Raw genomic sequence first — 115,343 nt, 5'->3', positions numbered from 1 at the left:
CGGCAATCAATAGCAATAAGAAGATTATTTTTTTGGTGTGCTCTCGAGATACTCTTTTTATGTTGCCAAAGAATAGCGGTTGAAGTTTCTTGGGCAAAACTTTCTTCATCATACAGACGGGAAATGCGATGCCTATTCCTAAAGAGATTCCGGCTTCCTGCAAAGTAAAGTACGCCGTGAAGTCTTCTGAAAAAAATAGAATACCTAAAACGGCAAGTAAGGCAAAAGTAATACGGCAACCCATGGTATTTGTTATTAGTGATGTTGAAGTTAGATTAAATAATCGCCCCAGTCTGCCCCAGGCAAGACGAATCAAAAATCCCAAAAAAATAAAATAGATTATTAGCGTAATGGTATGTGCCTTCAGCATAAAACTCTCCGGGCCCATTATGTGCCCCAGAAGAAGGTTGTATAGGTAGCTGCTTCCATTAGCTAGAAGCGCACTACCTATGATCAACCTTTCGGGGGAAGTTCTATTAATTTCCATATTATCAGTGTTCTCTGTTATCATTGAACAAGCGCTGTTCAGCAACCTGTTTGTCTAACAAATATCACTAGTAAACAATGCTTGAATAGAGAGAAATGGGTCAATGGAAATTTTCTGTAGACGAATGGATAATTTCTTTCTTTGAGCTATTTTTTGCCTACCAGATGATATAACCGCTAAAAAAATAAGCAACCAGATGCGCCTGACCTGGTTGCTTTAAAAGAGACTTGTGCACCGCTTTGAACCCAAATAAAAAAAGGGTGCTGTCTATAATCACTACCGAAAAACTTAATTTTTAATCACTTTGCCTTGATAGATTTTTCCATTTTCGGCATCTAAAACCGTAAATATGTAGATACCGTTTACCAGAGATGAGGCTTCTATCATGACAGTTCTACCTCCCGCTTGGGTATGCAACATTTTATGGTAAACCATGGCCCCTACGGTGTTTGTTAATCTTATTTCAACCTTTGAAGTTGATTTAGGTAGATCGATGCTGGTGTGTGTCGTAAACGGGTTGGGATAGTTTCGCACCTTTACTTCGTTGTTCTCTAATTCTTCTATGGTCTCTAAATCGGCTTCCGTGGTTTGTGCAACCTCGGTTTCTTCAAGTACCTCTTCTTCTGCGGGAGTGTAGCCTTCAGCGCTAAGAACCATAGAGTTGATTTTTAGGGAATACTCCTGATAGCCATGATAATCACCTTGTACCGAAAAAACAACTGATTTAATTTCGCTGAACTGAACTGGGTTTCCTGATTCGTCGGTGAAGTCTGAAAAATGTAGGCTTACTACCGACTCTTCATCGTGAACAGAAATTTGATGCCTTAATCGATTGCTCCAGTCCGCAGTGTTCTCCGTAACCAGGCTCACTTCTATGGGCGTATCATTTTCGATGCTGAACTGTAGGTAGCTGTAATCATCTACGCTTAGGTTACGGTCGCCGGCCAAGAGATTTCTAAAGATATTAATAGTTTCTTTTACTTCACCGTCGAGGGCTACCCCTCGCTCTACCATATAATTTTCAGATTTTTGAACGCTACCTTCGTGTTTGGTAATTTCAAAAGACCCTATCGAATCGGCCTGTGCATTATAATCAACACCCCACGGCCCATCTGCTAAATAAAGGGCATCGATTTGGGGAGAATTATCACCTTTTATCGAAATGCCTGCATCGAACAAGAAACCTGTGTCTACAATAACCTCTTCTTCCCAATTGCCGTTAAGCGAGATAGACTTTGAAAACTTGCTCAAACCAGACTGCTCAGTGGCTTTGTAATTTGAGTTTATATTCAATGATCTGGCTTTAGAAGAGTTCACCACATTCAAGTGTAGCTTTCCGTTCTTATAAAATCCGTTTTTGATAAAAACAGTTGGCAGAATATTTTCGGTCTTGAAGGGGTTCACCGCCTTTTCTTCGTTCAATTGTTCGATTATATGATTGACCATCGTACTAACCTGGCCCATACTATGACCCCATACCTGAAAGTTGATATAATCGCCGGCAGGATATTGGTCAAGATTCCAAAAGCTGTAAACTGTGTAATGGTCTGCGTCGATTTTTGCAGAAAAGAGTAGCGCATATTCCAAATCGCCATTTGCTCTTTCCAATTGAGTGTAGACCAATTCGTGACCCTGTAACTCTACCGTTCGCACGTCAAGAAGTTTTGAATCGTTAAGTCGATCGCAGATAGTCTTGGTATGGTTGTAAACGCCGTCTACGGTTTCAGTAGCAAGTGCGGCGGCAACGCGACCATAGCCTCTATAATAATCAATTGAAAATATGCGGCTGGCATTTGTGATTGCCAATAGGTCGTCAGGACTTGAAATATAGGTCGATTCATCACCGAACATTCCGGTCTCCGGAAAATAGGCATTTAAGCTTCCATCGATAGCGGCATTACCCTTATACGTTTTTTTGCTGTACTTGCTCTGGCGCTTTTGTGTGTTCTTAAAAGTATTGTTCTTATTTCTATCGAAGTTTCTCTTCGCTATCAATGAGGCCAAATCACCATTGCTTTCAAGACCACCGTCATTACCTGAACTAACATCGGTATGGTCGGTTATTTTATTGAAGTTGGTAGTTTTGATAGCCGTATATGGGTTGGCCGATATATAGAACAATGCATCATTAAAATCATTGTCACAGCTGGCGTAATCTCTTCTAATATCTTCAAAACCTAGAATAATTCTTTCATTATCAGGATCGTTCAAAAGAACGTTGTGATGTCTAAGATTTTCGAGTGGTTCAGGATTAAAGGCCGTTCCGGAATACAGTTGCCAAAGACCTGAGGTGACCTGTGAACCGTTCCAACCGTTCGCCAAAAGAACCCATCCGATACCGGTACCGGCAGAGAAAGTTCCTATTTTTACCTTGTGTCCGGCTTCTAAGCTACCACCTGAATTTTTGGCCGATACGTTCGGAAAGATAATGGTTATATCCTCTGGGCTTGGGGCTTGGGTTAAAGGGTTATTGATATCATAGGTATAGAAGCCTAAAACATTTCTGTAACCCGCACCCTCTGCTACGAAAGTTACCCATACATCTGCATTCTCGTTCAAGATAACATCAGTATCGTAGCCAGAGGTGATATACTGCGGGTTGTACTGAGGCACCGGAAAGCTCTCTGGAAGAGCGTCGGCAATCATGCTCAGCGTTTCGGGGGAAACCGAATCTTTTTCATCAAAATATTCTGGAGTTCCGTCAGCAGTGTAAGAACCCAAAAAATTATAGTTCTGGGCAGATGCAACACTAAAAGAAAGAACTGCTAGTAGGCAAAGTAAATATCTCTTCATCGGGTTAAGTCTTTGGATTTGGTGCTACGAATATCCGTTACTTAAAGGAAGAAAAATTGCCAGGATCGGTGGGTGGTAGTTTACCTATGGTGGATGGATATTATCCGTCGATTTATATTTTTTGAAAATAGGGTGTAATTCAAACTTTCAGTTTAGTGCTGAAAACTTTAAATGAAATGGAGTAGGAGGGGATTCTGGTTAGACCAAATTAAGCCTTCTCATGAGCTCCGGTCTATTCGAACGACTGATAGGTACGACGTTTTTACCTATCAACACGCTATTGTCTTCAATATCTATAATCTTGGTGAAGTTGATAATGAATGAGCGATGAATTTGTAAAAAGGTCTTCTCAGGAAGCTTTTCCTTTATTTTTTTAAGGGTGGTGTGTACTCGATGTGTATCTTTTTCAAGCTTAATTTCAATATAGTCACCTTTGGCCTCAATAACCTGAATATCGTTTAATTTAAGCTTTATCAACCTTCGGTCAATATTGATGTACAAATCATTTTCACTTGACGGCTCTTTTGGCTCGCTTTTCTCTATTTTCGGAGCACGGCTCATAACCTTTTCAAGCTTTACAATACATTTTTGAAAACGCTCTGGGGTAATCGGCTTAACGATATAATCGACTATGGCCTCATATTCATAAGCTTCGATGGCAAACTCAGTATCTGAAGTGGTCAGAACAATATGCGGCGGGTTCTTGAGGGTCTGCACAAAATCAACGCCTGTAAAGCCTGGCATATGAATGTCAAGAAATACCACGTCGACGGTATTCTGATTTAAAAATTTGATAGCTTCTACAGCACTTTCAAATTGTTCGATTACATTCAAATTAGACTCTTTGGAACAGAGTTGGGCTACTATTGCTCTAGCAGCTGCTTCATCATCAACTATTATGCAGTTCATAGTCAAGAAATTACCTACCGATATTATCTGTTTAAGTTACAAATAATATTTTGCTATTAACAAAATTAAACTACTTGCTACTAGACAAACGGTAAGAAAGCGGCTAGAATTGTGTTTCTTAAGTATTTGATTTAATAAATCGAGAAGGGCTTAAAGACTTGTGCACAATATAAACAGACGACCAGCAATTACGCCATTTAATTTCGGTAGTCAAGGTTTTGCTTCAAGTAAAAAAGAAGAAATAAAGAAATTTAAAATTTCCGAATCAAATTCGTTTAAACGGTTAGAAGGTCGTTAACTTCCCAATAAGCAAAAACCTTTCTCATTTTTTCGACGTAATCATCGTATTTAAGAGGTTTGGTTACATAACCTGCTATTCCGCTGCTGTAACAGTCCAGAAGATCATCCCTATTTTGAGAGGTGGTCAAAACCACAGAAGGAATGTTTTTGTAGCTGTTATCTTGCTTGATGGCTTTTAAAAATTCACAGCCATTCATACGTGGCATATTAAGATCGAGCAAAATAAGATCAGGTAGTCTGCTGCTATCTTTTAATTTGTTTAAGGCATCTTCACCGTTTTCAGCAAGTATAAGCTCATGCTTTAACTGCAGTTTGGCAAGGGTCCGTTTCATTTTCATGGTCTCTACTTGGTCGTCTTCTATAAAAAGTATTTTCATGGCGCAATTCATTAAGTGAATAACAAAGTACCTACATTCTTCATAGAAAAAATTCGATTTGTAGACGAATGGAAAATAAGTGTAGACGAATGGTAGTTAACCGACGTTGAGTAAAATTACTGTCAACTATAACGTTGTAGGTATATTCTTTCAAATACCTTAAAATTACTATAAATCAGTTAGTTGTGTTGTTTTTGATGGCTAGAGGGTTCGGGTAGTTATCCGACTCGTCTTCATCACGGTCATCAAGGCATACAAAGTCCTTTTCAATCAGAAGATACAAGCTTTCTCCGCTCGGTAAGCGGTAGTTTCCTTCAAAGCCCACCTTCGTCGTGTCGTTTGCCCAGTTTTTCGATTCTTCAAAAGGAATCAATACAGTAATCTTGTCATCTTTAAAATCGGCCTGCGGTCCAGTAATATGTGCGCTTGCACGTAATTCATAAACAAACTGTTGTGAAATGAACTCTGTAGTTTCAGTATACATTCCAGTTTCACAAAAAGTCTCCACTTCTGTACGCGTTAGGCGCAAGCGAACAGAATTTCCCTTTATTCTAATCTTCATTTGACTATGTATTTACAATTTCTTTATGTTCTGTTTTATAATTGATAGTAACCCTTGTGCCACTGCCTGGTTCTGAATTGATGAACAATCGACCATTGATGTAACTGATCCGTTCCTTCATATAAAAGAGTCCCATACCGCCACCTCCGTTGTTTTTTGGGGCGCTCGAAATCCTTTTGGGGTCAAATCCCTTTCCATCATCATCGATTACAACACTTAAAATACCTTCTTTGTAATTGATAGTCACCAAAATATAATTGGCCTGGGCGTATTTAATGGCGTTATTTACCGCCTCTTGTGTTACGCGATAAATATTGGTCTCTGCGAGGGAATCAAAACGAATATGGTCATCGGTTCTGTTTTCAAAAAGAATGTTCTTACCGGTCAGTTTTGCCAATTCTCCCGTCATTTTATGAAGGGCAGGAAAAAGGCCATGATCCCCCAGTTCTGGAGGAGTTAAATTAAAGGTTGCGGTGCGAATGCCCTTGATCAGGTCTGATGATAACGATTTGAGGTATTCAACTTTTTCGGTAGTCTTTTCAACATTTTCCGGGTCTATAGACTCTATATTGAACTTAAGTGCCGTAAGCATTTGCCCGATACCATCATGAATATCTTTGGCGATTCTTTTACGCTCTTGTTCTTGGCCCTCAACAATTTGGCTTGCCTGAATTTTCTTCTGGCGCATACGCTCCTCGAAGTTCTGTTGGGTAAGTTGTTCTACCTTTAAGGCATTTTCTTTTCGTTCGGTTATGTCTGAGCATAATATCAAAACGCTTTGTCGCTCGCTCGATTGATGCATAGGTACTATTGATACGTCAAGCCAGTAATGGTTGCCTTTCACGGTAACAATCTTAATCTCTTCGGTACGTATTACATTTTTTCTGTTGTTTTTGAGAATCTCTTTTAAATATTGCTGCTGCCCTTCTTCGGTGGTCAAAATTTCTGAGATGTGCTTTTTGATTTCGTTGGGTTTGAGATCGAGAAGTGTTAGAAATTTTTTACTGATGAAAACAATGCTTCCGTCTTGACGGGCACTGGCAAAAAGGGCGGCATTATCTATTACGAAATTTAATTCTTGTAAATCTTTGAGCGACTTTTCTTTTTCCAAGAACATGTTTTTGGTCTCTTTTGCCTGATTTTCAAACTTGCGGGTGCTCTCCACTAGACGGGCAATCGTTTTTCGTATTTGTAGGGATAGTGGCCTGAAAATGAAAATAATCTCCAGTAGTAAAATAAGTAATGAAATACCTAAGAGAACATATTCTTTTTGCTTAAGGTTTTCAAGTTGATGTTTACTTCTAATATCGTATTCGTTCACAATATTATCCATCAATAACAAAAAGGCCGACTCGTTATTTAAAACCCTCTCTGTAAGCGTTTTTAATTGCGCCTTTTCCAGTTTTTCATCACCATGTAATGCTATAACTTGGCGTGCAGCTGAGACCATCGCCTCATGGTGAGGATCTAATTCGCTAAATAATTCTAAAATTTCAGGATGGTTCTCAACCGGTAAATTAATGGAGTCGTTGCCTTTTTGAAGGGCCAAATGCGATATAGACCAAATTCTAACCGTTTCTTTCAGGTTGGCTATCTGTTCAGAAATTTCTTTGCTATTATCGGAGTTATTGATCAGTAGAACTTCTTTGGCCAATTTTTGACTATAGGCCCTCTGCCTTCCTGCTACATTGATGATTCTAGAATCACTCAATTGAGAATTTAAGTGGCTTTGAATAAGAATTTGGGCTACTACAATGGTCAAGGCTATACCGGCAAGTGCCAAAAGATACCATTTGCGAATACGTAAAAAGGTCGCATTATCAAGTGATTTATGGTACTTTTTTTCTTCCACCGAACCTCATTTAATATGATTACAATCCTTCGATTGCTGTTGTTACCAAATCGACTGATTTCTGTGAGAGTGGCAACTTTAGGGCAGCTTCTTGCCCTTTTTCAGACATTTTTCGCCAAGTCTTTTGTAGAATGTCAATTACCTTTTCATCAGGATGCTCTTCACTAAAATCTTCGAAATAGTACTCCATAAAGACCAAACAAATAACATCTTCGAGTATTTGGGTCTCTTCATTCTTTTTTAGCTGTTTTTTTTCAAGTAAAAAGGAAACCTTATCAATGGTTTCTTCGTCATAACCGACCTCCTCTAAAATAGCAGAGGCAGTCTTCGCATGAAATTTTTTAAGCTCTTGTCTCCACTTAAGGTACCCTACACGGTTCATCTCATAAGACTCCCGTGGAATTTCCCAACGTTTGATATGCTGACTTCGAGCCGTTAGTTTTAAGGCTTCTGAGGCATTGGGTTCAAACTCGTTGAGCTGTTTGGTCATGCGCATGGCGTACAAAACTTCTTTAGGATAGCTCTCGCCTTTATAAACCTCTATATTCGGGTCGGCACTGTTGGCTTCGTCAAATTTTTTAAAGGCTTCAATAAGTTTATCGGAGGTGGACATAGGGACAAATTTTTAGGAAAGATAGCAATTTACTTTTTCCGTTTGAATAAAGTGCCTTCTAACGACCGATCCGAATACTCATTTTATTCAGCAAAACCCACGTAAACATAGCCATTTTCAACCTTTACGGGATAAGTGGCAATAGCCTCTAAACTACCGTTTAGGTTCTCGCCGGTTTGTAACGAAAAGGTGTTTTTATGAAGAGGGCAGGCTACTTTCGGAATCATATTCTCTTCGCCAATCATTCCCCTCGATAAAACCATTTCCATTTTATGCGGGCATAGATTTTGACAGGCGTACCATTGCCCGGTTCGCGTGAAATTAAAAACGGCTATCTGTTTTTCTTTATACTTGATACACGCCCCCCCGTTTTTTGGAAATTTTTCTAAGGCGGCGGCCTTATACCAGACTTTTATTTGGTCGGCACCCACGGGTTGATATTTTTCTATTGCTTTGAGCATAACTTAATTTTTTAAACTTTTTAAAGGCTTTAATTAGGCCCATTGTTTGGGCATTTTTTGTTCTCTTAAACTCACGAATTCAATAGTGTCGTCTTCGTCTTCAGAGTTGACAAAATGGGAATATCTAGACCTAATTTCAGGGTTCTCTACAGCCTCTTTCCATTCGCATTTATAGGTGTCGACATAACTTTGCATTTCAAGGTCGAGCTCGTTCGCTATGCCCAAGGAGTCATTGATGACCACATTTTTCAAATACGTGATTCCACCCTCTAGTTTTTCTAGCCAAGCAGCTGTTCTTTGCAGGGGTTGGGCAGTTTTGATGTAGAACATGATGAAGCGGTCTACATAAGTTATCGCGGTCTGTTTATCTACTTTTTCGGCCAATAGTTCGGCGTGTTTCGGGTTAGCGCCTCCATTACCGGCTACATAAACATTCCATCCGCCTTCAACGGCAATGAATCCGAAATCTTTACAACGGGCCTCGGCACATTCCCTAATGCATCCAGAGACGCCACCTTTTAGTTTATGCGGTGAGCGAATACCTTTATATCTATGTTCGATTTCGATGGCAAAACTGACGCTTTCGTCCATTCCATATCGGCACCAGGTAGATCCGACACAACTCTTTACGGTTCGAAGCGACTTACCATAGGCTTGACCGGTTTCAAAGCCTTCTGCTATTAAGTCTTCCCAAATCAAGGGCAATTCATGAAGTTTGGCCCCGAACATATCTATTCTTTGCCCACCGGTTATTTTAGTGTATAGATCGTATTTTTGTGCAATTCTACCTAATGCCATTAGTTGTTTGGGCGTTATTTCACCTCCGGCAACCCTTGGTACCACAGAGTAGGTACCATTTCGCTGAATATTCGCCAAGAAACGGTCGTTGGTGTCTTGAATAGTCTCTTGTCTATTGGCGGTTTCGTTATATATACTGGCAAAAATAGCCGCAACAGCTGGCTTACAGACTTCACAACCATGACCGGTACCGACGGTATCAAGAAGTTCATCGTAGTCTTGAACCGCTCTAGTTTTGACGATATCATAAAGCTCTTGTCTCGAATAGTTGAAATGTTCACAGATGCTTTGTTTGACGGTTTTGCCAATAGATTTTAAACTTTCTGCGACCAAATCGCTTAACATGGGTTTGCACCCACCGCAACCAGTACCTGCTTTGGTAGCTTTAGAAACACCTTTTACGGTTTCATTGCCATCTTCTAGAACAGAACAGCAAATGGCACCTTTCGTAACCGCTTCACAGGAGCAGATAACGGCAGTATCGGGTAAATCCATAGCACTGCCGAACGCAGAACCACCTTCTCCTCGTGCCCCAACAATCAGTTCTTCCGCATTATCTGGAAGGGGCATATTATTGAGGTACATTTGATGTAGAATACTATAATCCGCAGCATCACCGACCATGATTCCCCCCAACAGGGTTTTACCGTCATGGCTTACATTGATTCTTTTATAAATGCCTTTGGTCTTGTTTTCATAAATAATCGAAAGACCCTTGTTTGCAGGCATATACGGTATGCCGAAACTGGCAACATCAACCCCTATCAGTTTTAGCTTGGTCGACATATCGATGCTTTCTTGCATGGCAGCCTGATGGTTTTCAAGTATCTGGTTGACCGCTACTTCCGCCATTTCGTAACCGGGTGCCACAAGACCATAAATCATTTGATTGTACAGAGCTACTTCTCCAATAGCATATATGTAAGGGTCTGAGGTCTGCATTTTTTTGTTGACAACGATGCCTCCTCTAACGCCCATCTCCAAATCGCATGTTTTTGCCAATTCGTCTCGAGGGCGTATTCCTGCGGAAACAACAAGCATGTCAACTTCAAGGGTATCATCTTCTCCAAAGTCCATTCCGGTGATGACGCCATTGCCCAATATTTGGTTAGTAGCCTTGCCGGTATGTATTTTAATACCCATTTCTTCTAAAGTGAGCTGCAGCACATTACTGCTTCTGGAATCTAATTGTCTCGGCATTAATTTTGGAGCATACTCAACTACATGTGGTTCAAGGCCCATATCCATTACAGCTTTGCCTGCTTCTAAGCCTAAAAGCCCACCTCCTAGAACGGCTGCCCGACAATTAGGCTTGTTCTTTTTAATTTCATCGGCATAAGCAAGCATACCCTCAAGGTCTTCAATAGTTCTATAAACAAACACTCCTTTCTTCTCGATACCGGTAATAGGGGGGACAAAGGGCGCGGAGCCGGTCGCCAGTATCAAATAATCATAATGATACTCTTTGTCGGTAGAGGTGGTAATACTTTTTCTGTCGCGATGAATATCTGTGACACGCTCGTTCACGATTAAATGGATATCATTTTCTTGATACCACTCTAAGGGAGCCAGCTCGAGGGCTTTAGCGTCTCTTTTTTCAAAGAATTGACTCAGATGAACTCGGTCATAGGCTGCCCTAGGTTCTTCACCGAATACCTGAAGCTTGAAGTTTTTGCTTTCATTCTTGGAAACAAATTTTTCACAAAACTTGTATCCGACCATGCCGTTGCCGACAACAATTATTGTTTTCATACTGCTTCGATTTAGAATCTATGAATCAAAAATAAGTATAAATACGTATTTTACGTATGATTTTATAGAAATAATTACGTATTTTTATTGCGGATATCGCAACAGCGACCTTTAACAAATTAGATATGGAAGTAAATAAAGAAGCAAAAGTAACATTGGTAGGTGCTGGTCCCGGTAGCTCAGACCTTATAACTATTAGAGGTTTAAGAGCTATGGAAAATGCGGACGTTATTTTATACGACGCTTTGGTGGATAAAGAATTACTTTCAACGGTACGTGGTGACATACCTAAAATATACGTAGGAAAGCGTTGTGGAAGTCATTCGGTAACTCAATCGGAAATAAATAAATTATTGGTAAATGCTTCGTTAAATTATGGTCACGTCGTACGGTTAAAGGGTGGCGATCCTTTTGTTTTTGGCAGGGCCTGCGAAGAAATTGCCTATGTTGAATCTTTTGGCATTCCTGTATCCGTTGTACCTGGTATTACCAGTGCGATTTCGGTACCGGGCAGTCAAGGTATTCCTATGACTTCAAGGGGTGTTAGTACAAGTTTTTGGGTGATGACGGCGACTAAATCGAATACCGAAATTTCAGATGACTTTGTTTTAGCGGCGCAGTCATCCTCCACCATGGTCGTATTGATGGGAATAAGAAAGCTCGATGAAATCGTTCGTAAAGCTAGTGAATATAGGGGCTCCGATACACCTATCGCTATAATTCAGAACGGGACCTTGAAAAATGAATCTTGTGCGGTTGGTACGCTATCTACCATTTTAAACTTCAAACAACAAATCAATCAATCAATGCCCGGTATTATAATTATAGGTAATGTTGTGGCTAAACATCCTTCCTTTTTTAACGATGAGGTTCAGCGTGTTTTGTTCTCGGCGCTATAATATTAAGGTATAGGTTCTTAATGCCGAGTTGAGTGTCACTGTGCTAAATACGTAATTGGTAAAAAAGCACATCTTCAATTTAGAAAATAGCAATTTTCAGCTTGTCATTTCTGCAGACTGGCAAATCTACACATCAAAAGCCATTTTTTTTAAAAACTAAGTATTAATACGTAATTAAATACGTAAGTTTGATACGTAGTTAAATATTCACTCTTAAAACTTTAGTCATGAAATCGAGAACAAAATCAGTTTTTTTCTTTCTGTCAGCTATTCTTTTTGTGGCCTGCGGTGGAAAAAGTGAAAAAAAATCGGCTGAAACTGCAAGTGCCGAGGTTTCTATAGATGCAAGCGGTGCGAGCACATTAGATATCGAAAAGCCTCAACTCACTTTTGGCTTTATAAAGCTGACAGATATGGCACCTTTGGCAATAGCCAAGGAGAAGGGTTTCTTCGAACATGAAGGACTTTTTGTCTCGGTCGAGGCTCAGTCAAATTGGAAAAACGTACTAGATCGTGTGATAGATGGTCAGCTTGACGGTTCACACATGTTAGCAGGGCAGCCAATAGCTGCCGGAGCGGGTTTTGGTAGACAGGCCAAACTGGTAACGCCTTTTTCAATGGATTTGAACGGAAACGGTATCACCGTGTCCAATGAAGTATGGTCGAAGATGAAATCTAATTTACCGCTGAATGAAGATGGTAATCCGGTACATCCTATAAAGGCAGATGCCCTCAAGCCGGTTATTACGGAGTATAAGAATAACGGCAAGCCCTTTAAGATGGGTATGGTATTTCCCGTATCTACACATAACTATGAAATTCGTTATTGGCTTGCCGCAGCAGGTATTCACCCGGGAATGTATACAAAAGACAATGTACAAGGTCAGATAGATGCCGAAGTATTGTTATCGGTAACCCCACCTCCCCAAATGCCAGCGACATTGGAGGCTGGCACGATTTACGGATATTGTGTTGGTGAACCTTGGAATCAGCAGGCAGTATTTAAAGGTATTGGTGTGCCGGTCACAACTAACTACGACATATGGAAAAACAATCCTGAAAAGGTATTCGTTATGACCAAGAAGTTCGTAGAGGAGAATCCTAATACGGCCATTGCGGTCACAAAAGCGCTCATTCGTGCGGGTAAATGGCTTGATGAGCCAGAAAATAGGGCGGAAGCGGTGAAAATACTTTCTATGTCACAGTATGTTGGGGCAGATGAGGCTGTTCTTTCTAATTCTATGACAGGTACTTTCGAATTCGAAAAGGGTGATAAAAGAGAAATGCCCGACTTCAATGTATTCTACAAATACAATGCAACTTATCCTTTCTATTCAGATGGAGTGTGGTTTTTGACACAGATGCGTCGATGGGGACAAATTCCTGAATCAAAACCAGCCGAATGGTACGATGAGACTATTAAAGAAATCTATAGACCTGATATTTGGAAAAAAGCGGCCAACCTATTGGTCAAAGAAGGTCATATTCCTGCAGCGGATGTCCCCGAAACAGATGGATATAAGCCCGCTACCGATGAATTTATCGACGGTAAAACCTACGATGCCAAAGACCCCCTTGGTTACATCAATAGTTTCAGTATCGGAAACAAAGATGATTCATCTCTCTAGAAAAGTTTAATCAGTAAAACGAAGCATCATGAAACAGAGTTTAGTGTTGAACAAGGTAAGCGATTTGGTAGGTACCAAGTCTATTTTCGGAAAATTCAAAATTGGATCCTTCAAATTTGATGGAAATAAAATTCTTAGAAAATTTTTAATTCCTGCACTGTCGATATTGCTCTTTGTCGGTTTATGGCATACGGGTTCGAAGGCATTATTTCAAATGGAGGCCGATTACAAGATAGAAAAAGCCCTTACAGATCAGGGTAGGGAAGCGGCGGAAGCCATGCAAGCATGTATTGCATCTGGCGACGTAAGTTGTCAGCCAAATACGCTGCCTTCTCCATCTCAAGTTTGGCAGTCATTACAATCATTGATCGCAGACCATAAAGTAATCTCTGCCGATAAGAAAGCCTTTGCCGAAAAAACCGCTGGTATAAACGCCAAAAGGGAAGCAGAGGGTAAAGCTCCGATTACTTATACGGGTAGACCATCTTTTGTAGATCAAATTTTCACGAGTCTCAAGACTGTTTTTGCCGGTTTCTTGTTAGCATTGATTATTGCCGTTCCTATTGGTATTGTTATAGGTTTAAGCCCAGTATTGAGAAGTTCTTTCAATTGGCTGATACAGATTTTTAAACCGGTTTCTCCCGTTGTTTGGTTGCTATTGGTTTTTATGATTGTAAAGACTATGACTAAAGATTCTAATTCAGATAGTGCCTTTATCATTTCTTTTATAAGTGTTGGTCTATGTGCCATGTGGGCAACCTTGGTGAACACTGCCATGGGCGTTTCATCAGTAGATAAAGACTATATCAATGTCGCAAAAGTTCTAAAGCTAAGACCTCTTCAAAAGGTATTCAAGGTTATTCTACCTTCTTCTTTACCATTGATTTTTACAGGTTTGAGAATCACATTGTCTGTAGCGTGGATGGTTCTTATAGCCATAGAACTATTGGCACAGAGCCCGGGATTAGGTTCGTTCGTTTGGGAAGAATTTCAAAACGGGGCCATAGATTCTAATTCAAAAATCATTGTTGCGATGTTCGTAATAGGCATAATTGGTTTCCTATTAGATAGATTGATGCTGACTATACAAAACATGGTGTCCTTTAATAAAAACGATGCGATTTAATATCTAAAAAATAATTGTCATGGCTTATTTAGAACTTAAAAATGTATATAAAACATACGGTCAAGGGGCCGATGCCACTGAAGTGCTTACAGATATTAATTTGAGCATCGAAGAAGGCGAGTTTGTAGCGATTGTCGGTTTTACCGGAAGCGGAAAGACCACATTGGTCAACTTGATCAACGGTTTGTTGCAGCCTACAAGCGGTGAAGTGCTTTTTAAAGGTGAACCAGTAAAAGATACCAGTCATGACCGTGGCGTCATATTTCAGAACTATTCTCTTTTGCCGTGGTTAACCGTAGGTCAAAATGTGCATATGGCAGTGAGAGAGGCATTTCCGAAGGCATCGAAAAGTGAGCTGCAAAAGAGAGTAAGGGATTTTGTGGATATGGTAAGCCTCAGCCCCGCAATCAATAAAAGACCAAAGGAACTTTCTGGAGGAATGAGGCAAAGGGTAGCCGTTGCCAGAGCACTTGCAATGAACCCTGAGATGATTATTATGGATGAACCCTTGGGCGCTTTGGATGCACTGACCAGAGGTAACCTGCAGGATGAAATATTAAACATCTGGAGTAAGGATAAACGAACTGCATTATTAATTACAAATGATGTAGATGAGGGCATTTATATGGCCGATCGAATTATTCCTTTAAGACCAGGTCCTAATGCAACGCTCGGTCCTGAATTTAAAATCGATATAGAAAGACCTAGGGATAAAACGGCATTAAATGATAATCCTGTCTATAAAAAGACGAGAAACGCCATCATTGAATACTTGATGGATATTGGTAACGAAAGAAAAGCGGTGGTGCAACAAGAGTATGTACTTCCCGACCTGAGTCCAAAGAGTTTTGTAGCCTAACATTAAAAAGAAAATCATGAGTACTACTACCATAGAATCTAAAAAAAATCTAGGCACTGTTGAAAACGGAATATTGTATCCTTCACAAGTGATGCTAGATTTGAACGATCTTAAGAAAGTGTATCCGACACCAAAAGGAGATTATGTAGTTCTTGAACATTTGAACCTTCAGATAATGAAAGAGGAGTTCGTTACCATAATTGGACATTCTGGCTGTGGTAAAACGACAATGCTCTCGATGATTGCCGGCCTCAACGAAATTTCCGGGGGGAACATATCAGTATTGGGCAACCCGGTCAAAGGGCCGGGTCCTGATAGAGGCGTCATATTTCAGGCGCCGAGTCTAATGCCATGGATGACGGCTTTGCAGAACGTACTTTTAGGAGTGAACCAGGTTTTTCCGCATGCTACGAAATCACAGCGAAATGATATAGCCAAGTACTATCTACATAAGGTAGGTCTTGATGGGGCTTTTCATAAAAAAGCGCAAGAGCTATCTCAAGGTATGCAACAAAGGGTAGGTATCGCAAGGGCATTTGCTATCAAACCCAAAGTACTTTTACTAGATGAGCCATTCGGAATGTTAGATTCGCTTACCCGTGGCGAGTTGCAGGATATTCTCATTGAAATATGGAACAAGGAGAAAATTACTGCCGTAATGATTACCCATGATGTTGACGAGGCGATTTTCTTGGCCGACAGGGTGGTCATGATGACAAGTGGGCCAAGGGCCAAAATCGGTGATATCTTAAATATTGATTTTGAAAGACCTAGAACTAGAAAGGCAGTCTTGGAGCATGACGACTACTATACTTACCGTAAACATCTTATCGATTTCTTAGAGCACTAATTTAAATAACTAACGATAACATTAAACCAAGATGAAAAAGCAGTACACTCTTATTATCCTAGTATTCCTATCGGCTCAATATATTAATTCTCAATTTCTATTGGATGGTGAGTTCAGGCCTCGTACCGAATATAGAAATGGCTTCGGAGGTATTATTCCCGATGCGGTAGACCCCGGTTTCGCCATATCTACGCGAACGCGGCTCAACGCAGGTTATAAGTTTAGTTCTTATGAGTTTTACCTAAGTCTACAAGATGTGATGGTGTGGGGCGAGAACCGTCAGATCCTGCCATACGATCAAAATAATTCATTTGCAGTTTTTCAGGCATGGGCCAAACTTGATTTGGGCAAAGGCTTCTCTACTAAACTGGGTAGACAGGTCATTTCATATGATGACCAACGTATTTTTGGGGGGTTAGATTGGGCGCAGCAGGGCCGTAACCATGATGCCGCCTTGATCAACTATAAAAAGAATAAGTTTTATATGGATTTGGGTCTGGCCTTTAATCAAGATTTCAGTAACCCAGCAGGTTTTCAATCTATAGGTACCGCTTATACGACTACCGGTTTCTTTTCATATAAAACCATGCAATACCTTTATCTAAAACAATCGGGAGAGCATTTGTCAGGTAGCTTTTTACTCTTGAACAATGGCTTTCAGAACTTTTCTGGGGAAGGAGATGCGCAAGTGGCCGATGGGGTGAGCAACCTTCAGACTTTCGGTACACATTTGAATTACAAATCAGGGCAATTTGGTGCAGCGCTTAACGCATTTCTTCAGACCGGAGAACGCCAAAATAGCGTAGATGTTGGCGGGGCGTATCTCTTAGGTTTAGATTTGACCTATAAGGCAAGCCCAAAAATTGCTTTAGGTGTGGGTACCGAATTGATTAGCGGCAATAAGGCCGACACTACTGATAAAACAGAGGCTTTCTTCCCTCTTTATGGAACCAATCACAAGTTCAATGGGTTTATGGATTATTTCTACGTGGGCAACCATGCCAATTCTATTGGGTTGTTCGATATTCACGCAAGTGCCAATTTTAAATTGGGAGAAAAATCAGGATTACTCTTAAAGGTCTTAAAGTTTAATGGCGAACAAGAGCTACCGAGTGGTGAGAAGTCATTAGGAACCGAGGTTGATTTGGTCTATTCACATAGTTTCAACGGTTATGCCCTAAAAATAGGCTACTCACAAATGTTTTCAGCTAGTGGTATGTATGAGCTGAAGGGTGTTGCTGAAGATGCTGCCGCAAGTAGTCAAAATTGGGCCTGGGCCATGTTGATTATTAAGCCTAAGTTCTTGAACACGGCAAAAGAATAAAAATTCTGTTTACTGTTATGCTTCGATGGGGCCGTGCTCACCAGTTTAGGTGTTTGCGGTCCTTTTTTTGTTGTATTTTGAAATAGTTCTATCCGAAAAATATACCGATTAGTTCAGAAAGCTGGTGTTCATCTCAAATTTCAACTATATTTGTACGTATAAATACCTATAATTTTGAGTACAATTACCAGTATAGTGCTAGTCGATGACCATTCTTTGGTACGCGACGGTATCAGGGCTTTATTAGAAAGTGAATCAGATTTAGAGGTCATTGGCGAGGGCGCTGATGGAAAGGAAGCTTTAAAACTTGTCGAGGAAAAGAATCCTGACCTGTTGATTATTGATATTAGAATGCCTGAAATGACAGGTATAGAGGCGGTCAAGGCCTTGAATGCCAATAATTCTCAAGTGAAAAGTATCATTCTTTCCATGCATGATTCTGAAGAGTACATATTGCAGTCAGTTAGTGCAGGTGCCAAAGGTTATTTACTGAAAGACACTGATAAGACCGAATTTATTAAAGCTATTCATACGGTTAGGGAAGGGGGCAAGTACTACAGTGGCGATATTTCAAATGTACTGGTCAATAACCTTCTCAATCCGAATAAAGAAATAGTTGAAACCACTACAAAACCAAAAATTGGCAATAACCCATTCGACCTCACCAATAAGGAATTACAGGTTTTAGAGCTGGTTCTTTCTGGTTTAACAAATAAGCAAATCTCAGAAAAACTGCAAAATAGCAAACGTACCGTAGAAACCCATCGATTTAATTTAATGCGTAAGATGGAGGTAAAGAACTTGATAGATTTATCAAAAAAAGCCCAAGAATTTAATTTGGTTTAAGACTTTAGTTTTTCTGAATTATTCCCTTCTATTTGTACTCTTAAAGGGCCTATAAGGTGTTGTTTTGCTCTTCTTTTTGAACGACGTTTTCCGAATTGTAAATCTCAGAAACGATTTCATACAAATCAGGAATGACCGTGCGCGCCAATCTTGAATTACTGTTCAAGAGAACACAAATGCCTAAATCAGAATTGGGGTATACCGCAATTTCGTTTCTATAGTTATTGACGCTACCGCCATGATGCCAAATGGTCTTTTCTTGAGAGCTTTGTTCATCTTTAAATTTGTGAATTCTCCATCCAAAACCATAGTAAGATTTAAGATGCCCGGGCCATTTGTGGTAATACTTATGATGCCCGGTAATTTCTATAAAAGGCGTAAAGGCTTCTTCCAAGGCATTTTTACCCATGATTTCAGGGTTGTGGCCAAGTAAAAAACGCATCCATCGACCCATATCATGTGCACTGGCGTTGATTCCGCCAGCAGCGACGGCATTGTAATAATTATCCGATAGATTGAGAGTTCTCCATCCATGACCTCTTTTGGAGTGAGGCAGTGCAATATTGATAGTCTGTTTTAAGGTTTTGTGATCCATTGACGTACTGCACATTCCTAACGGACTGAAAAATCTATTTTTTAGAGAGGTTGAAATTTCATCTCCCGTCGCTTTTTTCATTACCTCGCCGCATAAAGCAAAAATGGCGTTTTGGTAGCTGTACATAGCACCTGGCTTACTGATCGGAGCAACTTCTTTAAATCTTTCGGCAATAGTTTCCATCGGTAAACCAGCCTCAACCAGATTGGTGAAACTATGGTAAGGAGTTCCAGAAGTGTGCGAAAGAATGTTGGCCAGAGTTATTTCCGAAGTATTTACTGCATCTCCTAATTGAAATTGAGGTAGATAATCGATAATTCTATCTTTCCATGAAAGGTAACCTTCATTTTTAAGGTTGGCGGCAAGTACACCTGCAAACCCTTTAGATAAAGAACCCAATCGAAAAACGGTCTCTCCATCAACTTGATCGTTATAACGGGCATTTCTTTTTCCGTATCCATCAGAAAGAATAATACTATCACCTTGAACGATGCTTACCCCGGCACCAACAATATCACCCGAGGCAATGGCCTTGGCAAAATAACTACGTAATTTTTTCTGTAGTTCTTCTTTGTCAGCTTTGTATTGACGGGCGTCGACGGGATTTTTGATTTCCTCTTTTATGGTAATCGTAGCAGTCGCTTCTGAAGAGGTATTTAGTTTTTCTGGCGTTTTGACACTTGAAGTTGCAATGAACATGGTAAGGGCTAAAATTGCAAATACAGCCAGAAATTTGATAGTCCGCATGAAAAAGTTAGGATTTAGTAGTTCGGTTATGTGGCATGAATATAGGATGAATTACACAAATAACGGATGAAATACACATTTTCTTATTTAATTCCTTAATTTTTATCTCCCATTTCAGTGTTAAATGACAAATATTCAAGATTCGGTTGTTTATCATGTCTATCCGATCGGCCTTTTGGGTGCGGAGAGGAAAAATTCCTTTCAAATGGAGCCCACCAACAGAATCAAAGATTTGTATTCTTGGCTGGATCACATGCAAGACCTTGGTTGCGACATTTTATATATAGGTCCTGTTTTTGAATCGACTTCACATGGGTACGATACCGCTGATTATTTCAGAATCGATAGACGTCTGGGCAGCAACAGAAACTTTAAAGATTTCGTGGAAAGAGCCCATAAAAGAAATATCAAGGTCGTTCTCGATGGCGTTTTTAACCATGTAGGCCGTAATTTTTGGGCCTTTAAAGATGTATTGAAAAAAGAATCATCTTCAGCCTATAAATATTGGTTCTCCGGGTTAGATTTTAGTAAGGGCAACCCTATGGGCGATTCTTTTACTTATAATGCTTGGCACGGCCACTACCAGTTGGTAGAGCTTGATTTATTAAATGAAGAAGTTCAGGAACATCTTCTGGAAGCGGTCAAGTTTTGGATCCGGTATTTTAACATAGACGGTTTGCGATTGGATACTGCCGATATTCTCGACTTCAATTTCATGCAGGAACTGAATAGGGTATGTAAAGGTCTGAATCCTGAATTTTGGTTGATGGGTGAAGTGGTACAGGGCGATTACAACCGATGGATAAAAGAAGCAAAGTTAGACTCAGTAACGAATTATGAATTTCACGGACCTTTCTTCGAGTCTTTTAATAAAAGAAGTTTCAAGTTTATTGAAAAGATACTGAGCGATCAGTTCGGTATGTATGGTAGGTACATTGATTTAGAATTATACTCGTTTGTAGATAACCATGATGTGCAACGTTCTTATACGTCCATTCACCATAAAGAACATTTGAACCTTCTGTACTTTCTTTTGTTTACCCTACCAGGTATTCCCTCTATTTATTATGGAAGTGAATATGGGTATTCAGGTAAAAAAACCGGTCATATTGATGATGAACTGAGGCCTGCTATACGATACAGGAATAGATTTGAAAAAGCCCATAAGCCAGACTTGTTCAATTGGATCAAGAAGTTGATATCGATACGTCGCAAGCAAATTGCGCTGCGAAAAGGCAATTACCGAACCATATTGGTAAGTGGCGAACAATTTGTTTATGTAAGAAAATTCAGGGAAGAAAATTTAATTATGGCCTTAAATATGGCTAGTTGTGCTGCAAAAGTTAGTGTCAAAATAAATTTGGGAAAAGGTGTTTTAATTGATTTATTGGATGCCGATTTTCAAAAAAATGTAGACTCAGATACCGTGTTTATTGAAATTCCCCCAGAAAAAGGACGAATTCTTCAACTGTCAAGTTGAATTAATAGAACTAAAACCAACACTTTTTTAAAGTACTCGTAAAAATAAGGTCGACTTTTACGATTAATTCACTACGTATATATACGTATTTTTATAACTTGCATGTATCTACAGTTCTTAACTTATAAAGGCTCGGGTCATGTTAAAGAAAAGTACTCATAAAACCATTTGTTCGTATTGTGGTGTTGGATGTGGTATAGAGGTTTCTGTTGATAGCAAAGGTACTCTTTCTGTGAAAGGTGATGAGAGCTATCCCGTAAATATGGGCATGTTATGCTCAAAAGGAAAAAACCTGAATTATGTAGCACAAGATACTACGGATCGAATTCTATATCCTCAAATGAGGTGGAGTCGAAATCACCCTATGCAACGAATTTCTTGGGATACTGCTTTCGAAAGAGCGGCGGCTGTATTCAAAAGTATCATAGACAAACATGGGCCTAATAGTGTTGGTTTTTACGTATCCGGCCAGTGCCTTACCGAAGAATATTATCTCGTAAACAAGCTTACCAAAGGTTTTATAGGCACCAATAATATCGATACCAATAGTAGGCTTTGTATGAGTTCTGCAGTGGTAGGTTACAAAAAAATGTTGGGCGAAGATTCGGTTCCTATTTCTTATGCCGATATCGAACTTTCAGATTGCTTTTTGATTGCGGGTGCCAACCCTGCTTGGTGTCACCCCATTCTCTTTAGAAGAATTGAAAAACATAAAGAGGAAAATCCGCAGGTTAAAATTATTGTCGTTGACCCTAGAAAAACGCAAACTTGCGCCATTGCCGATTTGCATCTTCAAATATTGCCGGGTACCGATGTCATTCTATTCAATGCGATTGCCCGTTGGCTTATCGAAAAAAAGAAAATAGATAAAAAGTTCATTAAGAACCACACTGTGAATTTTGAGGCGTGTAAAGAAAGTGCTTTTCAGCTTTCATTGCGTAAGGCGGCTGAATTGTGTGGTATTTCGATTGATGATATACGTACTGCCGCCAGTTATATAGGCAATGCGAAAGCTTTTATTTCTATGTGGACGATGGGTCTCAATCAAAGTGTCATTGGGGTAAGTAAAAATTTGGCCCTACTCAATCTCTCCCTACTTACCGGTCAGATTGGTAAGCCAGGTGCGGGTCCTTTTTCCCTTACGGGTCAACCAAATGCCATGGGTGGCAGGGAAGTAGGTGGTATGGCAAGTTTACTGGCGGCTCATAGGGACCTTGGCAATCCCAGACACAGAGCTGAAGTGGCTGAATTTTGGGGGGGAAAGGAAATTTCCGGCGAAGCTGGCTATTCGGCTACGGAAATGTTCGATGCTTTGGAAAGTGGAAAAATGAAAGCTATTTGGATAATCTGTACCAACCCCATTGTTAGTCTCCCGAATGCCAACAAAATTGAAAGGGCCTTAAAAAATGCCAGTTTCGTGGTGGTTCAAGATATATCGCATAATTCTGAAACAACCGAATTTGCTGATTTGCTATTGCCTGCAGCTGGCTGGCTGGAAAAAGAAGGCACCATGACGAACTCCGAAAGGCGTATCAGTTACCTTCCAAAAGTGATCGACCCGCCCGGGGAAGCCTTGCCCGATGTAGAAATACTTTGGAAGTTTGCCAAAAAGATGGGGTATGAAGGTTTTGATTATAGTGATGCAAGCGAAGTATATGATGAGCATTGCTTGTTGACCAAAGGAACGAATATCGATATATCAGGTTTATCTTATGATCGACTGAAAAACGAAGGCAGTTTTCAGTGGCCGGTTCCAGACCCTAAACATAAAGGTACCCCACGGCTATTTACCGATTTGCATTTTTTTACCAACGACGAAAAATCGCATTTCAATGCGCCTCCCAAATTATATAATCAGTCAGAGCAGACCGATGTAGATTTCCCGTTGATTTTGAATACCGGTAGAGTTCGGGATCAATGGCATACCCGTACCAAAACGGGAAAGGTGAAACGATTATTGACCCATATACCCGAACCGTTTCTAGAAATGAACAAAGTCGACGCCTACCTGAGAAACCTTAAAGACGGCGATGTAGCGGTTGTTAAAAGTAGAAGGGGTGATGTACAGGTAAAGGTTAAGGTTAATTACGATATTAGGGAACGGGTTGTTTTTCTACCGATGCATTGGGGAAAAATGCTCAATAATGATTTTGGTAGGGCCAATAATATGACCAGCGATCTGGTCGACCCCATTTCAAAAGAACCTGATTTTAAATACTGTGCCGTACAAGTATCAAAATATGTGAAGGCAAAACAAAAAGTGGTAGTCATTGGTGCAGGTGCCGCTGCCTATAGATTTGTTCAGACCTATAGGTCAAAAAACAGAACGGATGAAGTTCATGTATTTTCCAAAGAAAAAGACCCATTTTACAATCGGGTTTTATTACCGGAATATGTGAGTGAAGAGCTTTCTTGGGAAGCACTGGAGAAACTGAAAAAAGGAGAGATAAAAAAGCTTGGTATTACCTTGCATTCGGGGCTTGGTATTAAAAGCGTCGATAAAGTCAAAAAGCAGGTAACCGATGAGAAAGGAGAGGTGCATGCTTATGATATACTGATTTTGGCTACAGGCAGCCGTGCATTTGTACCCAGCGATGTGCCCATCAATTTGCCAGGGCGATTTACCATGAGAGAAAGAGGTGATGCCGATGAACTAAGAACGTACCTTCACCAAACTGGCCTACCGGAAGAAGAACAGCATGTGGTGATTGTGGGAGGCGGTTTATTGGGGCTGGAGTTGGCAGCCGCTTTGAAAAAAAGAAATATCAACATCAGTATTATACAGCGGGCACCGAGGTTAATGGAGCGCCAATTAGATCGGGTGGCAAGTAGGTTGTTGGCCGAAGATGTTTCAGAAAGGGGTATCAAGATATATTTTGATAATGAGGTTAGCACTGTTTTTGAGGAAAAAGGAAGAAAGAATTTCTTGAGCATCACTCTCAAAACAGGTAGAACCATTAAAAGCAATGCCATTGTATATGCCATAGGTACCAGACCGAATATTGAATTGGCCAAATTTTCTGATATCGATACCAGTAGGGGGGTGATTGTGAATGAATATTTGCAAACAAGTGAGCCCGATATTTTTGCCCTCGGTGAGATTGCCGAGTTTAGAAATGCCTTGTTCGGTATTACTTCTGCGGCAGAGCAGCAGGCCGATATTGCAGCAAAATTTATTTTAGGGGATTTCTCCAGTATTTACAACGGGTCAATTCTTATGAACATACTCAAGTTTGAAGATTTAGACCTTTGTAGTCTTGGTATGGTGAACATACCTTCTGACGACCCAAGTTATGAAGAGATTATTTTTATGGATGTCAGTAAACGGTACTACAAAAAGTGTATCGTGAAAGATGATACCTTAAAAGGTGCCATATTAATGGGCGATAAGAATGAATTTGCCGAATTCAAGAGATTGATCGAAGAAGAAATTGAATTGTCAGAGAAGCGTGATGAGCTGTTAAGGGGCAATTCAAGTTCGGTTCCCATGAAAGGTAAATTGGTTTGTTCTTGTAGCCAAATTGGTGAAGGTAATATCATTGATGCAATTCGGGGTGGTTGTGAAGACTTTGGTAAGCTTTGTTCTGAAACAGGTGCCGGTTTGGGCTGTGGTAGCTGTAAACCCGAAGTACAAGAAATCTTGTCATCGCAAATACAAGTTGCTGCACATTGAGTTTAATTGATATTTAAAGGCTATGAACGATAATCTACATCGAATAATGATCAAAGGGGGCGTTACCTCACCGGGTGAGCTGAAAGATTGTATTGCCATGTTAGAGGCGGCCGGCTTAAAAGAGGTTTACTTTGGATCTAGGCAAGATTTGTTATTTCCTCTTGAGGTTAATGATGAACATCTTGATGTCATATCGAAATTCAATGTAGAAATAGAACCCAACAGAAGTTATCAAAACATTGTATGCTCCTATGTTTCCGCCGATATATTCGACATGACCTATTGGTTAAAAGGGTCTACCTATCTTTATATTTTAGAAGGTTTTGATTTTAAGCCCAAGCTCAAGATAAATATCACGGACCCGAAACAACGTCTAGTGCCTTTGTTCAACGGAAACCTAAATTTTATAGCATCGGACAATGAAGACTATTGGTATCTCAATATAAAATTGCCTCACTGGAAAAGATCTGCATACTATCCGGTTTTAATCTATAGTTGGGATATCTCGAATCTCGCAAAGGCCATAGAGGAGATATATGAAGAAGTAAATGATGTGGAAGAACTTTCGTTCGTTCTCAATAAAAAACTCGACACCAACAGCCGTACTATTGACAAACCGTTAGAGTTGTCTTATATTAAATTCCCGTACTATGAGGGTATGAACCGCATGGGGCTCGAACAGTATTGGTTGGGGCTGTATTGGCGTAACAACAGGTACGACCTTCAGTTTTTGAAGGAACTCTGCGGATTCTGTTTGGACAACAGCATTGGAAAGATATGCATAACCCCATGGAAGTCTTTCATTATTAAAGGAATTAAAAAGAACTCTAGACCTGAATTAGAAAGATTTTTGGGTAAAAGAGGAATTAACGTGCGGCATTCGCAACTTGAGATGAACTGGCACCTGCCTGTTGATGATGCAGAAGCCATGGAGCTTAAAAAGTTTTTGGTCAGAAGTTTTGATCAAAACGATATAAGTACCTACGGGTTGACTTTCGGAATTAGTAATGATGTGGGAAAACGTTCTCATTTTGCATCCGTTATCATTGAAAAAAATGCTCCGCCATCGATTATCAAAGATTTTGAGGTAAGACCGACCTATAATGTATTACACTTTGAGAATTTTGACCCCAATACACAAAAATATTTGGCCTTGGCTCAAGATGTGGATAAAATTGAATTACCGGGTCTCTTAATGGAATTAAGTAAAAAATACTTTGACCAATTAGGGTCGGTAGTAAAACCGGCTATTGCTGAAACGGTAGAAAAATTTACAGTGGAGAAGAGCAAACCAGTATATCAATGTACCGATTGCTTGACCATATATGATCCCCAGTTCGGCGATGCGAAAGCAGGGATGTCAATAAATACTGATTTTAAAGAACTTCCGGAAGCTTATTGTTGTCCCGTTTGTGAGGCTCCTAAAAGTAATTTTCAAAGAATACAACTTCAAATGGCATAGAAAAAGCGGCCTCAAAGGCCGCTTTTCTATTTTATAAATTAACCGTTTTACATGGCGGTAGATTCAGCTTCTGAATGAGCTTGGGCACTAGTGCTAGCTTTCATTTTACGAACCCAGAAATATAAGATGGTAAACAATACAATCAATATGATTGGAAAGACGGTCATAGTACCAATAGTGGCCTGACCCGCTACTAGATTAAGCTCATTTCCTGTTAAACCTTGGGCAGCTGCCATTTCTTGATCAGCATCGATCCAAGTACCGATTATCGGTTGAAAAATAGATGAAGAGAACATTCCGACACCACCCAAAATAGATAATCCCAAAGCACCACTCTTTGGTATCTTATCGGCGATAAAGCCCAACATGTTCGGCCAAAAATAGGCAATACCCAATGCAAAGAAAATAGCGGCAACATAAGCCATGGCTCCTGTTTGAGAGCTAAAGAGATACAATCCGACCAAGGCCAAAACCGCAGAGCCTAGAAGAACCCCGGTTTGGTCGAATTTTTTTACCATATCGCCACCAAAGAATCTGGCAACAGCCATAAGACCTGAGGTCAAGGCTAAAATTAACATAGGGTGGGCACCGCTATTTGATAATATGAGTCCGACCCATTGGTTAGGCCCAAACTCTGTAATAGCGGTCAACGCCATACAGACGACCATAAAAATGAATAGGGGAGACAGCATAGCTTTGATGTTTCCTGATAAGGTTGCAGCCTCCTCTACTTTTGCTTTTGGCCATGTTTGTCCAAAGAAAAGAAATGCGTAGATCAGGGCAGGTACCAAAAGCAACCACACTTGATTTTGACCTAAAATTCCCATTTGGGTCATACCTCCTGAAAGTAAACTTCCCAAAGCAATACCACCGGGGAACCACATGTGAAAGCGGTTCATCATTTTACTCATCCGATTTCCTTGATAGGCATCGGCAATCATTGGGTTACAGGCAGCCTCGGTACATCCGTTTCCAAGTCCTATTAAAAGGTTGGCTACTAGTAAACCCATATAGCTTCCTGAAAAGATCAAAAGTAAAATACCTATCGTATGTGCGAAAAATGCAAACTGCATAATTGATTTACCACCTACTTTGTGGTAAATAAGCCCTCCTATAACCATTGAAATCGGGAAGCCCAAAAACCACATGGAAGAAATAAGACCGGCTTCTCCGGCTGTCAATTCTAATTCTGTTTTTAGTTGGTCTAAGGTTCCTGCCGCAATGGCGAAAGAAAATGCTGTGGTAATCAATGCAAAGCAACTTGCATAAAAGAGTCGATTGGCATTAACTGCCTGTACATTCGTTGATGTTTCCATAAGGTATTATTTGGTTTATCGTTTTAAGTGCGCTCTTCCGATATGGTATAGAAAAGCAGTGTTTTTTGAGAAAATTGCAACGAAAGATAATTCAAAAATCCGTAATTGATAAAAAAAATACATTAGAAACGACAAATTACGGTGAAGTTGTTATCTTGATTTTTTCGAAACCAGCCTGATAAAAAGTTAAAAGAAAACTGTAATTTTCTCAAAGGCAGTAACTAAGACAAGCCCAAGGTTGACCTTGGAGTTAAAAAAACCGTAATATCATCAAAAACATAAGAACTCAAACGTTTGAGTGCGATATTATTTATATATTCACAGGATTATTGTTTAAAATCCAAATTCAACTAAACGACTGTAAGAAATGAAGAATTCTGATTCAAAAAATCAAAAATCACCTTTAGTTACCAATTCAAGAAGGGGGTTTGTAAAAAATACGGCCTTATTTACAGGGGGCGCCATGCTATTGCCTAATATGCAAATGAACGCTATGGTGAACGTATTGAACGATAAAAAATTAAAGCTGGCCTTAGTAGGCTGTGGCGGTAGAGGTACGGGTGCAGCGGTACAAGCGCTTACTGCCGACGAAAATATTGAGCTAGTGGCCATGGCCGATGCTTTTGAAGATCGTTTGCAAAGTAGTCTTATGAATATTTCGAAGGCTATGGGTGAAACCAAGAAGGTTAGTGTGAAAGAAAAGCATCGCTTTGTAGGTTTCGATGCGGCCGAGAAGGCCATTGATATGGCCGATGTGGTTATTTTGGCCACACCTCCAGGGTTTCGTCCTCAACATTTTGAATATGCCATAAATAATGGAAAGCACGTGTTTATGGAAAAACCGGTGGCAACCGATGTTCCCGGTGTTAGAAAAGTCTTGGCGGCGGCAAAGGTGGCCAAAGAGAAAAAGCTGAACGTGGTAGTAGGTCTTCAACGTCATTACCAAGACAGTTATCTGGCAGCTATAGACCATCTAAATAAAGATGCCATAGGTTCGATAGTTTCTGGTCAAGTGTATTGGAACAGTGGTGGTGTTTGGGTGCGTGAAAGACAGCCCGGCCAAAGTGAACTTGAATACCAAATGAGAAACTGGTACTACTTCAATTGGTTGTGCGGCGATCATATTTTAGAGCAACACATTCACAATATTGACGTAGCCAACTGGTTTATTGGGGAATACCCTATTTCCGCACAGGGAATGGGCGGTAGACAGGTTCGTACGGGTAAAGACCATGGTGAAATCTATGACCATCATTTTGTGGAGTTCACTTACCCTAGTGGAGCGGTCATTGCCAGTCAGTGTAGGCATATGCCAGAAACTATGAGCAGGGTATCGGAATTTTTTCAAGGTACGAAGGGAACCGTCTCGACAGAAGGAGACAACGCTACCCTAAAAGATTGGACCGGTCAAGTGATTTTTGAGCACAGAGGTAAAGATGATCCAAACCCGTATCAAGTAGAGCATATCAAACTTTTTGAATCCATAAGAAACGGAGGTGTTATTGCAGACGCTGAAAACGGTGCTAAAAGTACCATGAGTGCTATCATTGGTAGAATGGCCACCTATTCAGGAAAAGTAATTAAGTGGGATGAGGCGCTACAGTCAAATCTTGCTTTGGCTCCAGATACTTTGACATGGGATTCTCCGGCACCGGTTCAACCAAATGCCGAAGGTTTATATGATATACCTACCCCTGGCAAAACGCAAGTAATGTAAACCAGCATCAAATGCGATTTCTAAATATATGGGTATCCCTGCTTTTGGCAGGGATTCTTTTTTATTCCTGTAAAGAACAACAGAAAGAGAACGAGGTCTCTATCAATTCAAAGAAACCTAATATTATTTATATTCTGGCAGATGACTTGGGCTATGCCGAGCTTGGGGTTTACGGTCAAGAAAAAATAGAGACGCCCAACATCGATGCCTTGGCCCATTCCGGTATGTTATTTACACAACACTACAGCAGTGCTCCTGTGTGTGCCCCTGCCAGATATATGTTTCTTACCGGTAAGCATGCCGGCCATTCTTATATTAGAAGTAATTATGAATGGAAGGAAAGGGGAGATGTTTGGAACTACCGAGCCATGGCCAACGATTCCACATTAGAAGGGCAAGGCCCCATGCCGGAATCGACCGTTACCTTGGCGCACCGGTTTAAAGAGGCCGGTTACACTACAGGAATGGTCGGTAAATGGGGTTTGGGTGCGCCTCATACCCATTCAATTCCCAATAATATGGGTTTTGATTTCTTTTACGGGTTTAATTGTCAAAGACAGGCACATACCTATTATCCTTTACACCTTTACAAAAACAAGTCTAGGATACATCTGTCAAATGATACGATAGCCCCAAATACCAAATTGGTCAAGGGAGCTGACCCCAGTAATGATGATAGTTATGCTAATTACACTCTAAAGCAGTATGCACCTGATTTAATGTTCAAGGAGTTGACCAATTTTGTATCGGTTCATAAAGAGAATCCCTTTTTTCTTTATTGGGCGACGCCCTTGCCCCATGTAGCACTTCAAGCACCGAAAAAGTGGGTTGACTATTATATCGATAAGTTCGGGAATGAAGAACCTTACCTAGGTTCTAATGGTTACTTTCCGCATAAAAATCCGCATGCGGCCTATGCCGCGATGGTTTCTTACCTAGATGAGAATATTGGCCGTCTCGTACAGCAACTTAAAGATGAGGGAATCTATGAGAATACTTTGATTGTTTTTACTTCCGATAACGGACCTAGTTATGCCGGAGGTGCCGACCCTACTTTCTTCGATAGTGCAAAACCCTTCGACGGCACCTATGGTAAAGGCAAGGGGTATCTCTATGAGGGGGGCATTCGAGTGCCAATGACTGCTTCATGGCCAAATCATATTCAATCGGGTCAAAGAAGTGATTTGCCTTCTGTGCACTATGATATGCTGGCAACATTTGGCGAGGTAGCAGGTTTTGATATACCTACGGATACTGACGGAATCAGTATACTACCCACCTTACTGGGAGAAACCGACCAAAAAGAACATGAATATTTGTATTGGGAGTTTCCAAGTTATGGCGGGCAGGTAGCCATAAGAATGGGAGAATGGAAATTGGTAAGGCAGAACCTCTCAAACAAAGAACCTTCGACCTTGGAGCTCTATCATCTCAAGAACGACCCCACTGAACAGCACAACGTGGCAGACCAGCATCCGGAAATTGTAAAAAAGGCGGCGATGATTTTTAAAAATGAACGTGAAGCCCCTGAACTTGAACATTTTAAAATTCCTGAAATCGAGAATGGCCTTATTGCAGAAAATTAAGGTTAAATTTGACCTTCATTATCTCAACCTATGAAATTACCCTATCGTTTATTATTCTCGGCAATCTGTACTTTTCTATTGCTGGGTTGTAATGAAAAAGAAAAAAGTAAAAACAATCAAAAAGACAGTTCAACTGCCTCAATAGCACAGTCAACTGGAAAGATTGATACGACGGTGGTTAAAGATATTCCTGAAGGGGTCAATGTGCCTACTGGCATGGTATGGGTGCCCGGAGGTGTTTTTACGAAAGGGGCCGTTGCTAGTGATCAAATGGCAATGTCTCATGAAAGGCCTGCACACAAAGTAGCGGTAGACGGTTTTTTTATAGATGTTACCGAAGTTACAAATGGGCAGTTTAAAAAATTCGTAGAAGAAACAGGATACGTAACCGTAGCCGAGAGGGAAATTGATTGGGAAGAAATGAAAAAACAGCTGCCCGAAGGAACACCAAAACCTCACGATTCCATCATGCAGCCCGGGTCTTTAACGTTTAAAAAGGCAAAAAGTACCGTACCGAATCTCTATGATTTTTCTCAATGGTGGAAATGGACTATCGGTGCTAATTGGAGACACCCGAACGGACCGGATAGTAATATTGAAGGAAAAGATGACTTTCCTGTAGTGCAGGTGGCGTATGAAGATGCTTTGGCATATTGTGAATGGGCCAATAGACGTTTGCCTACAGAGGCCGAATGGGAATTGGCGGCTAGAGGCGATAATTTTGAGTCGGTCTATTTTTGGGGAAATTCAGGGGAAGGCCTTAACAAAAAAGCAAATACTTGGGAAGGAGAGTTTCCTGTAACGAACACATCAGAAGATGGCTTTGAGGGCCGCGCTCCGGTAAAATCATATCCTAGTAATAGTTTGGGGCTTTTTGACATGGCCGGAAATGTTTGGGAATGGACTTCTGACTGGTACAATAGTAATTACTACAATGAACTAAGCACTCAAAATACAATTGTCAAAAACCCTCAGGGTGCCACATCACCTTACAATGCTCGAGACCCTTATGCAAGAGAAAAGGTTATGAAAGGTGGCTCTTTTTTATGCAACGCATCTTATTGTGCGAGTTATAGGGTTTCTGCACGTATGGCAACAAGCCTTGATTCTTCTTTGGAACATTTGGGTTTCAGAACGGTAGCCACAACTGAAATGCTCAATGCTAAATAGTATCACGAATTTTTATGGAATTTCTACAGAATTTTAAATCACAACTGAGGGTGGTATCACCTGGCAGAATCAATATAATTGGCGAACATACCGATTATAATATGGGCTATGTTTTACCCACGGCAATCGAAAAGAATATCACTTTCGATTTTCAAGAAAATGGTTCTGAATCTATTTGTAATATATATAGTAAAACCTTTGATACCGGTTTTAGTTTTGATTTGACCAAGGTTGCTAAAAGCGAGGTCGAATGGCATAACTATATTCTAGGTGTGGTCAATGAAATACTACTGCGAGAACGAAACCTAAAGGGTTTTGATTGTGTTCTAGAGAGTAATCTACCAACTGGATCTGGCCTAAGTTCTTCGGCGGCTTTAGAATGTGGTCTGGCTTTCGGTCTGAACGAGTTATTCCAATTGAATTTGACCAAACTAGAGATGGTTCAGTTGTCTCAAACGGCAGAACACACCTATGCAGGTACGCAATGTGGTATTATGGATCAATATGCTTCCGTAATGAGTGAAGAAGGCCATGTGATTCTTTTAGATTGTCTATCCCTTGACAGCAGTTATATTCCAATCGATTTGAATCCCTACAAAATAATTCTCTTGAATACCAAAGTATCGCATAATTTGGCCACGAGTGAATACAATGTGAGAAAAATGGAGTGCGAGCAGGGGGTTGCCATTATTCAGCAAAGTTACCCTGAGGTAAAATCTTTAAGGGATGTTACGCAGGAAATGTTACAATATTGTAAAGGTGAACTTTCGGAGACGGTTTTTAAAAGATGTTCTTTTATAGTAGATGAAAACGAAAGGGTTATTCAAATGACCGAATATTTAAAAAAGAACGATTTAACGGCAGTTGGTGAGTTGTTGTACGAGGCCCACGATGGTATTAGTCGACTTTACGAAGTAAGTTGCCCAGAGTCTGACTTTTTGGTTGATTTCTCAAAAGAATATTCCGGTGTGTTGGGAGCAAGGCAAACTGGGGGTGGATTCGGAGGTTGCACCCTGAATATTGTTCACGAAGACCAATTAGAAGAATTCACGGAAGCGGCAAAAGAGGCCTATAAGAAAAAGTTCGACATTCTCTTAGAAATCTTTGAAGTGAAACCTAGTGGCGGTACGCGAATAGTTGAAGCCAGCTAGTGAACAGAGGTGTTCAATAGGGCTTCTTCCAGTTCTAGTTTTTTATGACGGCTTAAAGGAATTTGTTCTCCGCATAGCTCCACATACTGACTGTTATAGCGGTCTACACGATTCAGGTTTATGATATACGATTTATGAATTCGTAAAAAATCGTCAGAAGGAAGCTGCGTCATAAAACCTTTCATGGTACTTAAAACCAATAAGTTTTCATTATCAGTTATGATTTTAAGATAATCACCAAGACCTTCGATCCAACGAATGTCTTTCAGATAGACTTTTACTCTTTTCAGCTTACTGTTCACGAAAATATGGCCCTCTTCTTCATTTGGGGCACCTTTGGTTCTCAAAATAGCCTTTTGTACCGACTTGTTGAACCTTTCAAAATTGATAGGCTTGAGAAGATAATCGGTAACATCATAATCGAAAGCCTGCATGGCATAATCGGCCTTTGAGGTAATGAGTATGATCTGTGGCCGGTCTTTCAAAGCCTCCATAAACTGAAAACCGTTGATAACCGGCATTTCAATATCCAAGAACACAAGGTCTATCTGTTGATCAACGAGCCCTTTTTGTGCCTTGATGCCATTTTCATAGTCAGCAATCAAGACCAAATTCTTGTGATCATTTATAAGTTTTGAAACCGCTGTTCTTTGAGTTTTTGAATCGTCAATAACAACGCACTTCAGTGTTTGAATACTCATGTCTATTTTTTCATTGAAACAGAGGTCAAATTTGGTATTTCAGTTCACCATTTTTGAAAGTAGAATGTGAATCAAAATCCGGGCTCTGCTTCTAGTTCACCCCATATGCAAATATACTACTTTACAAATTCATAAAGATCAATTAACAATATTGCCAAATACTCAAAATTTATTGACTTTCATGAACTATAAAAGTTTTAAAGACCCAAAGCCAGCATGAGTTCAGACCGCCTCTTGCGACTTATAGGCATTTGATGACCTTCAACCTCGACCACAGCATGGTTCAAGTTTTGAACACGGTTGATATTGATGATGTAAGATTTGTGTATTCTTATAAAGTGTTCGGCAGGTAACTCTTTCTCAAAAGCCTTCATTGAGCTGAGTACCACATGGTTTGATTTTTGGGTCACCAATTTTATGTAATCACCCAATGCTTCTATCCACTTGATATCGCAGTAATTTATCTTAACTTTTCTTAGGTTACTTTTGACAAAGAAGTGAGCCTTTTCTTCTGCATCTGCCCTTAACTTGAGGTTCTCTTTGGCTCGATTGACCGCTTTTCTGAATCTATCATAAGAGACCGGTTTTAATAAATAGTCGGTAATGTGGTAATCGAATGCTTTAGCAGCATAATCAGCCTTATCGCAGAGTAAAATGATTTCTGGCTTTCCGTGAAAAGTGTCGATTAAATCGAAAGCATTTATGAGAGGCATTTCTATGTCTAAAAAGACAATATCGGCAATCTGGTCTATACTTTCTTTTTTGGCATGAATGGCGTTTCGAAAAGAACCCTCATGTTGAAGGGCCGTATGGCCCTCAATTAATTGTGACAATTTATTTCTATGATTGTCGGAAGCATCAACAATTACTGTTCTCAATTTTTCCATTTTCGTAAGTTTTCATCGGTCTCTACCGTACCTACGAAATAATTGAGAGAGGGTTTGTTTTTATAAAATTATTTTTCGTTTGGTTCTAATACAAAGGTGTTGCTGCATTGATTTGGTAGTTTGTAAGACAAATCGTTTATTGCCGACTAATGCCCTATAACTTTTGATAACTTTTGCAAAGGGCTTATATCAAAAAAGTTACATTTGTTTTTTTAAATTTTATAAACGAGCAATCAATTATGGCTGAGAACATAGAAAGAGTGAAAACATTGATTATCGGTTCTGGTCCTGCGGGTTATACAGCTGCTATTTATGCGTCAAGGGCTGACCTAAAACCGGTTCTTTATACGGGAATGGAGCCTGGGGGGCAACTTACCACTACGACCGAGGTAGATAATTTTCCTGGTTATCCTGAAGGTATCGATGGTCCTACCATGATGGTCCAGTTGCAACAACAGGCCGAAAGATTTGGCACTGACGTGCGAATCGGTATGGTAACTTCTGTCGATTTAAGCGATGAGATCGGTGGTATACATAAGATAACTGTTGATAACAGTAAAGAAATTGAGGCCGAAACAATTATTATTTCAACAGGTGCCTCTGCCAAATATTTGAATATTCCTAGTGAACAACGTCTGAGGGGTGGGGGCGTTTCTGCCTGTGCGGTTTGTGATGGCTTTTTCTACAAAGGTCAAGATGTTGCAATTGTAGGTGCCGGTGATACTGCCGCCGAAGAAGCTTCTTACTTGGCGAATATTTGTAACAAGGTAACCATGTTGGTCAGAAAAGATTACATGAGAGCTTCAAAGGCGATGCAGCATAGGGTCAATAGCCTCAAGAATATCGAGGTGAGATACAATACCGAGGTTGATGAGGTTTTGGGAGACCAAGTAGTTGAAGGTCTTCGGGTAGTTAATAACGATACCGGTGAAAAAGATGAGATAGCCATAACAGGGTTGTTCATTGCTATCGGCCATAAGCCTAACACCGATATTTTTAAAGGTCAGTTAGATATGGATGAAACAGGTTATATCATTACCAAAGGAAAATCTACCAAGACGAACAAGCCTGGTGTATTTGCCAGTGGAGATGCTCAGGATAAAGAATACAGACAGGCCGTAACTGCCGCAGGTACGGGTTGTATGGCCGCTTTAGATGCCGAGCGTTACTTAGCTACTGTTGAAACAGAAAAAGAGGTTGTCTAAGAAAAAGATAATCTTGAGAAATAAAAAATCCGGCCAATTTGAGCCGGATTTTTTTTGAAGTAAATGTTAGAATGGTGTTAATCTATTCTCCTGTAATTTTCAGAGAAGGTTCGATTACCATTTTGATCAAGTGATATTTGGCTATAGGAATTGTCATCTAGAACCAGTTCAAATTTAAACGATTCAATCGTATCTTGAATACTCATCATTACTTTTGATCCATATTCCAAACGCTCTTCCAAACTATTATCAGTGGTATTATAAGAACCGTAGCCGAACCATTCGTTCGGATCTTCGGGCGAATAACGCGTCCACATGACTTTTCCTTTACTATAAATCTTTACTTGCTGATATCCGTTCGTATTGGGTATGGTGTCCGAAACATAACCGTCTTCCCAATTGTAACGGTTGATAAGTTCCCAAGTGCCCTCTAACGTAGGGGCCGTTTGAGGTTTTGAAGATGTGTATATGGTAGCCGATACCAAAAATAACATCAGGAAAACCAATCCGAATAGTTTTTTCATAATACAGTGTTTTAAAGGATTGATATTCAATTTGCAATAATAAGATACGATATTTTTTGAATTATTATTAATATTTCTCTTGTTAATTAGAAATTATTTAATTCACGTAAAGCAGTTTGACATTGTAATATTTTTAAATAGGAAGGTGGTGAAAACCTATATCGTAAAAAGCGGTACTACAATTTGACAATATGCTATTTCTTACATGAGAAGTACCAAATGGCTATCATTTTGTTATATTTAAGTTAAACTAGTTAACTAAAAGTTATATGAGAAACATTACGATTGCTATGATCGCTCTCTTATGTGTACAATTCACGTGGGGGCAAATGATTTCTGGAAACGTCACTGACAGCTCGGGTGAACCCTTACCCGGTGTGTCCATTATCGTTTCTGGAACAACCAAGGGTACTACGACTAACTTCGATGGAGAATATTCCATTGAAGCAACTTCAGGAGATATTCTTGAATTTACTTATTTAGGCATGTTGGCCCAGCAGGTTGAAGTTGCAAATCAGACCAGTGTAAATGTGGTTATGCAAGAAGATTCTGAACAACTTGACGAGGTAATCGTTACGGCGTTCGGTATTTCGCAAGAGAAGAAAGCCTTGGGGTATGCAGCTCAAAGTATTGATGCGGAGGCCATAACCCAAACCAAACAAACAAATATTGTAAATGCCCTTCAAGGTCAAGTGGCCGGTGTTCAGATTACCAACTCCGGGGGTGCGCCAGGTCAAAGTGCAAGGATTATCATACGCGGAATCAACTCTTTAGACCCATCTGCCGATAACCAACCCTTATTCGTGGTCGATGGTGTGCCTATAGATAACTCAACGGTAGAGGCAGGTGTCAATGATAATGGTAATACCCCTCGTGGGCTTTCAAACCGTGCTTCTGATATCAACCCTAATGATATAGAATCGATGTCGGTGTTAAAAGGTGCCGCTGCAACAGCTCTTTATGGGGTAAGAGCAGCGAATGGGGCCGTCATCATTACGACCAAAAAAGGTGCGGCAGGTCAAGTAAAGATCAACCTGAACACATCGGTCGGTTTCGAAGAATTGAATCGTCTGCCAAAGCTTCAAAAAGAATACGGTCAAGGATTTAGTGGCGAGTATGATCCATCAAGCTTTTGGCCTTCATGGGGTGCGCCAATTGCAGAGATAGCTCAAGACGTACCGGGCCATAAGTATCAAGATAACTGGAACCGAGCATTTGACACCGGTATACAGACCGACCACAGTATTAGTGTATCAGGTGGTAGCGAAAATGCGACGTTCTATGGTTCTTTCGGTAGATTTGACCAAAAGGGTATTATTCCCTTTAGTGATTGGGCGCGTACATCGGCCAAAATTTCTGGAACGTTAAAGCTCAATGAGAAATTTGATTTTAGTGGTTCTATCAACTATACCAATTCTGGTGGTAACAGGGTACCCCATGATAGGTTTATGGAGCGTATGATGTATTGGGCAGAGACCCAAGATGTTCGTGACTACATCAATCCAGATGGTACGATGAAAACATATAGTAATACCAATCCTATTTATGATGCTAGGTTCAGTACCTATAAAGACGATGTAAATAGGGTTATCGGTAACTTAAACTTTAATTACAGTCCTTGGGAGTGGATGACACTTTCTTATCGTTTGGGAACTGACTTTTATACTGATATGAGAACCGAGATTACTCCAGGACCGAAAGGTATAGATAATGAAGTAGCCCTAAGTTCAACCGGTTTTATCGAAGAGACCAGAATTAATAGTAAGGATATTACTTCGAACTTCTACATAACCCTGAAAAAAGATTGGAACGACGATTTCAACACCACGCTTCGCTTAGGTAACGATATATTTCAAAGAAAATTCGATAGGGTATTTTTAAGGGGTGAAAATTATGTAATTCCAGATTTTTTTAATGTCAACAATACCCGTCAAATATTTACGGGCCAAGCAAAAAGTATCAGAAGGCTAGTCGGTTTCTACGGCGATTTGATGGTCAATTACAAAGACTTTCTTTATCTGAACCTGACAGGTAGAAATGATATTTCATCGACTTTGCCGAAAGACAATAACTCTTTCTTTTATCCTTCTGTAAATCTTGGATATGTCTTCACCGAGAATTTTGAGACACCAAGTTGGTTTACCTTCGGTAAACTGAGGGCTTCTTGGGCACAGGTTGGTAAAGACACCAACCCTCATATTCTAGGGGCTACTTTTGTAAGCGATGATATTTTTCCTCTAAATGGTCAAGTAGGGTTTAGCCGTAACAGCGAGTTTGGTGACCCTGAACTTAAACCCGAGTTGACAACATCAGTTGAATTTGGAACGCAGTTGTCTTTTTTAGATAGTAGATTAGATTTAGATGTCACTTACTATAAATCAAATGCCGAAGATCAAATTATTCCTGTTCCGATATCTGATGGCACGGGGTTCTCTTCTTACATAACCAACGCAGGGGAAATTGAGAATAGTGGTTTCGAAGTAGTACTTAGCGGCGATATAATCAAGAAAAGTGATTTTCAATGGACGGCGACTGCCAACCTTTCTATGAACAACAATGAGATCAAGTCAATTCGTGAAGGAATAGATGAAATTGTAATCGGATCTCAATTTGGTTACGCCGGTAGTACCGTTACCATGAAATTGATAAAGGGTGATGCCTACGGAAATTTATATGGTACTAGTTATGAGCGTTTTGGTGCCGATGAAAATGCGGTATCCCTCAATAATGGCCTGCCGACAGTAATCGGTGATAATGGTTTTCCTCTAACCAATTCAAATCAGTTAATATTGGGCAATGCAGTGCCTAAATGGATAGGGGGTCTTCGAAACATGTTTTCATACAAAAACTTAGAGTTAAGCTTTTTGGTAGATTTCAGGGCCGATGTTGAGCAGTACAACCAATTTGATAATTTCTTATCGGCCTTTGGTAAAAATGAATATACTCTCACGAGAAATGACTTCAAGGTTTTTGATGGTGTTCTCGCAGACGGCTCGCCCAACACGCAAGAAGTTTGGTTAGGGCAAGGTGTAGGGCCTGATGGAGTTGATTACGGAGCAGGTTTTTGGAGGAATTACTACCGAGGGGTTAGCGAAAACTTCGTTCAAGATGCCAGTTATGTGAAATTGAGAAACATCTCATTGGCCTATACCTTTGGTGACAGGGTGCTTGATAGAATACCTTTTAAGTCGATGCGAGTGTCTTTGGCAGCTAACAATATTATTTTGTACTCACCGTGGGATGGTTTTGATCCAGAATCATTTTCAGCTGGTGCAGGTGGCAATGCCGTAGGCTTTACCGGACTTGGTTTTCCAGGTACGCAGAGCTATTTTCTAACTTTTAACTTCGGACTATAAATGGTAATGGGCAACATTTGTCCATCCTAATAAATATAAGACATATGAAGATTTCAGATAATATTAAAAGAATTTTCGCGATAGGCCTGATATTGGTTCTATCGGCGTGCGATTCCTATCTCGATGTAAACGAAAACCCCAATAATCCTCAAGATGCTCCTATCTCTGGGTTAATGATCAATAGCGTTTATGAATCGGCGTATAATGTTTTTCGCGTGGGCGATATAACATCAAATTACGTTCAGTACCTGGCATCACCGAACCCGGCAAGTTCATCTGATACCATGGATCCTGTCAGTAACAACACTACTTGGTTCAGGCTGTATAATGTAATGACCGACCTTGTTGTTTTAATCGATAAGGCCGAAGAACAGGGGGCTGGTCATTATCAGGGAGCTGCACAAGTTCTAATGGCCTTGAACTTGGGTATGGGCGTCGATATTTTTGGAGACATGCCCTACAGCGAAGGTTTTAATTTTGAAACGGTTACACCGGTTTACGATTCTGACGAATCGCTGTATACAGTTATATTGAATTACCTAGATCAAGGTATCGCTAATTTGCAAGGCCCTACGACCTCAAGTCTAGGGGATGACGATTTTCTTTATGCAGGTGATATCGATAAATGGATTGCTTTTGCATACACTTTAAAAGCAAGGTATATGGTACACGTGAAAGATTTACCTTCTTATGATGCAGATGAGTTATTGAATGCAGTCGATAACGGTTTCGCATCTAATGATGCCAATGCACAACTTTCATTTTTTGAGCAGTCTATTAACCCATGGTCAGATGTGGCCCGTGATAATGCGAATTTGGTTTTAGGCGGATGGATTTCGGAACAATTCATTGAAGCACTTGATGGTACCACCTATACTACGGTAGACCCTAGATTGCCTTTGATGGTCGGGGCCACTGATGACGGTGAATACATAGGTACAGTTAATGGTGCAGGAAGAGGCAACGCGCCGGAACAAGGTGCGAGAAGTACTCTAATAGAAGACCAGTACTATACGGGCCAAACCTCGCCAGTTCTAATCAGCACTTTTAGCGAATTGAAATTTATTGAGGCAGAAGCCGCTTTTGAAGGCGATAAGCCTCGTGCCTATCAGGCGTATCTTGACGGTATTGCTGCGCATATGCAAATGTTAGAAGTTGCCCAGGAGGATATTGATGCATATTTGGCCAGCCCAGAAGTATCGATGGGTGAGGGGGCTTTTACCATTGATGATATTTTCAAGGAGAAATGGGTGGCAATGTTCTTGCATCCGGAAACATGGAATGATGCCAGAAGATACGACTATCAATATGAGAATATGACCTTGCCTGCCAATTTAAACCCTGATTTGAATGGCCAGTATATAAGAAGGCTGCCATATCCAGATAATGAGGTCAGTAGAAACGGTGGTAACGTACCTTCGGTGACCTTGTTGGACCGAATTTTTTGGGATGTAGAATAATTTAAGAGAATTAAATTTCTGGGAGGACGTTGAGACATTTTAATAAATGTCCAATGTCCTCTTTTTTATGGGCCGCACTCAAAACGATTCGGCTCATTAACTGGGCGTCTTCATCTGGGTACGGAAAGCTGGTCACTATAATCTTAAGCGCCTCTAGATACTCCGTAAGTTGAACATCAGAAAATGTAAAGGCGGGATGGTCTGCCATGTAGTGAAACTTCTTTTTGTGCTTCAATAAAAGCAAAAAATAGTCGATGTTTTCCTTTAGCAACTTTCGCTGTACACCGTAAAGGTCTTGTGCCTCGATAAAGGTTCCTATAGATGCAGGTGTCGCCGGGCTCGCCCCTCCAAAAAAAGCGGTTTTTTCCAAGGCATCCAATCTTTGCCGGTTGCCAAAAATGGCACCTCCTTGAATGGCATAGCCTTTTCCGAGCGAACAGCAGACTATCAGCTCTCTCGGCTTAAGCTTTAAAAGCGAACGATAAACACCTCCTCCTTCCTGCCCGACGATTCCGATACCATGCGAATCGTCAACCACTAAGATAACTTCATCTAAAGGCAGGGTCTGTAGCGCTTCAAATTTAGGATAGTTGCATCCTGAGAAGTCAATGGCATCTAAAAACACAACGGGTATTTCTTTGATGTTTCGTGTAGAAAGGTGTTCTCTAACTGCTATGTTTAAAGCTGTAAATGTGGTATATGGACGAATCTTACTTTGGTAGAGTGCTGCGTGGGTATTAGGTGCATAGAATAACTGATGGTATTTATTATTGAAGGTTTGCGACATTAATTGCCCCGCCAAATAACCCGACGATAAGGTTAGCGAACGTTCGCAGCCCACAATATTCGATAATAGCTTCTCGGCTTTATCAAAAACATCAATTTGAATATTCGACTTTCGGGAGGCACCGTAGTTGGTTCCGTATTTTTTTAGGTTATCGATGAATAAGTTCTGAAATTCTTCATTTGTCTGCAGCCCCAAATAACCGGTTCCCCCGAAATAGAGATAACTTTCTCCATCGAGGTTGAGTTTTCTACCAGGAAATGAACCTATATGATAACTCATTACTTCATCGTTATACCTGATCCTGCCAGTTCAGGAAACTTTAATTCTCCGTTTTGTAAGATCTTTACTCCTTCGGCGATATCGTTTTTGATAAGAAGGGGGCCATCCATATCTACATAATCCAATTGTGGTAGTAATTGGGCAATGGCCGAAATGCCTACGGTTGATTCGGTCATGCAACCGACCATGACCTTCAGGCCCATTTGTTTTGCTTTCTCTATCATACGTAGGGCAGGGGTAAGACCGCCGCATTTGGTCAACTTGATATTGATACCATTGAAATGAAGGCCACATTTTTCAACGTCTTCTTCAACGATACAGCTTTCGTCGGCGATAACTGGTAGCACACTTTGGTGAACTACTTTTTCCATACCTTCCCAATCATCTGCTTTTAAGGGTTGCTCTAGAAACTCAACACCTAAATCTTTGAGTAGAGGGGCATTTTGAATAGTTTCTTCGGCCGACCAAGCACAATTGGCGTCGATTCTGAAAATGGCATCGCTATGTTTTCGCAGTTCTTTAACGATAGCCACATCGTCATCAGTTCCTAATTTTATTTTATAAATGGGCCATGGCATTTCTTTCATTTTTGCAACCATTTTTTCAATGGGGGCAATTCCGATGGTATAATTGGTAATCGGGTAATAGTCTTTTGAGGTTCCCCAAACTTCATATAGGGGTTTATCATGTATTTTGCCATACAAGTCCCAAGCGGCAAGGTCAAGCGCACAAATGGCAAAATTAGAAAGTTGACAATCTTTCAAAAATTGGTGAAATATTTCTGGTCTATCAAAATCAAAGGTTTCGATTTCAGACCGAATGGCCTCTATCTCGGCCATCATGCTTTCAATGGTGATTTTATAGTAGGGATTAGAGGTACTCTCACCAAAACCTACTTTACCGTTAATTTCTAGACCAACAATCAGTGTGTTTTGAAAGTCATGTGATTCACGCGAAATGCTAAAGGTGTGCTTAAGCTCAAGCACTTTTTTGTCGAGGGTCAGTTGCATAGCGAATTAGCTTTATACGAAGATAGCAAGACCTAACGACCCATTTAAATTCAAACGGTCTTTTTTTAAAAAGCAAAACCCCCATTGAGGCATGGGGGTTTAGGTGTTTACGGTTGTCATAGATTAATATTGATGTACACTACCTGAAACGGATTTTTTTTGGGAAACGTTGGGCTCACCTGAGTACGATATGTTGCCCCCGCTACTGGCATCGGCAACCAACGATTTCGCGACCATGATTTTTACGTTACCTCCACTGCTAGCACCTGCATTACAGGTTTGGCTTTGAAAGTCGCTTGCATTGATGTTGCCACCAGAACTTACATCGATGTCTGCATGTTCGGTATCACCGGCGATATTGATATTTGATCCGCTACTGGCATCGATCGATACATTTTTAGAATCGAGCGCCAAGTTGATTTGAGCACCACTACTGCCATCGATTTGTAAATCTTCGGCTACTAAAGAGTTTTCTGTTTTCATCTGTGCGCCACTTGAGGCACTCAAACTGCTCACTTGGGGTAATGAGACGAAAACCTTTTTGGTTGCCCTACCAATATTCGATTCTGCATGAATACGTAGTTTACCATTTTCAATATCGGTCGCTATCAAATCGATGATATTTTCATCGGCTTGAACTTCAATATTGAAATCATCGTTTTGGGTGATGTACACCTCAAGACCTTCGGAGACCGATATTTCGTCAAAATCTCCACTTACGTTACGGTTTTCGGTAACCACGTGGCCATTACCCGGCTTTCCGGTACTGAAGTCTCCAATGTTGATGTCGAAACCACAGGAAGAAAGAAATATGGCTACTATGAAAGCGATTGCTACGCGTACTAAAGTTGTCATGACTGTTGGTTTTTAGATTGTTGATTTAAGTTTTTCGATTGATGGGAACAAAGATGTACGATAACGACGAATGAAGTCAATATATGTTACCGAACTGTTCTTTTATATTGATGAATTGTTTAAAACTTGCTTTATTGAGGGCTTTCTTCACTTCCGTCAATGTTAATATCTAAAGAATCTTTCTGGTCTTTTGCCTTTATTTGAACCCCGTTATTGTCAATTTTCATTTTGAAAGACTCTCCGTTCGATTCATTGATGTTAATGTCGATACCATTTTCATTTATCTTAATTCTGTTTTCGCCATTTTCATCATCTGTTTGAACCGGACAGTTTTGACATTTCAACTGACCATCTTCGCCCATCATCCACAAATAATCTTCGGCATCATCTATATTGGTATCCCTATCTGCCCGAATGGTCCAGTTTCGGGTATTCGAAGGCGCATATTTCATGTACTGCCCCGTCGGCAGATAGAGATTGACCTTTACTTCTTGATCGTTAAATTTACTTTGGTCATTCGTGGTAAGGTAGGTGTCAAGCATCAATGTCTCACCCTTTTGCTCGAACTTATAATCTATTTTTTCTGCTGTTGACCTAGCTTGGTCAAAAGAAGGCCCGTTAGCTTCTTTTTTAACTGTGATACGAGCTACCGAATCGTTCGATCTTTTGATATTGAACCGAACATCTTCAGATTGCAACATAGGCGACCCATCTTGATCATATACCAGAATCATATCGTTCATTCTAACATACTCGCCATCATCATAGTATTCTGAAGATACCAGTTGTAAGTTAAGGGTGTCGGTTTTCTGATCGATAGTCAAAGAGTAGTCTTCTTTAATACTACCTGTAAAGGCATGGGAAGCCGCTTCCCTTACACCCAAAACTATTAATGAAATGATACAGATAATCCAAAGGCCCAGCAATGAGAACTTGGCAATGTTACCAATTGATTTTAAGTTATTGACAAGTATTTTAAGTCCTAAATACATCAGGAAGAAAAACGGAATACCTATGGCAAAGAACAAGAGAATTGAGAATACCCAAACCGGGGCTACTGTCAGGTTGTTCAGTACCCCGTCAACACCTGGTAGATTGATCCAATCTAAGGTACCCATGGTTAGCATGCCAATGAACATTCCGATAATGGTAGCAGCACCAACAACAACCAGAATAATACCAATGAACTTACCGATTATCTTGAAGAAAAACATGATAATATCACCCAAGGTCTCAAAAAACGATTTGCCGCCGTTCTTTACTTTCTTGGTTACACCTTCATAATCAACGCTCTTAATTTTGTGGGCAACATCATCAAAGCCTTCCTTGACCTTGCGTTCTATATTGCTGATGTTGACATCCTCCCCCCGCATGTCAAGTTTTTGAGAGGTGGTTTTAGCTTCCGGGATCAATAACCAAAGCAGGGCGTAGATGACAATGAAAGCTCCTGTTGAACCAATGGTCAAGACAATCCATATGAGGCGAACCCAAAGCGGGTCGATATTAAAGTAGTGGCCCAACCCAGATGATACACCGGCAATGTACTTATGATCTGTATCGCGATAGAATTTTTTCGCCCTTTTAGGCGCTTTTTGTTTACCGCTGATTGGTTCATCTTCGAACATGTCTTCATCTACCATGTAATCTTCGGGCTGCCCCATGATGGCGATTACTTGGTCGACCTCTTTGACCGTTATAACCTGTCTTTCATTTTCCAGCTTTTCACTGAACAGTTCGGCAATTCGAGCCTCAATGTCGGCTAGAATCTCTTCGCTACCGGGCGTATTGGCAAACGAGCGTTTGACCGACTCAAGGTAGCGCTGCATTTTATTGTATGCTTCTTCATCCATATGAAAAAGCATGTTGGCTAGATTTATATTTATTGTCTTGTTCATTGTCGTTGTTTTTAGGCTTGTGTTGTTGTTAGCCTTTTAGGGCATATAGCTATGTTCGTTAGTTTATCGGTTATTGGTTACCAAGTTGGTAGCCGTTCTAAGTTCATCCCAGGTCGAATCAAGCTCTTTCAAGAAAAGCTTACCTGTTTCGGTTAGGGCATAGTACTTTCTAGGTGGTCCTGAAGTTGATTCTTCCCAGCGATAGCTGAGCAAACCTGCATTTTTCAGACGGGTGAGAAGGGGATAAATAGTACCTTCTACTACCAACATTTTGGCATCTTTAAGGGTTTCAAGAATCTCTGAGGCATACTTGTCATTTCCGTTTAAAATGGAAAGGATGCAGTATTCGAGAACCCCTTTGCGCATTTGCGCCTTTGTATTTTCTACGTTCATAATCTCGTTTTGCTTTTTATGCAGTTCCTTCACATTGGGGGAACGTGTTTGTTTTGAAAATGTCTTCTGCATTGGTTGACTGTTCGTTTTTTGATAGATGAATAAACATGTTACCGTTGATTGATGATTTTGATTGATGAATAAACTCCGTTAGTTAAGGGTTGATGAGCCCCATTTTATTTAATAAACTTAATGGTCAAGGGGTATTCAAAATATTGGCCCTCGTTCGTTCTAATAGTAGCCAATAGGGTGTATACCACGTTAATGATGAAAAGAGCAGCATGTGCCAGCCCAGCAAGACTTAGTGGTATAAGCCAAGATCCAAACCTGAAATTGTCAGGATCGAAATTGATTGAAAAATTGTTATAGTTGTTCAATTTGTCGAAACCGAAGAAGCCGAAATCGAAAATATCGGGAAAGAAACCTACAAAGAAAGGAATGCTAATGACCCCCAATACTACCGAGTAAATCAGTAAGCTGATTTGAAAATTCAGGGCTTGTTTGCCATTGTAGTCGACAAATGAATTCTCGTTCTTATTGGCTGTCCAAAGTACCAACGGAATGATAAAATTACCGAAGGGAATAAGGAACCTTGAAAAGGTCGATGCATGTATCAATGCCGATAGATTTCGTTCGTGTTTGGTGATTGTACTTTCCATGACTTAGTAATTTCTTATGCAAATATATTTCTAAAAAAAGGTACTATGCAAAACAAAGTACTTAAATTTAAGATAAAATTAACAATTTTAAATTCGGTTATTTTGCATATTTTTGAGTAAAACCTTAATGGATATGGGCGTTACCGCACAAAAGTTCAATCAATTCACTTTTTTCAAATTACCTGCCGCTTGGTGGACGGGTGTTCGGGTAAAATCATTAAATGGGGATACCTGCGTGGTAACTGTTAAGCATTCTTGGCGCAATCAGAACCCATTTAAGAGTATGTTTTGGGCCGTTCAAGGTATGGCCGCTGAGTTAAGTACAGGTGCTATGGTCATTAACGAAATCAGAAAAAGCAAAAAGAAAATTAGTATGCTGGTCGCCAATAACAATGCTAATTTTTCAAAAAAGGCCACCGGTAAAATTACGTTTACATGTAATGATGGGCATCTTATCAAAGAGGCCATTGATAAAACTGTCGCCACGGCCGAGGGGCAAACCTTTTGGATGAAATCTGTAGGTGTTAACGAACAGGGAGTCGTGGTTTCTACTTTTAACTTTGAGTGGACGGTGAAAGTGAAAAGTTCAAAATAATTAGAGTTTTTGTAACAAAACTATTGGTATAGACAACCAATAGACATCACAATAAATCAATCAAAAAAATGAATGCACACGAAATAGACTATCAGATTTACGGCGAAGAGATGCAATACGTAGAAATTGAGCTAGACCCTCAAGAGGCGGTGGTTGCCGAAGCCGGAAGCTTTATGATGATGGACTCCGATATTAAAATGGATACCATTTTTGGAGATGGCTCGAACCAAGATTCAGGGGTGTTGGGCAAGATATTTTCTGCGGGAAAGCGCATATTAACGGGCGAGAGCTTGTTTATGACCGCGTTTTTAAATGTAGGCCAAGGAAAAAAACAAGTTAGTTTTGCCTCTCCATATCCCGGTAAAATTGTTCCAATAGACCTTTCAGAAAAGCAGGGTAAATTTATTTGCCAGAAAGATGCCTTTCTGTGTGCGGCCAAAGGTGTTTCAGTAGGTATAGAATTCTCTAGAAAACTCGGGCGGGGCCTTTTCGGTGGTGAAGGTTTCATTATGCAAAAGCTTGAAGGTGATGGCCTGGCATTTGTACATGCAGGAGGTACTTTGGCCAAAAAAATATTGGCACCCGGAGAGGTGCTTCGAGTAGATACCGGCTGCATCGTAGGCTTTTCAAAAGATGTCGATTACGATATCGAGTTCATTGGTGGAATCAAAAATACGGTTTTTGGGGGCGAAGGCTTGTTTTTCGCAACGCTTCGTGGGCCAGGTACCGTATATATACAATCATTGCCATTCAGCCGTTTGGCTGGCCGTGTTTTGGCCTCGGTTCCTAGAGGGGGAAAAGACAAGGGAGAAGGTAGTATTTTAGGCACCTTGGGAGATATCGTGGGCGGTGATAATCGTTTTTAAACAAATTTTTCCCTTCCGTAAATTCAATTGCTATTACTGGATTCCCTTTGATTAATTGGCTTGAACTTCCACGATTTTGAAGGATCTAGAAGACTGGAATGGTAATACATTTTTAAGAATAGGAGTGGAAAGTACATGCCTTTTTCAAAAGATAAATTCAATTGATAAACCTTTAGAAGGCCGTAATAAGCTCAGAAAGATTGTGTTGGCATGCCTACTTTTAATTATATTTACGCCGTAAACTTCAGTTTTGTGCCCCTAATGCCCTTTCAAATTTAATTCATGGAATCTAACTCGGTAACGAACACACAATTGGTCGTATGGGTAATAGATGATGATTTTGTATCCATTTTTGCTACCCGTTACGGAATAGAACAGTGGAACAGTAACTGCAAGGTGGTTGATTTCGATAGCGCTGAGACAGCTCTGAAAATTTTCTCCGATACCTTGGATAATGAGGAGGAAAGACCTGATATCATTCTTCTTGATTTGATTATGCCCGGCATGGATGGGTGGACTTTTCTTTCGAATTTCGAGAAAATGACGCAGGGAAATCCCGGTACTGACATCTATATTCTTTCTGCTTTTACAAATTCCAGAGATCGTAAGAAGGCTAAAGGGCATCCATCTGTCAAAGGTCATTTTGATAAACCTCTTTCTAAAAGTTTGTTGGAAGAAGTGTTCAATGCCAATTATCTATAGAAAGTTAACCCCTCTATTTTTGAGAAAATGACGATGGCTTGCCGTCTGGTTGAATAATTCTTATCTTCGGAAAAGATGAATTAACGATTTTATGGCGAATTATAATATTGACGCTAAAAAAGACATGACCTATGATGCCATTGTCATAGGATCAGGTATCAGTGGCGGTTGGGCTGCCAAAGAACTTTGTGAAAAAGGACTAAAGACTTTGGTGCTCGAAAGGGGTAACATTGTGGAACACGTAGTGGATTATCCTACCATGCATTTAGACCCATGGGATATGGATTACCGTGGTGGACTTACCCCTGAACAGAAGAAAAAGCATTACAAAAACATTCGCTCTGGTTGGGTCGGTCAAGATACCGAGCATTTCTGGGCAGACGATGAAGCCAATCCCTACACTGAGGTGAAGCCCTTTTTATGGCTTAGGGGTCATCAAATGGGAGGCAAATCATTACTTTGGGGAAAACAAACCTATCGCTGGAGCGATCTTGATTTTGAGGCCAATGCCAAAGACGGTCATGGTATTGATTGGCCCATTCGCTATAAAGACATAGAACCTTGGTACTCTTACGTAGAAAAGTTTGCCGGTATTAGTGGTGAGTCTCTAGGGCTTCCACAATTGCCCGACAGCCATTTTTTGCCCCCAATGGAACTTAACTGTGTTGAGAAGCATGTGAAGGGTAGAATAGAAAAAGATTTTCCGGGAAGGCATATGATTATAGGGCGGGTGGCCCACTTGACGCAACCCCATAATGGTAGGGGGCAGTGCCAATACAGAAATAGATGTAGTAGAGGGTGCCCTTATGGTGCTTACTTCAGCAGTAATGCGGTTACATTGCCACCGGCAAATGCCACCGGTAATCTGACGATTAGACCGTATTCGATAGTGCAATCCGTAATTTATGATGATAAAAAGGGCAAAGCGACGGGGGTAAGAATTATCGATGCCGAAACCAACGAAGATATTGAGTACTCGGCCAAAATTATATTTGTGAACGCTTCAACATTGAGTACTACACAAATACTGATGAATTCTGTTTCAAACAGATTTGAAAATGGTTTAGGTAACGATAGTGGCGAGCTTGGGCATAATTTGATGGATCATACCTACCGTGTCGGTGCTATGGGCAAGGTTAATGGGTTCGATGACAAGTACTATAAGGGCAGAAGGCCTAACGGTATTTATATACCACGCTACTGGAATGTTGACGAACAAACCAAATCGGATAAATTTGTTAGGGGCTTTGGTTTTCAAGGTGGCGGCTATCGAGGCGGTAATGCCGCTAATACCGAGTCGTTCGGTGCCGATTTTAAAGACAATATGTTAAAACCAGGGCCTTGGGAATTTTTCATTACCGGTTTTGCCGAATGCCTACCGTATCATGACAACAAAATTTCCTTAAATAAAGAAGTTCTTGATAAGTGGGGCCAACCCACCCTGTCCATCGATGCAGAGTTTAAAGAAAATGAAAAAGCATTGAATAAACAGATTCAAGAAGATGCGGTAGAAATGCTCGAAAAGGCAGGTCTGAAAGATGTGCTTGGGTTCGATAATGAACATCCGCCAGGGTACGGTGTGCATGAGATGGGTACGGCCAGAATGGGTAAAGATTCTAAAACAGCGGTATTGAATGAATTCAATCAAGTACACGGGGCAAAAAACGTTTTTGTAACCGATGGGGCCTGTATGACTTCATCTTCATGCGTCAACCCTTCTTTGACTTACATGGCATTGACTGCCAGGGCAGCAGACCATGCCGTATCAGAATTAAAAAAACGAAATATTTAATTATGGATAGGAGAAAAGCCCTTAAGCGAACCGGACTGTTGGCCGGTGCTACGGTTATCGCACCTTCGTTATTTTCGCTATTACAATCTTGTAAAGATGAAAAGCGATTGGACTGGAACCCTGAATTCTTTTCTAAAAAAGAGGCTCTAACAATAGCATCTATTATAGATATGGTACTTCCTAGAACGGAAACTCCTGGAGGTTTAGATGTCAAGTCAGATATTTTTATCGATAAAGTGGTTGCGAACACCTATGACGAAAAGGGACAAGAAAACCTAAGAAATCAAATCGCAGAATTTAACAAGAAGTGTCAAAATGACTTTGGAGCCAATTTTTATGAGCTGAACGAAACTGACAAGAAAAAGGTTTTGGAGGAGCAAGAAAAGACTTCAGGAAAATTTAGCCCAGGTGTTTGGGGAACTACGGTGGGAGATCAAGAACCCATCGGTTTCTATCGTTCAATGAAGTCGATGGCCATATGGGCCTACACCACTTCGGAAGAGGTAGGGGAGAAAATCTTGAGCTATGACCCAATTCCTGGTGGGTACGAATCTTGTAAACCTCTTTCTGAGGTTGGAAATAAGTGGAGTCTCTAGCCAATTGCATGAAAAACAATCGAATTAAGAACATTGAAAAAAAGGTACTATCCGATAATTGGTACATTTTAAATAAGTATACATACGAATACCAGAAAGATGATGGTTCTTGGGAGACTCAACAGCGTGAAGCCTATGACCGCGGTAATGGTGCCGCCATCTTGCTTTATAACAAAAAGAAGGGCACCATTGTTCTGACCAAGCAATTTAGAATGCCAACTTACGTGAATGGTAACGAAGATGGTATGATGGTTGAGGTTTGCGCAGGTCTTTTAGATGGCTTGAACCCTGAGGAGTGTATCAAAAAAGAGGTAGAGGAAGAAACCGGTTATCAAATAGACCGGGTCAGAAAAGTTTTTGAAAGCTATATGTCTCCTGGATCGGTCACTGAAATACTTTATTTTTTCGTTGGAGAGTATAAAGAAAAGATGAGAGTGAACGAGGGCGGTGGAGCCGAAGATGAAACGGAGAACATAGAAGTTTTAGAACTTGATTTTGAATCGGCCATGGGCATGATAGCAAGTGGTGAAATTCGAGATGCTAAATCCATCATGCTTTTACAGTACGCTAAGATTCACCAATTATTAGGTCAGTAACATCCTTCTTAATAAGTGTCCCTTACTTTTTCCAATATAAGCTGCATTCTCTTTTTGACCTCAGAAGAAGATTCCCGAAAGTGATTGTTCATAAAGCTGAAAATTAAAGTTTTACCTGATTTGGTAATCAAAAATCCGCTAAGACAATGGTTGTTGCTTAAGCTTCCGGTCTTAGCATAGATATAAGGCTTGTCAATACCGGGATACCAATTTTTTAAAGTTCCTGACTTTCCACCAGTAGGAAAGAAGCTCAGTAACCTATCCCTCGGTAGCTCTGTATACAATTTGTGTAATACTTGAATTAGTGATTCTGGGGTAATGAGATTGTATCTTGATAATCCGGAACCATCTACCCATCGCGGTTCTTGTTTTAGATCCCAAAGAAAATTTTCTAACATGAAATCTCTCGCTCTTTGGCTGTCGAGTGTGTCAGACAAGGTTGATGAAGCTAAAATCAGTAATTGCTCAGCTATAAAATTATCACTGTTATGCATCATTCTGCGATAAACAGTATCTGATTCTATACCATAAAAAGTTTTTAAAGATGGAGATGTCTTTTTATCGGTCAGTTCAATTGCTCTGTTAAGTTCTGATTCCAGAATAGATTTGGTTAGTTGGGGCCCTGTTCTAAAAGGTACTTCTAAAGTGTCTTTTCGGTTACCGTCAAAAAAGAAGATGTTTTCTTCAGCCTTTCTATTATCGGCAGCGTTTACCCGTACCACACTATCAACAAACACGGCAGGTAGCACCTTCGGTTCTTGAATGTTTTGAAGTGTAGTTACATTGCCATAAAGAGGCATTGCGCTTCTTTCAGGTTGATAATAGTACTGATAATCTCCCCATGACCAACCAGGGCCAAGTCTCTCATCGATAAGATTGCCCAGATATAGTTTGACATTGTTTTGCTTCCTGAGGAATTCAAGCGCTTTTAAATCATCAAAATAAGGATGTAGAAAAGTCGGGTCGCCAGTTCCTTGAACATAGGTTGTATCCGATGCTTGATGATAGAATAATGATGGCAAACTATCGGGCAACATCTTCAGGGAAGTGTAAAGCGTAAAAATTTTAGTGTTACTGGCCGGGGTGAAGTATTTCGATCCGTTTTGATTGTAAAGGGTGTCTTTTGTTTCCGGATCAAATAATACAAAGCCGGTAAATTGTGATTCGTAGAATTTAGAATTCAAGATATTCTCTGTTGTTCTACTGACAATTTTAGACTTCGTGGCGCAACTTAATAACAACAGTGCCAATAGTAATGCGGGTAGGAATGATTTCATATAAAAAGCTCTAATAGCCCAAAAATAGGGCTTTTAACAAGAATTTGGCGAACTTTTAACAACGAACTAGCAATATAAAAAGGGCTTTAATGTTTAACTTTAGCTTGAAGCTGTGCTTCACAAGAAACAATTAACTAAAGATTTTTCACATATGGCTAAAGCTATGCTTGAGTACACTAAAACTGTACTGAAAAAAGTTAGTTTCGATTCAAGGCTGTTTTTAAAAGAATTGAAAAAAGCAGTTACCAGATTACTCCCCGAAGAAATCGAAGAACTTAAACTCTGGTTGCAGCAGTTTATAACTGACAAACCAGAACTTCAACAAAGTTTAATTTATTTAAAGGCATAAAAAAATCCCTCCGCAACGGAGGGATTTTTTGTTGAATCTATTTCTTGTTCACAGGACTCACGATTTTTACATCTTGAAAAGCAATGGCACCCCTAACAATGCCGAGTATCACATCTCTGAGCGCCTCGGTAATCTGAATCTTTAGCTCACTTTTATGATAGATCAGACTTACCTCGCGGGCCGGTGAAGGATTTTCGAAAAACTTTAGTTTACTTCTTTTTTGTTCATCCAGTTCTAAAGTATTTAAATACGGCAATAAGGTCATGCCAAGGTCTTCATCAGCTAAGTTCACCAAGGTTTCAAAACTTCCGCTTTGCAACCTAAAATGTTCTTCCTGAAAATTTCGAGGGGCTTGGCATAGATTGATAACGCCATCACGAAAACAGTGTCCGTCTTGAAGTAAGAGCACGTCATTTATATCTAAATCTTCCGGTTTCAGTTTGTCTTGGCCATTGAGCCTATGGTTCTTAGGTACATAACCCACAAACGGCTCATAGTACAAGGGGCGTTCTTTAATGAATTCGATTTCAAGAGGTGTAGCGGCAATACCCGCGTCGATATGCCCGTCTTGAATATTTCTTATCAGGCTTTCGGTGCTTTGTTCCTTAATAATTAGGTTGACCTTGGGGTATCTTTTAATAAAGGTTTTCAAAAACATGGGTAGTAGGGTCGGCATAACTGTAGGTATGATGCCCAACGTATAATCACCTCCTATAAAGCCCTTTTCTTGGTCTACAATATCTTGAATTCTATGAGCTTCGTTTACGATATTCTTGGCCTGTTCGACAATTTTTTTACCGACTTCGGTGATGGTAATAGGTTTCTTACTACGATCGAATATTAACACATCGAGCTCATCTTCCAGTTTTTGAACTTGCATGCTCAAAGTAGGTTGGGTAACGAAGCTCTTTTGTGCGGCCAAGGTAAAATTTTGATGTTCTGCGACCGCCAGAACGTATTGTAATTGCGTTATTGTCATTGCTAATAAATTATGACGATAAATGTATAAAAACTATCAATAAAATTTATCGTTAAGCGGATTTATATTTTATAATTTTATAATCGAAAACTAAAATCAACACATTTATGAAACTCAATAGTATAGGATTAAGCGAAAAAGATTCAAAATCGATTAGTGATGATTTGAATCAATTACTCGCTAATTTTCAACGTTATTATCAGAATCTTCGTGGAATACACTGGAATATAAAAGGCAAGCGTTTCTTTGAATTGCATCCAAAATTTGAGGAACTATATGATGATGCCAATGAAAAAGTTGATGAAGTTGCCGAAAGAATTTTGACCCTCGGTGGCGTACCTCTTCATACGTTCGAAGATTATATCAAGACCTCAAAAGTACCGGTAGGTAAGAACGTCAGTAATGATGAAGATTCAATCAGGTTGATTGTAGATTCTTTGAAAGAACTACTCATTATTGAGCGTCGAATATTAGATGCTTCTGATGAATCAGGTGATGAGGGTACCAACGCCATGATGAGTGATTTTATCACTGAACAAGAAAAAACGGTTTGGATGATGAAGGCTTGGTTGGCAGAAGAAATCTAGAGACTAATGAAAATTGAATAACGGGCCCCATGGAAATTTCCATGGGGCCCGTTATTTTTAGAATCGAATTCTAAATTCTTGATCTTCACCATTTACTTCAAACTTCGCATCGGCAAAGATGGGAGGCCCGAACGGATTAATATCTCCCGTCTGTCCATAACTTTCCAAGGGCATTCCAGAAGCATCAAAATCGATGGAATTATTGCTGTTTGAATCGTGAATGGCCAGGATTGCATAGGTGCCTGGTGAAACATTTTCAAAGAGAAGGGTCACTTCACCTTTCTTAGCCGGTTCTTTAGCTGTTTTTACCCCTGGTGATTTTAGAAAAGTATCTTCATTATGTAAAGATGCAATGACCGAGCCTTCCTCAGAAAGAACATTTTCAATCGTTATTTTAATGTTTGCGGTTTTCTCAGACTGCGCGTTGATCAGCAGCACACTGGCCAACGCTAAAATGGTTGTAAAAGTTTTCATGTTCATGGTTTTGTTTTTAGATGTTGTAAAATTGGCCCTACACCTGCGTAATTTGAAATAGATTTTACCGAATTGTTCATATTTCATGATGAATTGATAAAACTTTGTGTTTGTTTACATCTTACGAAGATTTGTAACCTTCTCTGTTTACTTCTAAGGCTTAATCGATAATACGTAACTTTACCTTGGTAGTAAAAACAAATTTCATGGAAAACCGACGCCTGCTTGAAATAGAACAAATGCTCACCTCTCAAGGGTATATAGGTGATAAATCGATTGCTATGTCGGTTTACTTGGCTATGCAACTTGAAAAACCTTTACTGGTTGAAGGTCCTGCCGGGGTGGGTAAAACTGAAATTGCCAAAGTAATGGCAAAGGCACTCGACACCAATTTGATTAGACTGCAATGCTATGAGGGTTTAGACAGTACGCATGCCCTTTATGAGTGGAATTACCAGCATCAACTGTTATATCTAAAAATGCAGGAGAATAATAAGGTGGATATTACTACTGCCGAATCAACGATTTTCTCCGACCGATTTTTGCTCAAAAGACCCGTTTTACAAGCAATAACCCAGAAAACACAACCAGTTTTATTAGTTGATGAAATTGATAGAGCCGATGAAGAATTTGAAAGTTTTCTTTTGGAAGTGCTATCCGACTGGCAAGTGACCATACCTGAAATCGGCAGTATCAAGGCAGTTCAAAAACCACAGATTATACTAACAGGAAATAGAACCCGGGAATTGTCGGAAGCATTGCGCAGGCGCTGCCTCTATCTTTGGATAGATTATCCTGAATTTGAGAAGGAATTGGCCATTGTTAAAGCGAAGGTTCCGGAGGCCGATGAGCGATTGGGGCAAGAGATTTGTACGTTCATGAAAGAGCTTAGGCAATTGAGGCTAGAAAAGACTCCTGGCATTTCCGAAACCCTAGATTGGGCAAAAGCCTTGGCCGGTATGCACTTAAAACACCTAAACAAAGAAGTAGTAGAATCTACACTTGGGGTAGTACTCAAAGATTGGCAAGATATGAGGCACACACAAGATGCCCTCTCCGAACTTTTAGATAAAACCGGCGTGGTATCGAGAATAGGCTAATAATAATGATCGACCATGCAAGGCTCTTATCTGGAACATCAAACTGAAATATCTGCGTATATCGTACTGCTTTGTCAATTCCTTCGTAAGAAAGGCTATGTCATAGGCCCGGTCGAGCAGGTTGATGCCATTTTGGCCCTTGGTGGCTATAACTTTAACGAAGAGGCAAAATTTATTTTGGCGCTACAAACTGTTTTGGCCAAGAATAAACAGCAGTACATCCATTTTAAAGAAAACTATTTAGAGTTTAAACACCAGCTGAAGCAGGCTTCAGATTCTAAAGTAAAAACAAGAAAAACACCAGTTAAAAATAGGGCCAGGCAAGAACAAGAACGTTTTGATGCGCTCAAAAGTTGGCTGAACCTGAGTAAAGAAAAGGAAATCAAAGAGACAGCATCCTTTAGTGGAGTAGAAGTACTTGCAAAAAAGGAGTTTACTGATTTAAGTGATGATGAAGTACGCCTGATAATGCGGCTACTAAAAAAAATGGCCTTAAAAGCCATGCGAAAAAAAAGCAGACTAAAAAAGCTTACCAAACACAGAAGTAAAATTGATTTAAAAAGAACCATTCGCCAAAGTTTGAGAAAAGGGGGAGATATTCAGCAATTACTTTATTCTGAGCCAAAGCATAAAAAGCTAAAATTGCTGCTGTTATGCGATGTGAGTAAGTCGATGGACCTTTTCAGCCGTTTTTTTATTCATTTAATTTATGCCTTTCAAAATTCGTATGATAAAATAGAAACCTTTGTTTTCAGTACAGCTCTTCATCGGGTTTCAGATATTTTGAACGGCCATGATTTTGAAAATGCATTCCAAAGTATCTCCGATAGGGTTCCCCAATGGTCTGGTGGTACAACAATTGGTGAATGCCTAGAAGATTTTGTAGAAAATTACTCCTATCGATATCGATATCTAGATAAAAAAACCATTGTTTTGATATTAAGTGACGGTTGGGACACTGGAAAACCGACTAACATACAAAAAGCCATGCACCATATTTTTAAGAGCTCAAGAAAGGTCATTTGGCTCAATCCACTTGCTGGTAACAAAAACTTTTCCCCTGAGGTATTAGGTATGAAGTCGGCGCTTCCATATATCGATGAATTGGCTCCGGCCCACAACCTAGAAAGCTTAAAAAAGGTTCTTCTTTTAATAGGGAAAAGAAGAAAGAAAATTGCAGGTCAATTTTGAGTTTGTATTAACAATTTGTCATTTAAACTTTAATTAAACTAAATATTTAGTAAAAATTAGCCCTTTTGGTTTAGAATATTCAATTTGATTTTTTATATTCAATATCTCAAGCGAGCTATATGAAAATTAAAGGTAATTACAAACTTCCGGCTTCAAGGTCAGTTGTTTGGGATATGGTTATGGACCCCGAAATCTTAGAGAGGGTTACCCCGGGCATTAAAGAGTTAAAAGAGCTATCTCAAGACCAATATGAGGCAGTTTCCGAAGTTAGGGTAGGGCCTGTCAAGGGTAATTTCACAGGTAAACTTTCCATAAAAGATAAAACAGAAGAAGAGGGTTGCACATTGGTCATCGATCAGAAAAGTAAGATGGGCAATGTAGTGGCCGAGATTGTTATGAATTTGGCTTCTTCAGATGAAGGTGGTACAGATGTTACGTATACGGGTGAGGCTAAGATGAGCGGTACCTTGGCCAGTATGGGGCAGCGTATTATGAGCGGGGTGGTAAGTACGCTTTCTAAGCAGTTCTTCAAATCAATGGAAGAAGAAATAGATAAGCGCAGCGCCTAATTTCTAAATATTTCTACAATTTAAAACACTAGCATATGAACGTAACCATCACTGTCAATGGTAAACAGTTTACCCATGACATAGAACCGAGACTAAGTTTGGCCCAATATCTTAGAGAGAATTTAGATTTAACAGGCACGCACATTGGCTGTGATACCAGTGGGTGTGGGGCTTGCACCATAACAATGGATGGAAATGCCGTGAAATCATGCACCGTTTTGGCCGTTCAAGCCGACGGTAGCGAAATAACTACGATTGAAGGTATGGCCCAAAATGGAGAAATGCATCCGATTCAGGCGGCCTTTAAAGAGAAACATGGTTTGCAATGTGGTTTTTGTACACCGGGTATGGTGATGGTGGCCGCCGATATTCTCAAAAACTATCCGAATCCTTCAGAAGAAGATATCAGACACGGGCTTAAAGGAAATTTTTGTCGCTGCACTGGGTATCATAATATAGTCAAGTCTATTCAATTGGCTGCTGAAACAATAAATGATTAGTTATGGGAGAGTTTATAGGTAAATCAGTAAAAAGACGTGAAGATGCCCGATTCCTCAAAGGTATGGGCAAATATACAGACGATATAAAATTGCCCAAAATGACACATTCGGCCTTTGTTAGAAGTCCGTATGCCCATGCAAAAATAGAAAATGTCGATATCTCTGAGGCTGAGAAGGCCGATGGTGTGGTAGCTATTTTCACAGGTAAAGATGCTTGTGGCGAATATGGCGTTCCATGTGGTTGGCAAGTCGATTTTAAGAATGGTGAAACGATGCGAGAGCCCAAACATCCACTTTTGGCAAAAGATAAAATCCGCCATTTGGGTGAAGCGGTAACTATAGTCATCGCAGAAACACTGGAGCAGGCACGCGATGCGGCGGAATTGGTAGAGGTAGATTACGAAGAACTTCCTGCGGTTACAGACCCCAAAAAGGCAATGGAAGAAGGGGCGCCATTGGTTCATGATGATTGGGACAGTAATGCGGCATTTGACTGGTGTATCGGTAACGATCGTGCAGAAGTAGAGGCTGCTCTCGAGAAAGCCCATCATGTAACTGAAATGGAATATAGAAACCAAAGGTTGGCACCTAACGCTATGGAACCACGTAGTTACATTGCCGATTATGATGTGAATGGCGATAAATATACGTTGTACACGAGTACCCAAAATCCGCATTTGATCCGTCTTCTAATGTGCGCATTTGTTCTAGGTTTACCGGAACATAAGGTTCGAATAGTTTCTAAAGATGTAGGCGGAGGCTTTGGTAGCAAAATTTATCATTATACCGAGGAAGCTTTATTGACTTGGGCCGCCAAGGAAATAGGAAGACCAGTGAAATGGACATCCGACCGAAGTGAGGCATTTTTGACTGATGCCCACGGTCGCGACCATGTGGTCAAATCACGAATGGGTTTTGATAAAGACGGAAAGATTGTGGCTCATCTTACCGATGAGTACTGCGGAATGGGTGCTTATCTTTCAACATTTGCTCCGGCAGTACCGACCTATTTACACGGAACGCTGTTTCAAGGGGTATATACAACGCCATTGATTCATCTAAATGTAATTGCCCCATTTACGCATACCGTTCCGGTGGATGCTTATCGCGGTGCCGGAAGACCTGAGGCAACCTATCTATTGGAACGTATTATTTCCAAGGGCGCTCAAGAAATGGGTATGGACGCTGCTGAAATCAGATATAAAAACTTCATACCTCCTTTTGATGGGGTCGAAGAGGCCGGTTATCAAACTCAAGTGGCCCTGCAATATGATAGCGGTAATTACGAAGCAGCCTTAAAGAAAGGGTTGGAGAGGTTAGGATATGATGATTTTAGAAAGGAACAATCGGAAGCCCGCAAAAACGGGCGTCTGCTCGGCGTCGGTATTTCTACCTATATCGAAGGCTGCGGAATAGCCCCCTCTGCAGTGGTTGGAGCCTTAGGTGCTAGGGCCGGTCTTTATGAAGTAGGGCAGGTACGTGTTCAACCCACCGGAAAAGTATCCGTTTTTACCGGGGCTCATTCCCATGGGCAGGGCCATGAGACCGTTTTCGCTCAATTTGTGGCCGATAAGTTGGGTATAGATATGGCCGATGTTGAAATCGAGCATGGCGATACCGACCAAGTTGCTTTTGGAATGGGAACCTACGGTTCTCGAAGTCTGGCAGTGGGGGGTAGTGCTATAATAAAAAGCATAGATAAAATATTGGAAAAGGGTGCGAAGATAGCAGCCCATAAATTGGAGGCCGCTGAAGACGATTTGGAATATGCCAGCGGTAAATGGACGGTCAAGGGCACTGATAAATCCGTTTCTTTTGGCGATGTCGCACTTACTGCCTATGTGCCCCATAATTATCCTGAAGGGTTAGAGCCAGGGCTCGACTTTTCAAGCTTTTATGACCCAAGTAATTTTACTTATCCCTTCGGTACACACATTGCCGTTGTTGAGGTCGATGCCGATACGGGAGCGGTTGAATTGCAACGATTTATTGCTGTCGACGATGTGGGCAATATTATGAACCCAATGATTGTTGAGGGTCAGATTCATGGCGGTGTGGCCCAGGGTGTCGGGCAAGCCTTGTTGGAAGAGGTCGCCTACGATGAGGCGGGTCAAATGATTACAGGGTCGTATATGGATTATGCGATGCCGAGGGCAGATGACCTACCAATGATAGAGACCGAAAATACCGTAACGCCATGTCCTCATAACCCATTAGGGGTGAAAGGGGCCGGAGAAGCGGGTGCCATAGGGTCGACACCGGCCGTAGTAAATGCAGTAGTTGATGCACTGGCCCATCTTGGTGTTACTGATATACAAATGCCCCTAAAACCACAAACGGTTTGGAAAGCCATGCAGAATTAAAATAAGAAGAACATGATACCAGCAAAATTTGATTATATAAAGGCGACCTCCATTAGTGAGGCAGTCAATCTATTGGACGAGCACGGTTTTGATGCCAAGATATTATCAGGGGGTCAAAGTCTTTTACCGGCTATGAAGTTAAGACTCAACAGACCCGAGATCGTGATTGATATCAATGGTATTCCAGGTATGAATTCCATTGAGGAAACAGGTGATGAGGTCATCATAGGAGCCAATTGTACCCATACACAAATATTGAATTCCGATATGGTTTATAAAACCGTAAATATTTTACATCAGGCTGTTACCACCTTGGGTGATGTTCAGGTAAGAAACCGGGGAACTATTGGCGGTAGTCTGGCTCATGCCGACCCCTCGGCCGATTATCCTGCGGTGGTGCTGGCTTGTAATGCCCAAATTGAGGTGGAAGGAAAAGGGGGTAAAAGAACCATTGCCGCTACAGATTTCTTTCAAGGCATTTTCACAACGGCATTAGAAGACGATGAAATCGTCACTGCGGTACGTTTTCCCAAAGTGGCGCATGGCAAATACCTGAAGTTTTATCAATCTGCCTCAAGATTCGCTATTGTGGGAGTCGCCGTGGTATTCGATGATAGTAAGGTCAAAGTTGGTATAACAGGTGTTTCCGATACGCCCTATAGAGCTACTGCTGTTGAAGAGGCTTATACGGGTAATGGTGATGCAGCCGAACATGCAGTCGATGGAATAGAGGTGATGAGCGACCATTTTGCAGACGAAAATTATAGAAGTCATTTGGCAAAGGTCATGGTAAAGAGAGCTCTGGAAGAGTAAGTTTTAAGAAATAAAGCATTCATAACCCGACAAAGTGTGTCGGGTTTTTTTGTGCCTTCATTTTTTCGTCGATTGCATTAAAGTACCTAACTCTTTAAAGGTAGCTTGCTAGAAACTAAAATTGATTATGACAGAAATAAAGGCATATGCAGCTGCTTCGAAAGAAGACGATTTGAAACCATATAAGCTAGAAAGACGAGAGCTTACTCCTGATGATGTGAAAATTGACATTCTTTATTGTGGAGTTTGCCATAGTGACCTTCACCAAGTAAGAAACGACTGGAAAAATTCGGTTTATCCGGTAGTACCCGGGCATGAAATCATCGGCAAGGTTATGTCAGTAGGTGATCATGTAGAAAACTTTAAAGAAGGTGATTTGGTGGGCGTTGGATGTTTAGTCGACTCGTGTCAAGAATGTAGCTCCTGTAAAGACGATTTAGAACAGTTTTGTGAGAATGGCGCAACTTTCACTTATAATAGTCCCGACAAGCATTTAGGGGGGCATACTTTTGGTGGATATTCCGAAGCGGTGGTCGTAGACAAAAAATTTGTTCTAAAGGTTCCTGAAAATATAGATGCCAAGGCAGCGGCACCATTATTATGTGCAGGAATTACTACATGGTCGCCCCTAGCCAATTGGGGCGTGAAAAAGGGAGATAAAGTAGGTGTCATAGGTCTAGGAGGCTTGGGCCATATGGGTATAAAATTTGCCCATGCGCTAGAAGCCCATACCGTGATGATAACTACTTCACCTGACAAAAGTGAAGATGCAAAAAGTTTGGGGGCCGATGAGGTATTGATTTCTAAGGACGAGGACCAGATGAAAAAGCATGCAGGGTCATTCGACTTTCTATTGAATACCATTCCAGTAGGCCATGATATGAACCCGTATGTTGGCCTGCTCAAGCGAGATGCTACCATGGTTCTGGTTGGTGCTATTGAACCACTAGAACCGCTACATGGGGGCGGAATTGTCATGGGAAGAAAGCGAATTGCCGGCTCATTGATCGGTGGAATCAAGGAAACCCAAGAGATGCTTGATTTTTGTGGTGAGCATAATGTTGTTGCCGATATTGAGATGATTAATATTCAAGACATAAATGAGGCATATGACCGCTTACAAAAATCGGATGTTAAGTATCGATTTGTAATCGATATGAAATCTCTAAAGGAAAGTTAGATGATAAGGGGCCCTTGAAAAAAGGGCCCTTATTTATTTCGTTTGCTGCTTTTGGCAAGTGGGTTGAAGTCAAGACATAATTGAATCCAAAAATCCAGGTCCTTTTCAGATTCAAATCCTTCCGACGACACAAAGACATACCCTTTCATGGGTTTTCCTGTAAAATCCATTTCAGATGCAAAATTATTCTCTAAAGCTTTTTCGTAATTAATAGGTCCAACGCGGCACATGAGTCTAGGGGCGTTATTGCTTTTGTCGGTATCTAGCCCAAAGCACATTTTATCATTGACCATAAAACATAGACCGCCCATCATTCTTTTTTCTTGGAATGATATCATTTTATTTTTGAGGGTATGCCGTATTCTATCGGCAATAAATTGGTCAAATGCCATAAGTATATGCTTAGATTATTACTTACTTGGGTTTCTCACTATAAGGTCGGCAATGGCATTGGTATTTTGGCTATTTTGTTCTCTTAACTCAGAAACTATCTGGGCATGGTCTTCTTCTCGATTTTGAGATAGTTTGTAGCGGGCCTGTATTTCTTTGATTTTAATTTGAAAGCCCACAATGCCCTTTACTTGTCTCAAAGTCTTTGTTGACATATTATGCAACGAAATAGGGTTTTTAGAGTTGGCTTCAAAAGTATCTACCAATCTATGTAAAGAATTCATGGTCTGTTCTTCTGTCAATAGTTGCAGGCTTCCATATATGTGAACCGCAATATAGTTCCATGTAGGAACTTCTTCCTCTTTATACCAAGATGACGAAATATAGGCATGCGGGCCATTAAAAATACAAAGCACGTCGTCTTGTCCGAAATGCTTCCATTGAAAATTAGCTTTGGCGATGTGACCGGTCAGTACATCTGCTCCCTCTTCGTCTTTCTCTAATAACAGAGGTATATGGGTGGCGTGTGACCGGTTTTCAGAATGGGTGACCAATATGCCAAAACTGTTTTCAGAAATAAACAATTTGAGCTCATCAATGTTTTTATTATTTTGATATTCAGGTATGTACATGATATTTTGGCGTAGTGTATTAAAATTAACTTAAATGCTTTTTCAAAGCAAGAATCTAACCCATCGAATCAACCGGACTGTATCTTGGGGCTTACATTTACGTAAACTTAAAATTAAAGCACATGCCGTTTATAACAAATACAAAAGGAAAAGAATCCGTAGATATATTTTATGAAGATTATGGAGAAGGGCAACCGGTAATTTTAATTCACGGGTGGCCGCTCAGCAGAAAATCTTGGGAGCAGCAGGTTTGGAAGATAGTTGAATCTGGGTTTAGATGTATCTCATATGACAGAAGGGGGTTCGGTATTTCTTCCGCACCTTGGGGCGATTATGACTATTCGTCTTTGGCCAGCGATTTACACACTTTAATAGAAGGACTCAAACTTAAGGATGCCGTTATTGTTGGATTTTCAATGGGCGGGGGAGAAGTAGTACGTTACTTTACCGATTACGGATCGGATAAGATTGCAAAAGCAGTCTTGATCAGTTCGATAATTCCTCTGGTTAAAAAGAAAGATGATAATCCTGACGGAGTTCCTGAAAAAGCATTGAACGATATAAAGGATGCATTGGAGAAAGACCGCGTAGGTTTCTTGAAAGATTTCCATAAGGGATTTTATAATTATGATGACAATAAGGATAGGGTAAGCGAAGCGCAGCTAGATTACGATTTTATTATTGCCTCTCATGCATCACCGAGAGCCACTATAGAAGCAGCCCTTGCCTGGATGCATACCGATTTTAGAAAAGAATTGAAAAATGTAGATGTACCTACGTTAATAGTTCATGGCGATGCGGATGAAACCGTGCCTATTGCCACATCGGCAGATCAAGCTGCAAAAGGTATTTCCGATAATACTTACGAAATTATCAAAGGGGCACCTCACGGCTTGAATGTGACTCACTCCGATGAGTTGAACAAGCTGTTGATTGACTTTTTAAAGAAGTAATAGCCAAAAAATATAATAGAGGGCCGAGCATTCGCTTGGCCTTTTGCTTTCTAAAGAAAGGTTATGTAAATGAAAAAGTTCGGTATATGTATTATGTTGTTAGGGTCTGCTCTTTTGCTTAATTGCAAGCAAGTGAGAAAGGTTACCGATTTCATTTCTGAACCCACGGCACGTGATATTTATGAGCGAGAGTTTGCCAATGACACGACAGCCTTTGCTGAATGGAATGCGTCTTTTTTGAACAGTAAAAAAGATAGTTTAGAAGTTGAATTACCATATGTAGAAACAGGGTCTTTCACTCAGAACCTAATAAGAACCCATAGCTATAATCTTGAATTGAACAAAGGCAGAATTTTTTATGCCGAAATACTGACCGACTCAATCGCTCAAAGAGTTTTTCTAGATTTTTACAGAATTTCTAATGACTCAACACAGAATCTGAAGAGTATTAAAAGCAATGAGGAAGGCGAGCGGTACCTGTCACAGTCTATCGATGAAACAGGGCGGTATAAGCTGATTGTGCAGCCAGAAATCGATGCGAGTACAAATTATAGTTTGCGAATATACAGTCAGCCTGAGTTTGGTTTTCCAGTTTCAGGTAGAGATAATACTGCTATTCAAAGCTTTTGGGGAGCTGTTAGGGATGGAGGTAAAAGAAGCCACGAAGGCGTTGATATTTTTGCAGACCGAGGTACCCCCGTATTGGCCGTGACCGACGGTCGTATAAGTTCAACCGGAAACAGGGGCTTAGGTGGTAAACAGGTTTGGCAGCGTAACGGCTTAATGGGCAGTTCTCTTTATTATGCCCACCTTGACAGTATCTTGGTGAAAACTGGACAGAAGGTTCAGCTGGGCGATACTTTGGGCTTGGTGGGTAATACCGGAAACGCCAGAACTACGAAACCTCATTTGCATTTCGGCATCTACCAAGGTTATAGAGGTGCTATAGACCCCTTACCATTCATACAAAAGACAGAAATACCTGTCTATGCCGAGAAATCACCGGATTTTGAAGAAGGTCGGGTCGAAGTGAGATCATCTTTGGCCAATTTAAGGTCGCAACCTTCTATTGAGGGAACAAAACTTGGAGAGGCCAAGAGAAACGAAGTCTTGACCGTTTTTGGCCAGACCGACAAGTGGGTGCTGGTGCAAAACCAAGACGGTTTAAAAGCCTACATACACCAAAGTCTTATCCAATCTCCTAAAACTTCAGGATGATAAAAGCCTATCTGACCAATTCTGCTTTTACCGGTAAGTGGTCAGAAATATGTTTTCCGCTTTTAAGGCGCTCATCAATATGTTCATATGAACTGACCGAAAAACCACGGGTAAAAATATAATCGATACGCTGGGTAATCGGATCCTGTAGGTTGAAGCCATTAAAGGTTCCCGATGGTCCCTCGTTTTTTGATTTGGCAACCTCTAGACCATCTGTCATTTTCTTGCTGAGGTACTGAATAGATTTTTTTTCGGGGGATAGATTTAAATCACCCATTAAAACCACTGGAAGGTCTTGTGTATTGATTGCATCAATTTTCTTAAGTATAAGTTTTACCGATTTCTTTCGGGCCTTATCACCTCTATGGTCAAAATGGGTATTGAATACGTAAAATTCTTTATCGGTACTTTTCTCCTTTAAAAGGGCATAGGTACAGATGCGTTCAAGAGCGGCATCCCAACCAACTGAAATCTGGTCGGGTGTTTTTGATAGCCAAAAAGTGTTCGATTTTAAAAGTTCATATTTTTCTTTTTGATAAAGAATAGGTGAGTACTCACCCTTTTGTTTTCCGTCTTCACGCCCAACACCCACATAATCATAACCGGATAATTCTTCGTTTAAATAGTTCAATTGGTTGTGAAGAACCTCTTGCATACCCACAACATCAGGGGCTTCGGTTACAATCAGTTCAACCATCGAAGATTTTCGGTCGTTCCAATTATTGACCGTATCGTTCACGTTATCATACTTAATATTGTAGGTCATGATAGTCGGGCTCTGTGAATACCCTGTCACTGAACTAAGACAAATAGCTAAAAAAGATAAAATATAAAGGCGCATGGTAGATGGTATAATTTCGGGCAAGGTAGGTATTTCTGTGTTGATAGTTGGTGAACTTCTAATTTAAAAATACGACCAATCATTTTAATATTTCTACAAATTCAAAAGTGACATGAGCATTCTAATCAAGTCGAAAAATTGACGGTTACAGTTAAAAAATTATCGGCAAAGGTCATAGCGGTAAATTTGATAATCTTAATTTCACCTCCGATAAAACCCCAACAAAATCAAACATACTTTATGAAATATATCCATCCAAATATCATTAGACAGGTATTTGTTCTACTGCTAATACTGTTGATTGGAGGGCTCATATTTTGGGAAATAGTTCCGTATTTATCGGGTATTCTAGGAGCCATTACCATCTATGTGATTTTCAGAAAATGGATGGTCCAGCTAGTGAAAAAAGGTTGGAATCCCAATTTGGCCGCCACTCTTATTATGCTGTTGTCATTTATCGGTATATTGATACCAGTGAGTGGTCTTATCGCCATGTTAGGAAGTAAAATGGGGAAGGCGGTTGAAAAATCTGAGAGTGTCATCGAGATTATCAAAGACCAATTATTTGTAGTCGAAAAAACGGTCGATTATGACCTGACTTCTCAAATAGACCCTGCAGGTGCATCTTCATGGATTACCGAAAGTGTTTCCGCTTTTGCTGGAAGTACCTTTACTTTATTGATTTCGATAGCCATAATGTATTTTTTGTTGTTCTACATGTTGACCAATCGAAAGCAATTAAAGGAATCATTGTTTGAATACATCCCTATCAGTAAAACCAATTTGCGCATAATAGGTCGTGAAGTTCAAGCAATGGTAAGATCCAATGCGTTAGGAATTCCACTGGTGGCCTTGGCACAAGGGATTGTCGCCCTGATAGGCTTCTTTATTTTCGGAATTGATAATCCGTTTTTTTGGTTTGCCATTGTAGCAGTAGGATCCATGATTCCTTTTGTTGGAACATTGGTCGGTATTCTTCCGGTATTCATTTTAACCTTGGCCAACGGTAATGACGCCCAAGCTTGGGGTATACTTCTCTATGGCTTGGTCGTCGTAGGCTCTACGGATAATATAATTAGACTGTATGTGCTGCAGAAGCTTGATAATGTACACCCTTTGATTACGTTGATCGGTGTGATTGTAGGGGTACCTTTATTCGGTTTTATCGGCTTGATTTTCGGGCCGTTATTGATCAGTCTTTTTCTAATTGTTGTTCGAATTTACAAGAACGAATATGGGAAGGTAGATACGCAGGAACAACGATTGTAGCACCTACCGGTCTAATCTTTTCTTTTCGGCTTTCCACCACCTGGTCGCCTATTGCGCCTATTGTTGCTTTTTCCTCTATAATTTGAACTTCTAGAGTTGTACCTGCCTTTGTTTCTTCTAGGTTTCGGACTGTTTTCCTTAGGTTTGTCAGGGGTTTCCTGTTGTTCATTATCATCAACAAATTGGTGCTCTGGCATTACAGGTACTTGCTGTTTGATCAACTTTTCTATGTCTTTTAAGTAGGGTCTTTCATCTTTGTCACAGAATGAAAGGGCCGTACCACTGGCCTGTGCCCGCCCGGTTCTTCCGATTCGATGTACATAGGTTTCAGGTACATTCGGTAAATCGTAATTAATGACCAATGACAGTTCTTCAACGTCAATACCCCTTGCGGCAATATCGGTAGCGACCAAAACCTTCAATTTACCATCTTTAAAGCTTCCCAGTGCCTTCTGTCTGGCCGTTTGCGATTTATTACCGTGAATGGCCGAAGCCCTTATATCGGCCTTTTCCAATTTGGTAACGATCTTGTTGGCCCCGTGTTTGGTTCTTGAAAAGACCAAAACTGAGTCTTGTTCCTTCTCTCGGAGCAAATGAATGAGTAAGCGTGCCTTATTTCTTTTGCTGACGAAATAAACCCCTTGTTCGACACGTTCGGCGGTAGCCTGTTGAGGTTTGATAGTCACTCTTTCAAAGTCGCCCAAGAGTTTTTGAGATAATTCGACGATTGCCTGTGGCATCGTGGCAGAAAAAAATAGGGACTGTCTTTGGGAAGGCAGGGCCGCAATGATTTTTTTTACATCGTGAACAAACCCCATGTCAAGCATTTGGTCGGCTTCATCGAGTACCACGATTTCCAAATCGTTTAAGTTGATAAAACCTTGCCCCATTAAATCAAGCAATCTACCCGGGGTCGCGACCAAAATATCTATCCCTTTTTGTAAAGCTTTTACCTGTTGCCCCTGTTTGACACCACCAAAAATGACCGTGTTGGTGATGGGTGTAAAACGGCCATAAGCACTTAGACTTTCTGCAATCTGCAGGGCGAGTTCCCGAGTAGGGGTAACGATAAGGGCTCTTACTCTCTTTTTCCCGCTTTGTCCTTTCGAAGTTTGAAGAAGCCTTTCTAGAATAGGAATACCAAAAGCCGCCGTTTTACCGGTACCGGTTTGGGCTACACCCAACAAGTCTTTTCCCTTTAATAAAATGGGAATAGACTTTTGTTGAATTGGGGTGGGTTCTGAATAACCTTCTGACCGAAGGGCCTTTAGAATAGGTTGTGATAAGCCTAGCTCTTCAAATTTCATCGTTGTGTTTTAAGGGCTGCGAAGGTACGCCTATTTATGGCTACTTCTTCGGTTCATTAAAAAATTAAAGCCCGATAGCGGCTTCAGCGCATCTTTCTCCATCCATGGCCGCTGAAACAATTCCGCCGGCATACCCTCCTCCTTCACCACATGGGAAGAGACCTTTGATTTGAGGATGCTCTAATTGTTCATTTCTTGGGATGGTTACCGGTGATGAAGTTCTTGATTCTACGCCCACGATATTCGCTTCATCGGTGTAGTAGCCTTTCATCTTTTTTCCGAATTCTTCAAATCCCTTTCGGAGGCGACTACCCATCAGTTTTGGTAAAAGTGAATGCAACGGAGCAGAGTTCAACCCTGGTTGGTATGAAGTAGGGTTAAGGCTTGGCGATAATTTACCTTCGACAAAATCGGTCAATCGCTGTGAAGGGGCCGTTTGGTTTCTACCCCCTGCCGTAAAGGCCAATCGCTCTAAATCTTTTTGAAATTCAAGCCCTCTCATCGCTCCATACCCTTGATATCGAGAAAGGTCCTCATCTACATTAATTTCTACTACTATTCCTGAATTGGCAAATTGATTGTTTCTTTTTGATGGTGACATACCATTGACCACTACTTCACCTGGGGCGGTGGCAGCAGGTACAATAAAACCACCTGGGCACATACAAAAAGAATATACACCACGCCCTTTTACCTGATGAACAAGGCTATAGGCGGCTGCGGGCAGAAGTTCGTTTCGTGTACCTGAACAATGATATTGAATAGAATCGATGACGTGTTGGGGGTGCTCGACCCGCACACCCATGGCAAAAGACTTAGCTTCTAAGGCAATCTTTTTCTTTTCTAAAAGATAAAAAATGTCCCGAGCCGAATGGCCTGTGGCCAAAATTACCTTGTGCGTGGCAATCTCCTTACTATCATTGATTACGATACCTTCTAGGGAGCCATTTTTAATAAGAAGATCGGTCAGTCTGGTATCAAAGTGAACTTCGCCGCCGTAGTTAATAATCGTTTCGCGAATGTTCTTTACGATTTTAGGAAGTTTATTCGTTCCGATATGCGGATGCGCGTCAACCAGAATTTCTTCGGTAGCGCCATGATGAACCAAACTATGAAAAATACGTTTGACATCACCGCGCTTTAAACTTCGTGTATATAGTTTTCCATCGGAGTAGGTGCCGGCACCGCCTTCGCCAAAACAATAGTTCGAATCTTCGTTCACCACATGGTTTTGGTTGATGGCACGAAGGTCTCTACGGCGTTCGCGAACATCTTTGCCCCGTTCATAAACAATAGGCTTGAAGCCTAGCTCTAAACAACGCAATGCAGCCCACATACCGGCAGGGCCAAAGCCTATGATATGTATGGGCTTTGCGTTTTGAACATTCTTATATTCAAATGAATAATCGTTTTGAGGAGCATCTTCACCTATGTAGGCAACCAATTTATAATTAAAAAGAACTTGAGGTTTTCGGGCATCTATAGACTTTCTGAGTGTCTTTAGGGTAAAATCGGAAGTATCGAGACCTAGATATTGAGCAGCTTTTTGTTTTAATAAACCTTCTTTGGCTTCTTCCTCAAGAGATAATCGTAATTGTAGGGTTTTGATCATCCGCCAAAATTAGGGCATTTTAATAGAGTTTATTTAATGAAATTAAAGTCCATACTCCTTTTTGTAGACCATAGGTGTTCTTTTGGTAATGGCTTTGAACTGTTTATTGAAGTTTGATAGCGTTTGAAATCCACTTTCATAACAGGCTGTGGAAACGTTTTTCTTTTGTTCGATGAGCAACTTACAGGCATGACCGATTCGTATCTCACTCACAAATTGGGTAAAAGATTTATTGGCATGCACTTTAAAATACCTGCTGAATGAGGTAGGCGTCATGTTCGTCATTTCAGCTAATTGGGCAATGGCAATCTTATTTCTGAAATTTTTCATTACATAAGAATATACCTGATACATACGTTCGGTATCGGCTTCTCGAAGGGTATTCGTGTAACCGGCGCTGGCCAATAGTTCAAATTCTTGGGTTTGGCTAATACAGTTTAGAATTTTTAAAAGATGAAGAATACCTTCAAGACCTTCCATACTTATTAATTGCATGATCATCTCACGCAATTTTAGAGCGGTTTCACCATGAAACTCCATTCCTCGAAGGCTTTTTCGAAACAACTGGCGCAAACGTATGGCTTCTTCGGTCTGCAAAAAATTGGTGCCTAAGAAATCTTCTTTGAAATAGATGACTGCACCTTGAGACCAAGCTATGTTTTTCGCCTGTTCCTGTTCTTGATCGCTACGCCATAAATGTGGTAGGTTAGACCCGGTAAAAGTGATATCACCTGTTTTAAAAGGTTTTACGCTATCACCAATAAAACGGGTGCCGTTTCCTTTGAGTACCATAAATATTTGATATTCAGAATGAAAATGCCAATGAGGGTCAAAAACGGGTTCGTTCAGTAGTTTGGCAACATACGCTCGTGAAGTGGGTATGGGTGATTTCTGTAAGGCAGCTTTCAAAAGACTCTTTTTGTGTAAATGACAACTAAAATACCAAAATTTTAAACTAAACAATGTTTTGATGATATAATACAGTCAGAATGTGATATGAGAGTGTGAATTTTACACCATATTTATGCTTATCATTGATAATTCTAAAATCCACCGACTTATGAAATCCTCATTAAGCGCTATTTGCACTGTAGCATTATTCTTTTTATTAGTAGGCTGTGGCTCAGAATCAAAGGAGCAAACGGCACATGTAGAAGATGGCCCAAGACGAATCGAAATACTATTTTTAGGGCATTCGCAAGAACACCATAATTCTAGGGCTTATTTTCCGGTACTGGCTTCCGCTTTGGCAAAAGATGGTATCAATATTACCTATACGGAAGAAGTAACCGATTTGAACGAAAAGAATTTGGCGACTTATGACGGACTTATCATTTATGCCAACCATGATGACATTAATTCTTCCGAAGAAAAAGCATTGATTGACTATGTAAAAGAAGGGCATGCATTTATACCTATTCACTGTGCCAGTTTTTGTTTTAGAAACTCAGAGGATTATGTAGATATGGTTGGTGGCCAATTTATGTCTCATGAGACGGGCACTTTTACTGCCGATATTGTAGATAAAGAACATCCTATCATGCAGAACGTATCCGAGTTTTCAACATGGGACGAAACGTATGTACATGATAAAATAGCCGACGATATTCAAATATTAATGGAAAGGGTAGAAGGCGACCATAAGGAACCATGGACATGGGTGAAAGACTATGGTCAAGGCAAGGTTTTCTACACTGCCTACGGTCATGATGAGCGAACTTGGGAAAAACCAGGTTTTCAAAAACTTATTAAAGAGGGTATTATTTGGGCGGTTTCCGACAAGGTCAGGGAAAATTGGCAAGCATTTGCAACCGATATTCCACAATTGGCCTATAAAGAAATGGCGAATATACCCAACTACGAGAAGCGCGACCCGGCACCTAAATATCAGCTGCCCCTTAGTCCTGAAGAATCGGCCAAGTTGATTCAAGTGCCAGCCGGTTTTAAGCTTGAACTTTTCGCTTCCGAACCAGATATTATCAACCCCATTGCTATGAATTGGGATGAAAAAGGGCGTCTGTGGGTCATTGAAACAGTCGATTACCCCAATACCGTTCGTAATGATGAAGGTATTGGTGATGATAAGGTAAAAATTTTAGAAGATACCGATGGAGATGGTAAGGCCGATAAAGTAACAGTATTTGCCGAAAACTTGAATATTCCGACCAGTTTTGCATTTGCGAACGGTGGTATAATCGTTTCACAGGCTCCTGTATTTTTGTTCTTAAAAGACACGAACGGAGACGACAAAGCCGATGTTAGGGAAACAATAATAGATGGTTGGGGTACTTTTGACACCCACGCGGGGCCATCGAACCTACAGTACGGTATTGATAACCATGTATATGGTGTACTTGGCTATTCGGGTTTTGAAGGTTCAATTTTTGGTAAAGAATTTAAGTTTAGGCAGGGGGTTTATCGATTTAATACAGATTATAAGAATTTCGAATTTTTGACCAATACGAGTAACAATACTTGGGGGTTGGGTTTTACCGAAGACAACTCAATATTCGCTTCAACCGCGAACAATACGCACAGTGTGTTTTTAGGAATTCCTAATGATAATTTTGCCGGTGTTGAGGGAGTAAAGTTTCAAGGAAGCGCTAAAATCGACGGTCACTACGACATGCAGCCGATTACCATGAACTATAGGCAGGTTGATGTTTTCGGAGGATTTACTGCCGCCGCCGGCCACCATTTCTACACCGCTAGAAATTATCCGAGTAATTACTGGAACAAAACGGCATTTGTTTGTGAGCCAACAGGTGGTCTTGTGCATATATCTAAAATTGAAAAGGAAGGTGCAGGATATATCGAGAAAGATGGCGGAAACCTCTTTGCGGGAGCCGATGAGTGGGTCAGTCCGGTAGAGGCCAAAGTAGGCCCTGATGGTTCGGTATGGGTGGCAGATTGGTACAACTTCATCGTACAACATAATCCTACCCCGAATAAAGAACGCGGTGGTTTTGACGCCGAAAACGGCTCCGGTAATGCTTATGTAAACCCTTTACGGGACAAATCGCACGGAAGAATCTGGAGAGTCGTTCCTAAAAAGCAACATGAAAGTGAAAAGTCCAGTTTAGATAAAGATAATGTAGATGACTTGGTGCATGCGCTTTCAGACGACAATATGTTTTGGAGAATGACTGCCCAGAGGTTATTGGTAGAAAGCGGTAATCAAGAAGTTTCTAAGAAACTTTATAAACTGATCAATGATAGTTCATTGAACAGTATCGGGCAAAACCCTGGTGCTCTGCACGCCTTATGGACCTTGGATGGCTTAGGAGCCGTGAGCGGTAACGAAGAAGCTGCTTCGGTCGTTCGAGGAGCGTTGTTTCATCCTGCGGCGGCAGTAAGAAAAGCGGCCATACAAATTTTGCCTAGAAACGAGAAGGTCGATGAAGCCTTGCTATTATCAGGTGCTATCAATGATAAAGACCCTTCGGTCAGATTGGCCGCCCTTCTGTATTTCTCTGAGCGTTCACCTTCACAGGAGGTAGGTGCAGCCCTTTATAAAGCAAGTAAAGATAAGGCCCTGAAAGAAGACCGATGGCTTTCAGAAGCTTTGTACGCCGCAGCTGCCAAACATATAGATGGTTTTGTCGGTGCATTTCAAAAAGAAAAACCTACATACAGAGCCCAACCTGTCGCTACCGGTTCTGAAAAAGTTGATTTAGAAGGTGATAAATTGGCCGAAACCTTTGTAAATAATTATATAGGTAAGGTAGGTAGCGCTGTAAACGTAGCCTTGACAGCTGATGCCGTTGGTACGGTAATAAATATTGGTACCGTCACCAATGAAATGAAATTCAATGTTTCTGAAATAGTTGTGGAAGCTGGTAAGCAAGTAACCATCAACTTCTCAAATACAGATTTCATGCAGCACAATTTGGTAATTGTTCAGAAAGGGGAGAAAGAGAAAGTTGGCGCTGCTGCCGATAAATTGGCCGTAGCACCTAATGGTGCAGAGATGAACTACGTTCCCGAAATGTCCGAGGTACTCTATGCGACAGCAATCGTGAACCCCGAAGAAAGTGCAACTTTAAGTTTTGTAGCTCCTACCGAACCCGGCGAATATCCATTCATATGTACATTCCCAGGGCATTGGCGAATAATGCAAGGCGTTATGAAGGTGGTCTCAAGCAAATAATCAGTAATTCAAAAATATAAACGTGTCTAAAATACATCAATTTGGGGTCAGCACCTGGTTGTGGCAATCTCCATTTACAACTGAATCTATATCGCTATTTCCTAAAATCAAGGCATTGGGCTATGATTTGGTTGAAATTCCTGTAGAAGACCCTTCATTAATCGACACAAAAGTGGTCAAACAGGCTCTTGAAGACAACGGCCTTTTATCTACCGTTTGTGGGGTTTTCGGCCCTACAAAAGACCTGACCAGCGATGATAAACAGCTTCATGACAATTGCTTTAATTATGTTGAAAAAAGCTTTGAAATATGTGCTGAACTTGGGGTCGACTTTTTAGCCGGACCGATGTACAGTGCCGTCGGAAAGGCTCGTATGGTTTCCGAAGAACAAAAGAAAGCCGAGTGGCATCTAGCGGTCACCAACCTTCAAAAGGTATGCTCTATAGCGAAGGACTATGGCCAGTCTATCGCTTTGGAACCTCTTAATAGATTTGAGTCAGACTTGGTCAATACGGCCGAAGATGTGGTGCGATTGGCCAAAGATATCAATGAACCGAATGCTAAAATATTGTTGGATGGTTTTCATATGACTATTGAAGAGAAAAATATTCGAGAGGCCATTAATATAGTGGGGGATAAGCTTCTTCATGTGCAGGTATCTGAAAACCACAGGGGTATACCTGGTACCGGACTCACGCCTTGGAACGATTTTCAATTGGGCCTTTCAGACATCGGCTATAAAGGAGCTATCGTTATCGAAAGCTTTACCCCAGAGATAAAGGAATTGGCAGGTGCCGTTTGTATTTGGAAAAACCTAGCACCAAGCCAAGATGAATTTGCCTCAGAAGGAATCAAATTTTTAAAAGAAACATTCAAAAATTAAAAGTAGATGAGCACAAAGAAAATAAACGTCGCAATCGTAGGTCTGGGCTTTGGCGCAGAGTTTATACCGATTTACCAGAAGCATCCGAATGCAAATCTTATAGCCATATCACAGCGTAACGAAACCAAACTTAACGCCTTGGCCGATGCTTGTGGTATTGAAAAGCGATATACATCTTACGATGAATTGTTACAAGACCCCGATATTGATGCTGTTCATATAAATACCCCTATTCCTGACCATGGAATTCAGTCTATAAAAGCATTAAAGGCCGGTAAGCATGTAGCTTGTACGGTTCCTATGGCGACCACTCTCGAAGAGTGTGAAGAAATTGTTAGGTTGACCGAAGAAACAGGTTTAACCTATATGATGATGGAAACGGTGGTGTATGCTAGGGAATTTCTATATATGAAAGAGCTTTATGAAAATGGAGAACTGGGAAAAGTACAGTTTTTAAAGGCCAGTCATCAACAAGATATGGACGGATGGCCCAATTATTGGCCCGGGTTACCCCCGATGCATTACGCCACTCACTGTGTGGGCCCTGTTCTAGGCTTGACCAGAGGGCAGGCCGAGTATGTCTCATGTTTTGGTTCAGGTACTATTAGGGAAGAACTAATCGGCCACTACAATTCGCCATTTGCCGTTGAAACTACACACATCAAGTTTAAGGATTCAGATTTGAGCGCTCAGGTTTACCGATCTCTATTCGATGTTGCCAGACAATATCGTGAGAGTTTTGAGGTATATGGTTCTAAGAAATCTGTTGAATGGCCTTTGATAGAAGGAAAGCCATTAGTAGTGCATACGGCTAAAAAACCAGAGCCGGAAATACCCGAGGAAGTTGAAAGTCCTGATTTTGCCAAATTACTTCCCGAAGAGATTCAAAGATTTACCACGCAAGGGGTGTACGATACCGATGATAATCAACATCTCTCTTTTACGCAAGGGGCCGGTCATGGCGGTTCGCACCCTCATTTGGTACATGCCTTTGTCGATGCATTGATTAAAGAAGAGTCACCTTACCCGAATGCGAGACAATCGGCCAATATAACCTGCGTGGGAATTTTGGCCCACGAGTCGGCTTTAAAAGGTGGGGAACTGATGAAGTTACCCGAATTCACCCTATCGTAGAGAATCACTGCTCAATAATTTTTTTCAAGTCGCCTTCCGAAACGGTCAATAAACCCGATTCTGGAAGGCGCTTTGTTAAAGTCTTCCAATTACCATCCGAAGAAAATACATCTTTGAAAATGGGTAGGGCTTCATTTACTTTGCCTCCGTTGGCAAGTGCGATGGCTGTCCAGTATTTCATTTCAAGGTTATCCGGGAACATTTTCTGAGCAGCGCCATACTCCTCTAAGGCTGTTGTCATGTCATTTGCCTCCACCGCCAAATCCCCACGATTCATATGCTCGTAGGCGCGATGAACCTTTAATAGCCGTTCTAATTCTTGTAAAGGCTCTGGGCTATCATCTACCCTTAGGTCTACCTTTTTGTCTTCCCAGGTATTTTCGACCGGTGCTCCGTTTACCACAATAAGTGCGGCAGATTGCTTTCCTCTAATATCACCACCTGCCTCTTGGGCAGCTAGCATCGTTTTGACGACCCTTTCGGCTAGCGGTAAATCTGCATAATCGGTATAGGCTTTGACCATAGCAGGAACCACATTATCGTTCAGCATCATGTTTGCTTGCACTGCAAAATTATTTCCTTCAAAATGTTCAGCGGAAGCAACGCAATTCTTGCCGGTAAATGAAGCCACGTTGCCTTTGTTGTCAACAAAGCCCAGTTGCCTGAAATTTTTTCCTTCATCTTTTGCTGTCAGTATTTCGAGTGCTTGTTTTGCGCTCTTTCCTTCCTGCATAAGAGTTAAACCCTCTGGCCCATAAGCTGGGTTGACAAAAGATTGGGTCGCTACTACACCGACCCCCGATTGGCCCCAGGCCACAATGGTACCAACGGAGAACCAGTGGCTTTGAACACCTACGGCCATTTCTCCGGTAATACTATCTCGCGCAACAATTGAAAAGGTATGGGCAAATTGGTCTTTGTACACACCTTGCGCTTTTATTGCGTTCAATGAAAAAAGGCTTGCGACTAAAAAAACTATAATCTGTAGTGCTTTCATAACGATTTTAATTGTCACTAAGATAATTAATTGACCTGAAGGGGAGTGATGATTGTCAATTCATGCCTACAATTCGACATTTCGGTAATTATAATTTGAAATACAGCGTGAAGTGCCGGTATTTTAGGGCGATTTTAGCGCTCGGAAACAAATTGGAGAATTAAGAAATAGTAAGGCAAAAGGCAGCAAGATAAGTTTTACTAACTTTAGTCGAACCGGGTCAACATTTGTAAAGTCTAGATAGCAGCAAAGTATAATGCAAAAATTCATAAAAGATGTCGGTAGGGCCTTCCTGATCGGAACCCTAATTTTCTTAATCATTTTGGTAGGCTTTTATTTCTCAGGCAAGCTCGAAAGCGGCTTTGATATGCAGCGCATATGGCGAGGTTACTATGAGAATATGATTTTTTCGGTTATTCTCTATTTGGCCAACGTGTACGTCTGGCGTTTTCTCGAAAGCAAATTCGGAAGCAATTTTCGTTCTTTTAGACGATTGTTACTTGGTCTGGCAGGTAATTTCTTGGTGACCCTTATAGGCATATTCGTGGCAAGATCAATAGTGGTGATGGCCTTGCATAATGTATCGATTGGTGAATTTATCAGAGATGAAACATTAAGCGATTATTCAGATTCACTGATTATTTCAGCCGCTGTTCTTGCCCTGTTCTACGGTTTCCATTATTACAAATATAGACAGGAGACCAAGGTTAAAGAACAAAAGATAATAGCAGGTACGGCCTCGGCACAATTTGATGCTTTAAAGAATCAGTTAGACCCCCATTTTTTGTTCAATAGTTTAAATGTATTGACTAGCTTGATTGAAGAAGATCCTAGGCAGGCACAAAAATTTACCACCTCATTGTCAAAAGTTTACCGATATGTACTTGAACAAAAAAATAAAGACTTGATTTTGGTCGATGAAGAACTACAATTCGCCAAAACTTACGTACAGCTCTTGAAGATGAGGTTTGAAGATAGTATTGTTTTTGAAATTCCTGATGCTTCTGAAAATCCCGAGGCGCGCATAGTTCCGTTGTCGTTACAGCTCTTGTTAGAAAATGCGGTTAAACATAATGTGGTGACCTCAAGTAGACCCCTGCATATTAAAGTTTTCGAGAAAAACGGAATGTTGGTGGTATCAAATAACCTACAGGAAAAACAGGTGGTGAAAAAAAGTACAGGAGTGGGGCTACAAAATATACGGCAGCGTTTTGCAGTGCTTACCGATCGCCAAGTGGGCATAGAGAAAAATGATACCCATTTTACGGTATATCTACCAACGTTGGTAAAACAAATCTCTTATATGGCGGAGCAGAAGTCTTATATTGATGAGAAAAGATATAAGAAAGCTAAGCAAAGGGTTGAAAATATTAAATCGTTCTATGGTAACTTGTTCGCCTACGTGGTAATCATTCCTTTTTTGGCGTACTTGAATTATAAGACAACCCCATTCCCTTGGGTGCTTTTTCCGATTTTTGGTTGGGGCTTCGGGTTGACCATTCATGGCATGGCTGCTTTTGGGTACAATCCGTTATGGGGCAAGCAATGGGAAGAAAAGAAGATGCGTGAGTACATGGAGGATGAAAATTTTTAACTCCTTGTTAGGGTTAATTTTAAGGGTCGGTTCTCCAATTCATCCTTCAAAAACTACAATTGAGATAAATTGATTTAGAAATTGAGCAGTGTTGATTCAAATTTGTACTAGAAATAACAACTAAAACAAAAAACAATGGAAGATTTTGAAAAAGAAAGTAGGTACATGAGAGCTAAAGAAAGGGTAGACCATATTAAAAAGTTTTATGCGAGTTTGACTTCTTATATCATAGTCATCAGTTTTTTGGCAGGGCTTAATTACTATCTTGACCAGTGGAGCTATGCTTGGTTTTTATGGCCGGCCTTGGGCTGGGGCATTGGTCTGGTCTTTCAATGGTTGAAAACCTATGATGTGAATCCCTTTTTTGGCCGCAACTGGGAAGAGCGTAAGATAAAGGAGTTTATGCAGGAAGATGAACAAATAAAAAAATGGGAATAAGTATATAGGAAATATACAGATGGAAAACAGGGATAAAAAACTTAGGGCAAAAAAAAGGGTGCAGGCACTCAAATCATTCTACTCACATGCCACGGTGTATTTGGTGATTAATACGTTTATTGTTGGTATGACGGCTTTTATGCGTATGAAAGAGGGAGTAAGCCTAGCTGATTCATTGTTCAGCTTCGAAACGTTCGTTACTCCTTTCTTTTGGGGTATAGGCTTGGCATTTCATGCCGCAAAAGTCTTTTCTTGGAACCCAGTTTTTACCAAGGAGTGGGAAAAAAGGCAGATTGAAAAGTTCATGGAGGAAGATAAAAGGGAGATTGGTAAATACTAATTCCGATAAGGCGACTCAAATGATTAAAGATTCTTCATCGAAATATTCCAGGGCGAAATTAAAAGTTGAACGCATAAAGAAGTTCTATGAGCATGCGTTACTCTTTTTAGTAGTTAATGTTGTTTTATTTTGGTTCAAAGGGGAAATCTTTGCTTTCTTTTTAGACCAAGAAATACACAATAGCGAATTTTACAATTGGCTAGCTTTGAATATTATATTTATTCCGGTAATCTGGGGAGTAATATTGCTAATACATGCCAATTATGCTTTTTTAGGCTCGTCTAAATTTTGGAAAAATAAATTTTCGTAAGCTGATGGTGTTTTTAATTTCATGTATAAATATTTAAATATGAATATTTTAATAATTCTTAAATAAACTTTTAATTTACCTATGTCCAGCCAAGCCTTACGTACTTTAATTATCGAAGATGAAAAACCATCGGCCAGAAGATTATCAAGAATGTTAGATAAATTAGGGGTCGAAGTAACAACTTTGTTGCATTCGGTAAGTGAGTCAATCGAGTGGTTTGAAAAAAACGACCACCCTGATTTAATGTTTTTGGATATTCAATTATCGGATGGGCTTTCATTTGAAATATTCGACCGTGTGCAGGTGAAAAGTGCGATTATATTCACCACGGCTTATGATGAATATGCTTTGCAAGCATTTAAACTTAATAGTATTGATTACTTACTAAAACCAATCGATGAAGATGAGCTTGCAGCTGCGGTGGCTAAATATCAATCGATGAAACCCTCAGCGCCAAAGCTGGCCTTGGATTTTAATGATATCAAAAAGCTATTGGTCAACCCCATTGAAAGGGAATATAAAAAACGTTTTACAGCGAGGGTGGGGCAGCACTTAAAAATCTTAAACGCTGAGGATATAGAGTGTTTTTATAGCGAGAATAAAGGTACTTATGCGGCTACGTCTGATGGTAGAAATTATCTTTTGGACACTACCTTGGAGAATTTGGAGCCCGACCTAGAGCCAAAAGATTTTTTTAGGGTGAGCCGTAAATTTTATATCAATATCAATCACATAAGAGATATCGTATCCTATACTAATTCACGCCTTCAAATCAAGTTAAATCGCTTTTCTGATCAAGAAATTATAGTAAGTCGAGAGCGCGTAAAGGACTTTAAGATTTGGTTGGAGTAGTTTCCTTTAGTCAATTAATATACAGACTATTATTTATTTAAATAGATATTTTCTATAGGTCCTTTTTACCCTTTTGTGGCATTATTTTTCAATGCGGTTGTCATCAAAAGAAGAGGGTAGCAATTTAGGAATGAGTTTGATGAAAATAGGAAGCAATACCGCTCCACCAGGTAGAATGAAAATTGCCAGTGATGGTATACTTTTAAAAATATCGAGAAGTTGGTTTTGTACTTTTTTCTTTTCCTCGGGCGTCAAATCTCTTACTGTTGATTTCGATAATAGAAAGACCAATTCTTTACTCTGGGCAAGTTCACCTTGAAGTCTCTTACTGTTTCTAAGAATAAGTTTTTTGACCACTTTGGCCATACTGTCATAAAACTGCACAGCTAAATTCGAGTCCTTTAAAAAGGGTACCGAGCGCGAATTGATTTTAAAAAAATGCTGTACCTCTTTTAGTGATTGCCTAATAGCTTCTTCGGTAAACCCTAAATCTTTTCCAAATCCAAAAACGAATTCCGATTCTTGATACTCTAAAGATTTGTCCTCCCAAACGGTCAAACAGGCGATATCAAGAAAGTATTGATTTTCCCAGACCGAAGTATTGCCCAAAAGCTTTTCACGATACATTCCGTCAAAATTTTTGGCATCACTTTCAATAAAGGTTAAGGAAGAGGCAAATAGCTGAGCTAGCCGTTCGTCACTTTTATTTTTTTCTTTTGAATTAAGTGCGTGATAAGTGATGTTGATGGTGAGATACTCCAAACGTTGGGCTTCTTCGCGAATGCCGGATGCATTCGATAGAAATTCCTTAAACAGGAGAACATCAATAAAGAGTAGCGAATTCGTTATAAAACTGCTAAATGTTTTTCCGACAATATTATCCTCTAGATACACTCGAGAATCTATCAAAACCTCTAGCTGGGCAGAGGTTTTTTTACCAATCAAGATTTTATGAAAAAAAGAACTATTGTCTACTTTTAGTTCTTGATAGAATTTAAACAGCTTGGTGATGAATTGATGAAAATCTGTTTTTTTAGATTCTATTTTATATGTGCCATATAGCGCGGTCAGCAAGTTCACCTTAGCCATTTCATCTTCTGAGAGGCTGTGCTGTGTATTGATAAAATTAGGTATGCCCGTATTTATGCCGTAAACAAAACCGAAGGTTTTTAGGGCTTCATATAATGATTGATAATCATTATAAAGTGGTGGTTCGCTCTGAACAATGAAACCGAATTTATCTATCCAGCCGTTCGCTGAAGGGTTCATGGGGCTTAATTTAGAGGGGCCAAATTACTACAAAATCAGTTACTACAGCAGATATTTACTTCGTTTTGAGCTTTACCGCATTATTACTCGCATAGTTTTCGAGATTAGTATTTTTAGGCGATAAAATGATTTTCTTCCTCATTTTTGATTCCCTTCGCTGAACTTTCATAAGAACATCTTTTTTGCTATTAACAGTTTTTTAACCCTGAAAACCAAACCCTTGTGATTTAACTACGTAGGTAATTATGAATTGCAGGCCTATTATCCGTGATTGTTCAAAGAGCCGGACTAGGGTAAACAAGGGTTAGAAGATTTTGTGAAGAGAGTTTGCCTCTGGCAACCATCATAATTAGGATTCTGGATATAGCTTAGCAATCTATGAAGAAGAGAGGGAGGATGGTTTATATCGTCCTCCCTTAATTCGATAGAACAGGTTGTAAGGGAATAACGAGAACTATAAAAAATGAAAATTAAAATGAAATACTTCGTAGGTATTTTGCTGCTTATGGGTATTATTTCTTCATGTAGTAATACTGACCGTCGAACTATTACCGATAGTAACGATTATGACAGGTTTTTGACCTCTACTACTGCTAATAAAGTCTCCAGAGCTTTTGAACTATGGAGCTCAAAAGCAAAGGAAGATAGTACACAGCTAATGAGTTTTGGTATAATAGGCGGTGAGTACAGTCGTTTTTTTCAAAATACGGGAGATATCAAATACCTGAAAAAAGCCGAAGCCGTGCTAACCAAGGCGGTTGACAACGCTGCGACCGGTAAGTCAGGCTACTTTCGGTCATTGGCCAGGAACTATATAGCGCAACATAGGTTTATGGAAGCTTTGGTTATGGCAGATTCGGCCAGGGCGACCAAAAAAGGAACAAGACAAAGCCGAATTCTACTCTTCGATGTGCACATGGAACTTGGCAACTATCAGACTGCCGAAAAATACCTGGATAGTATTCAAGATGTAGAGGACTTCGCCCAACTGGTCCGTTTGGCCAAGTGGAATGATTATAAGGGAGACTTAAGTCGTACCATCAAATTCATGGAAGAAGCCATGGACAAGGCCGAAGATTCTAAAAATAAGTCGCTTCAACTATGGTCGTATACCCAACTGGCCGATTATTACGGTCACGCCAAGAAAATCGAAAAATCTTATGAGCTCTATTTAAAAGCTTTGACTATCGACCCCGCAAATGCCAATGCCAAAAAGGGAATTGCTTGGATAGTTTTTTCACATGAAAACCGCCCTCGTGAGGCCATGAGAATTTTGGATTCTGTAACCAAGAAATATAAATCACCCGATTTCTTTCTTTTAAAGGCTGAAATCGCTGATTATATGGGTGATGATTTGCAAAGCTTATCAAACCTAGATATGTATTTTAAATTGGTAAGTAATCCTGATTATGGCAATATGTACAACACGTTAAATGTTGCCATTTACCTTCATGAGACTGGCGAGTATGAGAAGGCACTTCGCTTGGCGAAGAAAGAAGTTCAAAACCGACCTACTCCGGAAGCATATAGTCTATTGGCCTATAGTTATCTGAAGAAAGGGGATTACAAACAGGCCCTTGACATAATTGAAAGAGAAATTGAGGGCAAAACCTTTGACCCGGAAATTTTATTTTATGCTGCCGAAATATATAAGGCAACGGGTCAATATCAAAAAGTTGGTAAGATCAAACGTCAATTAAAAAATGCAATTTTCGAATTAGGACCTCTGTACGAGCAGAGTATAGCGAATTTGTAACTAATTGTGTAAGATATAATTTACTATTTTTTAAGGGTGTTTTTTATGAATTATCTAATTTTCTGTAGCACAGAGTTTTTTTAAACAAAAAGGTGTGTTTTATTGTGAATTTTTTAACTTTTGAATAGGATAGTTTTCTCAGTATTGCTATGTTTATAATCCCAAAAACAAAAAATTGCTGAATTTGAAATACTGAAAATTTTAGATTGTAACTGAACTTTAACCTAATAGTTCCCCTAAATTAATAGAGTTATGGAGTACGTTCTTTTTGTGATTTGGCTTTCTTGCATGCTAATGCTATGCTTGAAGGTGGTTAATGCACGCAGAGGACTTCGAAAAGTTCTAAAGGCTAAAAAGTAGAACTTTTCTCTTTACTAAAATTGAGCAATTGGCGGTAGCCAACTTTGCTTATTTCTCAATAAAAACTTCTTTGAGACAGCCATTTGTGCGTCTTAAGCGAATTTCTGGATTAGAAAACTTCCTTTTCTCCTAAAAACCATCCAATCGGTAAATAAGTTATTGCTGTTGAACGCTTGCGTTAACGTATCAAGCCATAAATTGATTCTTTCGCGTCTCTACGAGCCAAATAAAGCCTTTAGTTTTGTGTTCTAACTTAATGAGTTAAGCTTATTCAAAAGGAATCTTATTTGTATATGCAGTTAAAGACCAAACTTCAATTTTTATTTTTCATCTCTTTATATTCATTAGCATCGTTCGGTCAAGGTAATACCACAAACGATTCCTTGGTCAAAAATTTAAAAATATCGGCTTTTCCGGTAGCTTTTTACACTCCCGAGACGGCCTTTGGCTTCGGTGGTCTTGGTATTGGTAATTTTTGGCTGCGCGGTGAAAGTAAAGAGACAAGGCCATCTTCCATACAGCTCGGTCTCAGTTACACTACTAAAAATCAAATTCTGGCCCACATGCCCTTTGAGTTTTATAAAGATGAAGAGCGCTGGAGATTGCTAGGTGAAGTAGGTTTTTATAAATATTTCTATAATTTTTACGGTGTTGGTATCAATACACCTGAAGAAAATGAAGAAACGTATGAAGTAACTTTTCCTAGGGTAAGATTATCGCTATTGCGCGAAGTGGTACCCAATCTTTCTATTGGGGTTGGTTATGAACTCGACGGCTTTAGCAATCTTAAGATAGAGGAGGGCGGTACTTTGGAAGCGTCTGATGTACCTGGAAAAGGAGATGGAACCGTGTCTAACGTTGGCATCTTGGCTTTTTATGACACTAGGGATAATATCTTTTTCCCGACCAAGGGCTTTTATATTCAAGGTAATTTCTTCACTTCATCAAAGTTGTTGGGATCCAGTTTTAATTACAACAAGTTTGAACTTGACAATCGGTTTTACCAAAAAGTTGGTAAAGAACAGGTTATTGCCGCTAATTTATTTTTAGCGAATAGTAGTGAGAACACACCGTTCTATGATCTTTACTATTTAGGTTCTAAAAGGTCAAGAGGTATCAATAATAGGCGTTTTCAAGATAATGCCGAATTGAGTTTTGCCCTGGAATACAGATTTCCGATTGCCGGAAGGTTCGGAGGTGCTGCTTTCGGTTCTACCGGAACTGTAGCTCCCGATTTGGGTGAAGCGTTATCTTCCGTGTATAAACCGGCCGCAGGTGTGGGTATTAGATATATTATCAACAAGCGTGACGGAGTTCGTATTCGCGCTGATTACGGTATGTCGGCCGAAGGCGGTAATTTCTACTTTACCATCAAGGAAGCGTTCTGATAAATCTTTAATTGTTTATTAAAGAGTTGTCCAGTTATCCAAATCCAAGGTCCAATCATAATTCTTATAATCTATATCTATTCCATTTGTAGTTGGAATAATTTTTTGCTGATTAAGAATGTCTAAAACACCATCTTTACCTCCAAAATCGCCCCTGAACCAGTTGAAGAGCGAGGTAACCTTTACTTCCTTATCCTTAGCATTGTAAGTTGATGTCTTCTTTAGATAGTTTTTGGTATTTTCCTTTAGTTGCTCTTCAAGCCTCTTTGGGGTATATATCGCTACCGGCGGACAATCTTTGGCGCCGCAATTAAGGGCGAAGTGAATACGATAATCGGTATTTTCAACTCGCAACTTTCGCTCAAAATCATCTGGAAACCATTTTCGAACATACCCGAGGCCTAGTTCCCACTGAGATTTTCGAATAATGCCATGCTCAATCTTTGCGAACGAAACCATTTCACCGGCAATGGGTAATTGCTCTTCTTTAAAAAAGCTTTGTCGGTCTTCATATTTCTTAGGGTTTTCGGACAAAATTACTTGTATGTAGGCGTTATAGATATTAATCCAAAAAGCAAGCTTCTGCTCGTCAGATTTAAGATTTTTTTCTAATTCTTCAATGGAAGTATTATAGAGAAGAGCCCTGACTTCATTGGTGCTTTTTCCACTTTTGATGTCTTCCAAAAATTTCTCCGAAACTGTGTTCCAGTCCACTTTGCTATCCTGATACCTCTTGTCTATGAGGCCATCATTAGACATGGGATTATGAAGGAAAAGAATCAGCAGATAAAAGCACAGCAATCTCATAAAGATGTTTTTAAAATTGTATCATTGTTACTTACGCAAAAGCTTGGATAAGGTTTGTCTTGGATTTTTTGCGAAAGCTAACATTTATAGCGTTTTTACAATTGTTTTACTTATTCCTTGGAATTTTAAGGAATCAAAACTACCCCTATAAGAATGGTCAGTATCATTATTCCTGCACATAATGAAGAACAGAATCTACAGAAACTTGTACCGCATATTTTAAGCCGTTCTACGAACCACGATTTTGAGATTATAATTGTTCTCTCTGCAACAAATAATGATTCTTCCCATCAACTTAAATTTAATGAAAAAGTGACTGTTATCAGTTCGCTTTCAAAAGGGCGTGCTGTGCAGATGAATTATGGGGCAAAGGTAGCCAGAGGCTCGATTTTGGCATTCTTGCATGCTGATGTTATTCCACCCGATGATTTTGTAACCGATATGAATAAAGCCATTAGTAATGGCTTTTTAGCCGGGTTTTTCTCGTATCGTTTTGATAGTCCAAGCCGGCTACTGGCCATAAACGCATCTTTTACATCAAATGACGGAATTTTTACAGGCGGAGGCGACCAGTGCCTGTTCATTCAACGTGCCACTTTTGAGAAACTGGGTGGTTTCGATGATTCGCAGGTAATTATGGAAGATTTTGAAATCTTTAGAAGAATAAAAGGAAATCAAATACCCTATAAAATCATTAAAAACGACCTGTTGGTATCTGCTAGAAAATACGACCGTAACTCATACCTAAAAGTTAATTTGAGCAATCTTGTATTGTTGATTCTCTTTAAATTTCATTTCCCCTCCCAAAAAATTAAAACTTTACATAATTTTCTTATTCGACCGGTATCTTGAAAAGATAGGGACGGTTTTGATTAATCCTGCTTTTAGTTGGAAGTCTTCAGACTTTTCAGAATAGTACCCAATAAAAAAAGCCCAGGTTAAAATAACCCGGACTTTTCGCTTTCGCCTTTATTAAAATTTTTATGAAGAGGAAACGGCACCCAGTGTATATAATTGTTCTAGGTTCGGCGTTTCGCTACCACCAGCCGGTTCTAAGGTTATACCAAAGGCCTCAGATTCATTAGGATTGTTCAAAATAAATATTTTGTTATCGTCGGTTTCAAACTCTTCAAGTAGACCCATGCTTGTAGGGGTCAATGGATCCAGTTTTAACGACCAGACTTGGTACACCATGCCATCAGGTGGCTCAGGCAAACCTTGGGCATCGATGAATACTTTGTTTTCACGCTTGTTCCAATAGGCTTTGGCATACGACTCAGGTGAAACTTCTTGTCCACCGAGTGATATCACGGCAACATCTTTATCGCGAAGGTCGTTCAATAACTCTTCAGTATTTGCCAAAGAGCCTCTGGCCTCAAAAATCTGCTGCTCGAGTACTTGGTTTTGTTCTTCAACAACTTTTACGTCAGACTTTAACTCATTATTCTGCGTGTATAGCCAGAATAAGCCCAGACCAAGTAAAATAGCTGCTGCCCAACCAGTGTATGCTGCCCAGTTTGTTTTTTCTTCTTTTGGCATCTGAACTACCTTGGTCGCTTTGCGCTCGCCGATTCGAACTCTTATATCTTCGAATCCTTTAGGTAGCATCAACTGTGGTGATACCGATTTGGTCAATTTTAAGATGGCATCTTCGATTGCCAAAATTTCTTTTTTAATCTCAGGGTACTTTTGAGCATTTTGGTACACCTCAAAATTCTCCTCCTCAGAGAGAACCCCGGCAACATATAACTCTAAAATACCTGATTCTATGTACTTTTCTACTTCCATCCTACAGTAATATTTTCCCTCAACTTAGAAATACAACTTCTGTTTCTGGTCTTAACGGTACCTAAAGGAATGTCTAACTGTTTTGAGGTTTCCTTTTGTGTGTACCCCTTGAAATAGAGCATCTCGATAATCTCAAGACATTTCTGTTTCAAGTCTAAGACCATTGCTTTTAATGCGGAGATATCGATAGGGTTTTCATCTTTTTCCTCGATGTCATCCGCTCTGTTCAAAATACCTACGAAGTAGTCGGCACTAAGGTTTTTTTTCTGGTTTTTATAGGATTTTGAGCGCACTTTATCGATCGCCGCGTTGCGAGCAATGTTCAACACCCATGTAAAAAACCTTCCTTTTGAAGGGTTGTAGGTTTCTGCATTGTGCCAAACCTTTGTAAAAACGTCTTGACAAATCTCTTCGGCCATATACTTGTCGCGTACTACAACGTGAATGGCTCCGCAGATGTTCTCCCAATACATGCCATATAATTGCTCGAAGGCCATGACATCTTTTCTTTGGAAACGTTTTACTAGTTCATCTAAATCCATATAAGGAGTTTAAGGGAGAGTTTAAATATAGGAAGAAAACGCCTATTGAAAGGCGTTTTCTTTTTTAGAAGTATTATTTGGCGATAGGGGTACAGGCAACGCGTGCACCTGCATCACCACTAGGCTGACTCGTATAATCGTCAGTACCTTGATGTACAATTACGGCCTTACCGATGATGTTCTTATTCTCATCATCACAGCCCATACACCATTCATCGGTTTCAAAATCTACGGTGGCGTTACCATCTTCGTCAGCAACAAAATTTCCTATGTCGCCTTTATGATACCCTTTTTCATCACCCCATTTTCCGTGAGGTTGATCGGTAGGGTTCCAATGCCCTCCGGCAGATTTTCCGTCATGGGCCGAACAATCGGCCGTTTCGTGCAGGTGTATGGCATGGTCTCCTTGAGATAAACCAGTAAATATAGCTTTCATTTTAACCTCACCATCTTCTTCGGTAAAGGTAACCTCCCCTTTAACGTCACTGTCACTAGCCGAATTCATCGCCAAGGTCAACGTATTGCCCATAGCATCTGCTTTCATTTCACTGGCAGTTTCCTCCATTTTTTCCATTTCGTTCTGCATGGCGTCACCTGCTTCTTCTGATTCTTTTTTTACTTCTTTACAGCTTGCTAGGGCGATAAGACCTGCTGCAAGAAATGTGATTTTTATTCGATTCATAGTTGTTATGTTTTTGGTATTAAATCGAAATGTAATAAGAAAAGAAGTCGCATTCAAACAATACAACGATATGTGATAGTATTATAATTATTTGCGTCAAAAATGAAGTCAAAACAAAAGTCCCGAACTGTTAGGTTCGGGACTTGCTATGCAATGAAGTGTATTTTCTATTTTTTATCGAACAAAACTTCGGCGTGTACGGCGACCTCGCTCCACGTTTTGCTAACACCGTCTTTACCTGTATGAAGGGCCTCGCAGGCCTTGTTGATTGATTCGACGGCGGAAAGGGCGTTCCAATTGCTCAGGTCCATCACCCCATCAAAGGTTATTGCAGTATCGGAAACCATTTTATGGGTTAGGGGTATGTTGGCCGTTTCTCCATTCAAAGTAACATCAATAGAACTTTGGCCACTACCATCTGATTTGAAAACGCCAGATATTAATTCGGTATTGGTCATAGCCCCAAAAAAGAACTCTAAGATTTTCGGGTCTCTAGTGCCAGTGGCGTCATTCGTGAACAAACTGCTTACCGGAATGCCGAATTCAGTGCCGTTCAATGCTTCCATTGGTGTGGCCCCAGAAGGATTGTTCTTAATTTCAATCTCTTTAAATTGCCCACCTACAGGTAATTTCTCAGTCGTTTTATAAGCGGTGAAACTCACCTTGGTCGAGTCGGCTACCAAAGAGAACTGCTCTGACGATTCTACATTTTCCGATTCTGAACTATTTTCTTTTTTAGTCTCTTTACAACTAGAGGCAATCAGTAGAAGAGCTACTGCAAAAAATCCGATTTTTTTCATTTTGTTTTATTGGTTTAGTTAGTGTCAAATTTACTTATAAAGCATTTCTTTTAATAGCAATCCTCTTAATCTTGTCCATTTTTCTTGAATAAGTTACTCAGGTCGGGATTATAAAAGACGGCAATTTGCAGACGGTCGTAATGCGCCGAAGGAAAGTGGTTTTTCAAATAGCCCACTTGGGTACTTAAGTTATGGGTGATATTAATGCCCAAAGCACCGTAAAGTCTATTTTGCCCGAAAACCTCGTCTTGAAGGTTCAAGAAAATCTCATCATAAAAGTTCAGAAAAAATATATCTGTTAAAGGAAGGGTGACCTGTAGCCTATATCTCGCCCTATGTTGAGTATCGTTTCTGTCGCCAAAATCGATAAAGCGTTGTTCAAGTCGGTAGCGATGTTCGAAATTAAACTCCCCGACTTGGTTTTTTAATATGAACTGTTCGAAAATTCGATGCTCAATAGAATTAATCTCATCGGTAAATTCTTCAAAAGTACCGTCGGTGGTTATATGACCGTAACCTAAAGTGGCAATGGCATTTTCATTAATATGGTAATTGGCACCGGTACGTAAAAGTAGTTGGTTGAAGTTTTTACCGTTCTCATAATAACGTAATTGTGCTTCAGTATGAAGGCTCCATTTTTCAGAGAGTTTGTTGGTGCCAAAGTACATATGCCAAGACCCTAATTTGTCTTCTCCGTTTTGGGCAAATGCCTGAGCTGAAATAAAAAGTAAAGTAAATAGTATTAATAAATTCTTCATAATGAAGATGAATGGTTTTTTAGGAGCCTAAAAATAGGCATTTATACATCGGTCAATAACTTATTGATTGTTAAGGCAAACCTAAAATTTAAGTTCTGCCAAGAAACATCGCATACAGAACATCGATTTATCTCGAACTTCCGTTTCTATATTTGATGTTTAGCGCACTATGTTCAATAATTTCTCTGATTCTTTTTTGCCTGGTGGCCTCTCTCTTCGCTTGGTTCAGCCAATATAGGTAGCCTTTTCTTTGGCTTCGGGTGAAGTTCTCAAAGTTCTTTAAAGCCTTCTCGTTCTTAGAGAATGCTTTCTTTAAATCATCGGGCAAGATTCCGTTTTCTACATCGTCTAATTCAGACCACGAGCCATTTTTCTTTGCTATTTCAATAGATTTTAATCCCGTTTGGTGCATTAGGTTATTGGCAATCAATTCTTCTATATGCTGCTTGTTTACTCTGCTCCAAACACTTTTCGCTTTTCTCCTACAAAAGTATTGTCTGCGTTTACCATCTCCAAGGCTTTTGACAGTACTGTCGATCCAGCCGTAACATAGAGCCACACGAACAGCTTCTTCCCACCTCATACTTTCATTTTCATGGTCCACTTTATAGAAGATAAGGTAGATACCAGATTCTTGTGTATGGTTTACATGCAGCCAATCGCGCCATTCATCTGAATTCTTAAAATAAAATTCTTTCATGTTTTGTAATTCGATTACGAAATTCTCAAAATATCCTTTAAAAATACCATTTTGCCCTAAAAAACTTGGGGGTTTAGATTGTGAATCCTTACTTTTAGAGATTGTATTAAACTATCAACAATTCAACATCAACATGAAAAAAATTACTCTTGCCCTCTTGGTAATTTTGGGATTGACCCTTGCCAATTGTGGAAACAAAAGGGAAGGTAAACCCAAGGTACTGGTTTTCTCAAAAACCATGGGCTTTAAGCATGCATCGATACCAGATGGTATTGCGGCCATTCAAAAACTAGGTTCTGAAAACGGTTTTGAGGTAGATACTACCAAAAACTCTGAACTTTTTAATGAAGATAACCTCAAGCAATATTCGGCCATTATTTTTCTTAGTACCACAATGAATGTTCTTGATCATAAGCAAGAAGCGGCTTTTGAACGTTATATTCAATCAGGTGGCGGGTTTGTTGGCGTACACGCCGCTACAGATACCGAGTATGATTGGGGTTGGTACAATAAATTGGTAGGGGCACAGTTTGTGTCGCATCCTGCCGGCACCCCTGAAGCAGACTTTATTATTACCGATAAGAATTTTATTGCAACCAAACACTTTACCGATTCTGTTTGGCACCGAAGCGATGAAATTTACAATTACAAGCGCATTAACCCCGATGTGCATGTGGTCATGAGAGTTGATGAATCGACCTATGAAGGCGGTTTGAATGGAGATAACCACCCCTTTGCATGGTATCATGAATATGATGGCGGTAGAGCCTTTTACACCGGCGCCGGGCATACTTCAGAGAGCTATTCCGAAGATTTGTTCCTCAAGCATCTCTTAGGCGGAATTGAATATGCCATAGGAGAAAATAATAATCTTGATTACTCGAAGGCCACCACGCAACTTCCTCCAGACGCGAATAGGTTTACCAAGGTCGAACTTGTTGGTGGTGAGTTTTTTGAGCCTACCGAAATGACGGTTCTTCCAAATCATGATGTTCTTATTGCCCAGCGTAGGGGCGAAATCATGCATTTTAATTCAGAAACCGAAGAGTTAAAGCAAGTAGCTAAATTAGATGTGTATTTTAAAACATTGAACACCCCTGGCGTTAATGCTGAAGAAGGGGTGATGGGGCTTCAGAAAGACCCTGACTATGCCAATAACAATTGGGTTTATGTTTATTATGCGCCAACCGGAGACCAGTGGGTAAACAGATTGTCTAGATTCAAATATAAAGATGGCAATTTTGATATGGCCTCTGAACAAGTTATTCTAGATATTGAATCGCAACGTGAAATCTGCTGCCATACCGGAGGTTCGATTGCTTTCGGAGGCGATGGCTTGTTGTACCTTTCAACCGGTGATAACTCGACACCATTTAATGAAAAAGGGGTTCAATATGTAAATAGCGGTTTTGCCCCGTTGAACGATTTACCTGACCATGAGCAGTATGATGCCAGAAGGTCATCGGGTAATACAAACGACCTTCGCGGAAAAATTCTTAGAGTAAGGGTTAAGGAAGATGGAACTTACGATATACCGGAGGGCAATTTGTTTCCTGTTGGAACAGATAAAACAAGGCCGGAAATTTATACCATGGGCCATCGTAACCCTTACAGAATTTCTGTAGACCCTAAAAAGGGGCATTTGTTCTGGGGTGAGGTTGGCCCTGATGCTGCCAATGACTCTTTAGATACTAGGGGGCCGCGTGGTTATGACGAAATGAATTTGGCCACCGAGCCAGGCAATTATGGTTGGCCACTTTTTATAGGTAACAATTATGCTTACCGTGATTATAATTATGAAACCGGTGAAAGTGGTGAGGCCTTCAATCCTGAAAAACCTATTAACGACTCGAAGTTCAATACAGGTTTAAAAGAACTTCCTCCAACAAAGCCGGCCTATATCTATTATCCGTATGCAGAAACCTCTGAGTTTCCCCAAGTCGGTAGTGGCGGGCGTAATGCCATGGCGGGGCCTACTTACTATTCCGATATGTTTACTGACGGTGGAGGTCTTCCTGATTACTATGATGGAAAGACCATTATTTATGAATGGATGCGTGGGTGGATGATGGCCGTATCCCTTTTTGAAGACGGCACCTTTAACAAAATGGAACCATTTGCTTCTGATATCAAATTGAGAAATCTGATAGATATGGAATTGGGTCCTGATGGAAAAATATATCTATTGGAGTACGGTAGCGGATGGTTCTCTCAAAATGACGATTCAGGTCTGAGCTTTATTGAATATAATGGTGGAAACAGACCGCCAATGATCGATAATCTTATGGTAAACCATGACACCGGAAAGGTTCCTTTTGAAATTACTGCTGAAGTAAAAGCTGAAGATTTAGAAGGTGATGCCGTTTCTTATCTATGGAATTTAGGTAATGGAGAGACCAAAGAGACCCAAGAACCGAAACTAACCTATACGTACAATAGTAACGGAGAGTATAAAATATCAGTTGAAGTGAAAGATGATAAAGGGGCCAGTGCCGTGAGCGAATCTTCCACAGTAATCGCGGGCAATTCTAGACCTCAAATTTCGATTGATTTGCAAGGCGGCAATTCGACCTTCTTTATCAAGGGTACGCCCATTAAGTATAAGGTTACGGTGACCGACCCCGATGGTAATGACGATATAGATCCTAACAACGTTTTTGTTTCGGTAGATTATATGGAAGGTCTTGATCAAGTAAATCAGTCGCAAGGCCATCAAGAGGTTTCTGCTTCTGTTACAGGTAAAGCACTGACCCAAGGTATGGATTGTAAGGCTTGTCATAAAGAAGGAGAAAAATCAATAGGGCCAAGCTATAAGGATATTGCTGAGAAGTATAAAAATGATAGAGGCGCAAGCCGGTATATACAAAAGAAGATCGTATCAGGCGGATCTGGTGTTTGGGGCGAAGCTGCGATGGCGGCTCATCCTAACATTACCGAAGATGAAACTAGACAGATTGCCGCTTACATACTTTCGTTGGCCGATTCCGGAAAATTAGAGAAATCGTTGCCACTAGAGGGAACTATAATGCCAGAACCTACAGGTAGTGATAACGCAATGATTCTAACCGCTAGCTATACGGATAAAGGTATTAATGGAGTTAAACCTTTAACAGGTGTTCAATCGGTAGCTTTACAGGGCAGTACAGTACCCTTTAGTGAGGCAACAAAGGCTAAAGGGTTTTCACCAGTAGCTTTTGGAGGTATGAACCTATTACTATTACCCGAGGACGAAGGCTGGTTTGCTTTAGAAAATATTGACCTTAAGGGTGTCAACAGTGCTATGGTAACTGCCGGATGGCAAGAGGCACCAAAGGCAGGTATTGAAGTAGAACTTCACTTAAACTCACCTGATGGTGAGCTCTTGGGCAAAGGAAGCATGCCTACCCCTCAAGCGGGTCAACCTGGCGGCGCGATTTTAATTCCTTTAAACAAAGAGATGGATGTAAAGGCCGATGAACTTTATTTCGTATATAAACCTAAGGAAGGAGAGGCTCCGGGCCAAATGGCGGTTACAGGAGTGAAATTTGCTGGCAGATAATTTATTCTCAACTCAATCTATAACTATAAAGGCCGATGTTACATCGGCCTTTATTATTTTATGAATGTAAGAATCGTTATTTTTTGGAAATATCCTGAACATTAACATAGTAATCCCTGTCAACAGTAATTTTTGATTCCTTTTCCGAAGTAGCAAGTTTCATTTGTTGCCACTCTGTGGTAGGGTTAACAGTAACCTTTTTATCCCCAATGTTTAGTTCAAGAGGCATTGTGAAGCCATCGATAACTTGACTATAGCGATACTTGATTCCCTCAGGGGTCATCTGATATTCAAAATTGGGAATGTTAGCGGTACGCAAATATTGGTCGAATACTTTCGACAAATCAATCCCTGACTTATCAATTATATAATTCTCGATTTGCTGGGTTGTCACCGTACTGTGATAGAATTCTTTGTTGAGCCCACGAAGTATTTGACGCCATTTTTCATCATCACCAATTATCTGCCTAATAGTGTGCAACATATTGGCGCCTTTGTAATACATATCACCACTTCCTCTGTGGTTCACATCGTATTTGCCTATGATAGGCTTGTCATTCTGAATGTTTGCGCGTGTTCCGATTACGTAATCGGCCGAAGCCTCCTTACCATAATAATAGTCAATGAATAAGTTTTCGGAGTAAGCCGTGAAGCCTTCATGAACCCACATGTCGGCAATATCTTTGTAAGTAATATTGTTCGCAAACCATTCGTGACCGGCCTCGTGAATTATAATGAAATCGAACTTTAGACCCCATCCGGTACCCGATAAATCTCTGCCAAGATACCCCATTTTGTATTGATTGCCATAGGTCACCGAGCTTTGGTGCTCCATACCCAAGTAGGGTACTTCTACCAACTTAAAACCATCTTCATAAAAAGGGTAGGGGCCGAACCAATGCTCAAATGCTTCCATCATTTTTGGCGCATCTTTAAAATGTTCTTTGGCTTTCTCAAGATTGTAGGGCAACACATAATAGTCCATTTGAAGAGCACCCTTTTCGCCTTGATATTTTTCTTCAAAGTGAACGTAATCAGCAATGTTGATATTCACCCCGTAGTTATTGATGGGGTTTTTGACGAACCATTCATAGGTGTTGCTGTTTTCATCTACCGCCCTCAATTGACCATTTGAAACATCCATCAAACCCTTAGGGGCCTTAACCCTGATCTTCATGCTGTCGACTTCATCGTACATATGGTCTTTATTGGGCCACCAAACGCTGGCACCTAAACCTTGATTTGAAGTTGCTATAAATTCTTTGCCATTATTGTCTTTTTTCCAAGAGAAACCACCATCCCATGGCGCTCTCACCGCTTCTCTCGGATGCCCTGAAAAGTATACTTTTACCTCTTTGAACTCACCCTTATTTTGTTTCTTTTTTAATTGAACGAAATGGGCATTGCCATCATGCTCTACCTTGAGTTCGGCCCCATCTTGCTCGACCTTATCAATTTTCATCGGAGGCTGCAAATCAATTTGCATTACTTTTTGGGGCTCTAAAACTTCATAACGAATCAGATTGGAACCTTTTATTGACTTATTCGTTGGATTTACATCGACATATAGGTCGTAATAATTAAGGTTCCACCATTCTCTTTCTGGGGTAATACTGCCGCGTAAGGTATCTTGCTGCGTAAACTCTTGAGATGTAGCTATGATTGTTGTAAGTGCACCACAAAAGGCTAAGAAATATTTCATCAAATAAATTTTTGATGTCAAGATACTTCAATTTTGCAACACGGGCAGCGTTCTCAACTGAACAGGATATAAACACACCAGAATGAACCCGAACTTTTAATAGATGAACCTATTCAAAAGAGCCCTTACATTTTTAATACTTTCAACGTAATACCGTGCATTGGTTTTTTGTCTACCGACCTTTACGGTAACGGCATCCTCAGGAAGTTCCATAAACATAAATTCATCCGTCCAATCGTCGCCAATTGCAAATGAAAAGTCATAGTCTTTTTCAGCGTACATGCGCATGGCCGCCCGACCTTTGTTCACATTACTGCTTTTAATTTCCATGACCTTATTACCGTTCAGAACACTTAAATCGTCGGTACCGATCAGACTGGTAAGCACGGTGTTGAGTTCGCTGGCTCTTTTCTGGCCAAAATCAGGATCGGTATTTCTATAATGCCATGCAAGAGAATAGTTTTTTTCTTCTATAAAACTTCCTGGAGTTCGGTCGACAAACGATTCGAGTACCGGCAGAATTTTTTCCATCCAATCTTTCTTGACCTTTTCCAACATTTTGAACTCTTCACCATGCTGTGAAATCCACACGCCATGTTCCACAATCATATTGTATTTTTTATGCAAGAACCACTTGGTAAAGGTCTCTTTGTCACGACCGCTTATAAGAAACATGTCGGTATTCTCTTGGTTGGCCAAGGTATCAAGCAAGTCATAAAGCTCATCATCTGGGGCAGCCTTTTGCGGGTCTTTATGAAAGCCGGCCAGGGTGCCATCATAATCAATAAAAAGAAGTCTTTTGCTCGAATTTTTGTAATTATCTACAATGGTATCCATTAGATCGACAGACAGCTTTCTGGCCACATGGCTGAAATCTTTTCCTTTTTGGTCTAATAGAGAATCCATAAAATCGTTCGCCCATTTCTCTACGTTATACCGTTCCAATCTTTTTTGCAGAATAGAATTACGTTCTCTTTGCTCTTCTTTAGGCATGGTAATAGCCTCTTTAAGAGCGTCGGCCGTTTGCTCAAAGTTGTTGGGGTTGACCAGCATAGCTTCGTTCATCTCGTTGGCCGATCCTGCCATCTCACTTAAGATGAGAACCCCCGTTTGGTCAGTTCTTGTCGCGATGTATTCTTTGGCCACCAAGTTCATACCATCTCTAATAGGTGTCAACCAAGCAATATCGCACGATGTATACAGGTCGATAAGGTTTTCAAAGGGCATGGAGCGATAGAAGTACCAAATGGGCGTCCAGCTTACTGTTGAAAACTCCCCATTAATTCGGCCCACCAATTCATCGATTTCTCTCTTGAGCAATTGATATTGGGGTACGTTTGAACGGGAAGGTACCGCCAAAATAATCAAGCGTACTTTTTCTTTGTATTGCGGGTATTTATTCAAAAAGTACTCAAATGCGTACAGTCTTTTAGCTATGCCCTTGGTGTAATCAAGTCTGTCAATCGAAAGAAAGAACTTAGCTTCTTTGTCGGCATCTTTGTGTTTATTGAGTCTTCGTTGTAATTCAGATTGATTTTCCGGCTGGTTCTTTTTATTCTCTTTGGCAGCCTCATTGAATTTTTTGTAATCGATACCCATCGGAAAAGAGTCGACTTTGATGACCCTATCATCCATATAAATATCATTGAAACTCACATCGAGCCCCAACAATCTTCTAACAGAACTCAAAAAGTGCCTTTCATAATCATAAGTGTGAAAACCGATTAAGTCCGAACCCAAAAGACCTTCAAGAATTTTCTCCCGCCATGGCAATGTTCTAAAAATCTCAAACGAAGGAAAAGGTATATGCAAAAAGAACCCGATGGATATATCGGGCTTTTTCTCTCTTACCATTTGGGGTACTAACATCAACTGATAATCATGAACCCAGATGGTATCGTCATCATCTGCGGCTTCCAAAATCGCATCCGCGAATTTTTGGTTTACCTTTTTATAGATGTCCCAGTTTTTGAGTTCAAATTCAGAATACTCAAGAAAATAGTGAAATAAGGGCCAAATAGTTCTGTTACTAAAGCCGAAATAAAAGCCATCTACTTCACTGGAGGTCAAATTCACTTTTGACGACCCATGCTCTTTTAATGCCTTGTCAATTTTTGGAGCCAGTTCGTCCGGTATTTCTTCATCCGTTAGTCCGCTCCAGCCAATCCATAAACTATCCCCTCCTGAGTGAACTGATTTCATTCCTGTAGCCAATCCGCCAACACTGGGAATAGCTGTTATTTCACCGTTGCTGATTTGTAACTGAACAGGTAGTCTGTTTGAGATTATGATAGTTTTGCCCATAAATTGGTTTTTTTGCTTTGTTTTGATGTTTATTTCTCTAAATTTCGTGAAAAAGATGGCCAATAACAATTCAGGGGCCGTTTGAATCAACAATTTTATTGAATGGATAATTTAGACTATGGAATAATAGGGAATTGCCGAAGTGCGGCCCTTATATCAAAAACAGGAAGTATTGATTGGTGCTGTTTGCCAGAGTTCGATTCTTCTTCGGTGTTTGCCAAACTTCTCGATGAGAAAATCGGAGGTAGTTTTGGGTTTAATGTAGATGGGAGTTATGATATAGAACAGACCTACGTTGGTAACACCGCTATCTTGTTGACTTCTTTTTCAGATGGGGAAAACGCTTTTGAAGTCTATGATTTCATGCCTCGTTATCATTTGGAAGGCGGCGGATATCATTCACCACCAGAAATCGCTCGTTATATCAAACATAAATCGGGTCGGCCTAAATTCACCGTTCAGTATGACCCTAAATTAGAATATGCCTCAGGAAAAACAAGGACCTATGTGAAGCATAACTTCATCGCCAGTTTAACGCATGCAGAGTCGTTCGATACCGTTTTTCTATATACCTCATTTAATAAAAATGCCGTGGTAGAGGGGCGTGAAATGGAAATTACCGAAGATGGCTATTTTCTTCTGGGTTACAACGAGAAAATACTATTGCCGAATACCGAAAAAATGTATTTAGAGCTCGAACGAACCAAAGTATACTGGTTGAATTGGAGCAACAATACCCCCACCTATAGAAAGTATAACAAAGAAATTCACCGAAGTGCCGTGACGCTTAAACTGTTAAGCTATGATAAAACAGGTGCCGTTTTGGCGGCAGCGACTACCTCTTTGCCGGAAACTATTGGCGAAGTGCGCAATTGGGACTATCGTTTCTGTTGGATCAGAGATGCCTCAATGGTCGTGAAAGTGGTGAGCGAGTTGGGCCATAAAAACGTGGCTCGCCGTTATCTTCAGTTCATTATCGACCTAATGCCCGATAAAGATGAAAAGCTTCAGATTATGTACGGCATTAATAAAGAAAAGAAGCTTACAGAAGAGACTTTAGAACACTTGAGTGGGTATAAAGGTTCTAAGCCCGTACGTGTCGGTAATGCGGCCTATATTCAAAGGCAAAATGATATATATGGTATTCTAATGGATGTCATTTATGAGAATTTAGTGAAATTCAGCACCGATATCGCCAATGGCGAAGATATTTGGAGCATTACCAAAGGCATTGTTTGGATTGTTGATAAACACTGGCAGGAGGCCGATAAGGGTATATGGGAGTTTAGATCTGAAGATCGTCATTTTACTTTCTCGAAAGTGCTTTGTTGGACGGCCATTGATCGTGCCATAAAAGTGGCGAAAATTTTCAATAAGCATCACAAAATTGAGAAATGGAAACCTCTGAGGGATGAGATTTGGGCCGATATTTATGAGAATGCATGGAATGATGAGGTAAAAGCTTTTACCCAGTCATACGGTTCTAAGCACTTAGATGCCTCCGTTTTATTGATGGAATCTTATGGATGTATCGATGCCAAACATGAAAAATTTGTTAGTACAGTCGAAGCTATCGAAAAGGAATTGAGTAATGACGGACTTTTGTATCGATACAAAAATGAGGATGATTTTGGGCTGCCCTCATCTTCTTTTACGGTTTGTACTTTTTGGTTTGTCAACAGTCTATTTAAAATAGGGCAGGAGGAAAAAGCGATGGAATATTTTGACAGGTTGCTTAGCTACAGTAACCATTTAGGACTCTTTAGTGAAGATATTGATTTTAAGACCAAAAGGCTTTTAGGAAATTTTCCACAAGCGTATTCTCATTTGGCCTTGATAGAATGTGCCATCAATTTTTCGAACAAGCATAGTGAAGAAAAAATATTGGAATCAATGCGGGAATAAAAACCTAAGTATTACTTATTTATAGGAAGCTATAAATAAGTGATGTTTATTATCTAGAATGACACTTATAAATGATTAAAAAAGAACAGTAAATAATAAAAAAGCACCCAATTCGGGTGCTTTTTTATGTAATGTAAATTCTAACTAGTCAAAAGTATAGCCATTATCCGAAGCCACTTTATCAGCAATTTGATTTCGAAGGGCCACCACGTTCGGGTTATTGGTATACTTGGTGAATCTTTTGAGCCCCATAAGCATCATGCGCTGCTCGTCACCTTCCGCAAAAGAAATAATCGCCTCTTTTCCTCTTTTAATGATAGTCTCAGTGGCATTGTACAAATACAATTGTGCCATGGCAATTTGAGGTGCTTGGTTTTCTTCACCAAAGCGTTTGGCGTTCTTTTCTGTTCTAAGCAGTGTACTTTCCGCCATGTATACCTCTATAAGTATATCAGCGGCCGCAAGCATTAATTGCTGGTGTTGTTCTAACTCAGGGCCGAATTTCTGAACTGCGCTTCCGGCAACCATTAGAAAGACTTTCTTTAATCGAGCCAACAAGTCTTTTTCCTCTGAGAAAAGCTCTGAAAAATCAGGAGTATCAAATGAAGGAATGCCCATAAGTTCATCTGCAACCGCAGTGGCCGGACCCAAAAGGTCAACATGACCCTTCATGGCTTTTTTGACCAGCATGCCTACTGCCAACATTCGATTGATTTCGTTCGTACCTTCATAAATTCTGGCGATTCTCGCATCTCGCCAAGCTTTTTCCATAGGAGCATCGGCACTGAAGCCCATTCCACCAAAGATCTGCACGCCCTCATCTGTCGTGTGCTGAACATCTTCGGATACGGCCACTTTTAAAATGGAACATTCTATTGCATATTCTTCAACACCTTTTAGTTCAGCTTCTTGATGACTATTGCCACCAGCTTGTCGAATGGCAATTCGGTCTTCAATATTCTTAGCTGCCCTGTAGCATGCAGATTCCCCTACATAGGCATTAACCGCCATATCCGCTATTTTTGCCTTAATGGCACCGAAGTTGATAATAGGTGTTTTAAATTGTACGCGCTCATTGGCATATTTGACGCCTTCGGTTACGACCCTTCTTTGGGCTTCTAAACACGCGGCTGCCAATTTTATACGGCCTACATTCAAGGCGTTCATTGCAATTTTAAAACCATTGCCACGCTCAGACAGCATATTCTCAACCGGTACTTTCGTCTCATTAAAGAAAACCTGGCGAGTAGAGGAGGAGTGAATTCCTAATTTCTTTTCCTCATCTCCTAAGCTGATACCATTGCTTGGGTCATTTTCAACAATAAAACCTGTGATATTTTTGTCATTTTCGATTCTAGCGAAAACAATAAAAAGATTGCAGAAACCGGCATTGGAAATCCACATTTTTTGACCTGAAATAGAGTAATGCTTACCATCCTCAGAAAGTATAGCTTTGGTTTTACCGGAATTGGCATCGGAACCTGCTCCGGGCTCAGTTAAACAATAAGCGCCAAACCACTCGCCAGAAGCCAATTTCGGAACATACTTTAGTTTTTGCTCTTCGGTACCATAGAGCGTAATCGGCATCGTACCGATACCCGTATGAGCACCAAATGCTGTACTGAACGAACCTGTGGCCCCAGAGATATAGTCACATACTAACATAGTAGAAACAAAACCCATACCCATACCTTCATACTTCTCAGGTACTGCTACGCTCAAAAGGCCCAGTTCACCTGCTTCTCTCATACACTCTTCCGTATAGGCGTAATCTTTCTTTTCAAAGCGTTCCCAATGTGCCCAAAGTTTACGGTCAACGAATTCTTTGGTGCTGTCACGCATCATTCGCTGCTCTTCATTTAGGTCTTCGAGGGTGAATATATCTTCGCATTTGGTTTCTTTGACCAAAAATTGGCCACCTCTTAAAAGGTTGTCTTTTTGTATAGTTTCAGTACTCATCTTATTGGTTTTATCCTGTTTCTAATTATCGAGGTTATTTAATAGTATTTTAATTACATATCAAAAACCCGTCTACTTCAAAAATTCAAAAATACCGGCTGCCCCTTGACCTGTACCTACGCACATGGTCACTAAGCCATGTTTGCCCTGCATGTTTCTTTTGCGCATTTCATCAAACAATTGAACGGAAAGCTTGGCACCCGTGCACCCTAACGGATGACCTAATGCAATAGCACCGCCATTCACGTTTATAATATCATTATTCAACTCTAATTCACGAATTACGGCTATTGATTGTGAGGCAAAGGCTTCGTTTAATTCAATCAATTCTACATCTGATTGTTGTAAGCCAGCTTGTTTCAATGCCTTTGGAACAGCCTTTACGGGACCAATTCCCATAATTCTTGGCTCAACACCTGCTGCGGCATAACTCACTAAACGAGCTTCAGGTTCTAAATTTAATTCCTTCACCATTTCTTCGCTCATAACCATTACGAATGCCGCACCATCACTTGTTTGCGATGAGTTACCGGCAGTTACGCTACCATTGGCGGCAAAAACAGGCCGAAGCCTACCCAATACTTCCAAAGAAGTGTCTGCCCGTGGACCTTCATCTTTGGTGACTGTATAGTTTTTTGTTGCTTTTTTTCCATCGGAGCCCACATAGGTATGCTCGACTTGAATAGGTACTATTTGGTCTTGAAATCTATCTTCAGATTGTGCTTTTAATGCTTTTTGATGTGAGTTGAAGGCGAACAAATCTTGGTCTTCACGAGAGACTTTGAACTCCTGTGCAACGGCTTCGGCAGTATTGCCCATTCCCCAATAATAATCTTCATGACCAGATTTCACCAAATCGTAGTTCAGCTCGGTTTTGAAGCCTGTCATGGGTACGGAACTCATACTTTCTACCCCGCCGGCAATGATGCAATCTGCCATACCGGACTGAATTTTTGCTGTTGCAATGCCAATAGTTTCTAGCCCTGAAGAGCAAAAGCGGTTGACGGTAACCCCTGGTACGTCGACTATATCTAACCCCATTAAGGAAATCAAACGGCCCATATTAAGACCTTGAGACCCTTCGGGCATGGCATTACCTACAATTACATCGTCTATTCTTTTTTTGTCAAAATCAGGTAGCTTACCCATTAAATATTCAATGGTTTCAGCTGCAAGTTCATCTGCCCTTTTAAAGCGGAAACCACCTTTACCGGATTTACCTACCGCGGTTCTATACCCTTTGACTATATATGCTGTTTTCATATTTGTAATTTGACTGAGGATGATTTGACATAAGACCTAAGACTTGTTCTCCAGGCTTTCCATAAAACGTGAAATCATTCCTTGTAGTGATTGAATTTTTTGTTTTCGAAAATTATGATTTGCTGCCATAGTCTTATGTCTTAAGTCTTTCTTCTTTCAACTAATAACTACCAGACTGATTAATTTCTAAGCGGCTTTCCTGTTTTAAGCATATGCTGTATTCTTTCCAATGTTTTTCTTTCGGTACAAAGGGATAAAAAGGCTTCTCTCTCCAAATCCAAAAGATACTGCTCACTTACGTAGCTAGGTTCCGATAAATCGCCACCGGCCATTACATAGGCCAATTTGTTCGCAATCTTCTTGTCATGTTCACTTATGTATTTGCTCGCTTCCATTGAATCAGTACCCACTAAGAACATACCTAAGGCTTGCTTACCTAAAACTTTAATATCCTTTCTCTTTATAGGTTTGGTATAGCCGGATTCGGCCATCAATTTTGCATGTGCCTTTGCAGTGGCGATTTGCCTATCCTTATTGACAACTACGATATCCTTACCATGTTGAAGTATGCCTAAATCATAAGCTTCATATGCTGATGTAGATACTTTGGCCATTCCGATGGTCAAAAAGTATTCTTGAAGTACGTTCAATTCAACATCGTTCTTTTTAAAGGTGTCCTGTGCCCTTAGGGCAAACTCCTTTGATCCACCACCTCCTGGTATCACGCCTACACCGAATTCGACCAAGCCGATATACGTTTCTGCCGCAGCTACCACCTTATCGGCATGTAACGAAAGTTCGCAACCGCCGCCCAATGTCATGCCGTGAGGTGCGGCAACCGTTGGTATGGATGAATATCGCATTCGCATCATGGTATCTTGAAACATTTTAACGGCCATGTTCAGCTCATCATATTCTTGTTCAACGGCCATCATAAAAATCATTCCGATATTGGCACCAACGGAAAAATTTGCGGCCTGATTACCGACAACCAAGCCTTGAAAATCTTTTTCAGCTAGGTCTATGGCTTTGTTTAATCCGCTAAGAACATCACCGCCGATGGTATTCATTTTAGACTGGAACTCGACATTTAAAATGCCATCACCTAAATCTTCAACAACTACACCGCTATTTTTGAAAACCTCATGGCTCTTACGAATATTATCAAGAATTATAAAAGCATCTTGACCTGGTACCTTTTCCATAGACTTTTTAGAAATGTCATAGAAATAGGTCGCTCCATCTTTTACTGAGTAAAATGAAGTGATTCCTGCTGATTTCATTTCGGAAACCCACTGTGCGGCTTCTTGGTTCTCTGAATTAATGAACTCAAGACCTTTTTCTAAACCAACGGCATCCCAAATTTGGAATGGACCATGTTCCCAACCGAAACCTGCTTTCATGGCGTCATCAATCTTATAAAGCTCGTCTGTTATCTCTGGAACTCGATGGGAAACATAGGCAAACAATTGCCCGAAACTTTTTCGATAAAATTCACCGGCCTTATCCTTACCTCCTGTTAAAATGGCAAAGCGATCGATGACCTTATCCACCGTTTTGGTAAGTTCAAGAGTGGCGAATTTGGCACTCTTTTTAGACCGATAATCCATTGTATCAAGGTCTAAAGTCAAAATTTCACTCTTGCCTTTATCGTCTTTTACTTTTTTATAAAAACCCTGTCCTGTTTTGCTGCCCAACCACTTTTTCTCCATCATGGTGTCGATGAAATCGGGTAATTTGAATAAATCGTGACGTTCGTCATTTGGGCAATTTTCGTAAATACCGTTAGCCACATGAACCAGCGTATCTAGACCTACGACATCAACGGTTCTAAAAGTGGCAGATTTAGGCCTGCCAATGACCGGTCCGGTTAGTTTATCCACTTCTTCAACGGTCATTCCCATTTCTTTTACCATATGAAAAAGACTCTGAATACTGAAAATGCCGATACGGTTACCGATAAAGGCGGGAGTATCTTTTGCCACTACGGAAGTTTTTCCAAGAAACTTTTCCCCATAACCATTTAGAAATTCCAGAACTTCTTGAGAGGTCTTGGGCCCGGGTATAATTTCAAAGAGTTTGAGATATCTGGCAGGATTGAAAAAATGCGTGCCGCAGAAATGTTTTTGAAAATCTTCACTACGACCTTCCGACATAAATTTAATCGGAATACCTGAAGTATTTGAAGTAATTAAAGTTCCAGGCGTTCTATGTTTTTCAAGGTTTTCGAAAACTTGCTTTTTAATATCAAGCCTTTCTACCACTACTTCGATTGTCCAATCAACCTTAGAGACTTTAGCAATATCATCTTCTAAGTTACCTGTAGTTATTCTTGATGCGAATTTTTGATGGTAAATAGGAGAAGGCTTAGATTTAAGGGCTGCAGTCAATGAGTCATTTACCAGCCTATTTCTTACGACTTTGTCATTTAGGGTCAAACCTTTCGCCTTTTCCTTTTCGTTCAGCTCACGAGGAACAATATCGAGAAGTAAGACTTCTACCCCGATATTGGCGAAATGACAGGCAATGCCGCTGCCCATAATACCGGATCCAATAACCGCTACTTTATTAATGTGTTTGTTCACTTTACTAATGTTTATAGGTTAAGAGGTCATTCAGGTTTATGACCGTTAATTGTTTTGTCAGTATTTTGTACGTTCTTTTCAGCAATCATCTCGTTAATCGAATCCATCACCTCAAAAAAGCCGTCAAGTTTATCTTGCGAAACTTTTGACCGTACCGCTTCGTTGAATCGCAAAACGACATTCTTAGAGTCGGTTCTTTTTTCCAGCCCAAAATCGGTTAGATGAATAAGAACCCCTCGACCATCTTTAGGGTTGGGTTTTCTTTCTATCAAACCCTGTTCTTCCATTCTCTTTAAAATGCGAGAGAGACTGGTGGCTTCCATTCCCATTTTCGGACCCAATGATGTAGAGGGCGTTCCTGTTTTTGGGTCAATACTCAAAAGGGTAAAGCCAACGGCCATTGTTGAACCGAATTTTTTTGCCTCTTCGTTATACATTCGAGCTACGGCTTGCCAGGTCGCACGCAGCGCGTAGTCAATAGTAATATCTTTCATCGGTTGGATTTAGGTTATCCAAATATATAAAAATTTATTATGCACGCATAATAAAATGATGAAAAAATATTTAACTGTTACGGCCTTCTTTCCGCTTTTAATTATTGATGATAATTCATTTTAATTATGGGAGGGGGACATCTTAATGCCCATAAATATCATTGTATAGCTCTTGATACTTTTCTCTAATTATTTTTCTTCTGAGTTTCATGGTAGGGGTGAGGTGGCCTTCGCTAATACTCCACACATCGGGTGTTAACCTAAATTGTTTGACCTTTTCCCATTTGGCAAACTTTTCGTTGGCCTCATCAACTTCTTTTTGAAATTGATCCAATACCTTTTCATTCAGAATAATATCTGAGTTCTCAGGAATTGTAATTTGGTTCGCTTTTGCCCACTCGTTCAAATATTCAAAATCGGGTTGAATAAGTGCAGCCGGCATTTTTTCACCTTCGCCCACCACCATGATTTGTTCAATAAAACGAGATTGCTTGAACCTGTTCTCAAGAAGTTGCGGGGCCACATATTTGCCGCCAGAGGTTTTGAACATTTCTTTTTTACGATCCGTAATTTTAAGAAACCCTTCTTGGTCTATTTCTCCGATATCGCCTGTATGAAAATAATTGTCGATGACTACTTCGGCGGTTCGCTCGGGGTCTTTGTAATAGCCCATCATAACTTGCGGACCTTTAATGCATATTTCACCGTCCTCCGCTATTTTTACCTCGGTGCGGGCAATAGGTTTACCCACGGTGCCAATTTTAAATCCTCCGTCTCGCATATCATTGACCGAAATAACAGGAGATGTTTCGGTAAGCCCATAGCCTTCCATGAGTCCGAATTCGGCGGCGTTGAATATTCTAGCCAATCTAGGTTGTAATGCAGCACTACCCGATGCTATCAACATAAGGTTGCCGCCTAATCCCTCCTTCCATTTTTTAAAAATCAGTTTTCGGGCGATTCCGAGTTTTAGCTCATATAGCCGACCATTTTCACCATAAGGTTTGTATTGAAGTCCGATTTCGATGGCCCAAAAGAAAAGTTTCTTTTTAAGTCCTGTTAGCTCTGTTCCCTTAGCCAGAATTTTATCATAGACCTTTTCCAATAACCGAGGGACGGCTGTCATTACATGCGGGCCGGTTTCCTTCAGGTTTTCACTGATTTTATCTAGCGATTCGGCATAGTAAATAGTAACCCCCCTGAACTGATATAAATAAATCAGCATTCTTTCGTAAACATGGCACAGCGGTAAAAAACTTAGTGATTTGGTCTGTCCGTCTTTTATAGGAAAGCGTTTTGAGCTTTCTATGGCATTGCTGACCAAGTTGTCATGAGACAACATTACACCTTTGGGTCTACCTGTTGTGCCGGATGTATATATTAAGGTAGCCAAGTCGGATGGCTTTACATCATTTTTTAACCGGTCTACTTCTTCTTGGTTGGAGGTATCTTTTCCTAATTCAAGTACTTCACTCCAATTTTTGCAAACGGTAAGTTGATCAAAAGAGTAGACATCTTTTAGTGATGGAACCTGATCTCTGATAGCCGCGACCTTATCATACACTTCCTGACATGATACAAAGCAGTACTTGGCCTCTGAATGGTTGAGCACATAGGCATAGTCATCTTCGGAGATTGTTGGATAGATAGGCACGTTCTGCGCACCTAACTGTAAAATTCCGATATCCATTATGTTCCACTCGGTTCTATTGGTCATGCTTATGACCGCTATTTTATCGTTCGGCCCAACGCCCATACGTAATAAGGCCCTGCTCATGGCGTTGGCCTTATCAATATATTCTTGGGTAGAAGTAGCTACCCATTGTCCGTTAACCTTGGTAACCAGTGATTTATCTAGATTGAAATTCTTCAATTGATAATAAGGAAAATCAAAAAGGAGAGTGATATCTGTCATAGTCGGCTGTTATTAACCTGTTGCAAATTATGAAAAGCGAGCGGTATTTTAAAACGGGATTAACAAAATTAGTGCTGTTTTAGTATGAATATTTGAATTTAATCGATAAGAGGGGTGCAGTTCATCGTAATCTCATTTTTGTTCACAATAAATCGTAATGCTTATTGTTATAGGTGATAATTTCATTTTTTGTAGGAAAATACATTATTTAAATTAAATCCGAATTGCATGATGAAAAACTACGTTCGCAACTCTTTCATTTTAACCCATCTTTTGGCTCTTACGGCTTTGTGCAGCCATTATGTAAACGCGCAAGGTGAGCCATTTGAATGTGATTACAATGCCTATCTTTTTCAATATAACGATATTTACGCGGTAGATTTAGCCTCGGGCAGTGCCTATCTAGTTTCTGAAAATGTAACGCCGGGCAATATAAACGCTGCGGCCTATAACTCGGCCGACGGATATATTTGGGGATATTTGTCGACCCCAAGCAAATCAATCGTAAGAATAGGTAAGAATTTTTCAACGGATGTTTATACAATACCGGAACTACCGGATAGTAATAATAAGTATGTGGGAGATATTTCTATCGACGGTATTTATTATTTCAGGTCAGGCTCTTCAACTTATCACGCCGTTGACCTGAATCCTGAATCGAACAACTATTTAGAGTTTATTGGTTCTACCACCCTAAGTCAGAATATCAATATTCATGATTGGGCCTTTAATGCGGTTGATGGTAAGCTGTATACGGTTGAAAAAGGCACCAACATTCTCTATAGAATTGACGCACAAACAGGAGTAGTGCTTCCTTTAGGGGTAGTGCCCATACTTTCCGGACTCAACTATACTTTCGGTGCCGTCTATTTTGATGTAGATGGTAACTTCTATGTTTCTGCCAACCAAACCGGTTCTGTTTATAAAGTTAATAATGTGCACAATATATTGGCAGGAGGCCTCATTCAATCCAATATTTTCGCTTTTGGTCCTGCTTCTTCTCTTAATGATGGTGCGCGATGCCCTACGGCACCTGTACCACAAGAAGATTGCATCAATGGTCTTGATGATGATGGCGATGGTCTTGTAGACTGTGATGACCCGGCGTGCTCAGGGGTAGCCACCTGTCCGGAAATCAATCTAACTTCGGGTGCCAATGATGGAGGACTTGAAAGTAACGACCGTTTATCCGCTTTGATCAGTGAAAGAAATTATAAGAGGGCGGCAACCAATTATAAGTTTGATAAAAAAACCGCTAAAAGGCTTAAAAAGGGAGCATCTTACGGAAAAAGTGGTAAATATTCGGCAAACGCTATTCCGTTAGCAGACCTCATTCCCCTTGATATAATAGGAGAAACCAGCACCATTGAATCTTCACCAGCTGATTTACTTGATTTGACCAATGCTTCAGATATCTATTCCGTTGATTATTTAAAAGGCTCCGATAATATTGGTGCTTTGATGGTCATAAAGACCGAGAGTAAGGTTTATGAGCATAGCAAGTTTATCTGTGACCGATTTTTAGGCGCCCAATTACTTTCGGTTTCAAATATTCAACTAAGGGAAAAAGACTTTATTAAGTCGATTATCAAGCAACCTGACGGGGCTACTGAATTCGCTTTATCGTTCTCGGCCCGAATAGATGGTCAAGGTCAGTTTGTTATTGAATCGCATTGGAATATTGATGCTTATGCCGATAATTCATCGTACTACAATTTCCAAATTTGGGCCAATACAGTCGATGATCTTTTGGCATTGGCCGATGAAATATTGAACCTCTTAGAAGCAAGCGCTACCATCAGCGATTACAAGGCATCAACGCCGCCTCCTGTTTTTGTTAAATCAGCCAAATATGCTAACGGTAAGGTACTGTTGAACTTAGTTAACAATAATAAATCGGGGGGAATAGACCTTCAAGGTGGCTTAAAAAGAACGGAAACGCTTTCAACCGAAAGTATGTCGTTCAGTTCACCTATCGATGGGTATCTTGATTCCATATCGTTACAAACAGGTAGTCTCTTCGATTTTGGTTTTCGAGTGAGTAATACCAAAGGCGGAACACCAGATGATCTTTTTGTGGCTGATGCTCCTTGGGGTCTTGATGCTTCCGCGGAAGGTACTACGGTTAAGACCTATCAAGTGCTTGAATCGACCCAACCGTTTATGGAAGAAGGTTATTCTGTGGAAAGAAATATTGAGCTTAGCGGTCGCACTTCGAGTTACATTGGGGTCTACAGGGCACTGAGCCCAAGGTTTTCGGCGGTTGACCTTTCAGAATACGGAAAGTTAAGTTTTGAGGCGGAAGGTACAGGAACCCTTGAGGTAAAAATAACCAAGGGCGATGGTAGTACCTACTCCGCAAAGGTCGACCTTTCTGCTCAAACGGAGACGCATGTTATAGCAACTGATGACTTCACCAAGAACGGAAAAAGTACCGATTTCTCGAATATTAGGGTGCTTAATTTTAATCTTTTGGCCGAGAACGGTTCGGAAGAAGACAAATCTTTAAAACTCAAGAATGTTAGTTTCAACAATAAAGAGCAACCGAAAGCTTTTATTCTCGATGATACCAATAAATCTCTTTTATTCCCAAATCCTGTAAGAGAGTCTGCAGACCTCTATTTCTATGAGGAAAAAGCAGGTAGTTATCTGCTAGAAATTTATGATTTAACGGGAAAGAAGATGGTTCAGAATCAAATGAGCGGTGATTCACAAAAAGGACAAAATAAAATTACAATTCAAAAACATAGCCTTTCCCCTGGACTGTACCTTTATAAGCTTACCAGTTCGAATGATAGAATTTGGAGTGATAAGATTATGATAAAATAGAAAATTGGGGCCTACAAAACTCATTGTTGGGCATGAAAATTAGCTCTTTCATAAGTGCAGTTTCATGCCCTCATGACTTGCCATAAAACCCAGTTGTTTGTAAAATTCAAGAGCTTCGGTGCGATTTTTATCCGAGGTCAATTGAACTACGTGGGCCCCTTTTTCTTTTGCAAATTCAATTACCCAATCAAACATGTACTTTCCAAGGCCCCTACCACGGTGGTCTTGATGAATTCTTACGGCCTCAATTTGACATCTTATGCCTCCTCTATAGGTCAAATATTGTATAAAGCTCAATTGAAAAGTTCCCAATATGGAAGAATCTACATTTTCGAGCACCATTAAAAATTGATGGGGGTCTTTTTCAATAACCTCAAAAGCCTTGACATAATATTTCGGTAATGGCTTTTCAAAATTTTCTCGTAATCTACCCAATGGGTCATTGGCTAAAAGAGCCACTATTTCTGAAAGATCATTTAATTCAGCTTTACGTATGTTCATATGACCTGCTTTAATATTTGCTTGTATTACATCGAAATTTAAAATATCGATTTAAATCGATTGGTTTTTTCGGTTTTAAATTTTTTAGGGTGAGAAATAACGAAATTCTTACAATCTACACATGTTTTATTACAAAATGTAGGCTTTAACATTTTTAACTGTAAATAATAGATTACTTTTAATAGCCTTTTTTAAGATTTACTCTTTTAGGCCTTACTTATTGTCGACCTCTGCCCATACCTCTTTTGTTCCTCCTAGGTAGGGATATTTTACACATTCTAACATAAAACGATTTAAGGTGAAAGCACTGCTTTTTTACTGTACTCTTCTCTGTTTGCTATGGGGGTGCGGTACAAGAAAATCAGAAACCAACAAACCCATCTCAGCTACCAAAGCCATGAAAGAAATACGAGTTGATGAACAACAAGGTATGGTTGATTATCGAGAAGATTTACAAAAATTCATCATTACCTACCACCAAAAAGAAACTATCGACGGCCAGATTACCTGTATACCTGCCCAAAATGAAATGATTCCCCGAGACCTTCAAAAACCGGGAATACGCGTCGTTTTCTCCGGTTTACTTACCGAGGATCCTACTTTGCCACCACCCCGTATGGGAGGTGAGCAAGTTTTACTTCTTAAGGAGTTAGATAGCATGCATTTGTACAACAAAAACTAAAACATTTATCATGAGTGAAGTTG

97 protein-coding genes (2 of these 97 cut by a window edge) are annotated in these 115,343 nt (G+C 40.3%); 51 read left to right on the top strand and 46 right to left on the bottom strand.

The window, feature by feature from the left end:
• The 9 genes from IL356_RS12360 to nirB form a co-directional block, all read right to left on the bottom strand.
• A protein-coding gene (locus IL356_RS12360; RefSeq protein ID WP_121848711.1) for a polysaccharide biosynthesis protein crosses the window boundary here: on the bottom strand, nucleotides 1–511 show its start. It extends 563 nt beyond the left edge of the window; only the first 511 of its 1,074 coding nucleotides appear in the window; the start codon lies at nucleotides 509–511; the stop codon falls past the left edge of the window.
• Nucleotides 512–775: 264 nt separating this feature from the next.
• Nucleotides 776–3,280, bottom strand: a complete 2,505-nt coding sequence (locus IL356_RS12355; protein WP_121848712.1) for a DUF4114 domain-containing protein — start codon at nucleotides 3,278–3,280, stop codon at nucleotides 776–778.
• 198 nt (nucleotides 3,281–3,478) lie between these two features.
• Nucleotides 3,479–4,189 (bottom strand): LytR/AlgR family response regulator transcription factor, encoded by a 711-nt coding sequence (locus IL356_RS12350; protein WP_121848713.1) that lies wholly within the window; start codon nucleotides 4,187–4,189, stop codon nucleotides 3,479–3,481.
• Between the two features lie 275 nt (nucleotides 4,190–4,464).
• Entirely contained in the window at nucleotides 4,465–4,866 is a 402-nt protein-coding gene (locus tag IL356_RS12345) for a response regulator (RefSeq protein WP_121848714.1), read from the bottom strand.
• A 175-nt stretch (nucleotides 4,867–5,041) separates the two neighbouring features.
• Complete coding sequence (locus tag IL356_RS12340; RefSeq protein ID WP_121848715.1) at nucleotides 5,042–5,428, bottom strand: DUF7009 family protein; 387 nt, start codon at nucleotides 5,426–5,428, stop codon at nucleotides 5,042–5,044.
• A gap of 4 nt (nucleotides 5,429–5,432) precedes the next feature.
• Nucleotides 5,433–7,280, bottom strand: coding sequence for a sensor histidine kinase (locus IL356_RS12335; protein ID WP_121848716.1), 1,848 nt, complete (start codon nucleotides 7,278–7,280; stop codon nucleotides 5,433–5,435).
• A gap of 19 nt (nucleotides 7,281–7,299) precedes the next feature.
• Nucleotides 7,300–7,893, bottom strand: a complete 594-nt coding sequence (locus IL356_RS12330; protein WP_121848717.1) for a DUF4202 domain-containing protein — start codon at nucleotides 7,891–7,893, stop codon at nucleotides 7,300–7,302.
• An 83-nt stretch (nucleotides 7,894–7,976) separates the two neighbouring features.
• The gene (nirD, locus tag IL356_RS12325) at nucleotides 7,977–8,354 is read right to left on the bottom strand and encodes a nitrite reductase small subunit NirD (protein WP_121848718.1); all 378 of its coding nucleotides are present in this window, start codon (nucleotides 8,352–8,354) and stop codon (nucleotides 7,977–7,979) included.
• 33 nt (nucleotides 8,355–8,387) lie between these two features.
• On the bottom strand, nucleotides 8,388–10,904 hold the full coding sequence (gene nirB, locus IL356_RS12320; RefSeq protein WP_121848719.1) for a nitrite reductase large subunit NirB: 2,517 nt from the start codon (nucleotides 10,902–10,904) through the stop codon (nucleotides 8,388–8,390).
• 125 nt (nucleotides 10,905–11,029) lie between these two features.
• Between nirB and cobA the strand changes: the two genes are divergently transcribed.
• The 7 genes from cobA (at nucleotide 11,030) to IL356_RS12285 (ending at nucleotide 18,436) form a co-directional block, all read left to right on the top strand.
• Nucleotides 11,030–11,803: a uroporphyrinogen-III C-methyltransferase gene (gene cobA / locus IL356_RS12315; protein ID WP_121848720.1), complete on the top strand. Its 774-nt coding sequence runs from the start codon at nucleotides 11,030–11,032 to the stop codon at nucleotides 11,801–11,803.
• Between the two features lie 227 nt (nucleotides 11,804–12,030).
• Nucleotides 12,031–13,431 carry a CmpA/NrtA family ABC transporter substrate-binding protein gene (locus tag IL356_RS12310; RefSeq protein WP_121848721.1) on the top strand — a complete coding sequence of 467 codons (1,401 nt, stop codon included), beginning with the start codon at nucleotides 12,031–12,033 and terminating at the stop codon, nucleotides 13,429–13,431.
• A 28-nt stretch (nucleotides 13,432–13,459) separates the two neighbouring features.
• Nucleotides 13,460–14,557, top strand: a complete 1,098-nt coding sequence (locus IL356_RS12305) for an ABC transporter permease (protein WP_121848722.1) — start codon at nucleotides 13,460–13,462, stop codon at nucleotides 14,555–14,557.
• Nucleotides 14,558–14,576: 19 nt separating this feature from the next.
• Nucleotides 14,577–15,416 (top strand): ABC transporter ATP-binding protein, encoded by an 840-nt coding sequence (locus IL356_RS12300; RefSeq protein ID WP_121848723.1) that lies wholly within the window; start codon nucleotides 14,577–14,579, stop codon nucleotides 15,414–15,416.
• A 16-nt stretch (nucleotides 15,417–15,432) separates the two neighbouring features.
• Nucleotides 15,433–16,266 (top strand): ABC transporter ATP-binding protein, encoded by an 834-nt coding sequence (locus tag IL356_RS12295; RefSeq protein WP_121848724.1) that lies wholly within the window; start codon nucleotides 15,433–15,435, stop codon nucleotides 16,264–16,266.
• 31 nt (nucleotides 16,267–16,297) lie between these two features.
• Nucleotides 16,298–17,590: an alginate export family protein gene (locus IL356_RS12290; RefSeq protein WP_121848725.1), complete on the top strand. Its 1,293-nt coding sequence runs from the start codon at nucleotides 16,298–16,300 to the stop codon at nucleotides 17,588–17,590.
• Between the two features lie 174 nt (nucleotides 17,591–17,764).
• The gene (locus IL356_RS12285) at nucleotides 17,765–18,436 is read left to right on the top strand and encodes a response regulator transcription factor (RefSeq protein WP_121848726.1); all 672 of its coding nucleotides are present in this window, start codon (nucleotides 17,765–17,767) and stop codon (nucleotides 18,434–18,436) included.
• 49 nt (nucleotides 18,437–18,485) lie between these two features.
• On the opposite strand, the gene IL356_RS12280 is transcribed toward IL356_RS12285, so the two are convergent.
• Nucleotides 18,486–19,778 (bottom strand): serine hydrolase domain-containing protein, encoded by a 1,293-nt coding sequence (locus IL356_RS12280; RefSeq protein WP_121848727.1) that lies wholly within the window; start codon nucleotides 19,776–19,778, stop codon nucleotides 18,486–18,488.
• A gap of 124 nt (nucleotides 19,779–19,902) precedes the next feature.
• Between IL356_RS12280 and IL356_RS12275 the strand changes: the two genes are divergently transcribed.
• From IL356_RS12275 to IL356_RS12265, 3 genes are all read left to right on the top strand, one after another.
• Nucleotides 19,903–21,258, top strand: a complete 1,356-nt coding sequence (locus tag IL356_RS12275) for an alpha-amylase family glycosyl hydrolase (protein ID WP_121848728.1) — start codon at nucleotides 19,903–19,905, stop codon at nucleotides 21,256–21,258.
• Nucleotides 21,259–21,397: 139 nt separating this feature from the next.
• On the top strand, nucleotides 21,398–24,931 hold the full coding sequence (locus IL356_RS12270; protein WP_121848729.1) for a nitrate reductase: 3,534 nt from the start codon (nucleotides 21,398–21,400) through the stop codon (nucleotides 24,929–24,931).
• A 22-nt stretch (nucleotides 24,932–24,953) separates the two neighbouring features.
• Nucleotides 24,954–26,393, top strand: a complete 1,440-nt coding sequence (locus IL356_RS12265) for a rubredoxin (protein WP_121848730.1) — start codon at nucleotides 24,954–24,956, stop codon at nucleotides 26,391–26,393.
• Nucleotides 26,394–26,440: 47 nt separating this feature from the next.
• Here the strand turns inward: IL356_RS12265 and IL356_RS12260 are convergent, their stop codons facing one another.
• Nucleotides 26,441–27,709 carry an MFS transporter gene (locus IL356_RS12260; RefSeq protein WP_121848731.1) on the bottom strand — a complete coding sequence of 423 codons (1,269 nt, stop codon included), beginning with the start codon at nucleotides 27,707–27,709 and terminating at the stop codon, nucleotides 26,441–26,443.
• Between the two features lie 367 nt (nucleotides 27,710–28,076).
• Between IL356_RS12260 and IL356_RS12255 the strand changes: the two genes are divergently transcribed.
• The 4 genes from IL356_RS12255 to galK are packed head-to-tail and all read left to right on the top strand — an operon-like array spanning nucleotide 28,077 to nucleotide 33,333.
• Entirely contained in the window at nucleotides 28,077–29,426 is a 1,350-nt protein-coding gene (locus IL356_RS12255) for a Gfo/Idh/MocA family protein (RefSeq protein ID WP_121848732.1), read from the top strand.
• An 11-nt stretch (nucleotides 29,427–29,437) separates the two neighbouring features.
• Entirely contained in the window at nucleotides 29,438–31,012 is a 1,575-nt protein-coding gene (locus tag IL356_RS12250; RefSeq protein ID WP_121848733.1) for an arylsulfatase, read from the top strand.
• Between the two features lie 30 nt (nucleotides 31,013–31,042).
• A complete protein-coding gene (locus IL356_RS12245; RefSeq protein WP_121848734.1) occupies nucleotides 31,043–32,182 on the top strand; it encodes a formylglycine-generating enzyme family protein in 1,140 nt (379 codons plus the stop codon).
• A gap of 14 nt (nucleotides 32,183–32,196) precedes the next feature.
• A complete protein-coding gene (galK, locus tag IL356_RS12240; protein ID WP_121848735.1) occupies nucleotides 32,197–33,333 on the top strand; it encodes a galactokinase in 1,137 nt (378 codons plus the stop codon).
• Here galK and IL356_RS12235 read toward each other — a convergent pair.
• Both IL356_RS12235 and IL356_RS12230 read right to left on the bottom strand, forming a co-directional pair.
• Nucleotides 33,330–34,034: a LytR/AlgR family response regulator transcription factor gene (locus IL356_RS12235; protein WP_121848736.1), complete on the bottom strand. Its 705-nt coding sequence runs from the start codon at nucleotides 34,032–34,034 to the stop codon at nucleotides 33,330–33,332. The two genes, galK and IL356_RS12235, sit on opposite strands and share 4 nt — an antisense overlap.
• A 197-nt stretch (nucleotides 34,035–34,231) precedes the next feature.
• Nucleotides 34,232–34,921, bottom strand: a complete 690-nt coding sequence (locus tag IL356_RS12230; RefSeq protein ID WP_121848737.1) for a LytR/AlgR family response regulator transcription factor — start codon at nucleotides 34,919–34,921, stop codon at nucleotides 34,232–34,234.
• Between the two features lie 239 nt (nucleotides 34,922–35,160).
• On the opposite strand from IL356_RS12230, the gene trxB reads away from it, so the two are divergent.
• Nucleotides 35,161–36,126: a thioredoxin-disulfide reductase gene (gene trxB, locus IL356_RS12225; protein ID WP_121850681.1), complete on the top strand. Its 966-nt coding sequence runs from the start codon at nucleotides 35,161–35,163 to the stop codon at nucleotides 36,124–36,126.
• 77 nt (nucleotides 36,127–36,203) lie between these two features.
• On the opposite strand, the gene IL356_RS12220 is transcribed toward trxB, so the two are convergent.
• The gene (locus tag IL356_RS12220; RefSeq protein WP_121848738.1) at nucleotides 36,204–36,650 is read right to left on the bottom strand and encodes a hypothetical protein; all 447 of its coding nucleotides are present in this window, start codon (nucleotides 36,648–36,650) and stop codon (nucleotides 36,204–36,206) included.
• 269 nt (nucleotides 36,651–36,919) lie between these two features.
• On the opposite strand from IL356_RS12220, the gene IL356_RS12215 reads away from it, so the two are divergent.
• Together IL356_RS12215 and IL356_RS12210 are read left to right on the top strand one after the other, a co-directional pair.
• Entirely contained in the window at nucleotides 36,920–40,006 is a 3,087-nt protein-coding gene (locus IL356_RS12215; RefSeq protein ID WP_121848739.1) for a SusC/RagA family TonB-linked outer membrane protein, read from the top strand.
• Nucleotides 40,007–40,050: 44 nt separating this feature from the next.
• Nucleotides 40,051–41,466: a SusD/RagB family nutrient-binding outer membrane lipoprotein gene (locus IL356_RS12210; protein WP_121848740.1), complete on the top strand. Its 1,416-nt coding sequence runs from the start codon at nucleotides 40,051–40,053 to the stop codon at nucleotides 41,464–41,466.
• A gap of 10 nt (nucleotides 41,467–41,476) precedes the next feature.
• Here IL356_RS12210 and IL356_RS12205 read toward each other — a convergent pair whose 3' ends face one another.
• The 6 genes from IL356_RS12205 to IL356_RS12180 form a co-directional block, all read right to left on the bottom strand.
• On the bottom strand, nucleotides 41,477–42,532 hold the full coding sequence (locus IL356_RS12205; protein WP_121848741.1) for a PLP-dependent aminotransferase family protein: 1,056 nt from the start codon (nucleotides 42,530–42,532) through the stop codon (nucleotides 41,477–41,479).
• Nucleotides 42,532–43,542, bottom strand: coding sequence for a dipeptide epimerase (locus IL356_RS12200; protein ID WP_121848742.1), 1,011 nt, complete (start codon nucleotides 43,540–43,542; stop codon nucleotides 42,532–42,534). The genes IL356_RS12205 and IL356_RS12200 overlap by 1 nt, the downstream gene beginning before the upstream one ends.
• A 123-nt stretch (nucleotides 43,543–43,665) precedes the next feature.
• Nucleotides 43,666–44,397: a head GIN domain-containing protein gene (locus IL356_RS12195; RefSeq protein WP_121848743.1), complete on the bottom strand. Its 732-nt coding sequence runs from the start codon at nucleotides 44,395–44,397 to the stop codon at nucleotides 43,666–43,668.
• A gap of 131 nt (nucleotides 44,398–44,528) precedes the next feature.
• Nucleotides 44,529–46,292, bottom strand: coding sequence for a PspC domain-containing protein (locus IL356_RS12190; protein WP_121848744.1), 1,764 nt, complete (start codon nucleotides 46,290–46,292; stop codon nucleotides 44,529–44,531).
• 63 nt (nucleotides 46,293–46,355) lie between these two features.
• A complete protein-coding gene (locus tag IL356_RS12185; protein ID WP_121850682.1) occupies nucleotides 46,356–46,685 on the bottom strand; it encodes a PadR family transcriptional regulator in 330 nt (109 codons plus the stop codon).
• Between the two features lie 176 nt (nucleotides 46,686–46,861).
• Nucleotides 46,862–47,344: a DUF4870 domain-containing protein gene (locus IL356_RS12180; RefSeq protein ID WP_121848745.1), complete on the bottom strand. Its 483-nt coding sequence runs from the start codon at nucleotides 47,342–47,344 to the stop codon at nucleotides 46,862–46,864.
• A 133-nt stretch (nucleotides 47,345–47,477) separates the two neighbouring features.
• Between IL356_RS12180 and IL356_RS12175 the strand changes: the two genes are divergently transcribed.
• From IL356_RS12175 to nudK, 6 genes are all read left to right on the top strand, one after another.
• Nucleotides 47,478–47,939, top strand: a complete 462-nt coding sequence (locus IL356_RS12175; protein ID WP_121850683.1) for a DUF4442 domain-containing protein — start codon at nucleotides 47,478–47,480, stop codon at nucleotides 47,937–47,939.
• 68 nt (nucleotides 47,940–48,007) lie between these two features.
• Nucleotides 48,008–48,805, top strand: a complete 798-nt coding sequence (locus IL356_RS12170) for a TIGR00266 family protein (RefSeq protein ID WP_121848746.1) — start codon at nucleotides 48,008–48,010, stop codon at nucleotides 48,803–48,805.
• 282 nt (nucleotides 48,806–49,087) lie between these two features.
• A complete protein-coding gene (locus IL356_RS12165; RefSeq protein ID WP_121848747.1) occupies nucleotides 49,088–49,507 on the top strand; it encodes a response regulator in 420 nt (139 codons plus the stop codon).
• A gap of 91 nt (nucleotides 49,508–49,598) precedes the next feature.
• The gene (locus IL356_RS12160; RefSeq protein ID WP_121848748.1) at nucleotides 49,599–51,299 is read left to right on the top strand and encodes a GMC oxidoreductase; all 1,701 of its coding nucleotides are present in this window, start codon (nucleotides 49,599–49,601) and stop codon (nucleotides 51,297–51,299) included.
• Between the two features lie 2 nt (nucleotides 51,300–51,301).
• On the top strand, nucleotides 51,302–51,895 hold the full coding sequence (locus tag IL356_RS12155) for a gluconate 2-dehydrogenase subunit 3 family protein (RefSeq protein ID WP_121848749.1): 594 nt from the start codon (nucleotides 51,302–51,304) through the stop codon (nucleotides 51,893–51,895).
• An 8-nt stretch (nucleotides 51,896–51,903) separates the two neighbouring features.
• The gene (gene nudK / locus IL356_RS12150) at nucleotides 51,904–52,491 is read left to right on the top strand and encodes a GDP-mannose pyrophosphatase NudK (protein WP_121848750.1); all 588 of its coding nucleotides are present in this window, start codon (nucleotides 51,904–51,906) and stop codon (nucleotides 52,489–52,491) included.
• 8 nt (nucleotides 52,492–52,499) lie between these two features.
• On the opposite strand, the gene IL356_RS12145 is transcribed toward nudK, so the two are convergent.
• The gene (locus IL356_RS12145) at nucleotides 52,500–53,768 is read right to left on the bottom strand and encodes a D-alanyl-D-alanine carboxypeptidase/D-alanyl-D-alanine-endopeptidase (protein WP_121848751.1); all 1,269 of its coding nucleotides are present in this window, start codon (nucleotides 53,766–53,768) and stop codon (nucleotides 52,500–52,502) included.
• A 151-nt stretch (nucleotides 53,769–53,919) separates the two neighbouring features.
• Between IL356_RS12145 and IL356_RS12140 the strand changes: the two genes are divergently transcribed.
• A complete protein-coding gene (locus IL356_RS12140; RefSeq protein WP_121848752.1) occupies nucleotides 53,920–54,117 on the top strand; it encodes a hypothetical protein in 198 nt (65 codons plus the stop codon).
• Between the two features lie 37 nt (nucleotides 54,118–54,154).
• On the opposite strand, the gene IL356_RS12135 is transcribed toward IL356_RS12140, so the two are convergent.
• Entirely contained in the window at nucleotides 54,155–55,096 is a 942-nt protein-coding gene (locus IL356_RS12135; protein ID WP_121848753.1) for a LysR substrate-binding domain-containing protein, read from the bottom strand.
• Between the two features lie 107 nt (nucleotides 55,097–55,203).
• On the opposite strand from IL356_RS12135, the gene IL356_RS12130 reads away from it, so the two are divergent.
• Nucleotides 55,204–55,683 carry a Dps family protein gene (locus IL356_RS12130; RefSeq protein ID WP_121848754.1) on the top strand — a complete coding sequence of 160 codons (480 nt, stop codon included), beginning with the start codon at nucleotides 55,204–55,206 and terminating at the stop codon, nucleotides 55,681–55,683.
• Between the two features lie 57 nt (nucleotides 55,684–55,740).
• On the opposite strand, the gene IL356_RS12125 is transcribed toward IL356_RS12130, so the two are convergent.
• The gene (locus tag IL356_RS12125; RefSeq protein WP_162987879.1) at nucleotides 55,741–56,157 is read right to left on the bottom strand and encodes a DUF2141 domain-containing protein; all 417 of its coding nucleotides are present in this window, start codon (nucleotides 56,155–56,157) and stop codon (nucleotides 55,741–55,743) included.
• A 206-nt stretch (nucleotides 56,158–56,363) separates the two neighbouring features.
• On the opposite strand from IL356_RS12125, the gene IL356_RS12120 reads away from it, so the two are divergent.
• The 7 genes from IL356_RS12120 to IL356_RS12090 all read left to right on the top strand — a co-directional run bounded on the left by IL356_RS12120 (nucleotide 56,364) and on the right by IL356_RS12090 (nucleotide 63,873).
• Entirely contained in the window at nucleotides 56,364–57,257 is an 894-nt protein-coding gene (locus IL356_RS12120; RefSeq protein WP_121848756.1) for an AAA family ATPase, read from the top strand.
• Nucleotides 57,258–57,272: 15 nt separating this feature from the next.
• Nucleotides 57,273–58,448 (top strand): vWA domain-containing protein, encoded by a 1,176-nt coding sequence (locus tag IL356_RS12115; RefSeq protein ID WP_121848757.1) that lies wholly within the window; start codon nucleotides 57,273–57,275, stop codon nucleotides 58,446–58,448.
• A gap of 119 nt (nucleotides 58,449–58,567) precedes the next feature.
• A complete protein-coding gene (locus IL356_RS12110) occupies nucleotides 58,568–59,017 on the top strand; it encodes a CoxG family protein (protein ID WP_121848758.1) in 450 nt (149 codons plus the stop codon).
• A 35-nt stretch (nucleotides 59,018–59,052) separates the two neighbouring features.
• Nucleotides 59,053–59,517 carry a (2Fe-2S)-binding protein gene (locus IL356_RS12105; protein ID WP_121848759.1) on the top strand — a complete coding sequence of 155 codons (465 nt, stop codon included), beginning with the start codon at nucleotides 59,053–59,055 and terminating at the stop codon, nucleotides 59,515–59,517.
• Between the two features lie 2 nt (nucleotides 59,518–59,519).
• Nucleotides 59,520–61,880 (top strand): xanthine dehydrogenase family protein molybdopterin-binding subunit, encoded by a 2,361-nt coding sequence (locus IL356_RS12100; RefSeq protein ID WP_121848760.1) that lies wholly within the window; start codon nucleotides 59,520–59,522, stop codon nucleotides 61,878–61,880.
• 12 nt (nucleotides 61,881–61,892) lie between these two features.
• Nucleotides 61,893–62,693, top strand: coding sequence for an FAD binding domain-containing protein (locus IL356_RS12095; RefSeq protein WP_121848761.1), 801 nt, complete (start codon nucleotides 61,893–61,895; stop codon nucleotides 62,691–62,693).
• Between the two features lie 127 nt (nucleotides 62,694–62,820).
• The gene (locus tag IL356_RS12090; protein WP_192466548.1) at nucleotides 62,821–63,873 is read left to right on the top strand and encodes an NAD(P)-dependent alcohol dehydrogenase; all 1,053 of its coding nucleotides are present in this window, start codon (nucleotides 62,821–62,823) and stop codon (nucleotides 63,871–63,873) included.
• Between the two features lie 29 nt (nucleotides 63,874–63,902).
• Here the strand turns inward: IL356_RS12090 and IL356_RS12085 are convergent, their stop codons facing one another.
• Both IL356_RS12085 and IL356_RS12080 read right to left on the bottom strand, forming a co-directional pair.
• On the bottom strand, nucleotides 63,903–64,265 hold the full coding sequence (locus IL356_RS12085) for a TfoX/Sxy family protein (RefSeq protein ID WP_121848763.1): 363 nt from the start codon (nucleotides 64,263–64,265) through the stop codon (nucleotides 63,903–63,905).
• Between the two features lie 18 nt (nucleotides 64,266–64,283).
• Nucleotides 64,284–64,895 carry an FMN-binding negative transcriptional regulator gene (locus IL356_RS12080; RefSeq protein ID WP_121848764.1) on the bottom strand — a complete coding sequence of 204 codons (612 nt, stop codon included), beginning with the start codon at nucleotides 64,893–64,895 and terminating at the stop codon, nucleotides 64,284–64,286.
• Between the two features lie 122 nt (nucleotides 64,896–65,017).
• Here IL356_RS12080 and IL356_RS12075 point away from each other — a divergent pair, with 122 nt between their 5' ends.
• Both IL356_RS12075 and IL356_RS12070 read left to right on the top strand, forming a co-directional pair.
• The gene (locus tag IL356_RS12075; protein ID WP_121848765.1) at nucleotides 65,018–65,848 is read left to right on the top strand and encodes an alpha/beta fold hydrolase; all 831 of its coding nucleotides are present in this window, start codon (nucleotides 65,018–65,020) and stop codon (nucleotides 65,846–65,848) included.
• A 132-nt stretch (nucleotides 65,849–65,980) separates the two neighbouring features.
• Nucleotides 65,981–67,066: a peptidoglycan DD-metalloendopeptidase family protein gene (locus tag IL356_RS12070; protein WP_162987880.1), complete on the top strand. Its 1,086-nt coding sequence runs from the start codon at nucleotides 65,981–65,983 to the stop codon at nucleotides 67,064–67,066.
• Between the two features lie 7 nt (nucleotides 67,067–67,073).
• Here the strand turns inward: IL356_RS12070 and IL356_RS12065 are convergent, their stop codons facing one another.
• The gene (locus IL356_RS12065) at nucleotides 67,074–67,832 is read right to left on the bottom strand and encodes an endonuclease/exonuclease/phosphatase family protein (RefSeq protein ID WP_121848767.1); all 759 of its coding nucleotides are present in this window, start codon (nucleotides 67,830–67,832) and stop codon (nucleotides 67,074–67,076) included.
• 315 nt (nucleotides 67,833–68,147) lie between these two features.
• Here IL356_RS12065 and IL356_RS12060 point away from each other — a divergent pair, with 315 nt between their 5' ends.
• Nucleotides 68,148–69,176: an AI-2E family transporter gene (locus IL356_RS12060; protein ID WP_121850684.1), complete on the top strand. Its 1,029-nt coding sequence runs from the start codon at nucleotides 68,148–68,150 to the stop codon at nucleotides 69,174–69,176.
• Nucleotides 69,177–69,187: 11 nt separating this feature from the next.
• On the opposite strand, the gene IL356_RS12055 is transcribed toward IL356_RS12060, so the two are convergent.
• The 3 genes from IL356_RS12055 to IL356_RS12045 form a co-directional block, all read right to left on the bottom strand.
• Nucleotides 69,188–70,483 (bottom strand): DEAD/DEAH box helicase, encoded by a 1,296-nt coding sequence (locus tag IL356_RS12055; RefSeq protein WP_121848768.1) that lies wholly within the window; start codon nucleotides 70,481–70,483, stop codon nucleotides 69,188–69,190.
• A 64-nt stretch (nucleotides 70,484–70,547) separates the two neighbouring features.
• Nucleotides 70,548–72,095, bottom strand: coding sequence for an NAD(P)/FAD-dependent oxidoreductase (locus tag IL356_RS12050; RefSeq protein ID WP_121848769.1), 1,548 nt, complete (start codon nucleotides 72,093–72,095; stop codon nucleotides 70,548–70,550).
• Nucleotides 72,096–72,137: 42 nt separating this feature from the next.
• Complete coding sequence (locus IL356_RS12045) at nucleotides 72,138–73,004, bottom strand: AraC family transcriptional regulator (protein WP_121848770.1); 867 nt, start codon at nucleotides 73,002–73,004, stop codon at nucleotides 72,138–72,140.
• 151 nt (nucleotides 73,005–73,155) lie between these two features.
• Here IL356_RS12045 and IL356_RS12040 point away from each other — a divergent pair, with 151 nt between their 5' ends.
• Genes IL356_RS12040 through IL356_RS12030 form a run of 3 tightly spaced genes read left to right on the top strand, consistent with a single transcriptional unit; the run spans nucleotide 73,156 to nucleotide 78,262 of the window.
• Nucleotides 73,156–76,245 (top strand): PVC-type heme-binding CxxCH protein, encoded by a 3,090-nt coding sequence (locus IL356_RS12040; protein WP_121850685.1) that lies wholly within the window; start codon nucleotides 73,156–73,158, stop codon nucleotides 76,243–76,245.
• Nucleotides 76,246–76,267: 22 nt separating this feature from the next.
• Nucleotides 76,268–77,128: a sugar phosphate isomerase/epimerase family protein gene (locus tag IL356_RS12035; protein WP_121848771.1), complete on the top strand. Its 861-nt coding sequence runs from the start codon at nucleotides 76,268–76,270 to the stop codon at nucleotides 77,126–77,128.
• Between the two features lie 6 nt (nucleotides 77,129–77,134).
• Nucleotides 77,135–78,262 carry a Gfo/Idh/MocA family oxidoreductase gene (locus IL356_RS12030; protein ID WP_121848772.1) on the top strand — a complete coding sequence of 376 codons (1,128 nt, stop codon included), beginning with the start codon at nucleotides 77,135–77,137 and terminating at the stop codon, nucleotides 78,260–78,262.
• Between the two features lie 4 nt (nucleotides 78,263–78,266).
• Here the strand turns inward: IL356_RS12030 and IL356_RS12025 are convergent, their stop codons facing one another.
• Nucleotides 78,267–79,259, bottom strand: a complete 993-nt coding sequence (locus tag IL356_RS12025) for a DUF1028 domain-containing protein (protein ID WP_121848773.1) — start codon at nucleotides 79,257–79,259, stop codon at nucleotides 78,267–78,269.
• A gap of 256 nt (nucleotides 79,260–79,515) precedes the next feature.
• Between IL356_RS12025 and IL356_RS12020 the strand changes: the two genes are divergently transcribed.
• The 5 genes from IL356_RS12020 to IL356_RS12000 all read left to right on the top strand — a co-directional run bounded on the left by IL356_RS12020 (nucleotide 79,516) and on the right by IL356_RS12000 (nucleotide 82,793).
• Nucleotides 79,516–80,853: a 2TM domain-containing protein gene (locus IL356_RS12020; protein WP_121848774.1), complete on the top strand. Its 1,338-nt coding sequence runs from the start codon at nucleotides 79,516–79,518 to the stop codon at nucleotides 80,851–80,853.
• 135 nt (nucleotides 80,854–80,988) lie between these two features.
• Nucleotides 80,989–81,291, top strand: coding sequence for a 2TM domain-containing protein (locus IL356_RS12015; protein WP_121848775.1), 303 nt, complete (start codon nucleotides 80,989–80,991; stop codon nucleotides 81,289–81,291).
• A 19-nt stretch (nucleotides 81,292–81,310) separates the two neighbouring features.
• Nucleotides 81,311–81,631 carry a 2TM domain-containing protein gene (locus tag IL356_RS12010; RefSeq protein WP_121848776.1) on the top strand — a complete coding sequence of 107 codons (321 nt, stop codon included), beginning with the start codon at nucleotides 81,311–81,313 and terminating at the stop codon, nucleotides 81,629–81,631.
• A complete protein-coding gene (locus IL356_RS20325; RefSeq protein WP_121850686.1) occupies nucleotides 81,525–81,941 on the top strand; it encodes a 2TM domain-containing protein in 417 nt (138 codons plus the stop codon). The genes IL356_RS12010 and IL356_RS20325 overlap by 107 nt, the downstream gene beginning before the upstream one ends.
• A gap of 81 nt (nucleotides 81,942–82,022) precedes the next feature.
• Nucleotides 82,023–82,793, top strand: coding sequence for a LytR/AlgR family response regulator transcription factor (locus tag IL356_RS12000; RefSeq protein ID WP_121848777.1), 771 nt, complete (start codon nucleotides 82,023–82,025; stop codon nucleotides 82,791–82,793).
• An 81-nt stretch (nucleotides 82,794–82,874) separates the two neighbouring features.
• On the opposite strand, the gene IL356_RS11995 is transcribed toward IL356_RS12000, so the two are convergent.
• Nucleotides 82,875–84,062, bottom strand: a complete 1,188-nt coding sequence (locus IL356_RS11995) for an LETM1-related biofilm-associated protein (protein WP_121848778.1) — start codon at nucleotides 84,060–84,062, stop codon at nucleotides 82,875–82,877.
• A 475-nt stretch (nucleotides 84,063–84,537) separates the two neighbouring features.
• Between IL356_RS11995 and IL356_RS11990 the strand changes: the two genes are divergently transcribed.
• Together IL356_RS11990 and IL356_RS11985 are read left to right on the top strand one after the other, a co-directional pair.
• Nucleotides 84,538–85,818, top strand: a complete 1,281-nt coding sequence (locus tag IL356_RS11990) for a CDC27 family protein (RefSeq protein ID WP_121848779.1) — start codon at nucleotides 84,538–84,540, stop codon at nucleotides 85,816–85,818.
• A gap of 653 nt (nucleotides 85,819–86,471) precedes the next feature.
• On the top strand, nucleotides 86,472–87,566 hold the full coding sequence (locus IL356_RS11985; RefSeq protein ID WP_121848780.1) for a BamA/TamA family outer membrane protein: 1,095 nt from the start codon (nucleotides 86,472–86,474) through the stop codon (nucleotides 87,564–87,566).
• 18 nt (nucleotides 87,567–87,584) lie between these two features.
• On the opposite strand, the gene IL356_RS11980 is transcribed toward IL356_RS11985, so the two are convergent.
• On the bottom strand, nucleotides 87,585–88,373 hold the full coding sequence (locus IL356_RS11980; protein ID WP_225621474.1) for a DUF547 domain-containing protein: 789 nt from the start codon (nucleotides 88,371–88,373) through the stop codon (nucleotides 87,585–87,587).
• Nucleotides 88,374–88,526: 153 nt separating this feature from the next.
• Between IL356_RS11980 and IL356_RS11975 the strand changes: the two genes are divergently transcribed.
• Nucleotides 88,527–89,225: a TIGR04283 family arsenosugar biosynthesis glycosyltransferase gene (locus IL356_RS11975; RefSeq protein ID WP_121848782.1), complete on the top strand. Its 699-nt coding sequence runs from the start codon at nucleotides 88,527–88,529 to the stop codon at nucleotides 89,223–89,225.
• 129 nt (nucleotides 89,226–89,354) lie between these two features.
• Here the strand turns inward: IL356_RS11975 and IL356_RS11970 are convergent, their stop codons facing one another.
• The 6 genes from IL356_RS11970 to IL356_RS11945 all read right to left on the bottom strand — a co-directional run bounded on the left by IL356_RS11970 (nucleotide 89,355) and on the right by IL356_RS11945 (nucleotide 93,643).
• On the bottom strand, nucleotides 89,355–90,161 hold the full coding sequence (locus tag IL356_RS11970; protein ID WP_121848783.1) for an anti-sigma factor: 807 nt from the start codon (nucleotides 90,159–90,161) through the stop codon (nucleotides 89,355–89,357).
• Nucleotides 90,152–90,703: an RNA polymerase sigma factor gene (locus IL356_RS11965; RefSeq protein WP_121848784.1), complete on the bottom strand. Its 552-nt coding sequence runs from the start codon at nucleotides 90,701–90,703 to the stop codon at nucleotides 90,152–90,154. Before IL356_RS11965 ends, IL356_RS11970 begins: the two co-directional genes overlap by 10 nt.
• Nucleotides 90,704–90,776: 73 nt before the next feature.
• On the bottom strand, nucleotides 90,777–91,385 hold the full coding sequence (locus IL356_RS11960) for a superoxide dismutase family protein (RefSeq protein ID WP_121848785.1): 609 nt from the start codon (nucleotides 91,383–91,385) through the stop codon (nucleotides 90,777–90,779).
• 167 nt (nucleotides 91,386–91,552) lie between these two features.
• Nucleotides 91,553–92,185, bottom strand: a complete 633-nt coding sequence (locus IL356_RS11955; RefSeq protein WP_121848786.1) for a hypothetical protein — start codon at nucleotides 92,183–92,185, stop codon at nucleotides 91,553–91,555.
• A 65-nt stretch (nucleotides 92,186–92,250) separates the two neighbouring features.
• Nucleotides 92,251–92,943 (bottom strand): DUF2490 domain-containing protein, encoded by a 693-nt coding sequence (locus IL356_RS11950; protein ID WP_121848787.1) that lies wholly within the window; start codon nucleotides 92,941–92,943, stop codon nucleotides 92,251–92,253.
• A 127-nt stretch (nucleotides 92,944–93,070) separates the two neighbouring features.
• Nucleotides 93,071–93,643 carry a YdeI/OmpD-associated family protein gene (locus IL356_RS11945; RefSeq protein ID WP_121848788.1) on the bottom strand — a complete coding sequence of 191 codons (573 nt, stop codon included), beginning with the start codon at nucleotides 93,641–93,643 and terminating at the stop codon, nucleotides 93,071–93,073.
• 133 nt (nucleotides 93,644–93,776) lie between these two features.
• Between IL356_RS11945 and IL356_RS11940 the strand changes: the two genes are divergently transcribed.
• Entirely contained in the window at nucleotides 93,777–97,181 is a 3,405-nt protein-coding gene (locus tag IL356_RS11940) for a ThuA domain-containing protein (RefSeq protein WP_121850687.1), read from the top strand.
• A gap of 76 nt (nucleotides 97,182–97,257) precedes the next feature.
• Here IL356_RS11940 and IL356_RS11935 read toward each other — a convergent pair whose 3' ends face one another.
• Together IL356_RS11935 and IL356_RS11930 are read right to left on the bottom strand one after the other, a co-directional pair.
• Entirely contained in the window at nucleotides 97,258–98,883 is a 1,626-nt protein-coding gene (locus tag IL356_RS11935; RefSeq protein WP_121848789.1) for a M1 family metallopeptidase, read from the bottom strand.
• Nucleotides 98,884–98,979: 96 nt separating this feature from the next.
• Nucleotides 98,980–101,187: a bifunctional alpha,alpha-trehalose-phosphate synthase (UDP-forming)/trehalose-phosphatase gene (locus IL356_RS11930; protein WP_121850688.1), complete on the bottom strand. Its 2,208-nt coding sequence runs from the start codon at nucleotides 101,185–101,187 to the stop codon at nucleotides 98,980–98,982.
• A gap of 102 nt (nucleotides 101,188–101,289) precedes the next feature.
• Between IL356_RS11930 and IL356_RS11925 the strand changes: the two genes are divergently transcribed.
• Nucleotides 101,290–103,092, top strand: a complete 1,803-nt coding sequence (locus IL356_RS11925) for a glycoside hydrolase family 15 protein (RefSeq protein ID WP_121848790.1) — start codon at nucleotides 101,290–101,292, stop codon at nucleotides 103,090–103,092.
• Between the two features lie 144 nt (nucleotides 103,093–103,236).
• Here IL356_RS11925 and IL356_RS11920 read toward each other — a convergent pair whose 3' ends face one another.
• The 5 genes from IL356_RS11920 to IL356_RS11900 all read right to left on the bottom strand — a co-directional run bounded on the left by IL356_RS11920 (nucleotide 103,237) and on the right by IL356_RS11900 (nucleotide 111,308).
• A complete protein-coding gene (locus tag IL356_RS11920) occupies nucleotides 103,237–105,051 on the bottom strand; it encodes an acyl-CoA dehydrogenase family protein (RefSeq protein WP_121848791.1) in 1,815 nt (604 codons plus the stop codon).
• Between the two features lie 72 nt (nucleotides 105,052–105,123).
• Nucleotides 105,124–106,314 carry a thiolase family protein gene (locus IL356_RS11915; RefSeq protein ID WP_121848792.1) on the bottom strand — a complete coding sequence of 397 codons (1,191 nt, stop codon included), beginning with the start codon at nucleotides 106,312–106,314 and terminating at the stop codon, nucleotides 105,124–105,126.
• 179 nt (nucleotides 106,315–106,493) lie between these two features.
• The gene (locus IL356_RS11910) at nucleotides 106,494–108,899 is read right to left on the bottom strand and encodes a 3-hydroxyacyl-CoA dehydrogenase/enoyl-CoA hydratase family protein (protein WP_121848793.1); all 2,406 of its coding nucleotides are present in this window, start codon (nucleotides 108,897–108,899) and stop codon (nucleotides 106,494–106,496) included.
• A 26-nt stretch (nucleotides 108,900–108,925) separates the two neighbouring features.
• Nucleotides 108,926–109,393, bottom strand: coding sequence for a MarR family winged helix-turn-helix transcriptional regulator (locus IL356_RS11905; RefSeq protein WP_121848794.1), 468 nt, complete (start codon nucleotides 109,391–109,393; stop codon nucleotides 108,926–108,928).
• A gap of 142 nt (nucleotides 109,394–109,535) precedes the next feature.
• Nucleotides 109,536–111,308, bottom strand: coding sequence for an AMP-dependent synthetase/ligase (locus IL356_RS11900; protein ID WP_121848795.1), 1,773 nt, complete (start codon nucleotides 111,306–111,308; stop codon nucleotides 109,536–109,538).
• A gap of 228 nt (nucleotides 111,309–111,536) precedes the next feature.
• On the opposite strand from IL356_RS11900, the gene IL356_RS11895 reads away from it, so the two are divergent.
• Entirely contained in the window at nucleotides 111,537–114,137 is a 2,601-nt protein-coding gene (locus tag IL356_RS11895; RefSeq protein ID WP_225621473.1) for a DUF6923 family protein, read from the top strand.
• 48 nt (nucleotides 114,138–114,185) lie between these two features.
• On the opposite strand, the gene IL356_RS11890 is transcribed toward IL356_RS11895, so the two are convergent.
• Nucleotides 114,186–114,638 (bottom strand): GNAT family N-acetyltransferase, encoded by a 453-nt coding sequence (locus IL356_RS11890; RefSeq protein WP_121848796.1) that lies wholly within the window; start codon nucleotides 114,636–114,638, stop codon nucleotides 114,186–114,188.
• Between the two features lie 397 nt (nucleotides 114,639–115,035).
• Here IL356_RS11890 and IL356_RS11885 point away from each other — a divergent pair, with 397 nt between their 5' ends.
• Nucleotides 115,036–115,320, top strand: a complete 285-nt coding sequence (locus IL356_RS11885) for a hypothetical protein (protein ID WP_162987882.1) — start codon at nucleotides 115,036–115,038, stop codon at nucleotides 115,318–115,320.
• A gap of 10 nt (nucleotides 115,321–115,330) precedes the next feature.
• Nucleotides 115,331–115,343: the 5' portion of a DUF6623 family protein gene (locus IL356_RS11880; protein ID WP_121848798.1), read on the top strand. 1,292 nt of this gene lie beyond the right edge of the window; 13 of the gene's 1,305 nt are visible here — the first part of the coding sequence; the start codon lies at nucleotides 115,331–115,333; its stop codon lies beyond the right edge, outside the window.

It is taken from the genome of Euzebyella marina, assembly GCF_014855515.1.
GTDB classification, from domain to species: Bacteria; Bacteroidota; Bacteroidia; order Flavobacteriales; family Flavobacteriaceae; genus Euzebyella; species Euzebyella marina.
The sequence above is the reverse complement of the archived record's forward strand: the minus strand, read 5'-3'. Positions and strand labels throughout refer to the sequence as shown.

Coding starts and splice junctions, on each gene's coding strand:
- IL356_RS11925 (WP_121848790.1), top strand. CDS start 101,290: ATGGATAATTTAGACTATGGAATAATAGGGAATTGCCGAAGTGCGGCC.
- IL356_RS12010 (WP_121848776.1), top strand. CDS start 81,311: ATGGAAAACAGGGATAAAAAACTTAGGGCAAAAAAAAGGGTGCAGGCA.
- IL356_RS12040 (WP_121850685.1), top strand. CDS start 73,156: ATGAAATCCTCATTAAGCGCTATTTGCACTGTAGCATTATTCTTTTTA.
- IL356_RS12015 (WP_121848775.1), top strand. CDS start 80,989: ATGGAAGATTTTGAAAAAGAAAGTAGGTACATGAGAGCTAAAGAAAGG.
- IL356_RS12210 (WP_121848740.1), top strand. CDS start 40,051: ATGAAGATTTCAGATAATATTAAAAGAATTTTCGCGATAGGCCTGATA.
- IL356_RS12085 (WP_121848763.1), bottom strand. CDS start 64,265: ATGGCATTTGACCAATTTATTGCCGATAGAATACGGCATACCCTCAAA.
- trxB (WP_121850681.1), top strand. CDS start 35,161: ATGGCTGAGAACATAGAAAGAGTGAAAACATTGATTATCGGTTCTGGT.
- IL356_RS12305 (WP_121848722.1), top strand. CDS start 13,460: ATGAAACAGAGTTTAGTGTTGAACAAGGTAAGCGATTTGGTAGGTACC.
- IL356_RS12295 (WP_121848724.1), top strand. CDS start 15,433: ATGAGTACTACTACCATAGAATCTAAAAAAAATCTAGGCACTGTTGAA.
- IL356_RS12260 (WP_121848731.1), bottom strand. CDS start 27,709: ATGGAAACATCAACGAATGTACAGGCAGTTAATGCCAATCGACTCTTT.
- IL356_RS12245 (WP_121848734.1), top strand. CDS start 31,043: ATGAAATTACCCTATCGTTTATTATTCTCGGCAATCTGTACTTTTCTA.
- IL356_RS12350 (WP_121848713.1), bottom strand. CDS start 4,189: ATGAACTGCATAATAGTTGATGATGAAGCAGCTGCTAGAGCAATAGTA.
- IL356_RS12120 (WP_121848756.1), top strand. CDS start 56,364: ATGGAAAACCGACGCCTGCTTGAAATAGAACAAATGCTCACCTCTCAA.
- IL356_RS12075 (WP_121848765.1), top strand. CDS start 65,018: ATGCCGTTTATAACAAATACAAAAGGAAAAGAATCCGTAGATATATTT.
- IL356_RS12290 (WP_121848725.1), top strand. CDS start 16,298: ATGAAAAAGCAGTACACTCTTATTATCCTAGTATTCCTATCGGCTCAA.
- IL356_RS12135 (WP_121848753.1), bottom strand. CDS start 55,096: ATGACAATAACGCAATTACAATACGTTCTGGCGGTCGCAGAACATCAA.
- IL356_RS12000 (WP_121848777.1), top strand. CDS start 82,023: ATGTCCAGCCAAGCCTTACGTACTTTAATTATCGAAGATGAAAAACCA.
- IL356_RS12130 (WP_121848754.1), top strand. CDS start 55,204: ATGAAACTCAATAGTATAGGATTAAGCGAAAAAGATTCAAAATCGATT.
- IL356_RS12110 (WP_121848758.1), top strand. CDS start 58,568: ATGAAAATTAAAGGTAATTACAAACTTCCGGCTTCAAGGTCAGTTGTT.
- IL356_RS12205 (WP_121848741.1), bottom strand. CDS start 42,532: ATGAGTTATCATATAGGTTCATTTCCTGGTAGAAAACTCAACCTCGAT.
- IL356_RS12310 (WP_121848721.1), top strand. CDS start 12,031: ATGAAATCGAGAACAAAATCAGTTTTTTTCTTTCTGTCAGCTATTCTT.
- IL356_RS12065 (WP_121848767.1), bottom strand. CDS start 67,832: ATGACCTACAATATTAAGTATGATAACGTGAACGATACGGTCAATAAT.
- IL356_RS12355 (WP_121848712.1), bottom strand. CDS start 3,280: ATGAAGAGATATTTACTTTGCCTACTAGCAGTTCTTTCTTTTAGTGTT.
- IL356_RS11955 (WP_121848786.1), bottom strand. CDS start 92,185: ATGAAAAAAATCGGATTTTTTGCAGTAGCTCTTCTACTGATTGCCTCT.
- IL356_RS11995 (WP_121848778.1), bottom strand. CDS start 84,062: ATGAACCCTTCAGCGAACGGCTGGATAGATAAATTCGGTTTCATTGTT.
- IL356_RS12100 (WP_121848760.1), top strand. CDS start 59,520: ATGGGAGAGTTTATAGGTAAATCAGTAAAAAGACGTGAAGATGCCCGA.
- IL356_RS12280 (WP_121848727.1), bottom strand. CDS start 19,778: ATGCGGACTATCAAATTTCTGGCTGTATTTGCAATTTTAGCCCTTACC.
- IL356_RS11975 (WP_121848782.1), top strand. CDS start 88,527: ATGGTCAGTATCATTATTCCTGCACATAATGAAGAACAGAATCTACAG.
- IL356_RS12165 (WP_121848747.1), top strand. CDS start 49,088: ATGGAATCTAACTCGGTAACGAACACACAATTGGTCGTATGGGTAATA.
- IL356_RS12030 (WP_121848772.1), top strand. CDS start 77,135: ATGAGCACAAAGAAAATAAACGTCGCAATCGTAGGTCTGGGCTTTGGC.
- IL356_RS12105 (WP_121848759.1), top strand. CDS start 59,053: ATGAACGTAACCATCACTGTCAATGGTAAACAGTTTACCCATGACATA.
- IL356_RS12275 (WP_121848728.1), top strand. CDS start 19,903: ATGACAAATATTCAAGATTCGGTTGTTTATCATGTCTATCCGATCGGC.
- IL356_RS11930 (WP_121850688.1), bottom strand. CDS start 101,187: ATGGGCAAAACTATCATAATCTCAAACAGACTACCTGTTCAGTTACAA.
- IL356_RS11990 (WP_121848779.1), top strand. CDS start 84,538: ATGAAATACTTCGTAGGTATTTTGCTGCTTATGGGTATTATTTCTTCA.
- IL356_RS12145 (WP_121848751.1), bottom strand. CDS start 53,768: ATGAAATCATTCCTACCCGCATTACTATTGGCACTGTTGTTATTAAGT.
- IL356_RS11935 (WP_121848789.1), bottom strand. CDS start 98,883: ATGAAATATTTCTTAGCCTTTTGTGGTGCACTTACAACAATCATAGCT.
- IL356_RS12060 (WP_121850684.1), top strand. CDS start 68,148: ATGAAATATATCCATCCAAATATCATTAGACAGGTATTTGTTCTACTG.
- IL356_RS12175 (WP_121850683.1), top strand. CDS start 47,478: ATGGGCGTTACCGCACAAAAGTTCAATCAATTCACTTTTTTCAAATTA.
- IL356_RS12170 (WP_121848746.1), top strand. CDS start 48,008: ATGAATGCACACGAAATAGACTATCAGATTTACGGCGAAGAGATGCAA.
- IL356_RS12345 (WP_121848714.1), bottom strand. CDS start 4,866: ATGAAAATACTTTTTATAGAAGACGACCAAGTAGAGACCATGAAAATG.
- IL356_RS11985 (WP_121848780.1), top strand. CDS start 86,472: ATGCAGTTAAAGACCAAACTTCAATTTTTATTTTTCATCTCTTTATAT.
- IL356_RS12180 (WP_121848745.1), bottom strand. CDS start 47,344: ATGGAAAGTACAATCACCAAACACGAACGAAATCTATCGGCATTGATA.
- IL356_RS12080 (WP_121848764.1), bottom strand. CDS start 64,895: ATGTACATACCTGAATATCAAAATAATAAAAACATTGATGAGCTCAAA.
- IL356_RS11940 (WP_121850687.1), top strand. CDS start 93,777: ATGAAAAAAATTACTCTTGCCCTCTTGGTAATTTTGGGATTGACCCTT.
- IL356_RS11970 (WP_121848783.1), bottom strand. CDS start 90,161: ATGGAAGTAGAAAAGTACATAGAATCAGGTATTTTAGAGTTATATGTT.
- IL356_RS11915 (WP_121848792.1), bottom strand. CDS start 106,314: ATGAAAACAGCATATATAGTCAAAGGGTATAGAACCGCGGTAGGTAAA.
- IL356_RS12265 (WP_121848730.1), top strand. CDS start 24,954: ATGAACGATAATCTACATCGAATAATGATCAAAGGGGGCGTTACCTCA.
- IL356_RS12020 (WP_121848774.1), top strand. CDS start 79,516: ATGCAAAAATTCATAAAAGATGTCGGTAGGGCCTTCCTGATCGGAACC.
- IL356_RS11980 (WP_225621474.1), bottom strand. CDS start 88,373: ATGAGATTGCTGTGCTTTTATCTGCTGATTCTTTTCCTTCATAATCCC.
- IL356_RS12095 (WP_121848761.1), top strand. CDS start 61,893: ATGATACCAGCAAAATTTGATTATATAAAGGCGACCTCCATTAGTGAG.
- IL356_RS12230 (WP_121848737.1), bottom strand. CDS start 34,921: ATGGAAAAATTGAGAACAGTAATTGTTGATGCTTCCGACAATCATAGA.
- IL356_RS12300 (WP_121848723.1), top strand. CDS start 14,577: ATGGCTTATTTAGAACTTAAAAATGTATATAAAACATACGGTCAAGGG.
- IL356_RS12140 (WP_121848752.1), top strand. CDS start 53,920: ATGGCTAAAGCTATGCTTGAGTACACTAAAACTGTACTGAAAAAAGTT.
- IL356_RS12090 (WP_192466548.1), top strand. CDS start 62,821: ATGACAGAAATAAAGGCATATGCAGCTGCTTCGAAAGAAGACGATTTG.
- IL356_RS12160 (WP_121848748.1), top strand. CDS start 49,599: ATGGCGAATTATAATATTGACGCTAAAAAAGACATGACCTATGATGCC.
- IL356_RS11895 (WP_225621473.1), top strand. CDS start 111,537: ATGATGAAAAACTACGTTCGCAACTCTTTCATTTTAACCCATCTTTTG.
- IL356_RS12270 (WP_121848729.1), top strand. CDS start 21,398: ATGTTAAAGAAAAGTACTCATAAAACCATTTGTTCGTATTGTGGTGTT.
- IL356_RS12195 (WP_121848743.1), bottom strand. CDS start 44,397: ATGACAACTTTAGTACGCGTAGCAATCGCTTTCATAGTAGCCATATTT.
- IL356_RS20325 (WP_121850686.1), top strand. CDS start 81,525: ATGCCGCAAAAGTCTTTTCTTGGAACCCAGTTTTTACCAAGGAGTGGG.
- nirD (WP_121848718.1), bottom strand. CDS start 8,354: ATGCTCAAAGCAATAGAAAAATATCAACCCGTGGGTGCCGACCAAATA.
- IL356_RS11920 (WP_121848791.1), bottom strand. CDS start 105,051: ATGAGTACTGAAACTATACAAAAAGACAACCTTTTAAGAGGTGGCCAA.
- IL356_RS12025 (WP_121848773.1), bottom strand. CDS start 79,259: ATGAAAGCACTACAGATTATAGTTTTTTTAGTCGCAAGCCTTTTTTCA.
- IL356_RS11900 (WP_121848795.1), bottom strand. CDS start 111,308: ATGACAGATATCACTCTCCTTTTTGATTTTCCTTATTATCAATTGAAG.
- IL356_RS11965 (WP_121848784.1), bottom strand. CDS start 90,703: ATGGATTTAGATGAACTAGTAAAACGTTTCCAAAGAAAAGATGTCATG.
- IL356_RS12125 (WP_162987879.1), bottom strand. CDS start 56,157: ATGAAAACTTTTACAACCATTTTAGCGTTGGCCAGTGTGCTGCTGATC.
- IL356_RS12220 (WP_121848738.1), bottom strand. CDS start 36,650: ATGAAAAAACTATTCGGATTGGTTTTCCTGATGTTATTTTTGGTATCG.
- IL356_RS12250 (WP_121848733.1), top strand. CDS start 29,438: ATGCGATTTCTAAATATATGGGTATCCCTGCTTTTGGCAGGGATTCTT.
- IL356_RS12190 (WP_121848744.1), bottom strand. CDS start 46,292: ATGAACAAGACAATAAATATAAATCTAGCCAACATGCTTTTTCATATG.
- IL356_RS12185 (WP_121850682.1), bottom strand. CDS start 46,685: ATGAACGTAGAAAATACAAAGGCGCAAATGCGCAAAGGGGTTCTCGAA.
- IL356_RS11890 (WP_121848796.1), bottom strand. CDS start 114,638: ATGAACATACGTAAAGCTGAATTAAATGATCTTTCAGAAATAGTGGCT.
- IL356_RS12330 (WP_121848717.1), bottom strand. CDS start 7,893: ATGTCCACCTCCGATAAACTTATTGAAGCCTTTAAAAAATTTGACGAA.
- IL356_RS12200 (WP_121848742.1), bottom strand. CDS start 43,542: ATGCAACTGACCCTCGACAAAAAAGTGCTTGAGCTTAAGCACACCTTT.
- IL356_RS12215 (WP_121848739.1), top strand. CDS start 36,920: ATGAGAAACATTACGATTGCTATGATCGCTCTCTTATGTGTACAATTC.
- IL356_RS11945 (WP_121848788.1), bottom strand. CDS start 93,643: ATGAAAGAATTTTATTTTAAGAATTCAGATGAATGGCGCGATTGGCTG.
- IL356_RS12235 (WP_121848736.1), bottom strand. CDS start 34,034: ATGAGTATTCAAACACTGAAGTGCGTTGTTATTGACGATTCAAAAACT.
- IL356_RS12055 (WP_121848768.1), bottom strand. CDS start 70,483: ATGAAATTTGAAGAGCTAGGCTTATCACAACCTATTCTAAAGGCCCTT.
- IL356_RS12340 (WP_121848715.1), bottom strand. CDS start 5,428: ATGAAGATTAGAATAAAGGGAAATTCTGTTCGCTTGCGCCTAACGCGT.
- nirB (WP_121848719.1), bottom strand. CDS start 10,904: ATGAAAACAATAATTGTTGTCGGCAACGGCATGGTCGGATACAAGTTT.
- IL356_RS12050 (WP_121848769.1), bottom strand. CDS start 72,095: ATGATCAAAACCCTACAATTACGATTATCTCTTGAGGAAGAAGCCAAA.
- IL356_RS12255 (WP_121848732.1), top strand. CDS start 28,077: ATGAAGAATTCTGATTCAAAAAATCAAAAATCACCTTTAGTTACCAAT.
- IL356_RS11905 (WP_121848794.1), bottom strand. CDS start 109,393: ATGAAAGATATTACTATTGACTACGCGCTGCGTGCGACCTGGCAAGCC.
- IL356_RS11950 (WP_121848787.1), bottom strand. CDS start 92,943: ATGAAGAATTTATTAATACTATTTACTTTACTTTTTATTTCAGCTCAG.
- IL356_RS11960 (WP_121848785.1), bottom strand. CDS start 91,385: ATGAATCGAATAAAAATCACATTTCTTGCAGCAGGTCTTATCGCCCTA.
- IL356_RS12115 (WP_121848757.1), top strand. CDS start 57,273: ATGCAAGGCTCTTATCTGGAACATCAAACTGAAATATCTGCGTATATC.
- cobA (WP_121848720.1), top strand. CDS start 11,030: ATGGAAGTAAATAAAGAAGCAAAAGTAACATTGGTAGGTGCTGGTCCC.
- IL356_RS12155 (WP_121848749.1), top strand. CDS start 51,302: ATGGATAGGAGAAAAGCCCTTAAGCGAACCGGACTGTTGGCCGGTGCT.
- galK (WP_121848735.1), top strand. CDS start 32,197: ATGGAATTTCTACAGAATTTTAAATCACAACTGAGGGTGGTATCACCT.
- nudK (WP_121848750.1), top strand. CDS start 51,904: ATGAAAAACAATCGAATTAAGAACATTGAAAAAAAGGTACTATCCGAT.
- IL356_RS11885 (WP_162987882.1), top strand. CDS start 115,036: ATGAAAGAAATACGAGTTGATGAACAACAAGGTATGGTTGATTATCGA.